Below are 111,909 nucleotides of genomic sequence, written 5' to 3' on the forward strand. Positions count from 1 at the left end.
CCCCGTACCGACGCACCCCGGACCCCGCCACCATATGAAATCGCGGCCGCCGAAACTTCGACCAGCGCGCTGGTCTGGATCATTCTGCTGGCGGTGGGCGGCGGGCTGATCCTGAATGTCATGCCCTGCGTGCTGCCGGTTCTGTCGATCAAGCTTTCCTCGGCGGTAAAGGCTCGCGACCGCTCTGCAGCGCAGATTCGCGCCGGGTTCCTGGCTTCGGCAACCGGAATCCTGGCATTCATGTGGCTGTTGGCGGCTATCACCATTGCGGCGCGGTCGCTGGGCTATTCCGTCGGCTGGGGCATCCAGTTCCAGAATCCGCTTTTCCTCGCGGTGATGATCGTGGTGCTGGCGGTTTTTGCAGCCAGCCTCGCGGGCTTGTTCGAGATCACGCTGCCGCAGTCGCTGAACACCCGGCTGGCCCATGTCGAAAAGGGCCGAGTGTCGCTGGTCGGGGATTTCCTGACCGGAACTTTTTCAGCAGTTCTGGCGACGCCCTGCTCGGCCCCCTTCCTCGGCACGGCGGTGGCCTTTGCCCTGACCGGCCGACCGGTGGATATAGTGGCAATCTTCACCGCAATGGGGGTCGGGCTGGCCATTCCTTACTTGCTGGTTGCAGTGCACCCGAAACTTACCGCCGCTCTGCCTAAACCGGGGCGTTGGATGGTGGGATTAAAATGGGCCCTGTCGGCGGCACTGCTGACCACGATCGGCTGGTTGGTCTGGGTGATGGTCGGGGTGGCCGGAGACACTGCTGCAACTGCTACCGTGCTGGCTGCAACTGTGCTGGTCCTGTTGATCTGGAAAAGTACGATGATGCCACCCGTTTTGCGCTGGACAGCCCTGTTGCTGACGCTGACCGCAGCGTTTGCTGCACCGGTTGCGATTGCCGGCAAAGACCGGTCCAGGCTGCTTGAGCCAGCCGGAGAGATCCCATGGATTACCTTCAGCCGCTCCGAAATCGCCCGCCTTGTATCGCGCGGCGAGGTGGTTTTCGTCGATGTCACAGCCGACTGGTGTCTGACCTGCAAGGCCAACAAAGCGTTGGTGCTGGAACGCGGCGAGGTTCTGGCAACGCTGCAATCGGACAAAGCAATTCCGATGCAGGCCGACTGGACCCGCCCCGACGATGTGATCGCCCGGTTCCTTGAGGACAATGGCCGGTTCGGGATCCCCTTCAACATCGTCTACGGCCCGTCGGCCCCCGAAGGCATCGCCCTGCCTGAGATCTTGACCACGAACGCCATTCTCGACGCGATGGAACAGGCCGCGCCGATTGCGGGCGGAGCTGTGGAAAGCGGATCCTGACCCCGGAGTTCACATATCCCGGATGCGATTGCTCTGCTGCGCCAAACGCATGGTCTCGTGCTCTTCCATTTCCAGTAGTGCTTGAAGGAGTTCGCGTGCCTCGGGTATTTCGGCACGCCCTTGCAAATACCGATATAAATCGATCACCTGATTGTGAAGATCGAAGACCGCTTCGCAGATCTCATCGATGCTCATCTGTGCGAGCGGTCTGTCGCAGGTGCGATGTGGGTCGACAGGCTCATGGCCCAAATAGTCATATACCCACGTGTTGAGCGCTTTGGGATCGGCTCGTTTCACGAAGCCATCGACGATTTTCTCCAAAGCAGCCTCATGGTCGGCGAGGTAGGTAAGCAACATCCTGGCCAGCTCCTGCTCGGACTGTGTCGAACAGTGGGCCAAACATTCGGCGAGCCAATGATGCATTTCCCGCGTCCAGACAATTAGATCAGAAAACGTTTCAACTTTCATGGCCTCAACCTCCTAAAGATCGGCATGCGAAAGCCTAAACCGGCATTTTCCAGATGGCTCACTGGGCATCGGAGCGCGAAGTCGGCGCCGGCCCGACCCACGCCAGGCTGCGGGAATCACCCCCCCAGTTCCCGCAATGCCCGGTCGATTGCCACCTTGCGCGGATCCTCCTGCGGCAGGTCATCCGCCAGATCCCTTGCCCTGCCATAGGCGTTCCGGGCGCCGTCGGTCTCGCCCAGCACCGAATAGGCGTTGCCCAGCCGCATCCAGCCGTCCAGATCCCCTGGGTTTTCCTGCATCCGGCTCGCCAGCCGTTCGACCATCGAGCGGATGAAGGCCTGCCGATCTTCGTCGGACATCTCCTCGGCCGTCGCCACCTGATCGGCAGTTGGGCCGGGCATGGAAGGGGCAAAAGTCGCCAGATCCACCGGCGCCCGTCCTATCGACGGGGCGATGCGGTTAAGCTGGGCCACAAAACTCTCCATCCATGGCCGGAACTCCTCTTCGGCGTCGATCCGCGTCTTCAGTAGATCATAGGCCTTTTCAGGCGATCCAGCCTGCTCCAGACCAACGGCTTTGTAGAATGTCGCTGCTGGGTTCGATGGGTCCAGTTCCAAGGCTCGTTCAAACGCCCGATCGGCCTTGGGCGTAACGACACCGTCATCGGCATAGACCAACGCCTCGCCATATTGCGACACCAGCGCTGAATTCGCATTGGGTCGGTCCAGCAACCCCTCGAACGCGTCTGCGGCATCTCCAAAGCGTCCCATACGCATATAGGTCTGAGCCAACAACACCCATCCCTCGGTTGGCCCGCCGGTTTCATCCGCCTCGAGCCGCGACTTCAGGCGCACGGCAAGGTCGGCGATTTCACGGGCTTCGGCCTGCTCCCCCTCGCGTTGGGCAAATGGCTGGCTGGGGATGTAGGGACTACCCAGTTGCCAATAAAGACCGGCTCCGAGCGCTGGAACTACCAGCGCGGCAAGTAAAATCAGCGCACGCCCGGAATGGCCCATCATCGCTTTGTCGTCCGATTGCCGGTCAATCGCCTTCAGGCGACGTTCTATCTCGGCTCTGGCGGCCTTGGCTTCTTCGGCCGAGATAATTCCTCGTTCCAGGTCCTTCTCTACTTCGCCGATCTGGTCGGAAAAGATGGCAGAGGCGCTTTCGTGTCTCGACAAGTCCGAGGTCTTGCGCCCCATACCGGAGAGGGCGAGCGTCAGAAACACCGCCACGGCCATGAATGAAAAGATAATCCAGATCATGCGTGCGGCTCCGTGAGTGAATGGTTTTCGGAATTCCGTTCTTCGCTCGCGCCGTGTGCCGTCTCTTGATTTCGCGACTTCCGATATCGGCGCGCATTCTGGGTCAATACCGCTGCAGTCGCGATACCACCCAGCCCCAGGATGACGATAGGCGCAACCCACAGTATGTAAGTTGATGGCTTCCACGGCGGGTTGAACAGAACATAGTCGCCATAACGCGCAACCAGAAAATCCATAACCTGCTGGTCCGAGTCACCTGCCACCAGCCGTTCGCGCACAAGCAGACGAAGGTCGCGCGCCACCCCGGCGTTAGAACTGTCGATGTCTTGGTTCTGGCACACCACGCAGCGCACCTGTTTTGAAATCGCCCGGGCCCGTTCTTCCAGAACCGGATCTGCAAGTATCTCGTCGGGCTCAACCGCGAATGCCGGCTGCGACACCAGCATCGCCAGAGTGACTGCGGTAATTACAATGCGACGTATCATGACGCCTCTCCTCCGGCCGCCCGCGCCTGATCCAGCGCGGTGCGCATCTTTGAAATTGCCTCGTCGCCCAGCACCGGGCCAACAAAACGGAATACGACCTTGCCCGCGCCATCAATCACAAAGGTCTCTGGCACGCCGGAAATCCCCCATTCGATCCCGGCTCGGCCGTCCAGGTCGGAACCGATGCGCTCATAAGGGTTGCCCAGATCGTCGAGCCATTTCCGCGCGTCCTGCGGCTTGTCTTTGTAGTTAATGCCCATCAGGCGAATGCCCTCATCGCGCACCATACGCGTTAGCACCGCATGTTCGGCCCGGCAGGGCACGCACCAGGACGCAAACACGTTGACCACGATCGGAGCTGACCCGTCATTTTCCACCAGATCGGTACTGGACAGCCCGTGGGTATCCAGCCCATCGACCGGCGGCAAGTCGAACTCAGGCACCGGCTGAGAGATCAAAACAGACGGGATTTCGTTTGGATCGCGATCGGGATTCAATCCCCATAGCAGAAAGGCACCCAGGATGCCGGCAATCGTAATTGGGAACAGTGCAAATAGACGTTTCATTGCCCTACTCCGCCGCCACCGGAACGGAGCCCTGCCCAGTCCGTTTTCGTGGTGCACCGACGCGTAGACGCCGATCGGAGAGTGACAAGACACCACCAAATGCTAACAATCCTGAACCTATCCAGATCCAGACCACCAATGGCTCATACAGGATACGCAGAGTCCATTTGCTCTGTTCTGATTCCGCCGCCGGTTCCGATATCGAGGCGTAAAGGTCCCCTGCCAACGTCGTTCGAATTGCCGACTCGGTCGTACTGGTACCCGCCACGAGATAGGCCCTGCGCTCGGGTTGAAGCGTGGTGACATAAGCGCCATCGCGAAATACCTTCAGTGTGGCCGTGCGAGACAGATAGTTCGGACCGCGAAGCTGTTCCACACCGTCAAAACGCACGTCGAACCCTGCTATCTCGATCTGTGTTCCGGGCTCGGCAAAAGTCACGACCTCGGATTTCCAAGCGCTGGACCCGATAAAGCCGATCATACAGACCGCCAACCCCGCATGGGCCACGACCATGCCGTAATGCGAACGCGGTAGGTTGCGGGCCCGACGCAGGGACTCGGCCAGCGGTGCCTCACCCAGCTTTATTCGGCTGGCCCACTCTGTCAGCACAGCGCCCAGCAACCAAACCGCAAGGCCGATCGACAGTACCGCCAAGGCTGGGCCGCCGGTATCCAGATACCACACAAGCAACGCCACGAGCAGGCTAACCCCGGCCACCCATTTAAGCCGGCCCAGAACACCGCGCAAATCCGCCCGCTTCCATGACAACAGCGGCCCAATCCCCATTACAACGACCAGAACCAGCATGATCGGCACGAAACTGGCGTTGTAATAAGGTGGTCCAACCGAAATCTTTTCACCTGTCACAGCCTCAAGCAAAAGCGGATAAAGCGTACCGAATAGAACCGTCGCCGTTGCGGTGGCCAGCAGCAGGTTGTTAATAAGCAAACCGGCCTCGCGGCTGATCGGGGCAAAAAGACCGCCGCCCTCCATCTCCGGTGCGCGTATGGCAAACAGCGTCAATGAACCACCGATCGCGACAGCCAACAGTGCCAAGATGTAAATGCCGCGTTCGGGATCGACCGAAAACGCGTGGACCGATGTAAGCAAGCCTGAGCGGACAATGAATGTCCCCAACAAGGACAACGAGAAGGTCAAAACGGCCAGCAGGATCGTCCAACTTTTGAAGCTGCCGCGCTTTTCTGTCACGATGGCCGAATGGAACAGCGCTGTGCCAGCAAGCCAGGGCATAAACGAGACATTCTCGACCGGATCCCAGAACCACCAGCCGCCCCAACCCAGTTCGTAATAGGCCCACCAGCTGCCCAGTACGATACCAAGTGTCAGAAACACCCACGCCGCCAATGTCCAGGGTCGGACCCAACGCGCCCATGCCGGATCGACCCGCCCCTCAATCAGGGCAGCCACGGCGAAAGAAAATACGATCGAGAAGCCGACGTAACCCAGGTATAGGAACGGCGGGTGCATAGCCAGGCCGACATCCTGCAATAGCGGATTTAAATCCTGACCATCCAGCGGTGCCGGAAACACCCGGTCGAACGGGTTCGAGGTGAACAGCATGAATGACAGGAACCCCGCGCTGATCCAGGCCTGCACTGCCAGTGTGCGCGCCTTGAGTTTCAGCGGGATGTTCCGAGCCAACAAAGACACACCCAGCCCGAAAATCACCAATATCAGAATCCACAACAGCAGCGACCCTTCGTGGCTACCCCAGGTCGCAGCCACCTTGAAAAGCATCGGTTTCAGCGAATGAGAATTGCTGGCCACATTTAGCACAGTGAAATCGCTGACCACGAAGGACCACATCAGAGCGGCGAAGGCGATAGCAACCAGCGCTGTCTGCAGGATCGAGGTCGCAGATGCCGATCGCATCCACATGACATTGTTCCGCGCTGCTCCAATCAAAGGTAATACGCTTTGCACCAAGGACACGGCCAGGGCGAGCGCCAAGGCAAACTGCCCGATTTCCGGTATCATTCCAAACCCTCCGGGTTTCCGGTTTCGCGGCCTTGTCCGACAATCCAGCGCTGGAGAGTCAAGGACATTTTTGCCGCACCCCAACCAGACGCGTGCGCCTTGGCTGGCGGATTTACGAACCGGTGGCCTTGACCTTCCAGCGTGGGAATCCCCCATTTTTCCAACACGTCGCTTGTCACGGAGCGCGAAATGGACAACCGAGTGAGGATAGGATGGTGAGAAACCAAACAGCAAAAATTCACCGTTGGAAATTCGTTCGGGCCGCTTTGATGGCCGGGGGTCTGGGCCTGGCGTCGCCCGTCATGGCTCAAACGGTGACACAGCCGACTGACAGCATGGCGATGGACCCGAAAGCCTCTGCTGGAATGGCTGGAATGGGCAACATGTCGGCAATGATGCGCCCTGACGCGTCGCCACCCACGGGTGTCGTCGGAGGCATGCACCCGCCCGAGGGCGTGTTGATGCCGGTATTCTCGTTTATGAACATGGAGATGGACGGAAACCGCTCGGGAACGCAGTCGCTGTCTACTTCGGACGTGCTGTCGCAATATATGATCGCGCCGCTCAGCATGAGCATGAACATGGCGATGATCGGCCTGATGTATGGCGTGACCGATGACATCTCGGTCATGGCGATGCTGCCCTATACCAACAAGTCGATGAAACATCAGACCCGCATGGGGCAGACTTTCAAGACCAGGGCGCAGGGGTTCGGTGACCTGAAGATCATCGGCGGGTATGATGTCTACAAATCCGACGGGCAGGTTCTGGAACTGTCTCTTGGCCTCAGCTTGCCGACCGGATCGATAGACGAGACCGACACTACGCCGGCCGGGCCGGACCAGCTGCTGCCCTACCCTATGCAACTGGGGTCCGGCACCTACGACCTGCTGCCGGGCATCACCTATACGGGCCAGAACGCAGATTGGTCGTGGGGCGCCCAGCTGGCCGCCATGATCCGGATGGGTGAGAATGATGCCGGTTACACCTTGGGTGACGTCTATTCAGCAACAGTTTGGGGTGCGCGGCGCTGGAATGACCAGTTCAGCTCCTAGTTGCGGGTGGTCGGCGACATCGTGGAAAACATTGACGGGTCGGATGCGCGCCTGAACCCAGGCATGGTGCCCACCGCTGATCCCACCCTGCGCGGCGGCCAGTTTCTGAGTATCGGAATCGGAGTGAATTACCTTGTGCCGGGGTCGGGCGTTTTGGCGGGCACGCGCCTGGGTATCGAGGGCGTGATCCCGGTGTATCAAGATCTGGATGGGCCCCAGCTTGAACGCGATTACGCAGTCTCCTTCGCGATACGCAGGGCGTTCTGACCCTTCAGCCCCAAACCGACTGTAAACGGACAATCAGCGCCGCCGCGGTGGTCAGAACGACCACTGACACCGCCATCAGTAGCAGGGCCAATACCACAGGTCCGCCGCGCCCAGGTACGCGACGTGCCAGTTGGGCTGCAAATCCAGTACCGTGGGCGATCTGGCTCTGAACGACGGATAGGTATAGCGGCAGCGCTCCGACCAGCGTGGCGTACAGGTAAACGCCTGAGATGTTCTCGAAGTAGGCGGAGCGTACCAGCGTCGGACCGACTACCCGCAACGCCACTACGGGATCACCGCCGAAAGACCCGAACCAGTCCGCCGAAAGCGCGTAGATCAGCGCATGCAGCACGATGAACAGGACGGCCCGTAGCAGCAGGTCAATTAGCAGATACCGGGCCGGGACGGCCCCCCTGCCCCGCGCCCTGACCCCAAAGGCGAATAGAAAAAAGCTGAGATAGTTCACGGCAAACACGACGGGCAGCCCATTTGTCACCACCTGGCGAAAAAACCGGACAAACGCGGGACCGCCGTTCAGAAGGTGCGTCGCAAAGCCCGGCGTACGCAGTATGAAAGCCAGCAACAATGGCACCAGCGCAAGACAGCTGACGATCAGCGTGTTCCGTGCAAACTGCCAAAACGGCATGTCGATTGCGAAAAATCTCTCCATTACATCTACCTTGCCAGCCAGTCCGTTTCCCGTCGATCACCCAAAGTGATTTCAGTGCTGTTGATTGATGAAGGTTCGCAAACCTTGGAATCTGATTTGCTTTGTTGCAACAAAGTCGGCGCATGATGACTCAGTAACCCGATTCCGCCTGTGTCTTAAATGCTAACGCTTAGGACGCCAGTCGTTTCGAACGAACAATTGAATGGACATAACGGATTGTTCGGATGATTGTCTTTGTCCATCTCCACGGTTCCGGATACCAAACCAAGTTACAGGAGCGCTATCAATGCTGACCAGACGACACTTTGTTGCGACTTCACTTGCCATTTTCTCTCAGCCAGTTTTTGGAGTGACGTCGGCGGCGGCCTCGCAATGGTCGGAGTGGGATGCGCAAGTAACGCCAGCCAATTTTGATCCCGCAACATCCAATCCCTGGGGGTTACACCCACGTTTCCTGCCTCAACGTGTGCAAACCAATCGACCACTTATTCCGGGTGACATTCATGTCGACGCGGTGGCACGATATCTGTATTTCATCGAAGACGGTGGCACAGCAATGCGTTACGGCGTAGCCATTGCCCGAGGCAATCTTTACGAGCCCGGTGTCTACACAATCAAGCGAAAGGCCAAATGGCCGCGTTGGACTCCTACCGCCGAAATGATTGAACGCGACCCTGATGAATATGCGCAATTCGCAGATGGTGTGCCCGGTGGGCCGACAAACCCATTGGGATCAAGGGCGTTTTATCTGTTCGAAGGTGGTCGCGACACATACCTGCGAATTCACGGAACGCCTTATCCAAGATCTATCGGAGGTCGCGCAAGTTCTGGCTGCGTAAGGATGGCGATGCCACATATCATCGGGCTTTATGATCGTGTCAGGCCAGGGTCCACGGCTCATCTCTACCCTCCCGAGCGCCTTCTGACCGCGACCAGCTGATAGGCGCTTGTCAGGCGCGCGTACAGATTGGGCGCCCTTCAATAGTCCTGAGTGGCAGGTAGGTTGTTTCAACCGGCCCCACGTAGCGATACCAATAGCAACCGTCCTCAGGCATGATTTTAACGGCGTTCAGGTCCTGGCCCGGAGCAGCGATCTGGGCAACGGCGTCAGGAACTCGGGAAAGCGTTCCGGGCTCGCTTTCTGCAGATATCGACGTTGTTTCGGTGCAGGCGCCGACGAGCATAAGTGCGGCCAGTGCTTGGAAAGCTTTCTTGAAGCACATGGTGTTTAGTCCACTGTGTTTGTCATTTGTAGTACCTGATACCCTCGCATCGACGGGTGATCACATCAATTCTCCAAGAACTAAGCAATTGTTAGCGTTGCTTTTTTGTGCTCGGTTGATTCAAGAAAGTCAGGTTTTGCTGATAGCAGCCTGGAATTACGTCCAAGAAAAATTGCTTTTCCACAATGACTTGATGATTTGGGTCCGCCTTCTAAGGAAATATCCCTGCGCCAACGGCAACGACAATTCAGACGAGTCATCCCATATGAAATGTCATTTGCGTGTTGACCTTCCAGCGCAGGAACCGGGCATACGAGTTATTTGAGTCGGAAAAAAAGAATAAACTTTGGGATGGCAGGCATGAAACGGAGCAAAGAAGGAAAGGTTGTTACGCGACGTGGAGTGATTGCCGCGTTTGCTGCGACGGCGCTTTTTCCAGCACCGGCCGTTTGGGCCCAATCAACGGCAACTGAGGGGACGCGCCGCAATGTTTCCTCATTCCGCGTTGCTAAATGGCAGGACCACTTTGATACCTTGAAAAACGGGGTAATCCTGTCTGATACACAGTCCAAGGTCCTGCAATATTGGTCAGAAGACGAAAGCGTCTATCGGATGTATCCAACCAGCGTACCGCTCACGGAAGACCTTACAAGGCTGGGCTACACCACAGTTATTCGCAAGGTCGAAGGGCCATCTTGGCGACCAACGCCGGCAATGAAAGAGCGCAATCCAGCATGGCCTGACTATGTAGGCCCGGGTCCTGAGAACCCTCTGGGGACACATGCGCTCTATTTGAGCTGGCAATACTACCGTATCCACGGCACCAACGACACGCGCAAGATCGGGAGAAGATCCTCCAACGGCTGCATTGGTTTATACAACGAGCAGATTGCGGAATTGTTCGAACTGGCCACTGTGGGCACTCAGGTAAAACTGATCTGACCTTGGTCAGGCGGATTTTTTTGCGCGCGTTGAACCTAAGAACTGACAATCATGTGAAGAACAGAGATGGATAAACTTACACTCTTGATAGGCGGAGTAGTGATCGCAGGCGCCGCAGCTTTAGTCTACAACTTAAATCAGCAACCAACAGGTCACTCGATGACGCCACCCGATACGTCAGCACTGGAGCCAGGAGACCCAATCGAAAACGTCAATCTGCCGGACCAGCTAAGCGAATTTGCGGCCGTCGGCAAAGTGGCATTCGACGCCAAATGCTCGGCGTGCCATGGCGCGAATGCAACAGGTCTGGAAGGCCTTGCACCACCTTTGGTGCATAAAATCTATGAACCAAGCCACCATTCGGACGAGTCATTTTATGTGGCAGTCCAGAATGGAGTTCGGGCACACCATTGGAAGTTTGGTAATATGCCGCCGGTCGATGGCTTGACCCGTGCGGATGTGAAGGGCATCGTGGCGTATATCAGAGAGCTGCAGCAGGAAAACGGGATTTTCTGAAGGTGACGAGCCGAATGGGCAGTGCAATTCGTTACATCATACTGTCAATGGTGCTGACCATTGGCGGGCTGCTTGTGACGGCCGATTCTGCTCATGCACATGGCAGTGGATCACAGCACGTGATTGACCAAACGGAGTCAGCGGACGTTGAGCATGTCAAGCAGGGTCATCCCGGACATTGTCATGGCGGAACGATTTGCAACGCTGTTGGTCTATTTTCGATGGGTCCACCACCGCCTGGCCCCCAAGATACTGAACAAAGATACTCGATCCCTCGAGCCCAATACCGGGTGCTCGGTATCGCGGCGTTTGACCCACCACCGCCGCGTGTCCTGATCTGACCAGTCGAATTGCGCTCAACCTGGGCGCGTCGAAGCAGACGACAAGGACAAAACAATGAACATTCTAAAAATGACCACAGGCGTTGCCCTGGTTTCTCTGTTCGCAGCCGCCGCCCTGGCGCATGGTGGCGCAACCGGCATCGTCAAAGAACGCATGGATGGTATGTCCGCGATGAAGGACAGCATGAAGATCCTTACGCCGATGATGCAGGGGAAAACGCCCTACAATGCGCAAACGGTACAAAGCGAAGCCGAGATAATTGGGCGTCATGCTGGTGAAAGCATGACAAAGCTGTTTCCAGAAGGATCTGATGGCAAACCCTCGGAGGCCAAACCGGAGATCTGGCAGGATTGGGGTTCCTTTGCTGAATTGGCCAGCCAACTGGAAACCTACTCTGAAGGCCTCGTGCTTGCGGCGGACAACGGGTTGATGATGTCCGGGTCGGGGCAAGGTTCGGGCATGATGGGCGGCGCATCCATGATGGGCGGCGGTTCTATGATGGGTGGCAGTCCAGATCAGACACAACTGTCTGAAATGCCAGCAGATGGTGTGTTCATGATGCTGAGCCAGACTTGCTCGGCGTGTCACACGCAATTTCGGTCGGAATAGGAATGCGTCATGAGACCGATATTCCGATTGGGCCTTGCTGCCGCCGTAACGGCGTCAGCGGGACTTGTTGCCGTGATGGCTTGGCCAATTGGCCAGCCCTTACAAGCTCTCGACATTCAGGGTGACGTTAACCGCGGGGCTTATCTGGCAAGGGCAAGTGGCTGTATCGCTTGCCACACAGATTTTGCCAAAGGGGGCGCGCCCTTGGCCGGTGGGGTGGAGTTGGATACCCCGTTCGGCACGCTCTATTCACCGAACCTGACCACAGATCCTAACCACGGGATCGGTGATTGGACGGTCGAGGAATTTGCCCGCGCTGTGCGTCAAGGCGTGTCACCCGGCGGACAACCCTACTACCCGGCCTTTCCTTATCCGTTCTATGCCAATTTCACGGATCAGGATATCGCCGATCTCTGGGCCGCCTGGCAAACGGTTGCACCGGTAGCGGAACCGTCAAAAGAGCAGGAAATGGCGTTCCCCTTCAATCAGAGATGGGGCCTGAAGCTGTGGCGCGCGGCTTTTCTGGAACCACCCCGCACTGATCCCGTGCCGGGCAATGACGAAGTGTGGAACCGGGGCCGGCTACTGGTCGAAGGTGCCACGCATTGTGCGGCCTGCCACACCGGGAGGAACCTGGCTGGCGCAAGAAATTCGGACACGGAACACTTCAAGGGAAGTGACTCTCTGCCGGGCGGTGACACGGCACCGGCCATCGACTTTGAAACCCTGCAAAAGCGTGGTTGGACGGTAGATGATTTGGCCTACGCGTTGCGCACCGGCGTAATGCCTGATGGCGATGTCTTCGGCGGCGCCATGGGAGAGGTCGTAAACTATGGCACCAGCTTTCTGACAGACGAAGACCGGAAGGCAATGGCGACCTATCTGCTGGATGTGCACGACGGGGGGTAATCGAGTGAGAGATCAAATTTTCTTTGGAGGGAAGTCCTCATGAAGCTCAATCGCAGGCAATTCGTTGCAGGCACGTCGGCACTAATCGCAATGCCGACTTTCGGGAGGGCGGCTACCGCCCCTCGAATAATCGAGGCGCGTTCAGGATTGGCACGTATTGCCCCCGACAGCTATCCTGAAACCGAGATATGGGGATATGATGGCGGTGTTCCGGGCCCTGAAATTCGTGCCCGGCAAGGCGAAACGGTTCGCCGGACACTCCTGAACTCGCTACCTCAGCCTACAGCAATCCATTGGCACGGATTGCGGGTTCCAAACAATATGGACGGGGTGCCGGGCCTTACGCAGGAGGCTGTACCAACCGGCGGCGAATTTCAGTATGACTTGCCTCTGAAGGACGCGGGGACCTTCTGGTATCACTCTCACAACCAGTCAACGGAACAAGTGGCCAGGGGCCTTTACGGCGCGTTCATCGTCGACGAAACGGACCCGCCGGACACGGATCATGACATTACGATCCTTCTGGATGACTGGCGGTTGTCTAAGGACGCTCAAATAGTTGATGATTTTGGTGCAATGCATGATTGGACCCATGCAGGTCGGATGGGAAACTACGTTCACGCGCGCATATCGCCAATGACCGAAGTTTTGACGAACCAGCGATTGCGAATTCGAATGGTCAACGTGGCAACTGATCGGATCATGTATGTGTCAGTAGGTGGCGCAAACGGGAAACTGGTCGCTTATGATGGAATGCCTGTAAGGCAGCCAGAAGATTTCGAAACACTTGTTTTCGGACCTGCACAGCGAGCAGACTTGATCGTCGACGTCACAGCGGAATCGAACGAAGCCGTTCAAATAACTCTTCACGAACGCGATGAATCATTTGTTATCGCTGAGATCCCGGTTTCGGGAAGCGGTACATCTGCCAGCCGCGGTGAGATTGAAGCTCTGCCACCCAACCCTGTTTCTTTTCTTGAAGATGTTTCTGACGCCTTAAAGGTTCCATTGGTGATGGAAGGCGGGGCGATGGGCGGACTGCGTCAAGGTACTTACAACGGCCAAGTCATGAGCGCTAATGAGTTGGTTCAGGAAGGACAGATCTGGACATTCAACGGAGTCGCAGGGTTACCCGAAGACCCGCTCGCTTCCGTTTCGCGTGGCGACATAGTCCGTATTCAGATGCAGAACGACACTGTCTTTGCGCACGCCATGCACTTGCACGGGACGCACTTTCAGGAAGTTCTGCCGAACGGCAGCCTGGGGCCGCTGCGGGACACAATCCTGGTTGACCGGATGGAAACGCGGGAGATTGCGTTCGTTGCGGATAACCCGGGGGACTGGCTGTTTCATTGCCACATGCTGTCGCATCAGGCCGCTGGTATGAAGACCTGGCTGAGCGTGGCGTGATGAACAAGAGCGCGGCGAATTGGCTGTCACTGGCTGCTGTGGTGATCATTGTCGCGGTCGCTGGCTGGGGCTTGGGTGGGCGTGCGCAGAACAGTTCATCGGCGGATTCGGCACGTGGTGTATTTTTGTATGCCGAAAACTGCGCGTCATGCCACGGGGCAGATTTGGAGGGTCAACCAGATTGGCAGACACCCGGTGCAGATGGCGTACTACGGGCACCCCCGCATGACCGAACAGGGCACACTTGGCATCACAGCGACAAGCTGTTGTTCGATTATACAAAGCTTGGCGGGGACCAAACACTAAAACAGATGGGCGTCTCTGATGTCAAAAGCGGTATGCCAGGTTTCGAGGACACTCTGTCGGATCAGGAAATCTGGGACATCCTTGCCTTCATCAAGGAGAGTTGGCCGGATCGGGAACGCAAGCTGCAAGAGCAGCGCACCGAGGCAGAACAAACGGAAGGAAACTGATGTGAAACGAATATTTGCAGGCTTAATCGCCATCGCCATGTCGATTGGCGTTCCTATAGCACGCGCCGACGAGCTGTCTGACTCCGATGTGAAACGGCTGGCTCTGGAAGCCATTTTGGAAAACCCTGAGATCATCATGCAGGCGATTCAACTGCTTCAACAGCGCGAGAATCAGGCAAAAGCCGAAGCAATTGGAAGCGTCTTGGAAAATCAGCGTGAATTGCTGGAACAGGATCCGAATGCGCCTGTCATCGGAAACCCGAAAGGCGATGTAACCGTGGTCGAGTTTTTTGACTATAACTGCCCATATTGCAAACGCGCTGCCCCGGTTGTGAAAAACGTAATCGCAGGCGATTCCGATGTACGAGTTGTCTATCGAGAATGGCCCATACTCGGAGAAGGTTCCGACTTCGCGGCACGCGCCGCGCTTGCCTCACGTAATCAGGGAAAATATGAAGAATTTCATTGGGCGCTTATGGCTCTGGACGGTCGTGCCACTGAGGCCAGTGTCCTGAAAGTTGTCCGTGAACTCGGCCTGGACGAGGATCAATTGCGCGCAGATATGGAGGCGCCGGAAGTCGACGCACATATTCAGGTGTCCATGGAATTGGCCCGACAGCTTGGCTTCAGTGGCACCCCCTCGTTTGTGATTGGAGATGCTCTTGCCCCGGGGCTGATCGCCGAAGATGAAATGACCCGGCTAATCGAGGCAGTCAGAGACGCAAGATAAAACCAAGGGGCGACTGAATGTGCGCCCCTAAGTTTCTCATGCGACCGTGGCTTCGTATCCCTCGGACTTCAGAGCAGCAAGGATATGATCAAGTGGATTGGCGCTTAAGACACGTACCCTGCGGTTTTCCATGTCAAAGTCCAACTGTGCGAAGGAATCCACCGTGGCAACGGCTTTTTCGATAGCTGACTTGCAGTGCCCGCAGCTCATATCCGGGATATTTAGGGTCGTCATGGATGTTTGCTCCTGTTTTCCGTTGTCCCGGCTAAAGTATTCCAGCACAGGAAGGTCAAGTCGTGAAAATTGGATCGCCAAAATTAGTGGAAAAGAAAGTCAACCCCATCCCTTGACCTTCCACTTGCTGGAACCCTTATGTTGCCCGTCAGCAGAACATTTGTGGTGACAATATGACTGAAATTTCACATGCGCGGTTCCAGGTTCAGGGTATGAGCTGTGCCTCTTGCGTAGGGCGCGTCGAGCGCGCGTTGAAAGATGTGCCAGGGGTAGATGCCGCTTCGGTTAATCTCGCCAGCGAAAGCGTTCAGGTCGATTTCCGCGATCCAGCCGATAAAGCGGCCATTGCTGATGCGTTAAACAGCGCCGGATATCCGGCACGGACGGAAGAGGTAACGCTGGATATTCAGAACATGTCCTGCGCATCTTGTGTAGGACGCGTTGAACGGGCCTTGGAGGCCAACGACGGCGTATTGTCCGCGTCGGTTAATTTGGCCACCGAAAGTGCAACAGTACGTTATGCCGAGGGAGTCACAACACCCGAAGCCATCGCGGCGCTTGCAGCATCTGCTGGCTATCCGGCGAGCCTGCGATCCGCGACGCAGACCGAACCACAAGACCGTAAGGCGGCAGAGATCAGCCATTTGGCGCGGCGAACAAGCTTTGCCGCTTTGCTCGCTTTGCCGGTTTTCGTCCTTGAAATGGGCTCGCATGTTATTCCGGGCATGCACCACCTGATAACGAGCACGATCGGCATCCAGAACAGCTATTACCTGCAATTCCTTCTAACCACGATCGTTCTTTTTGGGCCAGGATTGCAGTTCTATACCAAGGGATTCCCTTCCTTGGTCAAAGGCGCGCCAGACATGAACTCTCTGGTGGCTCTGGGCACTTCGGCGGCCTATGGGTTCTCGCTTATCTCGACTTTTGCACCGGGTATTCTTCCGGCCGGAACCGCAAACGTCTACTACGAGGCCGCAGCGGTGATCGTGGTTCTCATATTGCTTGGGCGGTTCCTTGAGGCGCGCGCCAAGGGCCGAACGGGTGAAGCGATCCGAAAACTGGTCGGTCTGCAGGCAAAAACAGCGCGAGTTGAGCGCGACGGAACGGTTGTCGAGCTTCCAATTGAGCAGATCGTTGTAGGAGATCTTGTGCACGTTCGACCGGGCGAAAAGATTGCGGTGGATGGTGCCGTAGTGACCGGCGCGTCATATGTCGATGAAAGCATGATCACCGGCGAGCCGGTTCCTGCCGAAAAGACCGAGGGCGCAACTGTGGTCGGCGGAACAGTCAATGGCACGGGCGCATTGACGTACCGGGCTGAAAAGATCGGCGCAGACACTATGTTGGCCCAGATCATTCAAATGGTCGAACAAGCACAGGGTGCCAAGCTTCCGATTCAAGGCTTGGTTGACCGTATCACGCTGTGGTTCGTGCCTGTAGTGATCGCTGTGGCCGTAATGACTGTGCTGGTTTGGATGTTGTTCGGACCCGATCCCGCGCTCAGCTTGGCGTTGGTAGCCGGGGTTGCGGTACTGATCATTGCTTGCCCCTGCGCCATGGGGTTGGCCACACCCACCTCAATCATGGTCGGCACCGGCCGCGCGGCCGAGATGGGTGTCCTTTTCCGAAAGGGCGACGCCTTGCAAATGCTGCAGGAAACCACCGTTGTTGCAGTGGACAAGACGGGGACCTTGACCGAAGGGCGTCCGGAGCTGACCGACCTTATTGTGGCCGAAGGATTGGCCGAGGATGAGGTTCTGCGCCTTGTGGCTGCCGTTGAGGTCACATCCGAACATCCGATCGCCACGGCCATCGTGCGCGCGGCTGAAACCCGTGGTCTGGAGCTTTCGAAGCCAGAAGACTTCACGTCGATCACCGGTTACGGGGTAAGCGCTTCAGTCGAAGGCCATACAATCTTGATCGGGGCCGACCGCCTGATGAGTCGCGAAGGGGTTGAAATGGGCGCGCTGTCTGATCGGGGCGCTGAACTGGCAATCAACGGAAAGACTCCACTTTATGCTGCCGTAGACGGGGTTATCGCGGCCGTAATCGCTGTGGCGGACCCAATCAAGACCACCACGCCAGACGCAATTGAAGCTTTGCACGGACTGGGGCTGAAAGTAGCGATGATTACCGGCGACAATACCGCTACAGCCAAATCCATCGCGGCGCAGCTTGGCATCGATCATGTCGTGGCCGAGGTTCTGCCCGAGGGTAAAGTATCCGCGTTGCAGGATTTGCGTTCAAATGGCGGAAAACTGGCGTTTGTGGGTGATGGCATCAACGATGCACCCGCGCTGGCGGCGGCTGACGTAGGAATTGCGATCGGGACAGGCACTGACATCGCCATCGAGGCGGCTGACGTCGTTCTGATGTCAGGCGACCTGACAGGCGTGGTCAACGCCTTCGATGTTAGTCAGCGCACCATGCGTAACATCCGCCAAAACCTGTTCTGGGCGTTCAGCTACAACACGCTACTCATACCGGTTGCAGCGGGGGTGCTCTATCCGTTTGGCGGCCCGTTGCTGTCGCCGGTTCTGGCTGCAGGTGCCATGGCGCTGTCCAGTGTATTTGTCCTGACCAACGCGCTGCGGTTGCGCTGGGTTAAGCCGATCAAAGTTGGGCGAGAACAGATCTCGCAGAATGAAGAGCAGGCGCTGCGATCAGCGCCTGCTGAATAGAATAGGAGAACCGCTGTGAATATCGGAGATGTAGCAGAACGTTCGGGTCTGCCTGCCAAAACCATCCGCTATTACGAGGATATCGGATTCATCAAACCCAGGCGCAGCCTGAACGGGTATCGCCATTTCGATGAAAAGGAATTGCACAAACTGGCCTTCATCGGGCGGGCCCGCTCATTGGGCTTTACCATTGAGGATTGCCGTTCACTACTGGCGTTGTACGAGGACAAAGAACGCGCAAGCGCGGACGTGAAGGATATCGCCAAACAGAACCTAAAAGAGATAGATGCCAAGATCGCGGACCTGAAGGCCATGCATGCAACACTGTCTCATCTGATTGATGAATGCGCCGGTGACCATCGCCCCGACTGTCCAATCTTAAGGCAACTGGGTTCGAAACTCATTGGTTCACAGCCAGATTAGGACGCAGCCGCAGGAGCGATATCCGAGAAAAAGACTTTGGGCACCTGTCATAACGGGTAGCGACACGCCGTCGGCCCCTCTGGCGTCCAAACAGGATATTGATCCTGTTGCGTCGTTTGTAGCGTCGCATGTCGTACTGGACAGGTTTGCCGCGTGATTTCTGATCTAGGATGCAGGGCTTCGTCTCCCGTCTGTCAGGGCCTCTCGGAACCCGTCGGCATCACAGACGTGATCTCCCGGCAGCCAATCAACCGATGGAAGGCTGTTGATCAGGGCGCCTGTAACACGCAGCCGAGACGGTCGCAACCAAACTAATAGATCCAGAGCCTAGCAGTTCTTACCGCGTAGGAAGCACTTCGAATATTGGAAAGAGGTTGAACACACTATGGCCAATCAAATGTTAAGTCGCTGACTTTGAAGCGGGTGATCCAAAAATCTAAAGACTTCGTTGTAGCGTATCCGCGTGTCTTCAAATTGCTGATAGAACCTGAACAACTCCTTAAGTGGAGCCGAAAACTCCTTGTGCGCGGACAGCACCGCGATCAAAGCCCCCAAGGAAATCCGCTCCTGTATGACGAAATACCCGCCGAGCGAATAAAACAGGAATGGAGTTAGAGATGTCAGGAAGTTGCTCAATGCCTTGGCAAAGAATTTCACGCGGTGAATTTTCCGGCGGATCGCTTCCAGTTGCCGAAGCGATGCGGTGGTCTGCAATATAGTTCGGGCGTGATCTTGTTCAGGGTCAATCTGACTAGTTAGGTGCAAAGACAGCTTACGCATTTCGTATATTCGTTTTCGGCTCAGCCGGTTCACGATCCGCTGCAGATAGGGCAGTAAAAGCAACTGCAATGGCAGAACCGTCAGCGCTGCAGCACCAAGGATCGGATCTTGAACGAACATAAACAACAGAATGGTGATCATCGTCCCGCCCTGTGTGATTGGCAGGGAAACAAGGTCTGCAGCGAAGCCTCCGATGGGCTCGACTTCAGATCCCAATACCTGCACAATTTCACTTCTTCGTCGACCGTCGGTCTGTTTACGCCAATTCTGATAGATCAAAAGGCGCATCCGCCTGAGGCATCGCTCAGCGACCCGGCCTTTCATTACGTTGAGGTGGTACTTTCCCACTCCGTTCAGCGCGATGGTCAGAAAGAATACACCGCTGAGAACTGCCAGATGCTGGGTCGCGGTGAGATCATAGCCCAACAGTGTCAGGCGCGAATGTGAGCTGTCCAGGACGTTGTTTACAATTTGCTTTGGCAGCTCCAGGGATAGATAGAGCACCGGCATCAGGGACAGGCTCAATACGAGCAGATAAAGCTGTTGCACTCGCGTTGTCTGCAAGATGTGTCGTATCAGATTGTGATTTAGGCCGGCAACGAGATTATCTGGATGATGGGCGGAAGCGACGATCGCTGGTTTGACCTGAAAAAGAAGTACTCTTGCAACCATCACAATTGTGGAAATGGCCAACAACGCCGGAGCAATTACAAGGATCAGATGCAATGCAGGATGCATCCAATCTGGTGCTGTTTCATCATAACGAAAGCCCAGCCAAGCTGCTGCGTCATGGGCGATTAAATGAAACTCCGGGATGTGCTGCTCTTTTCCCATCGGCTTTATTTCTTTTTATTAGATACGCGGCAGTTCGACCTGGAACTGCCGCGCACTTCGGCGCCGCATCATGGTGAGTGATTAATTTACAGCGCCGGAAGAAGCTATTGCACGGTTACGTTGCCGAACATTCCGGATTCGTAGTGCCCAGGAATCAGGCAAGCGAATTCAAAACTGCCATCATTTGAAAATGTCCAGATAAGTTTGCTTTGCTCTCCGGGCTCCAAACTGACGGCGTTCTCAGAAACGTGCCTTTGACTGCCGTTTACCATAACGTCTTTGTGTATCTTGTTGCGTTCAGCCGTATCCAAAATGAACTCATGTTCCAGTTCGCCAAGATTTTTGATATCGAACTCGATGGTCTGGCCTTTCTTGAACGACAAGTTCGAAGGTTCAAAAATCATGTCTCCGTCATCCGTTTCTTTCATAGAAACCTTGACGGTGCGGCCGATATCACTGCTCTTTCCGGGCTGTCCCACCTGCATCATTTCGGCGTGACTGTCGTCATGATTTTCACCGTGTTCCTCATGTTGATTTTCTGAGGCAAATAAGGGTGTCGCCAGCAAAGCAGCGATCGACGCGCCTAAGATTGTGGTTTTCATAGTTTTTCCATTCGGTTTTGGTTAGGAAAGGCCATCTTGCCGCACGTTCAGAATGCGATGGCCATCAGAAACCGGCCGGAGCAATCTGCCCCGGCCAAGATTATCGGATTTCAAAACATTAGCCGGGCGCCAAACACGACTGCGAACACTCCGTTCTCTTCGCCACTTGCCTGGATCAGATCCGCTGTGCCGCCGTAAGATTTCTCGTAGTTCACCCCAACATACGGCGATACCACCCGATCGATGAGGTCATAGCTCAGCCGAAGCCCAGCCTCGAGAGTGACTCCACCTGCTTTTTGATTGTATTCGAGGTCATCTTGCAAAGGCACAGTAAGCTCGAGATTCGGGATCAGGAACAGCCTGTTTGTCAAACCTGCTTCGTATTCGCCTTCGAACCGAAAAAACGAGTTGTCGGACAAGTACAAGTCAGCGTCGATTTCAAACCACTGCGGGGCCAATCCCTTTATCCCCAGGACCGCATTGTACCGATCCGGCAGACCGGTCGGTGTGTTGGCATACACCCCGACCACAGCGTCAAAGAAGTTGGATATTGGCTTTTGCAGTCGCAACTGGTTTTCGAGCGTTTCAAAATCGCCTGAGCTTTCACCCAGTTCGGCTTCGCTACGCCATACAAATTTCAACTCGTCAGTTCCCACGAAGGCATCAAAATCCCATTGGATTGTGTCCTCGCCTTTGTCATTGGAGCGGTACTCCAACTGCTCGGCTTGAAACCCATAGGTCAGGGCCTCTGCTTTTGTCTCAGCGGTCCAGCCAAGCGAAAGCCCGGCTGCCGCTGCGGTGACGGCAATTAAGTTTTTCATGTTTTTCACTCTGTTTGTGCTGCCGAAAGCTTAGGCAGGCCCGCCTTCGATGATTACTTTGCGGAACATCCCCGCATCGGCGTGGTAGGACAGATGGCAATGGAACGCCCATTGACCCGTCACATCCACTTCAGTCTCGGTGTAGACTGTCGTGCCCGGCGCGATGCTGACCGTGTGTTTGATCGGATCGCGGCTGCCACTGCCGGTATCAAGGATTGACCACATACCGTGCAAATGCATCGGGTGTGACATCATGGTTTCATTGACGAATTTGAACCGCACTCTTTCACCGTATTTCAACCGGAGAGGCTCAGCTTCGGACAGTTTCTTTCCGTTGATGGACCAGATGTAGCGTTCCATGTTGCCCGTCAGACGCAACTCGATTTCACGCGTTGCAGGGCGGTCCTTGTAAAGCGGTTTACGCGCCTTCAGGTCGTCATAAGACAGGAATTTCCCGCCATTTGCAGCATTGGGTGTCAGACCGCTACCCATAGCATAAAACTCCTGTTGCGCACCCCCAGGCATCGCCATCTGATGACCTGCGTGCTTCCCGCCTGACATGCCCTGCCCTGCGGCGGCAGAGGCGTTACTCATGTTATGTTGGCTGTGATCCATGGTATCGGATTGTGCCGCATCGACCGGTTTCGCCATTTGATGCTGGCTGTGATCCATAGTTTCAGACGGTGTCGCGTCGGCGGATTTTGCCATTTGATGCTGGCTGTGATCCATGCCCGGCATCTTCATCATGTCGTCGGACATCACCGAAGCGTTTTGCATGACGTGGCCTTCCATCCCCTTGCCGTGCATCATCCCGGACATGTCGGCCATGGTCAGGCGGGGCTTTGGTCGAAGACTTGGAACTGGCCCGGCCATTCCCTCGCGCGGTGCCAACGTTCCGCGGACCAGTGCAGTACGGCCCATTGACTCTGCTACTATGCTGTAGGCACGATTTTCCCTGGGCTGAACGATCACGTCATAGGTTTCGGCAACAGAGATGCGCAACTCATCCACGGTGACGGGTTTCACGTCATTGCCGTCTGCCTGCACGACGGTCATCTTGAGGCCCGGAATTCGAATGTCGAAATAAGCCATGGCCGAGGAGTTGATCAGCCGCAGCCGCACTTTCTCGCCCGGTTTGAATAGCCCGGTCCAGTTCTGCGAAGTGGTCTGGCCATTGATCATCGGGGAGAAACCCTGAACGTCCTCGACGTCCGTTGGCATCATCCTCATACGACCCCACATCTTTCGGTCTTCCAAAGCCGCCTTAAGCCCCATCTCACCGGAATCCTTGATGAGATCCTGCGCCGTACGTTGTGACCGGTTGTAGTAGTCAGCCGACATCTTGAGGTTTCGCATGATCCGCTTACCGCGGTGAGGGTGCGTGTCAGTCAGTTGCACGACATAATCCCGATCAGCACGAACCGTTTCGCCGCCCTTCGGCTCGATTACGATAGCTCCATATGCTCCATCGGGCTCCTGAAAACCCGAATGGCTGTGAAACCAATAGGTGCCTGCCTGTGTGATCGGGAAATTATAGGTGAAGGTTTCACCCGGTTTAATACCGGCAAAGCTGATCTTCGGAACACCGTCCTGATCAAAAGGCAAAATCAGCCCGTGCCAGTGGATCGAGGTGTCTTGTTTGAGATTATTCGTGACATTCAGCGTGACATCCTCGCCCTCTTTGAAACGCAGGATAGTTGGGGTTTGGCTCTTGTTGTAACCAACCCCCGTTTTGCGGAAATCACCGGCGTCGATGCGGATCTTGTCCACAGTAATATTGTAGGTTCCAGCCATGGCCGCCGTTGACGCGGATAAGGCAAGGGCGACGGAAGCAATAGCCACACGTGCAGATGCGATGGGACGCATTGTTTTTCCTTACTTGGTTGAATTGATGATTTGGAAATTCACTGCATTTGTCAGCAGGCGCTGCGGTCAGCCACGCTGATAGTCTATTCTCGCATTTCGCTTTTTTGATCAGTGCTCAAGAAGCTGGTTGATATCGGGTGCAGGACAGGAAGGTGCAGCACACAACATTCAAGAAAAGCAACGAAATAGCAGTGTATTCAGGCGCAATGAGTTACGCTTTGGGAGGTGGAAGCTGGGCTTCAAGTACGGTTGAATTTCTGCCTGGCTCGCTTTGCACGAACATCAGTTCCCCTGCATTTTCGGCGATAGAAGGTCTTTGGTGAGTCAAAAACGCAGCGGGAGTTTCGCATTGAGCAATCTTGTGGCATTGGCTAGGGTTTGAGTGATAGTGCCCCACCTCAATGTCGTTTTGGACTAAAGAAGCTTCAAGGAAATGACCTTTAGCACGAGCGCTGGTAAATGAAAAAATGGTGGACGCCACCAAAACGAGCGTAAGAAGAAGAAAAACACTTATTTTTGCCGCTCTTTGGCGCATCTTGAATTGCTCTCCGTGCTTCTCAAGCTATCTAGCAAAAAACTTCCCACCCGCAACCCGAAGATACAATTTGATACATTCTAGACCTACCGCAACTGAACCACTACCGACTGGCGTCGGTAGGATCGGCGATGTGATTTTCGAGGTATTGCAGGACAATGTCCTCGGTGATGGCACCGTTGGTGGTTGAGAAATACCCCCTGCCCCAGAACCGACGGCCCCAATAGCGCCTGCGCAACGCGGGAAATTCCATTTGCACCTTGTGGGACGAACGGCCCTTCATCCTGCGCACCAGATCGGAAATGGCGATCTTCGGCGGCACCGAAACGAACATGTGGACATGATCGGATGACAGCACCCCGCGCAGGATGTCGACCACGTTCTCGCGGCAGACCTGACGAATGATGTCGCGCACCCGCAGGCGCACCCGGCCGGTCAGCACCTTGTAGCGGTATTTCGTCGACCAGACGATGTGGTAGCGGTGGTAGAAAACGCAGTGCTTGCCAGTGTCATACTGCATGACCTTACCCTCTGGAAAATGAGCCTTCCGACCGGCTGCGGCTCATTTTCCAGAGGGTAAGGTCATAGCACGATTCTTCGCGCTGAAGCAGTTCCGACTGGAAGTCGGAGGGTTTGCTCCAATGCGTGGATACTAAATGTGCCACGAAGCATGTGCATCAATTGAATGAAGTGCCCTTATCGGCAAAAGCCTGCTCGAACACCGAAAGTCGCACTGAACATGATCTGTTACAAAGAGATTTTTTTAGGAGTAGGAGTCGATTTGTTGAACCTCTGCACACGGAAAGCTCTGTGACCGCAAGTCGGGAGATCGTCCCGCGGTGGTCTTACCGGTGTGGTCGCCATATTGCCGATTTCATCAAACGCACGCGGCCAATGCTGGGGTTCAAGGCCTTTGAGCATTTTGTTGATGGCATTGATGCCAGCGGTGTTGGCGCCGCTCTTGTCGATCACGATCTTCCTCGGCAATCCATTGATCTCCAACACCCTGGCGAAGAACTTGGTGGCGGCTGGATTGTTTCGGCGTCGTGAAAGCATGAAATCAAGCGTCTTGCCGTGCTTGTCGACGGCTCGATAGAGATAAACTCAGGCACCTTTAACTTTGATGTAAGTTCTTTATTGAGCAGCAGCTCTCGATGAGATTAGTCCTGTATCGACCACCTGCAAAGTTCTTTACGAAGTCATCCTGTTGGCGCTTCATCTCGGCGTTCAAGGCATCAACCCCCAAAGGTTTCATGCGCGGTCTTTTCTGGGCAGCCGCATGTACATCAAACGGGTTCGGTCGACAGCCTGCCGTGTTTGTCTATACGGCAACTCGTGATTGGTTGATCCGCTGGTATTCTGACTAGGCCTCCTTGGTTTGAAAGGTTGATCCGTTTGTCCAGATGGCATGCATCAGGACCGCGAGTTTTCGAGCCAAGGCAACGACCGCCTTCTTGTGACTGGTGCGGGCTTTGAGGGCTCGAGCCCATCTCTGTAATTCCGATCCTTTGCCCGGTTTCACCCGGTTCAACAAACTGCTGGCCGCCTCGTAGAGCGCTGAGCGCAGCATAGGATCGCCGTGTTTCGATATTCTACCACCATAATCGACATCCCCAGACTGGTATCGACGGGACGTCAGCCCGAGATATGCACCAACTGATCTGGATTTCGAAAACCGACGCGGATTGTCGATGGTCGCAACAAAGGTCACTGCACTCACAGGACCAACACCCGGGATCGTCATCAGGCGTTGGCAAGCCTCATCGGCTTTTGCGTGGCGCACCATTTCTTTACTCAGCGCAGCCGCTTGCCGAAGGTCGGCTGTGCGCAAGTCGAGCAAGGGCAGGATGACACTCGATAAGACCGGCCGATCCTTCAGGATCGCGTGGACACGCTCTTCATAGGTGTTCAGATGTTTTGGCAAACGCAGCCCGAAACTGGCCAAAAGACCGCGGATTGTGTTTTCCACATTCACGCGGGATTTCAACGCCACTTCCCGAGCTTTCAGCAATGCCCGCCGCTCCTGGGCGAGCCGGCCTTTCACCTCAACCTTCCGATAGAACCCCGTGCGCGCCAGTTCAGCTAACATGGCGGCATCATTGGCATCGGTCTTGTTGTGCATCTGGCTGAGAACAGCATGAGCCTGACGTGCGTCGATACAAACCACCGGCAATCCCCGATCTGCAAGCTCAGTGTAAAGCCAGTTCGCCATACGGCCGGTTTCGAGGACCACACATTGGATGACGCCAACGTGGTCGCGCAACGCCTGAAAAATCACATCGGGGTCAGTTACTTTCTTCGCGGCAAACACGGGTCCACCGCTCTGATTGCAGACACAAATCGACGTCTCAGCCTTCGAGACATCCAGTCCTACAAAACACTGTTCCATCTTGCTCTCCCATTGCTGTTCCGATGCCATCATGCACCGGCCAAGAGAGCTGCTGTTCAATTACTCAGAGTTTCGTCCGTTCTCCACGAACGATCACATGGCCCATTGCGACGACATGCTGCGTCAGCGATTGCGCCAGAATACCGTGTTACCCATCGGTTTAGCGTGGTGCGGTCCACTGAAACGCCACGCTCATGCATGATCTCTTCCAGATCGCGGTAGGAAACGCCGTTTCGGAGATAGTAGAAAACCGCGAACAGGATCACGGCCTTCGGATATTGCGCGCCTTTGAACGAGATCATAAAAACAAACTTTCGACTTCAATATTTCGATATCCAATCACTCGAAGCACTTATGAGAGTCAACAGTCAAAAGTTTGCAACAGATCCTTCACCAACAGGCCGTTCGAAATGTCCTCCAACATAGCCTGCAGCTTACCGAGACGAAAACCCCTGCCAAGCCTGATTCTCTCTCTTGTTTGCGGTCCTATTGTCTATGAGACGCATTATTTCTTAATATTGCGCATTACATATCGTTACCCAATTTTTTGGAATTAAACCCGATAAGTATCCCTTATCATGATTAATTGATTTAACCAGGAAATACACGCAGAATAGCATTCATGAAGCCCCCTGCCCCCTATCTCCCTGCCGCGTCACCGACGCTCTCGCACGCAGACCAAGAGGCCCTCACCGATCTCTATGTGCGCGGCACGCCTGCGAACACGCTCAGGGCTTATGAGCGCGATTTGCTGTACATCACCGCCTGGAAGGCTGCGCGCTTTGGGTCGGCGCTGGACTGGCCGGAAACCGAGGCGACTGCCCTCGCCTTCATTCTGGACCACGCGCGATCTTTGGAAGACGCGCCAGTGGAGGATCGCGCCCGTCAAGCAGGAGAAGCGCTGATCGCGCAAGGGCTGCGCAAGTCGCTGGCCTGCCCGGCACCCTCGACCCTGGACCGGCGCATCGCCTCTTGGCTGGCGTTTCATCGGATGAAGAACCTCCCCTCCCCGTTTGACAAACCTCAGGTGAAACAGGCCCGGTCCAAGGCCCGGCGCGCCGCTGCCCGGGCCCCTGCCCAAAAATCGCAGCATCCGATCACCCGCGACATCCTCGAGCAGATGCTGTCCACCTGTCGGGGGTCCCGGCGGGATTGCCGCGACCGCGCCATCTTGATGCTGGGTTGGGCTTCTGGTGGTAGACGGCGCTCGGAGATCACCGGGTTGATGTTTGAAGACGTCTCGCTGAAGGAGTTCGACGAGAAAAGCCTGGTTTGGATTTCATTGCTGGAGACCAAGACCACAGCCAAGGGCGAAACCCCGCGCCTGGTTTTGAAGGGTCGCGCAGCCCAGGCGCTGGTGCATTGGATCGAGGTTGGACAGATTAAGAATGGGCCACTGTTCCGCCCCGTCTCCAAAGCCGATCGTGTACTGAAACGTCGGCTTTCGCCTGACGCTATCTATCAAATCGTCAAACATCGCCTCCAGTTGGCAGGGTTGCCGGAGGACTTCGCCTCGCCGCACGGTTTGCGTTCTGGGTTCCTGACCCAAGCCGCACTAGACGGCGCTCCGATCCAGGCCGCCATGCGCTTGTCACTGCACCGGTCTATGGCCCAGGCGCAGAAATACTATGACGACGTAGATGTCGCCGAAAACCCGGCGACGGACTTGTTGGGGTGAGCTGGCGCTAAACGAAGAAGGCGGTAACCCGTGGGTTACCGCCTTTGAAACCAAGAAATCTGAGCATGGGTAACCCGCGGGTTACTACTCGTTCAAAACAGCTTCAAAAGCTTCAACCGCTCTCTGGAGCTTTGACCGGTCAATCGAACTAAAATCCTGACCAGACAATATCCTGCACTCTCCCTTTCGCGCAGTGACTTTTGAGCCGCCCACGTGGAACTCATACTTCACGCTCTCGGCTTTCTCACGTCGCTTGCCACTACCCGGTTCAGCATCAGTATCTGCCAAGAAGGCATCCAGCGCTTCGTTTTGCTCACCGGCTGTGGATGCGCGCACCAACACATCTCTCAACCCAGCAGCTGAATCCGATGACGCTCGAAGTTTACGCGCAACCTCAACGCCAAGGTTTCTGGAGACACTCTTTGGAAACGGCAACGCACCCTCAAGTTCATTGAGCAGATAAACAAAGCTGCGAATGTAAGAGCGTTTCATCTTGTGTAGGGAGGAGTACAGCCTTCCGACCAAAGCTTCTGCATCCCCTGCCCCCAACTCTGAATCTTTGGAAGCAAGAATTGCGACTTGCGCCATCTCAGCAAAAGTCAGGTCCTCCCGAACAACGTTCTCCTCAACCATGTCAATGTAGAGGTCGATGCGATCGCTATGGGATTCGGCAACTCGCGCTGTAACACTGGAAAACCGTTCATCACCGGTCTCCTCAAAAAGCTGCTTAAGAGCAGTAACTCGTCTCCAACCCTTTTTGAGCTGGAAGCGACCATCTGAATCCTTATAAAGTTCTATGGGCTCTTTCTGGCCGCGTTCCTGAATAGAAGCCTTGAGTTCATCCATCTCATCGGAACTTGCGACGGACGAAAGATCCAAGCGATCTCTTGGCAGGTCTGTCGTATGAATTTCATTGATGCCGACCGCAACCAAAACTCGCCCCTCATCACGAGCTTTGCGATACTCCTTTGCATCGGAGGCATTTTGCCGTCGCTGTTCGACACGGTTCTCAGTGCTTTCATTTAAGCTGTTTGCTGCTTCGCGTACTGCAGCCCCCATTGGACCCACTTCGCGGCGGCGTGTTTTCTTGAGGTCATCTTCATCAATCGGAGTGAAGCCAAATTTGTTACCGCTCATTCTACCCGCTCCTCAACTTTAGTACGCGCCTCCCAGGCCCGTAGGACGACATCCTTAAATTCGCTGTATGCATTATCAAAGGACTGACGCGCTCGCTTCCATGTGTCCCGAGTCATCTGTCTGTAGTCCTGCTCGTAAACAGACATCTGGAACCTACCAGATTGCTCGACCGCACGTGTCATTTCGATGGGATTTTGACAGACATCGGCGCCGAAGACATTTTTGAAAGCATCCATCATCGCGACATGCAAAGAGTTGCTGGCCTCGAAGCGAGTCATGAGAACACGTATGTCATCGAACCTTTTAGGAAGCGTGATACCGGCATCCTGTGCAATACGTTCGAACCCGCTGGTTATGTCTTCCAAGGCATCGCCAAGCTGACCAAGATAACTCGTTGTGCTGTCATACTCCCAATAACCAGGACCAGACGGAATATAGAGGATGTCAGCAGCAAAGGCCGCATTCAAAGACTGGTATCCAATTGCCGGCGGGCAATCGAAAACAATCAAATCATATTGGTCGTCAGGCAACTCATCCAGATATCTTGCTACGCATCCAAAAAAACTCCATGCCTTGTGAATGGACCTGTACTGAGCGGACGCAAATTCAACGAAGGCCGCGTTCGCACAGCTCGGGATGATGTCGATCGTTGACCATGAAGTTTTTTGAATGAAGTCTTGTACACGTTGTGCGCCAATCGACTGAACATCTTCGGGCAATTCGTCGGCAGTAGGGTAGGGGCAATCTGCGGGATCATCATATTCGTCCGCGATCCGGTTCGCCTCACGGCAGAGATCGCGGCACATAATGCCCCAGACAGTATTCCACTCTCTAACTTCAGCCAGACCCATTGAATGCGTGAGTGTCGCCTGGGGGTCGAAATCCACCACCAGAACACGGTAACCATCAAGCGCGGCCGCATTCGCCAAGTGCTGGGCAACGACGGTTTTGCCGACACCACCCTTAAAGTTCGAAACCGCTACTCTCATAGCCCGGCCTGCCGGCCTTTGAGGCAGGAGGCTTTTACCTCTAAATCTCAGGCGCCGTCTCAACTCATTTATCTCAGCCAGAGAAAACCATCTTTGCCGCCCATCATCTTCAGTCGCCCCTTGCGGAAGAGACGGGTCTTCGGACAACTTCTTTCTCAAGGTGTCCGCCGGGACATCAAACATGAACTGGCTGATCTCCCAGATAGAGAATGGTCGAAGCACTTTCTCGTCAGCGGGCGAGAAGGTAGCGCGGCGGACGGCAGCCTGTTGAGCCAGGCTTCGTTCGTTCATAGCTTGAAGGTCGGTGTGGTCACGCATGTTGCTGCTCTTGTTATATCACGGATGTCTTCTAATAACGCGATTTTGGAAAACTGCAAAACGTAAAGAATAGAATTTCCGCTTTTTCGCCTTCGACTCGGTAAAAACGGGAGGTATTTCGAAAGTGAAGCTATGTTTTGGTGACAGGCAGCGATCGATTACCAGATATATGGTGACACTCGACCTCCAATAGGGTGACAGCATAGTGTCACCCATAACCTATTAACCGAATTTTCTTTTGATTTTGAAGAAAGAGGCGGTCATCCTGTTTTTCAAAGCCCGTTGACAAACTACGGGATTTCATCACACTGAACCCAATTGATGGAATCGGTCGGCGAAACCGATCCGCTCGAGGCACAGTGGCAGTATCAAAATGGAAATAAAACGATTTACAGGATATCAGGCCGGTTCTCAGAAGTACGATCTTTTGACTGCACTCTCTGTTGCGGGATTGAATGGCACACCCGGTTTTCAATGTTCGATGATGCGGCTCATTGCGCTGATAACGGCTCGATACAACTGGCGCACTGATGAGCTGACGGTCGGTCAAAAAGAAATGGCCCGCCTCTGGTCCGTGGATGAACGAACCGTCAAGCGAGAAATTAAGCGGTTGACGGATTCTAATATACTTCTCCAGCTCAGGCCTGGGGTTAGAGGCCGCGTTGCAGCGTATCGACTCAACTACGCGGAAATTTACCGTCTGAGCGAACCGGTTTGGCAAAATGTTGGTTCTGATTTTGTATCGCGTATGGAGACACAAAGCCCAAAACCAACCGAAAAGGTTGTTCATGTTCAGTTTGGCCAAGAAAGACCAGTGGCTATTGAACATGAGGGACAAGACATTCAGGATCCATGGGGCAGGGCGCTTCGGCGCCTATCAGAATCTGAAGCATTATTGTTTGAAAGTTGGTATCGCGAACTCAAATTTGTTGAAACGCAAGATCAGACAATCACCTTGCGCGCACCCAGCAAGTTCATCGCACAGTACATTCAGTCTCACCATTTGAAACCTTTACTTGGAGCGGTCCAGCTCGAGTTCGGGCGAATTCGGAAAGTGTGTCTGCTCGGCTAGCAATCCAGATTTGAAGGTCGCACGCTGTGCCTTGAGACCACCGAACTTGCTGATTTCAACCGTTGAGTTTGGCCTCGAACACCCCGATAGTTTTCAGAATGTCATCGAACAAGGGGGTATCCCCGATGATCATTTCTTGCATCCCCACATAGTCCCGGCGCAGCGCTGCTTTCAGCTTAGGGTTCGGTAGCAATCTTAGATATCCGGGCTTGGCATTCTCGTAGTTAGCCCAAGCCGCTTTGAAGAAGACGGACTTATGGTGTGCAACCTGATCCAGCAAGTCGATCTGTTCGATAGCGCGAGAATGGGACTCGTGTGTGATCAACTGAGCCATGTCGTAATAATGGCGCGACATACGGTCAGCCAGAGGTTTGGTGATGTCCTGATGATAGAGCATATGCAGGATCGTGGCTTTTTCCCAGAATGTGCGTTCAACACCCAAGACCTTCACACCGACTTCGCCCGCCCCCAAAAGGTCTGGAAAGGCCTGATGCACGTAAGGTGATATCCTGCGGGACTCGGCTGGTAGGTGAACCCCACGGGCGCCAAATTCGAACCGCACTACCGGCTGGATGTAGCCGCTGGTCGCACGTGTCTCGGATGGATAGGCGAAAAGCAAGGTTTGTGCATCATTAGGATCGACCGACAGGGAAAAGTGCTGATCTAGCGCGGCGCCAAACTTGATCTTGGTTTCTTTCAGAAGCGGTCCTGAGACTACTTTGGTGGCCGTATCCTGAAGTTCCTGCAACAGTTGCTTTTGTTTTTTGCCGGAAAGGGCAGGGTGCTCGGGGTCACGTGCGCCCTCGAAACCGAGCTGTGCCCGGTCGAGAGACAGATCCACGTCTTCTGAGAATCGATGGATGATGTCATAGGCCTTGGATAGCGATGTCCCGCCCTTGAAGATCATGTGAGCGCCAAAAGAGGGCAGGGCGAATAGATGTTTCAGTGACCAACAGACCCAGAAATCCTTCTCGACGATTGCTTTGGACAAACCAAGCTGTGCGGCCGATTCCTGAAACGCCTCCTCACGGTTCTTTGGAGTATCGTTGGCAAACTGGTCCACGATCAGTTCCGCGCCACGATTTGCTGCACTACCGGGTGCATCCACGCCGGTACATATCTACTTTGTTTTGCGAGCAATGCGCGGTCCTCAATATCCAGATTGCGGGCCAGCGTGTCGACAACACGGCTATCCACCCGGTTTTTCCCAACATAGCGTAACGCCTGAAATACGGCGCCGGTTTTCTGACCTGCACCAACTAGCGTTTTGGATGATGCATTTCGAAACTGGATGACTTGTCGACCAATTGTCTTGGTGCGGGTCGGGCCGTCGGTCATATAAGTCGGCTTGGACGGCACTTGGGTCGACAGCCCCAACTGGTTGGCTGCCATGGCAGGGGAGGGCTGTAGAACCTGATTGTCTTTGCGTGCAATCGCTTTGGCAATGTCATCGGCTGACGGAGACAACAGCCCTAACCGGGCGCTCTTTCTCGGATAGTCATAAAGCCCACGCGTTAACCGCCGGATCATCCCTTGATCCGCCAAACGCGACAATGCCTGATCCACACTTGCGCGGGAGCCAATATCCAGAAAGTCGGTTGGCGCAAAGATTGCGCCCCGGCCTTTTCCGATGATGCGTTGTCTAATCGATGAGGTGATCATAGCTTTCTCCTTGTCAGAAAATATAGTACTTTTTTCTGACTTTCAAGTTAGGGGAATATCTGGGTGTTTTTGTAAGTTGGGCGGGAAGCGGTCGTTCGCTGCGAGTGCGACTCCGCACCCATCCGCCGCTAAAGCGGACGTTAGATGCAGCTGATTGGGCTGGACCCTATCAAACACACACACACACAATAACTGCTGATATGTGACGCGCGCGTCTTAACCGAGAAACGAACGGTGAATAGACTCGGAGCAGGAGTCGCTTCTACTGAAATATTCCCGGTGAAATGCTAATTAGATGCAAACTGTATTTCACGGGAATCGATTTAACATGGCGGATCAACATGAAGAACAGCTTTCACCGACTGTCACCAAGGTGCTGGATGAATTTCTGGCGGTGCTAAAAGCGGATGATAAAATAGACGAGAAGATCGCAGAGCGACTTGATAAGCTTCTTCGCTCCGGAAGGGCACCCAAGGCGGATGATCTTGAAACGGCACTGTTTCCGGCGACGAAGGGTGACGAGGCGTGATCCGGATCAAGACCCTGCATATCGAAGAATTCCGTGGCATTCGGTTGCTGGACCTCGATCTTGCGGGCCAGAATTTTGGGATTTGCGGTCCCAACGGCACCGGCAAGAGCGGTGTCGTTGACGCTATCGAATTCTGTCTGACGGGCAATGTTACTCGCCTGTCGGGACAAGGGGCTGGCGAGCTGACCGTCAAAGGCCACGCGCCGCATGTCGATCAGCGCGATAATCCGGAAAAGGCGCTGGTCAGCTTGACCGCATCAATTCCGTCTCTTGGCAAGGATGTCACCATCACGCGCTCGGTCAAAGCGCCACGAACGGTGACGATCACGCCAGCCAGTGGTGCAGAAGAGCCTGCGATTACCGAGCTGCAGTCACATCCGGAGTTCGCAATCTCACGGCGCGAAATCGTCAAATACATCATCACACCGCCGAACCAGCGCTCCAAGGATGTCCAGACGCTCCTGCGCCTCGACCAGATCGAGAAGACCCGTAGCGCGCTGCTGTCATACGCCAACAAGTGCAAGCGCGAAGCCGAGGAAGCGGAGCGCGCGCGCGGGCGGGCCGAAGGTGAACTCAAGACGGCTCTCGGCGTAACGACTCTCGATCGTGATGAGGTGCTGGCCAAGGCGAACGAAAAGCGCGCGCTGCTTGGCCTTCCGGCATTAACCGAACTCACGCCCGCAACATCGTTCAAGGACGGCGTTGCCGAAGGCGATGAAAAGGCCAAGAAAGCAGGACCAAGCAAGGAAGTGGCTCTGGCCGATCTTGTTGCTCTTGCCAAGGATGCGGCGGCATCGCCGCCCGATCCGTTGTCCCAGCAGCTCGAAGCCGCCAACACCGCTCTCAAGGCGTTGAAGGATGACAAGGATGCGCTCGCGCTGGCGCGCCAGCACGGATTCATCGAAACGGGCCTCGAATTTGTGAGCGGCGATGCCTGTCCGCTTTGCGATACGCCCTGGGATGCAGAAGAACTCAGGGCACATCTCAAGGCCAAGTTGCTGAGCGCCGAAGCTGTCAGCGCGCAGCTTGAAACCATCCGGACGGCATTCGGTGTGATCTCCGACGCTCTTGAAGATCGTATGTCCGCTGTCGCCAAGGCCGCCGCCTATGGCGCGGCCCTCAAGGAGGCTGTGGCCAAGGAAGCTTTTGATGAATACGGTCAGGCGCTTGCTACGGCGAAGCAGGCGCTCAACGCCTTTCTCGATGATCACGCCCTCATTGATGATGCCTTGGCGGTCACGGATGCGGCCTGGTGGGCGTTGCCGGAAGAAGTTCAAACCCGCCTGGAAGAGGTGCAAACTGCGATTGGCGCGCAGCCTGATAGCTCGGCCGCTGATGCAGCGCGGGAATTTCTTGCCGTGCTTCAGGACCGCTATGAGCGTTTGCTGAGCGACAGCAAGACTGCGAAAGCCCAAAAGGCGCGTCACGCCAAGGCGCAGAAGGTTCACGATCACTACAATGATGTCTCCAACAAGGTCCTGGAGACGATCTACGACGCCGTAGCCACTGAATTCACGGATTTCTACAAGGCCATCAATGATGATGAGGGGAAGTTTACAGGTGAGCTGAAGGCCGAGCCCGCCAAGCTGAGCTTCAATGTCGATTTCTTCGGCAGGGGCACGTTCCCGCCGGGCGCTTATCACAGTGAAGGGCATCAGGACGGTATGGGGCTCTGCCTGTACCTGGCCCTGATGAAGCATACTCTTGGTGACAAGTTCACCTTTGCGGTTCTTGATGATGTCTTGATGTCCGTGGATACCGGCCACCGCCGCGAAGTCTGCCGTCTGCTCAAGACGCAATTCCCCAACACCCAGTTCATCCTGACCACCCATGACCGCGTCTGGCTGCAATATATGAAGACCGAAGGCCTCATCGGGCGCAGCCAGCTTTTCGGCGGCTGGAGCGTCGAGCTCGGTCCGCGCATCTGGGACGATCAGGATATCTGGACCGAGATCCAGCTGGAGCTCGACAGGAATGATATCGCAAAGGCTGCATGGCTCTTGCGGCGCTACCTGGAATATATCTCGACCGTGCTCGCCGATAATCTGCGGGCCTCCGTCGAATTTCGCGGTGATGCCCACTACGATTTGGGCGATCTGTTGCCGCCCGTGCTGAACCAGTGGCGAAGCCGTCTGGGCAAGGGCATCAAGGCCGCCGCGAAATGGGGGCATGACAAGACCAAGGAGGAGCTTGAAGAAAAGCTCGCCACAGCCGTAGCGCTAATCAAGGCCACAGACGCGGAGCGATGGACGATAAATCCATCAGTACATTTTAATGAATGGCAGAATTTCACCAAGGCCGAGTTTCAGGCCGTAGTGGACGCATTCAAAGCGCTGCTGGATCATATCCGGTGCCCAAACCCCAAGTGCGGCACTTTCCCTTACCTTACACCGCGCAAAGGGTCGGCTGAAGATCTGCGTTGCAGCTGTCAGACCATCAATGTCAATCTTAAGTTGAAGTAGCGGTACCAATTCTAATCAGTCCCGTTGTCCTGATCGCGAGGAATCAGCCAGCAGTAGGTTCGCATAGTCGAGATGGCCCTGATCAGCGAGAGCCCTTAAAGCAGCAACACGGGACTTTCTCGCCACGACATGGTCCGGCATTGTCTCAATCGAACGGAGCCAAGATGTATACTGATCATCAAACCCATGTTCGAGAGCTCCGGCAACCACCAACGCAAGATACCAGTCATAGGGAGCAAGATCGTTCTCTATTTCCGATGCGATGTAGGTTGTCGCAACGATAAAATGATCTGTCATTGTGACCCTAAAATCATCAACTCTGTCATAGCCATTACCTGCGCCTTCGAATTTGTCGAGCGCGTCACGTTCTGCAAGACCAATCTCAAACAATATTCCAGGGGTTTGGAATTGAGCTGATTGTTTGATGAGGGTCGCCTTTCCCGAACCATCGACGCTCTTCTTCGAAAACCCCAAGCTATGACTATCAACCGATGCTACGCCTACTAGCTTGGCGCTTGGGCAGCGCGCAATAAGACGGGCGCTCAACATGTTTGAACCGTAAGCAAAATAGAGAAAAGTCATGCCCAGATAGTAGCGTGACAATTAATCGATGTCAGGCCTCAGAAGTCTCCCCCGGGAAGGCGTAATGAGTGCAATATCCTGCGGCATGGTGACTGTTAGCACACAGCATCACAGTACTCGATTTCGAATAATTTCTCAGCTAACTTGTATCATCTGGAGTCTGCCCCTATATATGGAGTCTTCCTGGACTCGATACCACAAGGGGATGTGTTGTGACCCAGAAATTTATAGCTCCGCCGAGCGGGAACCGGCTCGACGAGGAGGATGCTGCCATCGTCAAAGGCATGCTCGATAGGGGCGATCGGCAACACGATATTGCTGCCTGGTTCGGTGTGAACGGTGGGCGCATCGGAGAGATTTCAACCGGTGCGAAATTTGCCGAAGTGAAACCCGCGGAGACTCATGAGCTGCCGCCGCAGGGACCATATCTGTCGGGACGGCAGTCAGCTGAGCTCCTGGCGAAGCTCGGATTCAGCTACGCAGCTGAGTAGTAGGCGGTAGAACAGAATGCGTGAGCACGAATACTCCATTGTAGGGCACAGCCGGTCCAGAATAGGACTCTACATTGCTGTATTTTCGGGCGCGCTCGCGAGCGGACTCACTCTCCTAGTTGGGTATGCAGTACTGCGAATTGAGGCGGCGGGATACTTTGACGTTCCGCAGCTGATCTTGTGGCCATTCACGGCCGTTTCGATCTTCGGAATTCTTTTTTTCTTGTTCGATCGCTTTGCATGGAAGCTGTTTGGCTTGAAGGCGATTGTTGGTGTCCCGAATATCTCTGGCTGCTGGGCGCTCACTGGGCAGTCGTACGATGTAGAGCAAAATCCAACATTTGATTGGTCCGGCAGGATCGACATTACGCAGAAGTACGAACGCATCTTCATCCATCTGCGAACTGAAACGAGCGAGTCCCACAGTGTTTCTGCAGCGATTGTGCCGGAGGGCCGTGCTGGTTTTCGGTTGATCTACGCTTATCGGAATGAACCCAAACCAGGGCAGAAGGAGCTCAACAGCCACATCGGCCACTGCGAGCTTTTGTTTTCCCCAGACCTTTGCAGTGCAGAAGGCAGCTACTTCAATAGCGGTGGCCGATTCACGCACGGGACAATGAAACTCGAAAGGACTACCGAAGATGGCTAGACAAATCGATGACCGGCTGGCGAGGCTCCAGCAGCGTCGTTTCGACGACAGCTTGCCCGTGATGCAGGAGCAGTACGAAAAGAGGTCGACCAACAAAGCGACCCGATATGCGCTTGGTGCGATGCAGCAGGTTGATCCCCGCTCAACACAAATTTCTCATGAGGAGTTCGAAAAGGTTGAACGTAACTTGCTCGAAGGTCTTGATAAGGAAGGATTGCAGCCGAAGGTGCGATTCCAAGGGTCAGTGCCGCTCAATGTTCACACGCGCGGTGTTAGCGATGTTGATCTTCTCGTAATTGAGGGGCTTTATCTTCGAATTGAGCCCTGCGAAGGCGGTCAGAAATCCTACCTTCCCTATACTGGCAAGGGTTCACTCTGCGATGATGTTCTCTATCTTCGGAAGAAGTCTAAGGAAGTTCTCGACAGACGGTTTTGGGGCGCGAAAGTTGATGGTTCCCCGGCAAAGTCGATCCAATTGACAGAAGGCGGATTTCGGCGAAAAGTCGATGTGGTTCCGTCACATTGGTACGATACTGCGACCTACCAGATGACGTTGAACGACACATATCGTGGCATCGATGTGGTTGATCAATATACCCGGGAAAGCTTCCGAAACTATCCCTTCCTTTACATGGATAAGATTAACTCCAAGGATCGGGAGACACTTGGCGGCGCAAAGATGTCCATAAGGCTCGCGAAGAATGTTCGAAATGACGCGGACGGCGATATCGAACTTTCGAGCTATGACATCGGAAGTCTCATGTTCCATTGCCCTTCAGAATACATCACGTCGCTGCCCGCTCGCGATTTGATGGTGTTATCAGGCACCGATCGATGGTTTGACGAACTGGCATCCGATATGAGCTTCGCAATGTCGTTGGACACGCCAGATGGAACCAGGAAGATCATCGACAATGTTGATCGGTGGACGGGTTTAACGAAGCTGAGTAGTGAGCTGAATGCCTTGGCGTCAGAGGTCGAGCGCGAAATCATTGGTCCGTTTGGAACTCCGAGTTACGACAGGGGTGAAATTCGTAAGCGGCTCAATGACGGTCAGATCCCGCTCCTTCCGGACGAGTTCGGACTGGGTGCTCGTTTCTAAGCCTTCCCAGCAGATCGCGGGTTGGTGGCCAATGTCCGGAAAGACGTGCTGCGCCGCGGCAAGGCGCATAATGTCCCAAGGGCAGCTCTGGGCCGTCCGTGCAAGGGAGTGTCGTGCGGAGGAATGGGCTTTCACCGCGGATCGGGACGTACTAGGCCACGCACGGAGCGTGCAATCGGAACGAAGACCCGTGTTGTGATAGCATGACATGCTTCACGCCTGTCCTATGCGGCGCTAGTCTCCGGTCATAGCAACGCTGAAAGGAGCCGCCCAATGTCCCTCTTCTCAAAACTCTTCGGTGGCGGCGAAAAGTCGGAGCCAGAGCCAGTCTCGTACAAAGGGTTCGAAATCTTCCCCGACCTGATGCCCGAGGGTGGCAAATACCGCCTTTTGGCCCGTATCGAAAAGACCATCGACGGAGATCGCAAGACACATACGGTGATCCGGGCGGATGTCTTTGAAACCCGGGATCAGGGCGAGAGCTTCAGCATCGCCAAGGCGAAGCAGGTGATTGACGAGCAGGGCGAACGCATCTTCGATTAAGAAAAAAATAGCCTGACTTAAGCGCTGCAATCGATGTGATGCAACGCAGAATCGCCACCTTCAGATTAAGATCTGCTTAGGGCCGTTATCGAGTTACGGGGCTAAAGCAACCCGAGTTTTTGTAGAGCGATGTTCACGCAAGCGCTACATCCGTTGATGCTTTGTTTAAGAAGCCGGACATGTTCTCATGCAATCATGAAAATGAATAAAACTGCGCTGGCCTACGGGGCTTTGTTGCTTGCAATGTTGATCAGCGCCGGAAACTTCCTGTTCGGCAATCTGGCCGTCAATGAAGTTCATCCGGTTGTACTGACGTTTTGGCGTTGCCTGATTGCAGCGATATTTGTTTTGCCTCTTGTTCTGAGAAGAAGGAGCAACCCGTTCCAGCATTTTAAGGGCAGTTGGCTCCGCATTTCAGTCCTTTCCTGCATAGGCGTGGTGGCAACGCCATGGTTTGTCTATTCAGCGCTCCAATCCAATGACTTGATAGATCTCGGTGCCGGGTATACCAGTGTACCTTTGCTGACGATCTTGTTTTCTGCATTGCTGCTGAACGAACGATTGAGATCTGTTCAGTATTTGGGCGTCGCCATTGCACTTTCTGGAGCGATGATATTTGCGTTTCGCGGTGATCTGGAAAATCTAACCAATTTCGACCCGCATCTCGCTTTCCTTTTGATGATAGCATCCAATGCTTGTCGCGGGCTTTATTTGGTTCTTCTCAAGAAATGGCACATGCACCCAAAGCCGGAGGAAGGCTTGTTCGTGATTTTTGCCATTGGCATTATCGTTCTGCTGCCGGTTGTCGTGTTTCACGAAGCTGGCACGCCTGAGCCATTAGACTACTCTTGGCAAGTCTGGGGTTCGATTCTGTTCATTGGAATTGGCATGGGTGCTATCTATCTCCACCTGCTCAATTTTGGCACAAACGAAGTTGGCGCGTCGACGGCTTCCCTGTTTTCATATCTCGTGCCGATACTCGTCGCGGTCGAATCTGTCGCCTTTAAGGGCATAGACCTTCAGATCTATCAAGTCGTCGGTGGTATGCTGATTATCGGTGGAGTTCTGATCGCAACCAGGATGCACCTTCGACCGACCGCTACAGACCATCCACCTCATTGATGCAGGTGTTGCCAGTGACCTGGGATTAGGCATCGGGTTAGGTGATGCGTTTTGATCTGGAGTATAGTGCTGCGGCGCGCAAGCCGCCTGAGACAAAGATCAGTCTGACAAACCAGCTTCCCGGAGATCATCGACAAACCTGTCAAGATCACTTGGCTGTAGGTTTTCTAATGCCAGTCGGAGCTGCGAACATGTCATATCACGGTGAAGCTCTTTGCTCAGGCGGACAATTTGTTTTGCCTCTTCATTGCGGTGTTGTCGTATCAGAATTGCTGCCAGCACATAATGACCGAATGGGCCAACAGACCTACCTTCCAACGCTGTTCTCGCGCAAGCTTCAGCTTGCTCCAGATCGTCTAGGACATAGAGGCACAAGGATTTGGCTAGTAGTTTAACCTTGAAGTACGGCCCGGTGGGTCCAAACCGGGTTGCTGTCTCAAAATGTGCCAGTGCAATTTTTGCCTGTCCATTTACAAGTTGCGTGTAACCAAGCACCAGATGGGCGTTCGCCGCGCTTGGGTTGAGACTAACTGCAAGTTCTGCCTCTGCGATCGCAGCATCGCGTCGATTGAACAGAGTATAAGCTCGGGCGAGGCTGGCGTGTGCAAAACTACTGTGTTCATCCAGAGCTACAGCGCGTTCTGCGTGATGGAGGGCGCGTTTCTTTGCCCCCATTCGGTCATCAACTTGGGCGAGGAACAGCCTACGAAGCTCGGCATTTGCCATGACAGCATGGGCGAGCGCATAGTCCGGCGTCATGTCGATAGTCTTAGATAAAATGTCTTTTGCTTTTTGCGTGTCCTCGTCAGTGAATTTGTACAGATGCCACAGAGCTTTTTGAACCTTGTCCCATACATTAACTTCACCACGTTTCAGGCGGGCTTGCTCTCTCAAATCGAACCGCAGCTCCCAGTCGATATGCCCGACGACGGCGGAGGCGATTTCCTCCTGCAAGGAAAAGACATCCTCAATTTTGTGATCCAAGCGATCGGCCCAAAGATCGTGCCCATTCGATGTATCTACGAGATGGGCGGTGACGCGAACGCGATGATCATCATAGCGCACACCGCCCTCTACTAAATAGTGAGCTCCCAGGCGTTGCGCGATTTCTTCACCGGATAAAGAAGCATCCTTGAGAAGTTTGGTAGATGTAGGTGAGACAACCGACAGCCAATCTACCTTTGCAAGTTCGGTAACTATTTCCTGGTTTATGCCAGCCACAAAGCCGTTGCTGCCGTTTTGTCCATTGAGGTTGTCGAAAGGCAACACTGCAATAACTGGCTTTTGCGGTGTCGGAAGCTGCGTAACCATTTGATCGAACAAGCGGTCTTTTTCGGCTGGTGGCTCAGTCTTTGGTGCAAGAGTTTCGGTTCCAGATTGTGAACCGGATAAAGGCTCATGTGTTGCCGGGAAACGGAACACCGGTCCGTGCCGCGGCCAATCAACATTGTTGAGCGTTATGTAGTCTTTTAGATTGTGTGCTGAGTACAGGAAAGCGTGGCTACGAGCACCATGGCCGATCTGCTTGTGGGCGAAGTTTAGGCCCACCGCGACGCGCGCCAACAGGTATTGGCTTTCCATGAAACTCAGCCGATGGCTTTCGTGGCGTTCAACCCAGCTCATCGCCCCACGCCGCAGAGTTCTGACAAATTCGACGATCCCGACGTCATCCTGCCACAACCCCAGGGTATGGTGTTTAGAATGAAAGAGACCGAGATCATCAAGGATGGCATCCCATTGGGCTGGTACGCTGTTTCCGCGACGTGCTAACAGGTATGCCAATTCAAAATACGCATGGTCGTAAAACAGGAACTGATTGTCTTCGTACAGCGCAAGATCGATAAGAAAATAATCGGGATCACTTGTTTGGTGTGATCGCACCAGAACATTGTAGCCGTGAAGATCCCCATGTATCCGGCCTTTAGCCGCTCGGATGCTTAATCGGCTTGGCAAGTTTTCCTCGCAAGCAAATGCCAGTGGGTTTGGGTACCAATGTCCTTCAAACATGAGACAACGCTCGTCCGGATCCTGACTACAAACTTCCAAAAGAAACTGGTGTAGCCGACCTTCCTCGGGATCCAGTCTGTAGCCGAGCCATCCTGAAAGCAGATCTCGAGGCGAGTGCAAACCAGGCGCCATTTCGTAATCGGCGTTCCAATCATCAAGCAGGCTTCGCGAAAGCCGCTCAAGAACGTTCAAGGCGAGTTCGAAGCCGCAATCGTTCCAGGGAAGCGAATATTCAAGTCCTTGCGCCACAACCGTGGAAAGGATCGCGGTCTGCCCGTCGTGCTCCAAAGAGTGGACGATGCGCGCCAGATGCTTTGATCCGAATGCGGGAACCGCTTCAAACGCCTCCAGATGTCTTTGGTTTTCGGATTTCTCGTTCCATTCCGGATCGGGAAGGGCGTCAAATTTGAGAATGGCCTGACCGCTGAAGGCATCGCATGTGATGTCAACAATATAGACAAGAGCGCCAGACTTGCCTGCACTTAGCTGTCGGTGAAAATAGACTTCACCCTTTACCGACCAGCGGTCAGTTATCAGTGGCAGGAGATCTTTGTAGGCTTCCGGCCAAGAGAGATCATCGATGGCAGGCACTAGTAAACACTCCACAGACGTACCGCGATGGACTGTGTATTTCTTTGCGGCGATGCTGTTTTTTTTGCATGATACACATGCAAACGTGTGAACCAAACCGTTTGGATGCACGGTCAAAGTATTCTGCGCGACGGTTGAACCAGCTCAGTGGGAACTCAATGTACCGAATGATGCTCGAAGGTTCGTGTTCGAGCAAAAGGTTCACTGCAGTCTCAACGGACAGGAGAAGCGCTTGTTTGAGTGGGGGACAATTGAACGGTATTGGCCGCCCCGCCATGCTGCTGCACCGCATCCGATGGCGGTGAAGCGCACAAATGGGCTGTCTCAAGTGCTATACGAGACATTGAAATGCCTTGAAGACTATTTGCCAGCGTCCTCGGTCCTTCAGCAAAGTGAGCGTATCGCAAAACCTTCGTTGTCCCCATTGGTCGTGGACAACCGCAACCGCGGTTGCGCCGGAAATAATCAATGATTTGATTTCCCAGCCCGGAACTGGACCCTTGGGGTCGGGAGCGGCCTCTACACAGAAATCGGCGAATTCCTCTGCGCTATCCCATTGAAGTTCTCCATCTATCAGCCCCGACGACACAAATCGCGGATGGAATGCCTCCATTAGAAGTGCCTTATCGCCTCGATTGAAGCCGGTGACATACATATCGATTACGGCCTGGATATTCTCTTCTTCATCATCCATTTTCGCACCTCGCCAGTTTGTGGGAGCGACGCTGACCAGCGGTCACAGCGTTTGATTGGCACCAAGCTAAGATATCGCATCCTGCCGCCGTTACCAATGTCGGCTTCCAGCCGTGTTCGAATCCTGGAGATTGGGGTGGAGTTCCATGGTGAGACCGTTCCAACGTCTGCGTTCGAGCCTGTCGCGGAAATCGACTGAGGCAGCTGAATTCGCATCGAGGCTGTGCTAAAGTCTACTTGTCTGTATGAGTGGGGGAAATCATGCCGACAGCCATTTTAAACGGCGCGAAAATTCATTTTGAAGATACTGGTGGTGAAGGCGAGCCGGTCTTGTTCTCGCATGGCCTCCTGTTCAGTGGAGCCATGTTTGAAACGCAGGTTGCTCATTTGAGGGACCGCTTTCGTTGCATCACATATGACCATAGGGGGCAGGGACAAAGCAGTGTGACTGAAGGTGGTTATGATATCGACTCGCTGACCGACGACGCTGCAGAACTAATCAGAAGCCTGGACGCGGCTCCCTGCCATTTTGTTGGTCTAAGCATGGGCGGGTTTGTGGGCATGAGATTGGCAGCTCGTGAACCAAGCCTTCTGAAATCGCTGACATTGCTTGAAACCAGCGCTGATCCTGAAGAGCCAAAAAACGCCCCCAAATATCGAATTTTGAACTTTGTAGCGCGATGGATCGGATTGTGGGCCGCCATCAATCAGGTCATGCCGATAATGTTCGGTCGCACATTTCTCGCCGATCCAGACCGCGCCGAAGAAAAGAAGCGATGGTCGAAGGCGATTACGAGCAGCAATCGGATCGGGATCACACGGGCGGTCAACGGAGTGATCAACAGAGAAGGCTGCACAGAACTGCTTGGAAAAATAGAGGTTCCAGTCGGCATCGGCCTCGGAGACGAAGACATGGCAACAGTTCCGGAGAAATCAAATCGAATGCACCGAGCAATCGCAACCTCAGAATTGGTTGTGTTCCAGGGAGCGGGCCATTCCTCATCGATTGAAGCACCAGACCAGGTGACGGCATTGATAGAGCGCACAATTCAGAGAACATTGGATTAGGGTTCGGATCTATTGAACAAGTAGGTTAGTAGGGATCGCCTCCTGATACTGCCGCAAAATTTTTCGGATGGAAGAGCATCATTGGAATTGGTGGGCAGTTTAACCGGTTAGGTGCGCGAACTGCTGAAACGGACGGAGTCCGGGCGTGGATTGACCTTTGCGGATCATATTGACCAATTTTACGCGAGCGCACTGGTTCACGATCCAACGGGGGCTTTGTGCAACACCGTCCAGATTTGATGCGCAGTCGTAGAAATTCGCCTGATGCATCACGGTGAACATGAGGGTCGATGGATTGCGCCACGGCAGGAGCTGGCGTGGCTCAATGTCCCGTCAGAGACGCTATTTGCAAGTACAGCTACATTTCTTCTAAATTGTGCGGCACCCGAGCCCAGTCAGGGGCATCTTTTACGAATACCTTTTTTGTTGGTCTGAACAAACTGGGATCATCCAGCGTACCCGCGGCGATGCTGGTCAGTCCGAAAGAGGTCACGCCCCACAGGTTTGACCCGCAGGTGCCGCAAAAATGCTTGATGACGGGGCGGCCTTCTTCAGAGATTTTCTTAAAAGTTAACGGCTTGCCTTTTAGGAGCTGCAGGTCATCTGAGTTTATCATGTATCCGGCGTATCCATCTGTGCCAGTCATAGACAGGCAGTCGCTACAGAAACACATGAGTTGAATCACTGGATCACCGGTGATCCGATACCGAACCTCACCACAATAGCATCCACCCTCAATCGATTTGGCCATGCTGCCTTCATCCTTCTGTTCCGCCTGGAAAGTTAGGCGACCAGCGTAGGGTTTCTGGTTCATCACCACAACAGACGCAGTACTGGATGGCGTTCCGTGCGACTCTGTCCCTTTCAACACTTCAAAGACCTGGCCGCTTACACGTCAAGTAAGATGGATTTCTCTGAATTGCAGGACTCTTCGCAACAGATCCAAACTAATGAAGAAGTTCGTTGATAAGGGCTCTGCCTCGCAGTCAGACGGAGCGTTACTTGGCAAGAGTGAGCCACGCCGCGTATTGTTGGAAACAACCATATCTCAATTGAAAAGCGGTCCAGATGGAAACCTTGGGAAAAACTGCGGTTGTGACAGGAGCCGGCAGCGGGATTGGGCGCGGTCTGGCTCGGGTTCTATCTAAAGCGGGAATGAACCTCGTTCTGGTAGGACATCACACGCCTCCATTGGAAGAAACGGCGTCCTTATTGATGGGCAGCTCAATCATTGTAGAAGCGGATGTTTCGAACCTTGAAGATGTTCGGCTTACGGCAGACGAAACAATCCGTGCATTCGGCGCAGTCCACCTACTTTGCAACAACGCCGGGGTGGGTCCGTTTGCTGCGACGCAGGAGACAACTATAGAGGAATGGGAGTGGGTATTATCCGTCAACCTGTGGGGTGTTATTCACGGCGTACACGTCTTTCTTCCACTGTTTGAGGCTCAGAACGAGGGTCATGTCTACGCGACTGCCTCCGAGTCAGGCCTCTACGGAGTGCCCTTTCTTGCCGCATACAACACATCGAAATTTGCAGTTGTTGGATTGATGCAATCGCTTGAACGAGACTTACGGGCTTCTGGTTCCAGTGTAACTTCCTCCGTTCTTTGTCCCGGCGCGACACACACTCACCTTGTTGACGGGGAACGTCCCGTCGCGGCTGAAAGAGACGCGCCGATATCAGAGGAAACCAGTGCATTTCAGAAGCAAGTGGCTCAGGTTGTGAAGGACGGTATGGACCCTGAAGCTGTAGCGGAGCGCGTTTTGGAAGGGATGAGAAAGAAGCAATTCTGGCACTTTTCTCACGACCACGTTCCGCAAAAAGCCTTAAAACAAGCCCAGGTTATGGCTGCCGATTGCAAGCTCAGCCAGCTTTGAACCTGGTGGTTTAACCGTTCCAATCCAGAGTGAGCTGCGTTTGAGTCACAATCGCTGCAGTACGACCATCAGGCCGGGTAATCGTGGTCTGCCAAATCATCGTTTTTCGACCGCGATGCAGCGGAACACAGGTCAGCGTGATTTCGTCGCCAATCTGAACCGACCGGATAAAGTTCGTCTTACTCTCCAGGGTTGTTGTACTGGCACCTTTGTCCAGGTTCACTGCCGCAGCAACACCTCCGATGGAGTCTGCTGCCCCCATGATTGCGCCACCATGCATCACCCCGTTTCGATTGCCCATGTCTTCTCGAACAACCAGTTTCGCCACGACCTCTTCCACTGAAACGGACGCCAGTTCGAGCCCCATTGATTGGGAGTAAGGTGGTAACCAGTTCTGAATGCTTTTGTTATGCATGTGCGGTTTTTCTCAGTGACGAAAACATCGGTGTTCCTTGGTGTTCAAACTCGGCGACCCACCACCATTTTGCCTGCGGTCGGAAAACCCTTATCCTTGTGGTTCATTCAAAATCAAATTGTAGGAGAAATTATCGTGTCCGTCCCGCAGATTGTCACTGTCGTCGGCTACATAACGATTCCAGAAACCCATGCAGCATCATTTCGAAAAAACTGCGCGGAAATGATTGAATTGCGCAAACAGGAACCTGGCCACTTGGCGTCAGCCTACAGTTTTGGCTCCGATGGAGCGGTGGTGTCCCGCGAAGATTATGACAGCGCAGATTCAGTAATCCGCCATATGGAACTGGGCAGCCACATTTTTGAAAGCACGCAGGAACTTGTCAGCATCACCGGCGTCGAATTGCATGGTCCTGCGGCTGAACTTGAAAAGCTACGCGAGCTGTTTAGCGGAATGAACCCGGGTTTCTTTGTCACCGAGTTTGGGTTTCGTCGGTAGTTTGGCATGCATGACGGTTGGGCTGAAAACTGATAAGGTGTGTCCAGCCCGATGATCGGGTTTCTGCTTATGATCGGTGGAGACAGTCCGCATGATTGGAAGACGCCGCTTTTTGACACGTCTGATTCCGACAACATTCTGGACGTCCTTCATAATGCGTAGCCTTTCCCGAAACGCGGAGGCAAAGACCGTCGAAAACGAAAGCTACAAGTTTCTCACAACGACCGAGGCTGAGACACTGGCTGCTTGGTGCGCGACCATCGTTTCTGGCGCAGACCAGGCCGGGGTCGCCAGGTTTGTCGACGAAAATCTCGCAGGAGATCAGGCCGCGTCCCTGTTGCTTCTCAGGTACCTCGATGCCAGCGATATGGCAGGATTTTATCGCAACGGGATCTCGGGCATTGAAAAAGAATGCCAGCACCGGTTTGGCTTGTCCTTTGCGCGGGCAACTACCGGTCAGCGACAGGATTTGGTTGAGGCGGCAGTAGCGTCCAAGATGCAGGTTTGGACCGATCCAGATCCGAATTTCTTCTATTTCATTTCGCGCAGCGACGCGGTGGATGTTGTTTATGGCACGCAGACGGGATTTGCGGATCTGAAGATTCCTTATCTCGCCCATATTCCACCACCCAAACCCTGGTAGCAATTCAGCGGCCCGAGAGAGTCCCAAAACACAGAGAACCAATGTCCGAAATCTCACACGATAAGGTCGAAGTTGTTATCATCGGCTCTGGCATTGCCGGCAGCACAATGGCGGCCGAATTGGGCGAGGCGGGGTTCAATGTGCTGGTTTTGGAGGCCGGGCCAGAGCGAAAGCTCTCGGATATGATCAGCTCGCAAATCTGGTCCCGGCGGCTCAGATGGGCCGGCCCGGAGGTTCTGGAAACAGGTGACCTTGTGGGAGCTGCGAACTTTGCCATGGGGTGGGGGACCGGCGGTGCGGGATTGCATTGGTATGCCAACTGGTACCGGCTGCATCCGGACGATTTTCAGGTCAAAACCCTGTACGGGCGCAGTCTGGACTGGCCCATCGGGTATGATGATTTGCGGCCATGGTATGACCACGCGCAGTCCTATTTCGGCGTTTCGGGCAACGATGACCCCAATGCACCGCCCGGCGAAGTTTATTCCATGCCTGCCATACCCCTGTCCAAACAATCATCAGCAATCAAACCCGGGTTTGATGCAGAAGGTTTGGAGCTCACGACAAATACTCTGGCGATAAACTCTGCCCCGCATGACGGGAGAGCGGGTTGTCTGCTTGATGGCTGGTGCGATGCGGGATGTCCGATCGGCGCTTTGGCAAACCCCTTGGTACTACAATGGCCACGGGCCCGAAAAGCTGGGGTTGAACTACGCCACAACGCCTATGTGGCACGGATTGAAACAGATCCTTCGGGGTCTAAGGCAACCGGGGTTCTGTATCTTGATGAACAGGGCCGAGAAAACCTGCAACCCGTCGATATCGTCATCTCGGCCTGTCATACGATCTGGAATGCACGGCTGCTGCTGTTATCGTCCAGCGATAAACATCCCGATGGGCTGGGCAATGGCAGCAAGACACTGGGGCGCTATTTCACGTCCCATGCGCTTACGACCATCCACGGGCTTTTCTCGCAGGAAACTGAACCGCATTTGGGTGTGTCCGGTGCCAATACGCTTTGCCTGGATGGCTATGGCGACAAACAACCGGCGAAAGGGGCCTTTGGCAGCCGCGCCTGGCTTGTCGGGCAGGCTGCAAAACCCAACGATCTTTTGGGAACCGCCCTGGCCAAACCCGAATTGTTTGGCGACGCCCTGGATGACTATCTGCGTAACGCGAGCCGGCACTATGGCAACATGACGGTGCTCTGCGAAGAGGACAGTATTCCGGAAAACCGCATCACACTCGACGCGTCAAAACGGGATCGATACGGGTTGCCGCAAGCGCATGTGAGCAATTCGCTTCCGCAAGTAAATGCGGCCAGATCGGTACTTGCCAAGGAAGAGGGCCTGCGCATCTTCAAGGCGGCTGGGACCAGTGACGCCTGGGCGGGTCCACGAAGCCCGATGCACATGATGGGTGGAACAATCATGGGCGATGATGCATCCGCGTCTGTCACGAATTCCTTTGGGCAGGTGCACGAGGTGGACAACCTGTTTGTGGCTGGCGCAAGCCTGTTTCCCACACCCGGTGCCATCAACCCGACGGCAACACTGGCCGCATTGGTGTTCCGAACAGCGGACTATATTCGCACTCATCGGTCGGAGTTGTTGCCCTAAAGTGATCAACGGCTGATGGCTGCCCGACGCGCCACCGTGGAATATGTGAGCGTTGAGACGTGACTTAAGTTGGGTGGTCTATTTCTCTTGCCATAGACTTCAAGTGGCGCATATCGGTTCCACAGCATCCTCCAAAAACCTGGATCGATGGATTGTTCCGCATAACTTCGGCCATCTGCTTACCAAGTTGGTGAGGGTCACCTTCGTCCAATTCCTCCGCTTCGTCGAGCTCTGCATGGGAGCAACTCGATGCGTTTGCTACAATCCCTCGAATTCGCGGGTGGTTGTTGATCGCTCCCGCGAAATGGGTAGGGTGAGCGCAGTTGACCATGAAGAACAATGCGGTTGAGTTGGTTGCCGTGTCGATCTGATCGATGGCGTCAACGAGTTTGGTACCGTCTGCCAGGCACCCGTCGGTCTCTACCACCAGAGACATTATGATCTGCAGCTCAACATCTTTTGCCGCGAGTATACAGCCCGCAGCTTCGCTGGGGCGGTTGAATGTGTAAGCGGTGACAAGATCGACGCTTGTCTCTTTGAGAGTGTCCAGCTGGGCTCTGTGATAGTGCCGGGCATCTTCGACAGATATCGGTGAAACGTCTGCATATGGGTCATAGCGCGGGCCAATACAGGCCGAGACCAGGATATCATCGCGACCAGCTGCCCGACGCACATCTTCCATCAAACTTACAGCATCCTTGTTTACATTTATGAGCCGTTCTGCATCATATCCCAGGGGTGCAGCGCGGTCGACATTCGCCATCCAGGTGGGTGCATCAAGAATACATCCAACATTCATTTCATTGGCCAGGTCGACAAGATCGCGCATCTGTCCGGCCAAAATTGCCCGGGTTTCGGGTTTTTCCAGCAATGGAAAAGACGCAAATCCGGGCAGTTCAACCCCGTGATTGTAAATCAGGTCAGTGCCGGTGCCAGCGTATACCAGATGTTTTCCATCACCTTCGTGCGGGAGCTGTCGTGCCATCTGATGCGCGCCTTTCACTGTTGTTGTTCAAAACCGAATGTAATTCGTCTCGGGCCGCCTGTGAACTGTGATGCCGCAGAGACATGCGTCCCCGAAAGCAATTTCGACGACAAGGCCTTCAGGGCGGAGCAATCCTGACAGCCGTTGATAAGAACAAGACTAAATCGCCCAGTTTGGTTTCGTTTTGGTGAGCGCGAACCTGATTTCCCTGAGAACTTGGCTACTCAGCGTCCTCTTTACTGCCGTTTTTTGCAATTGTCGCAAGCGCAGCGTCGACGTATTCACATACCTGCTCGATTTCGCGATCAAGCATGCCGCTGCTCTTTGTTTCATCCGAAATGGCCGTTAGCTCGAAGGTGATGACATCCAAATCTTCACCGGGAGCAGCGTTGGCCAAACGTTTCAGAGCCCTGATGATTGCCTCGGTGACCAGCCCATTGCCTCGGGCTGCGCGTCTTAGGGGTGGAAACGAGTCACGAAACAAAGACTTTGCTGTGATGGACGGGTAAACCAGACGAACGGCACCCGCGTCATCTCTATAAACACCGGTGCACAGGTCAGACGACCAGGCGCGTGCCAAAGAAGCTGACAGCCTGTCAATACACACAATTGCGGTAAAGGTGTCGTTGACGCCCGGCGATAAAGCCCGAAGTGCGATTTCGACAAGCAGGTGTACAGAAAAGCGAATATCACCATTTGGATCCCGTGCGGCTGCGAGTGGAGCCGCCGCTAGCACCAGATCGGAGATATCTTCGCCGGCATCACCGTGGACGGTCGCCAGAGTATCGCTCGGCACCAGAAAGTCGCCGGGCTGGACGTCGAAACCAATAACAGCGTTTGCGTCCCGGGCTGTTTTCACCAATTCAGCAGCATTGATGAAGTCCAGGTAACCCGTGCCAGACGACAAGATTTGGTGTGACGCTCCCTCCCAGAGGACAACGTTGGATGCGTGCAAGTCCGCGCTGTCTTTAAGTGCTTCATCGATCTGGAGGTCCAGAGCCTTTGATATCCTGGCGGCCTCCTGATCAATCGTGACCCGTGTGGATACTGTGTGAACAAACAACAGCAGCATCAGAACTGAAATGATTGCGTAGAGAAGGCCAACAGTGGTGGCTATGTTGATGGAAACATCGTCGCGGATTAACCACAGGACCAGAATACTGTACAGAAACGTGGCGCCAAGTGAGCCAACGGCAATCTGGTTCACACGATCTTCACTGAAACGCTGCAGGAGCCTTGGTCCTATGGATCCAGCCGCCAATGTATAGACCAAGAGTACAATGGAATAGACCATGACCAACGCCGACATTGAAGCGGTGGCAATCACCCCTAATACCTTGCTTGCGGTATTCTGAGGAACGGCAATCACAGATGGTACAACCCATCCCCAGCGCAAGAGCGCCTGCTCAAGAAGAAAAACAACCCACGCCACCGCAAGCCCTGAAAGACTTATGAGGGAGGGGATTGTCAGAAACCCGCGAAAATACTTCACAATTTCTCCAGATGTCCGCATGGTGACCTCCGATTTCATGTGCTTTCGCTGGAATTTGAGGCGGACATACCCCGCTTTACGCGTGCCGCACGACAAAATTGTTCAGAAGGCGCCGACAACTAATGCCCGGAACAAACGTTTCAATCCGAAGAGAAAAATTCATCGACCTCGCGCCGCACCTCTTCTTTCGATTTGCCGTACTTCTCCTGAAGTATGCCTTCCAGTTTGTCCCGATCCCCTTTGACCTTATCGAGATCGTCCTCAGTGAGTTCAGCCCATTTGGCTTGAACACTGCCTTTTAGTTGTTTCCATTGACCTTGGATTTGGTCCCAGTTCATTTCAATTCTCCAACAAGTTCATTGAGCACGTCACACCGTGCAAGAAACCAACCGCGCCATCGTACTGCCGTATCCCGCCTGGCGGGCTCGCGAAAGCTGGCACGGTCATCTTTGGCGCTCGGCAAACCAGCAGCGCATTGGGTAAATGCTGACAACTACGACAAACGGCTGGCCGCTTTCTTCAGCGCAGATTGCATCTCGTCCCAGGCTTTTTCGTAGCCGTCACGCATATCTTCCCAGGCCTCATCGCTGGTTTTCCTTAGCTCTTCCAGCTTAGCCTCCGCTTCACTCTTTGCTGAGTAAAGCGCATTAAGGTGGTCCTGGTAATCTTTCTTTGCATCTGCCTCGGCTGCATGCAGCTTTGCCTTCAGCACGTCAATTTGGGCGTTCCAGGCGTCCAGTTGCAATTTTGCTTTCTTCTCATAACCAACGCGCGTCATATCGCTTCCTTTCTTTCTTTCCGATCAACCTGGCTTTTGGCGACGAGCGGTCAGGTCGCAACAATGGCCTTGAGCATCCAAACAGCCTCTTCGTGTTTTGCCATTCTTGTGTTCATCAGATCTTCGGTTGCACCGTCACCGTGACGCGATGCGAGCGTTGCCGTTTCACGTAGTTTGCGTGCCACTGTTTCGTTATCTGTGATCAGTTGCTTGATCATCCCGTGCGCGTCCTTGACGGTCTCCTCTTCGGTCAGTTTGGCCTGGCTGACCATGTCGGTGAACGATATCGGTGCCACGTGGCCTAGAGCTCGTATACGCTCCGCAAGAGTATCGATTGCCTCAAACAGGTCGCGATACTGTCGCTCCGTCAGCTCGTGGATCGGCAGGAAAAGGGGGCCAACAACGTTCCAGTGGCACCCTTGCGTCTTTACCATCAGCAGCATGCTGTCACACAGGATTTCTGTCACCTCATTTGCGATCCAGGCATTCTTGTCGATACCTGTGTCGTGGGATTCATCTTGCGCTTCGGGTCTCAGGACTTGCTGTGTCATGTTTCACCTCTTTTGCTTTGCTCTTGATGTAAAGATAGGTGGTGGGTCAAAAAATACAAATAAAAACATATGGTTAAGTCATGTATCACACCTACCACATAGCTCTTCCATCGCATGACTGACCGCCGCACCCAACATTGCCTGCGAATGTCGTTGTAGACATGGAATAGCACTGGCATACATGAATGGAGTAAGTGACGTAAGTTGAGGCTTAGAACGTGCCAGATCAATCCCGACCTCCGAAGCGGACTGAAAAGCTCCAATTGATGCTTGATCTTGAAGAGCTCAAGGCAATCGATGATTGGCGGTTTGAAAACCGCCTGCCATCCAGGGCTGCTGCCATTCGCGAACTCATCCGCAGAGGTCTGAACACGGACGAATTCGGCGAACCACCAACGGATGCTGCCTCAGGTGAGTTTCGCGTGACGGATGAATGACACGCAACAAGCTCGCTCGTACATGGAACGCTCCACGCTGTAAGGAAAAACCGGCTTTCTATTTTGCTGCTTTGGCACGCGACGCGATGTGTTTCAAATGGCATAAGGAATCTGGAAAAGCACTGAGTGGTTCGACGCCACAGCGAAGCCACCCTTGGCGATCCGAGGCCCGGAATACTCCAGTGCCCCGGCTGTTTGTTCTCACCACAGGAGATTTGCCAGAACCGCTTCATCGACCCGAAGGCCAAGAACTGGTTTGTTGGTTGGACCAAGCAAGCACCAAGATTTGCGACGCCACAGTTGTGATGTCTGACCTGGATGATAGCTGAAGACTTCCCTGCCAACTCGAGCGGACGCTTCAAGACGTTGGGAGACCTTCTACCCGCTGCCAGTTTTCAGGCATGTCACAATACCTTGAATTCTTATTTCACAAACTATTCTTCTTCACCCTTTTGTGAAACTTTGGAACGGTTATGAGTGACAGAAGATGCAATTTTCAGAAGACAGTGGAACGGTCTGAACTCAAATCAGCTCTCTCGGATGGGTTTTGTGATCATTGCGAAGTAACAAGTTCGGAACTATTTCAGCGCGGAGAGGTGCTGGAAATCTGCGGTCAAGAATATTGTTTTGACTATGAAACCGGCGTGTCTACCGAGACTGTGATTACATTGTGCCCAAGTTGTCATGAGGCCAACCATCTGGACGCACAGCAACGGCATAACCCTTGTCACATTTCGGCAAGACGTAGCCGAGAAAAAGGGATTGGTCGCTAGACTCTGGCGGCGCAGGGCAGGGGCCAGCGGACCGCTTGACCGTTGACGGACATGGTCAATCGTTTTTGTGGCCGTTGGCGGTAGCATATTGTATTTGATCTAGTCAGTTGAAATCGCTCAAAGGTCTCGCGCCCGAGTATTGAGGCCTCATCACCTGGTGAATGTCAACTTTCCGACCGCCAGGTAACAGACAGAAAAGTACTAGACGAATTTCTCTATTGCCCCGGCATCTACTTCTCACCCCTTGTTTCAAAAGGCACATTGCCATTCGATAGGCTGCCTATTCTTCGCCCTTTTCGTCACAGAATAACTCGTAGAGCACAGCAACAATCGCCAATACTCGTTGGTCGACTATCCTGTAGTAGATGTTCTTCCCGTCGCGCCGAGCGCCGATCAGCCCAGAGAGAGGAAGCCGAGACAACTGCTGCGAGGCAGCGGCCTGCCGCATGCTGAAAGTCTCTTCAATCTCTCCGACTGATTTCTCACCATGAAGAAGCAGGCACAATATCTTCAGACGGCCGTCATGCGCCATGGCTTTAAGAAAGTCGGTTGCTTCAAGAGCATTTTGGCTTAGATCAGCTTTCAAGCAGCGCACCATTGAGATTGTCAAATATTGATATCACAATTCGTAACAACTGTCTTGTTCTGGCTCAGTAATGGCAAGCGTTTGGTTGGAGTTGATAAGGCTGCCCTAACACCCACTTGCTGAGGCACCCAGTATGTTCGATTTTGCAATAGTTGGGTAAGATCTGCACAATGTGCATGCGTAGATTAAATAGGCAGCGTGCTTGCGCCCGTCAGTGCAAAGGGTGTTCCACGCATCCATGGCGCTTCTTACTTAATTTGCCCATAATGCAGGGTACAAGCAAAGAACTCTGACGGTACCCTAAGGTTTCTGGTCTTTTCCCATGAACCCCAGCGCGCCCTCATTGTTCAGGATATCGACAGCGGTATCCAATGCGTCTTGGTCGGAACTGAACTTATCGTCCCAAACATAGCTGGCGTCCCCTGCGTCGATCACTTCCAGTGTCCAGCTGCTCTGATTATCCAACCGATAGATTTCAATTTCAAAGCGAAACCCGTCGACAAGTACAGACTTACACTTGTCCGACATTATCAGTATTGGCTCGTCGATATTCATGACTGCGCTGCTCCAATCTTTTGAACGCAGACGATTTCATATCAGCAATACGCGTAGCTTGGCCAGTATCTGATGGGAGGGTGCGCGACGCACCAAACTCGTACCCCCTCAAGTAAATCAATAAACCCCCCAGGTACGCCGCGTTAGTCAGATACCGTACTGGTCGAGCTTTCTCAACGTAACAATTGTTTCGATGCTGTAATGAATCTACCGCTCCATTGGGTGCGCTCAGGGCTTGTTGCTATCGATCCAGCGGGACATCAGAGTGCGATCGCGAAAGCACTCGTCCGGAACCGGGCTGCGCTTGATCCGGGCGATACGCTCCGCGAAAGCCACCTGCTTCGAGCTTGGCCGGGTATCGCGAACGCGAGGTGCTGACCTCTGCGTGTCAATCCACTGGCTCATCGCGCGCCGATCTTGCTGGATTTCCCAAGGCAAAACGACGTTTTGTTGCTCCGCCAACTTGCGTGCATAGGTAAGTTGCTTGGCTGTTGCAGGCAGTGCTGTCTGTGTTTCTGAACTGGCAGATCCGGACATGTGGTCTTCCCTTTGGCAGCGTAGCTAAGGACTAGAACAAAAGGGGTTCAAAAGCAATCATATTGTGGGCTATTGGCATCAGTATACTAAATATGGTGTTTCTGCCGATAGAAGGTAACACGCGTGCTTTTGTTTTCTGATAAGACCACGCAAACGGTGAATTGGGACCCGCGCGGGGCGCGCGGTTCACATTGATCAATCGACAGGGCTGGGGATCGACGCGCCTCGCGCTCACCCCGGCCCTGACATTCTCATGATTGGCTGAGCAGACCGCGGGGCGGTCTGCTGCGCTTGTTTTCCCGAGCGTCGCGGGGCCGAAAATCTCTCGTATCTGATCCGGTCCAGGGGGAAGGCGCAAAGAGAGACCCGCGCCAGGGCGCGGCTCACATTTCTCTTTTTTGTGCGCCTCAAGCAGAACTCGTGAAAATCCCGGTTCCTCCCACGCGTAAACGCGCGGGTCCCTCCCAAATTTGCCCGATTTCAGCCTGACCCCCTCACCCTGGATCAGATCCGGATCTTTTCCATCGGCCCCCTCCTTCGCCGGGAAAAACGCGGGTGGGTGAGGGTGGCTGATGTCAGTCCAGCAGGCCGTTTCCTTGGCCTGCTGTGTTCACAACAAACAGCTCGCGGAGTTGGGAGGAACAGGAAAGGCTCCAGTGGAGCGTTTCCCCGACCAACCGGCCAGATCGGCCACCGCATCACCACGAAAGAGAGGTCTACCATGGCTGCAATCGCACAACAGACCGAGGAAACAGGTCAGGTCGATTATGCAATCATCGCTCAGCAAAATGACGCTTTCCGCAAGCGTCTGCCCGAGGGCGGGGAGGGGATCATCGTTCAGACCACCGCTATCGACAACATGGGTCCCGGCTTTGTTGCAGAATGCCTGAACCAGATCGTCACCTATGACGGTTTCAACGAGGACAACGACCCCTACGGCACCCACGAGATGGGGTTCATGGACATCATGGGTCACAAGGTCTGTTTCAAAATCGATCTGTACGACGAGACCTATCAGTATGGGACACCGGCCCCCGCCGATTTGAGCAAGACGCGCCGCGTCCTGACCATCCTTTTCCTCAGCGATTATTGAGTTCGGTCCCGGCCATGGGGTCGGGGCTGGATGCGCAACCTGCGCAGGAAAGGAGGTGAGTACATGAACCCATACACCATTGAGCGTCAACGCAAGTTGGCTTGGAAGAACCTCAAGAAGGGCGGCCTCTCCGGCAAGATCGCCCGCGCCTTCTTGAAACATCACGGAGCCGCCTAAGCGGCCTCGCTCTACCCCGAGAGGGGTAGGGCACCCTTACCACGAAACTTCACAATGAGAAAAGGGTTACCCCTATGACCAAGCAAACCAAGATCACTGTAACCGAGGCCCGCTTTCCGCTGGCATCGCTGACACTTTCCCCGATCAACCCGCGTCAGACCGTACCGGAGGCCGAGATTGCTGAACTGGCAGAGTCCATCTGGACCGTTGGCCTGATCCAGAGTATCGCCGGTCTGGCCGACGACAAGGGCGGCGCTGAAATCGTCGCTGGTGGGCGTCGCCTGCGCGCACTGCAATATCTGGCTGAACAGCACGACGACCTTGCCAGCACCCGCCCCGAACTGGCGAACCCGCTGGTGATGATCGCACCAGATGTTGAAACGGCGCAGACATGGGCGACTGCAGAGAACATCACCCGTAAGAACCTGTCACCTGCCGAAGAAATCCGCGCCTATGGCAAGATGGACAAGGCCGGTGCGCCCGCCGCTGGCATCGCGCGCGCCTTTGCCGTGACCGAGGGGCATGTTTACAAACGCTTGAAACTGGCGGGCCTGCCGGAACAGGTGATCGACGCACTTGCTTCCACGGAAATCAACCTTGGCGAAGCTGCTGCGTTTACGATCTGCGATGATACCGACCTGATTTTGCAAGTGCTGGAACAGGCCCGGAAAGGTCACCTGTCGGAATACCAGATTAAGAACATGCTGAAACCGGATGCGGTCAGCGCATCGGATCGACGGGCAATATATGTTGGCCTGGACGCCTACAAGGAGGCCGGTGGACGTGTGTCTGGCGACCTCTTTGCCGATAAGACCTTGCTGGACGATGAGGCAATCCTTGACCAGTGCTTTGCCGACAAGCTGGCCGTGGCCGCGCGCACGATCCGGCAGGAACAAGGTTGGAAATGGGCTGAGGTTGTCAAGGATAGCCATTTTGGAGGCTATGATATCGACCAGATGAAATGCGCCCGCATCTATGCCGAGCAAGGCCAACTGACCGAGGGACAGGCAGAGCGTTATGACGAACTGGCCGAGCTTGCAGAGGCCGAAGTGCTGGACGAGGCAGGCGAAGCCGAATTGCAGGCGCTGCAAACCATTCTGGACGGAGCATATACAGACGTTCAGAAGGACTGCGCCGGGATCATCCTGCATGTCACCAACTCCGGTGAGTTGAGCGTGATCGAAGGGCTGGTGAAGCCAGAGGGCAAAGAGGCGGCGATTGCCGCCGGTGTGTTGGCCGCATCGAAGCACAAGACGCCCGATGTCACTGAGACGTCCAGTAAGCCGCGCATGTCTCAGGCGCTGATTGATGATCTGGCCCGCGTGGTGACAGGTGCGCGCCAACATGCGGCGGTCAACGATCCCGACCTGCTCCTTGCCCTGCTGGCCTTTCAGGTTTCAGGTGGGGCGAAATACAGCAATCCCATCGGCCTGAATGCAAGTGATGTGCCAAATTGGCCGACCACCGAGGACAGCGGATACGCGCTGGATGAACGCCTGACGACATCAACCGAATGGGACGGTGATGCCTTTGACCGCGATCTGGCGAAGGCGTTCCACAAGTTTCGCAAGAAAGGAGACGACCACGTTCAGGCTGAGTTGATCCGGCATCTGGCGGGTTTGCTGAGCGGCGGCGACAAAAAGCTGAAAGCCCTGATCGACAAAGAGGTCAAGACCGACATTCGCGCGGTCTGGACACCGACCTTTGAGAACTTCTTTAGCCGTATCGCTGGGCCATACCTCAATGACATCTGGAAAACCGTTCTTGGTCTCAAAGAGGGCAACTATCAGGTCAACACTTTCGAAAGTCTCAAGGTTGGCGAGAAGCGCAAGAAGCTGGATGCGCTGTTCAACGACCCGGAGACCCGCGAGGCGATGAAGTTGAGCAAGGCGGTCGAGAAGCGGATCGCCACATGGCTGCCCGAAGGCATGGTCTGAGCACCGCAGGTGGGGCGCGCAAGCGCCCTGCCACACCGGACATATTCTACCGAGCGATAACAGGTTGAAAGTAGACGCGGAATCCCGCCCATGATGCCTAAGCTTCATTCAGTGCCAGCTTGAAAGCAATACGTGAATGATATATATTAATGATAGATACCATATGGAGGCAGCAATGCCAGATGCAGCGGTTGCAAAAGTGTTCATGACCGGCCGGTCTCAGGCGGTTCGGTTGCCGAAAGAATTCCGGTTCAAGACCGATGAAGTGCGGATCAGGGCCGAAGGCTCAAAGGTCATTCTTGAACCCATCGAAAACGATTGGGAGTGGTTGGACGAGTTGCACAAGCTGGGTCCGCTTGATGAGGATGCGGCGCGGGCTGCCGAGGAAGATGTTCCGTCGCAAGACCGCCCGGAACTGGATGTGTTCAAGTGAAATACCTGCTCGACACCAACGCCGTCATTGGCATCATCGCTGGCAATCGCGACCTGATTGACCGCTTGTCTGAGCATGTGCCTAGTGATTTCGGCGTTCCCTCTGTCGTTATGTATGAACTCTATTGGGGCGCATACAAAAGCGCGAAGGTTGCTGAGAATGTGGCGCGTGTGGAAGCGCTCCGTTTCGAGGTGCTTGACCTGTCAGCCACCGATGCGAAAGCCGCTGGTCTGATCCGCGCTGATCTGTACAAGAAAGGCACGCCCATTGGGGCATATGACCTTCTGATCGCGGGGCAGGCGGTTTCGCGCTCCCTGACGCTCATCACCAATAACGTCAAAGAGTTTCGCAGGGTTGAAAATCTGATCTATGAGGACTGGCAATCATGACCAAAGTCACCACGCCAACCGCCGCAGAGAGCGCAATCCGCCGCGTGTGGAAATCTGCGCAGATGTATATCGCGTTCCACAAGGACCAGAAAAAGCGAAAACGCGAGGAGCCGAAGCTTTGGCCTCCAAAGAACGGCAGCGCGTCCTTGCATGATGATATCGCTGAGCAGGAGGCCATCGTTGTCGTCAAAGCAGCTGATGCTGAAGACACCCAGGATGTGCAAATCAAACTGCATCCCAGCCGGATCGTTGTGCGCCGTGATGCCGATAAATGGTGGCAGGGTGTTGCGATGGGCGATCATTCTGTGACCGTCCGCATGGCCGATAACACGATCATTGAAATCCGGCATGACGGTTCGGTCAAACGCCGGTCCGCCGACGATGAAACCCATGTTGAAGCAGATGGCAGTATTTTCAAATGGACCCCGCACGCAGAGTCAACGATGACCGGTGATGGGATCGAAATGTCCCGCCGTACCGACGATCGCATTGCGGCCATCACGCATGACGGCGTTGTCGATCGGGCACGCAAGCGCTAATCTGACTTCAATACCTCGAGACTTTCCTTCGGTTAGACTTGTGGCCCGCATCGTCGGGCCATTCTTTTGTCATTGTGCTAGCGTCGATGTTCCTCTGGTGTCGCTTGGCTGTGACGGCCGCTATTGCGTCCGATGCAACCCCGAACCGTGGCGCTAGAACACCTGCAGCCCTCCGCCTCCGCTGGCAGGAAAGGGCGACTTGCGCCACCCCGCACTGTCGCAATCTCCTGCAAGTCAATCCATTTCAGGAAGGCCACCAGCTCGCGGAACTGAGCAACGCGCATGTGATGGATCGACTTGGTTTCGCCGCCATCAGATGTGGATCGGTGTTCAAGCCTTTCGCTCGCAGCCGCCCCTGTAGTTCGTGCCGTTTCACTGGTCTGACAGTCTTCACTCCGTTGCCAATGAAGATCCTCGCTCCCCGTGTTTCTTCAAGATGAACATATGCAAGCAGTCGGGTTTGGCGCTGCTGATCTGGCAACAGATCAACAGCTTCAACGGCTATTTTCCGCAGCCGGGCAAGCCCGGCTTTGCATCGCGAAACAAAATAGCCGCTGACATCCCCTCAGTGCTCGCAAAAGCCATGTTCATCGAAACACTCAAAAGCGAGGATCTGAAAATGGCAACTCAAACTCTGAAACTGAACGTCAAAGCCGGTGAAAAAGATGGCACAAACTACTGGGACCGCTGCGGGGTTCTCTTCGTAAACACCGACGACGTTTCTGGCGAAATCAAGTCGATCACCGTCAAACACAGTATGTTCCCCAGTGTTGAAATGGTGGCCTTCCCAAAACGGAATGACGAGGACGGTGTAACCGAATAACCAAAGGGCAGGGCGGCGCAAGCCGCCCTTTTCTGTGCTCCGGCTTCTGGTCGGCATCAAGATCATCTGGAGGTGATCTTGATGCTATCACCGGAGAGAAGTGCCGGAATATGATAGGCGACGCATCAATTGTAACGCTTGATAGCCTGATCGCGTCGGGCAGTCTTGGGCAGGTTTTTTCCAAGTAACTGAGTGGCCGGGAGTCAGCATAGTGATCAGGGCAAATCACGCGCCTTCAGCGCGTGACCGCGTGCTTGGCTCCAGCCGGACCTACCGGCTTACGCCCCGAACCAGACATGCCCATTCTCCCTGCGGCCCGAGGGCTGTGAAACCTGTCTCATCCGAGCCAGCTTTCACCGCAGCCGCAAGTCGCCTGATCACGTCCGTTTCGGCCCTTCGGGTGACGCCCGTTCGCTTCGCCTTTTGCTAGGGCCACGCTCGATAGACATCGAGCAAAACGCAGACCGACAAGCGGACTGCGATGCTTGTTTTCCCGGGCGTCGCGGGGCCGAAAAGCTCTCGTATCTGATCCGGTCCAGGGGGAAGGCGCAACGGGAGACCCGCGCCCTGGCGCGGCTCACATTTCTCATTCCCATGCGCCTCAAGCAGAAAAACGGCTTTCACGCGCAGAGCGCGCAAACCTTCCGTTTTTCAGCCTGACCCCCAGTCCTCCAATCAGATCCGGATCTTTTCCATCGGCCCCCCTCCTTCGCCGGGAAAAACGCGGAGGGGCGAGGGTGGCTGATGTCAGTCCAGCAGGCGTTCGGGTGAAGCCCTCACCCTTGGCCTGCTGTGTTCACAACAAGCAGCAAGCGGACAGGTCGGGCGCAGATCGGCCACCGCATCACCACAGAGGAATATTCCTGATGACTTACAATCGTTACATGCGGGGCATGTCATGCGGCGGACTGGTGACAGGGGAGGCGCTGACCAACGACCAGCTGCGCCAAGCTGTCCCGTCTATTTTTGCAACCGAAGGTCACGAGAGCCGCTCTGACCGCTTTGTACCGGTCCCGACCGTAAACGTTCTGGACGGGCTGCGGAAAGAAGGGTTTGACCCGTTCTTTGCCCAGCAGGCGAACACCCGTGTTCCGGGCAAGGCCGCGTTTACCAAGCACATGCTGCGGCTTCGTCACCGCTCGATCACCAACAGCGACGGCGAGTCCTTCGAAATTGTACTGGTCAACGCCAATGACGGGACCAGCAGCTATCAGATGATCCCCGGCTATTTCCGGTTTGTCTGCGCCAATGGCTTGATGGTGGGCGATACCTTTAACGAGGTGAAGGTGCGGCACTCGGGAAACGCGGTGTCCGAAGTCATTGAAGGCGCGTTTACCGTTTTGGACGATGCCGAAGACATCACGGAGCAGGTGCAAGACTTCAAGGCCATCACCGTGAACGACGCGGAACGGAAGATTTTGGCCGAAGCCGCACACCAGTTGCGTTTTCCTGAAGCGGCCAAAGAAGATGGAAAACCCGCGCCGATTGATGCGTCACGGTTGCTCAGCACGCGCCGCAACGCAGACCGCTCGGCTGATCTGTGGACCGCGTTCAACGTGGTTCAGGAAAATGTCATCCGAGGCGGGATTTATGGGCGTGTCCGCACAGCCGATGGTCGGACCCGCCGTCAGAGGACCCGTGCCGTTGCCGGGATCGACCAGAACAAAGCGCTCAATCGCGCGCTTTGGACGCTGACCGAGAAAATGGCCGAATTGAAAGGGGGTGGCGCATGAGCGCCCCCTTTTTCCTGGCTTGCTCATTTCTCACAACAAGCATTGACCCAAGAGTTTAGAATGTCCTCTCCGCTGGTGGGGCTGAGGGCTATCCAGTCGGGTCAATTTCAACCTTGGGCGAAATTGACCTGACCGAAGCAGGCTGTAAGCAGAGACACCGAATATCTCAGCGTCAGCCTGTGGGTAGTCCTCGGCCAGCGCTGCCCTGGCCGCCAGCGTGACATTGGAGGTTTGTCGCGACGGAACAAAACGCGATCAATGTACCTCTTTTTCTTGCATCGTTGTTCTGATCATCTTGGCAATTTCTTTGTCGTTTTCCAGCATCACTTGCCGGAACAGACTTCCGATATTCACACTCGCACGCAGCGGCGGCGGCACATCTTCCAGCAGGTCCAGAAATTCCTTTTCTACCTCACCGCCTTCAAGGGCTGATACCTGAAACCGGATCGGAGTCCGCACGACGCTCTTGGTTTCATTTGTTGCTTTTTTGCGCTTGCTCATTGTGCATCCCCGTTCAGGTTGTTCCGGATCATAGCCGCAATGGCGGCATCGTTGCCCTGCAGGACCTCTTTGAAAAAGGCTCCAAGGTTAAAGTTCTTCTGGAAGGCGGCAGGTATGTTGCCGCGGACCTCTTCCAGGGCCGCCGCAATCTCACTGCCGTCTGATGTGGAAATCTGAACCCTGATCGGTTGCCCTGCGGCACTTAGGTTTTCGGGCTGGGCAGGTTCTTTCTGCTTTGGTTTCGCAGGGGCCGGATTTAACCGTTTTGGTTTTGCGGTCGGTGTCGCGTCTGCCACCGGTTCTGTCTTCACCCCTTTGGCAGACTCAGGTTCCGGCTTTGGGCCAGTTGCAGTTTCACCCTGTTCCCGCTTGCTAAGATCCGTCACGGTCGGCGCGATGTCGGATGCAGGTCCGTTCAGCAGGCTATCGATGCTCTTAGGCCGGGACATGCTGCACCTCGCTTTCCTTCAGAGCATTTAGGACATAGTCAGCATTGCTCAGCGCCTTTTGGCAGCGATCCGCCATGCGGCGGGCGTTCGACCTAGCTGACTGCGTATCCGCCTGTTCCATGGCTTCTTCAGCGAAGCCCATCAGCCTCCCGATCGTTGTCCCCGCCCTAAGCGCGTCGTCCATCGCGGCGGAATCGGCAATGCCACTGATGCAGGTAAACTGCTTTTCCAAAGCCTGTTTGCCCTTCTGGATACCGGCTGACTGCGCAACAGACTGTCGGGTGAACATAATCCGAAACTTCTCTTTCGGGTCTGCGGTGCTGCCGATTTGCTGCATCGCCGCCTCACACGATCTGTATGTGACCAGGATTGGCTTGTATTCTGCCGATGATCCATCAGACGGGCACAGCACCATATCGGCCACGGCCATCGCCATTGCAGCCGTCATGCTAGGTTCGCCTTTGGTGTCGATCAGCAGGTAGTCAAAGCCTCCCGCCTTTTCTGCCTCAAGAATGTGGGCATAAGCGAGTTTGGCATTCTCCGCATCTTCCTTGGCAAACTGCCCGGCCTCGATCAGAAGTTCATCTGCGGGGATCGGGTCCAACCCGTTGTTCGGAATCAACCATTCCGATAGTGTGCCTTGGGAATCCAGATCGAGGATACGGACATGTTTGCCCTGATGGTGCAAAGCAGAAGCGAAGGCGACGAGCATGGAAGATTTCCCAGCTCCGCCTTTGGAGTTTACAGCGGCATAGATTTTCAATTTGGTCTCCGGGTCTGCGCCCGAAAGCCACGCCGCGCAGCGGCGTGCTACAACCGGGCTCGCGATTGCAAGTTATCGCGCGACCCGTCACCCGCGCTGACACAGACGCTATTGCTTTTCTAAGCAATACTCAACCGTCTATAACCAGGAATGCCAAAAGGGTATTGCCAACAGACGTTTGCTACATGCCAGATGGTTGGCGATTATCAGGCATATGGAACTTGCCAATGGTCTGGTGACATGTGCCATCTGGCAAAGCCCGCCAGCCAGACGGCGACAGCGTAATGGCATTTGCCACGGATCGGACGCCAAACGGATTTTGGTTAGTGGTAGGCGTCAAGCCGTCGTGGCTCCCGCTACGGACCGTCTACATCCTACGCTTACTTTGCGGGATAATACAGATTGTGCTATCGACAATCTGATAGACTTGCAGTCGGCTATCAATTCAACTTACACTTGAAACAGCATACGCGCGGTCTGACGGGGCCACGCACGATTTCTGATCGTGGAGAAAGCCCCGATGCCACCTGGCGTACCTAAATCAGTCACGACAACCATGCGCTTTGATGAGGACGAATTGACGTTCCTCAAACAACGCAGCAAGGCCATGCAGTTGCGCAGTGTGACTGGATTGGTGCGTGTCTGTATCCGCATTGCCTTTGGTATTCCGTCGAAAGAAGAGTTCCGAACACAGCAATTCAAAGAGCACCTGGCTCAGTTGGTCGGCATGGCGAACAACCTCAACCAGATGACCCGTGCCGCAAATGCCGGGAAGTTCCGGCTCAACAAACGCACCGAAGAACAGATCGAGGACATGAAAGTAGAGGTTCGGGAATTACGCCGTCTGATCGAGGACTATTCCGACGCCGCCCATCAGCGGTCTTTTACCCGTGCATTAGAGATCGAGCGGCTTGCGGAAAAACAGCGCGCGGCGCGTGTATCACCAAAGGCGAAGGTTAGATCATGACCAGCCTGACCACGGCATATGACCCGGCCTGGGAGGCGCTCTTTGGAGAGTTTCAGCTTATCCCGAACCTAAAGCCGCGCCCTGGTCAAAACCCCGCGCGGTCGCGGCGTCGGTCACCGCAACGGCAGAGCTCGTCAGGTGGCGCGGCTGGCATGATTGCCAATGCGCTTCTGACCAATCAGGCGGTGGTCAAGATTGTCCGAGGTGGCGGTGTCACGGCATCCGGCCGTCTGGGCGGCCAGCTGTCTTACATCACGCGCAAGGGCACCGTCGAAATGGAACGAGGCGATACCGGCGAGTTGACGCATGGGATGGAGGGTCTGCGCGACGTCCAGGACGAATGGGCGAAGGATTGGGCCCGAATGGACGCGCGGGTCACGAACTACAGCTATCACGTCATCCTGTCCTACCCCAAGGACACAGACCGGGAGGCGGCGAAGCAGGCCGCGCGCAGTTTCGGCGCGCGTCTGACGAATGGCGAATACGGCGACCGCTACAAATATGTGATGGCCCATCACGACGATACCGGCCATCCGCATACACACCTGGTGATCAGCCGGGCAGGGGCGTCTGGCAAGACCCTTCAGATCAGCCGCTACGGGATCACAACGCAAGATCTGCGAGAGCTGCAGGTTGAGACCGCTCGGGACGTCGGCATTGTTCTGACCGCGACCAGCCGGTTCAGCCGCAACCTGCGCCCGGAACGCGAAAGCAGCGCGCGGGTTCATGCAAGGCGCGACGGCCGGGATCTGCGCGAGCGGCCGGCCCCAGAGCAGCGCAGAGGTTTTCCGTTTTTTGGCATCGGCCGACAGCAAGTCGCCGCGCCGGACCAGCTGCAGGTCATGAGCGATCAACGCAATGCAGACTATGCCGCCCTTGGCGAAACACTCCGGTCGCATCACGCCGGTTTTGAGCAGGGCATTTTCACAACCCAATACCCAGGGCGTGCCGAGACCCTGGGGGCCTTTAGCAAAGCTGTACTCGGCGCAGCATCAATCCTGGTGACGGACGGGGTTCTCAGATCAGAGGAAATCGACATGAATCAACAAGTCGCCAACCAGATGGACCCGGCACAGGCCCCCGCCATTGATAGGGAGATGAAGGCCATTGGAACCGATGTCCGTGAGTTTATCACAGGCATGGACGCCAAGGCCGAAGCCATGCAGGACGAGGACAAGCGCAGTCAGACAGAGGCCGCGATTTCACGGGTCCTGCGGGACTACGAGCCGCTTATGGATGAAGAGACCAAGACGTTCTTTGGCAAGCGGCTGGAACGGGATGATGAGGTTGAGGTCGGCCGCGATGATGTTGATCCGACACGCCAGCGCCGGGAAGCTGAACGGGATGCAGCAGATCCAACGCGCACCAAGCCCATCGGACAGGAGCGTGCTGGCTCAGATGGTCGGGAGCGTGCCGATGCAAACGACCCGCGCGCTGCTGCCACCAAGGCTGTGCTGAAGGATGCCGACAGGCAAGTGGCCGAGCGGTTCGAAGCGATGGGCATCAATGGCGATCTGGTCTTGTCGCGTATCCGCAATGGCGCCGATGTAGACCGGCAAACGCGCGAGAATTGGTTCGAAAGGGATGTGCGGACATTGGCCAACGCGCATTCGCTCAGCGAGAACCAGGCGCGGATCGACATGAAGGCCGCGTATAAAGATGCTTCTGAGACCTACCGCGATGCCCGTGGCGAGATCCGTGACATCAACCGCGCCTTTGCAGAAGGCAGGGGAGACGACTTCCTGCAAGAAAAGATCAAGACCGGCGTTCAGACCGAAATCCAGACCATGAAGGGGCAGGGTTTTGATCGAGCCGCGATCGGTGGACGTTTGCTTGAGATTGAGGATCGGGTGCAGGAGCGTGTGACAGGCCGCGCATCGGATCGTGATGAGGGTGGCGCACGCCCGGGCTCAAAACGGCAAGGGCAGGCACCAGATGCAAAAGCTGTTAGCTCTGCCCCGCAACGTCCCGATCTGGACGCAGGTGTGCGGGGGCAAATCATCGGTACTGGTGACGCGCTCTTCAAAGAAGACGACAAAGACAGCCTGTCGCCTTATGTCGATCTGAAAGTGGACGGCCGGGACAAACCCTTCCGCGTCTGGGGCGTCGATCTACCTGACATGATGCAGCGTGAAAATCTCAACATCGGTGACACCGCCACACTTGCCCATGACGGTTACAAGAGAGTGACAGTGACCAAGAGCGATCCAAAGACCGGCGAAGAGAAGACCATCGAGGCAAACCGCCGCGCCTGGAAAGCAACTGACATCGAGCGCGCACCGCGTGAGGAACAACGCGGACTTGAGCCACTACAAGAGGCTGCGCGTATCAAAAGGGATGCGCCCCAAGACCGGCCCGAAGGAAAAGGCCAGCAGGACCGCACCGTTCGGCAGGAGGTCACCGTTGAAACCGGCGTCACGGGTGTCATCGTCGATGCCAAAGAGGCTCTGGTGCGCCCCGATGATCCAAACACCAAGTCGTTCTATGTGGATATGAAGGTCGAGGGCAAAGACGAACCGGAACGGATCTGGGGCACCGCTCTGCAAGACCAGATGGCACGGAACAACATCTCGGTTGGTGACAAAGCCACGTTCGTCAAAGCGGGCAAAGAAGAAGTCACCCGGTCACGCCGGAACCACGAGACCGACGAACCGGAGCGCGTCAATGTCACCCGCACGGCCTGGGATGTGAAAAACGTCGATCGGCAGATTGACCGTGATCCGGTGGTGCAAGAGCAACGGCGTCGGGAACGGGAAGAACGCGCCAAGGGCGACCGGAGCGTGAGCCGATGAGCCGTCATCTCGAAAGTACGTTGAATCGGGTGTTCGGAGAGCAATTGCTCTCCGATCCTCTCCTGTCTGAAATCGTTCTGAACCCGGACGGTCGGGTCTGGATTGAGCGCAGCGGCGAGCCCGCCATGCGTCTGCAGGACGAGCCGATGGGTGAGGATGATGCAGAGGCGCTCGCACATGACCTGGCCGGTGAAAATCCCATTTCCAGCAAAACGCCGCTGGCCGGATCGCAGTTTGAAATCGACGGGTCATTGTGGCGGGCGCAGGTCGCGGTCAAACCTGCTGTTGAGGCTGGCGTTGCGTTTGCCTTGCGCCGGGCCGTGGCAAAACAACTTTCGCTCGATGATCTGATGCAGGGATTGCCGGATCTGGGCGCCAACATGGATGATCTGAAGGCTGGCGTTGATCCCGCCGATGAGGCTGTGTTCGATGCCTACGAGAACAAAGGTTTTGGTGATTTTCTGTGCGCGGCGGTCAAGGCCAAATGGAACATCCTGTTGTCGGGCGGGACATCCTCCGGCAAAACGACCTGGTTGCGCGCCTGTCTTGGTGAAGTCGACCATTCCGAGCGGATCGTGACCATTGAAGACGTGCTGGAAATTCGGCCCAGCCAGCCCAATGCGGTTTCTCTGGTGGTCAACAAGAACGCATCGAGCAGCGATCTCTTGAAAGCCTGTCTGCGATTCCGACCGGAGCGGATCATCATGGGGGAGCTGCGCGGAGCGGAAGCCTATGATTTTCTGTCGGCCATCAACTCGGGTCATCCGGGCGGGATTTCCACCTTGCACGCAGCATCACCGGAATCCGCCCTGTCGCGCCTGGCTCTGATGGTCCTGCAGGCGGATACCGGCCTGACCTATTCCGAGATTCTCGAATACTGCCGCTCGATGATCGATGTGATTGTGCAGTTTCGGAAAGCCGGGGATCAGAGGCGACCAGTGGCCGTCAGAGTGCTCAGGGAGAAAGCGGGATAGGTTTTTGAACGCCCGATGAGGAAGTGGCCGAAAGAGGTTTTTGCGGTCGCGCAGATCGTCCGCAAGGCCAAGCCGACGTTCAAGCATCCTGCGGAGAATGGCCGCAAGGAGCCCTTAGCGGAAGTGTCAATTTCTCGCTGCGAGCGCGCGCAGCATAGTTATCGCTCATCTGCGGGGATTTTCACGCTGCGGCGCAACATCCAAACTGGACATTTGTTCGTCGTTCAGAATAGCCGGGAACAACAATGGATACGCAGCGATGCAGCCGTCTGCCATGTTGGACGTACCCGAATAATGATGATGATGCATTGGTTTGGCGGGAGAACGGCCTCACGCATGCAAAAAAAGTGCAAAGACCATCCCTCCTGCAGTTGTTTAGATCACCCGAAACACTGCAGAAAGCGTCCGCTCAAGCAACAGTTCCTTGTGGGCCAGTATGAGACGACATCTGCACCCGTTGCGGCGGAAAGGCGAAGGTGGAGCCAGATGCCGATACTGTTTCCAGCAGGAAGAAGATCAGCTTCTCTTGTGCGGTCAGAAAGGCCACATAGTCGACGGCCTTCACATAGCAAAATATCTCCACGTCCAGTGACGTGCGGGTTAGTGCGATCAGGTTCACGCGAGCCCCGGTCGAGATGTTGTTTGAAGTCGCCAGTTTGCTCCGAATGTCGCTGATGATCCGCTGCACTTGCTCGGCGGACGTGTCGCAGCGCAGCGACAGCTTTGGGTTGAACAAGAACTGATCCCGGACGGCGTAGTTCTCGATCTGCATTGACGCAAAGGTCCCGTTTGGAACCGTGACGATAGTGCGCGCGGGCGTTCTGATCTTGGTGGAGCGGATGCCGATATCTTCGACCGTTCCGGAGATGTCGCCGAACTTGCAAAAGTCGCCGACTTCAACGGGTCGATCTGCGACGACGTTGACGGATCCTACGAGATTTTCGACCGTCTTTTGCGCACCCAGTGCGAGAGCAAGCCCGCCGATGCCAAGGGCTGCGATGGTCGTTGTGACATCGAAGCCGAGGATTTCCAGCACTTGCACCGTCAGCACCGCAAGGATGATCGCTTTGACCATTTTGCGTAGCAGGATCAGTGCCGCCAAGGACGAACGGTGCTGGTCAGGTTGCAGCGCAGACCGCAACACGTCGGCGACCAGATCGACAAGCTTCAGGCACAAAACGGCGACGGCCAGCCAAAGGATCGTGACTGCAATCCAGTCGGTTGCCCCGCGTGCCACCACCTGCACGCCGATCAGGATCACGACCTCTCGGTACAGCATCACGGCGATGACAACGCCGAGCGGGGTCAGGATGGAACCGACATCTAGGGGTGCGCCGCCTGCCAGTTTCGATGCCAGAACCCAGGTGATTGCCCGAAGCAGGGCCTTTGCCAGTAACCGACCAAGTGCCGCCCCGATGAGTGCCACCAGTACCATCGCGAGCCAGTGTCCGATGGGGACCGTCAGTACGTGGTAGGATTTCAGATCGTCCGGTAGGATTTTGTTGAGCAAGCTTTCCCGGGCGATTTGGTGTAGCGCTGGCAGCTCCGCAATTGTTGCTTGTGAGAATAGCCAGATGAAGCGTCCGTCCGTCTTGGCGACGCGTTGCAGGGTTAGCGGGACTTGTATGCGTCCGCTTTGCAGTGCGCCGACTTCTTCGAGATCCGCGCTCATCTCGTCGCTGAGGTTGCCTTCGGGGCTGGATGAGATTTCGTCGGTGAGGAAGAAATACCCGCCGTCGTCGAGGAGCTGCTTGAGGCGCATGGCGCTGCGTGTAGCGTCCGCCGCTGATAAATCGCTGGTGTCGAGGAAAAGCGCCGCTTTCTCAAGATCAGCTTCGCGCATTGCTTTGAGGTATCCGTCCACCGTGCCACGCGGGGAGATGCGTCCGTAGGGGTCGGAGGCGACGGTGGTTGACGTCGCCGCCTCGTTGGTTTGGGTCATGCTTTGTGTGGGCAACAGGGTCGCCCATATGGCCACCAGCAGGATCCCTATTGTCTTCCTTATCATCGACAACACTACTTCGCCGATCCCGCAAAGCTGGCCAGCGCCGTCAGATAGTCGCCCTTGAAAAGCGCAGAGGTGCCTGTCTCTAGGCGTTTGAACCCGTTTTCAAGGTCGGCCAGTTCAGCGGAAATTTCGCCCACGAGCGTTTGTTCGACGTTGTCGAGCACGCGCGCCTCTGCAGGGGGTTGGAGCCGGGATGCGGCGGCGATGGCAAGGGCCGCACTGATCAGGAGAAGCAGCCCGGACAGTAGCGCCCCTGCGATGATGCCGAATTCTGCGGCCAGCAGCGAGAAAAGGCAGAACATCAACAGCCCGATGCCACCGAGCGCGAGAAGCAGGGCGAATGCCACGATGGTGACCTGCTTGGCGCCATGCTGGACCGCGATCCTGAGACGCATCGATTTGATGCGCCCCAGAAGGGCGAGGCGACGGAATGTGGTTGAATGAACCATCTGCCCACCGCCCTAAGTGCGTCGCACGAGAAGCGAGGCGATGAAGCCAATCGCAAACGCCGTTGCGACCGATTGCATGGGGTGATGGGCGATTTCGGATTTCAGTTCCTCCTGGCCCATCTTCATAGTTTTTTCGACATTTTTTTTCATCGCGCGTACCTCGGCTTTCATCGTGTCGTTTTCGGTGGCGAGGCGGGTCAGCAGGTCTGTGACCTCGTCCGACAGTGATGTGTCACCATTGGTGGGAAGCTGTGCGGCCTCTTGTGCGAGAGTTTCGACTTTGGTGGCGGTGGAATGCTTTGACATTTGCGTCTCCGGTTCTGGTTTGGGTTCAGGTGATTTCGCCATTTTCCGATAGGGCGATGGCGATGGGTCGAGTGGATCGGAACTCGGAAAAGATGATCATTCCGATCACGGTGATGGGCACGCACAGGAACATGCCTGCGACGCCCCAGATGAAGCCCCAGATCGACAGCGCAAGGATGACGACGAGGGGGCTGAGGTTGACGGAACTGCCGACGAAACGCGGCTCGACGATGTTGCCGATCACAAGGTGGGCGGTGCCGACACCAGCGACGACGATCAGGAATGGTGTCAGCGTGGGAAACTGCACCAGCGCGAGAGCCGCCGGGAAAATTCCGCTGACGATGCCACCGACGACTGGGATGAAATTCAGGATGAAGACGAGGAACGCCCAGAACCCGGCAAAATCAACACCGGCAATCTCAAGGGCGATCCAGACCATGCCTGCCATTGCGGCGCTCGTCAGGCTTTTGGTGAATAGATAGGTGCGCACGCGCTGGCCGATCTCGGCGAAGACTGCGCTGATCTTGGCGTGCCGATCATCGTTAGCGGCCATCGCGCGGATTTTCTTGCCAATGAACTGTTGCTCGGCCAGCAGGAAGGCGATGTAAAGCACGACCGTGCCGATCCCGCCCGCGACCCCTGCCGCACCATTGGCCAGGGACAACAGGACTGCGTCAAAGTCGAATGCATCAATGGCTGCGGTCAGTTCTGCGAAGGCCTTAAGCCCGATCAGCCCGGAAAGCTTGCCGGTCAGCACATCGATATTTGCAAGATAGGTGGGCGCGCGCTCGACCATTGCGGCGGCGTTGGAGGCCACAACCTCGGCCACGCCAACGCAGATTGCGATCACGATCAGGATGGCCGCAGCCACCGCGCCAAGGCCGGGTTCACCGTCGTTGCCCGCAAGCCGGGCCAAACGGCGGGCGAAGGCATTGATGATGAACCACAGCAGGACCGCCATGGCGAAGGGCACCAGCACCGACTTTCCAGCCATCAAGGCGAAGACTGTCATCAGGACCAGCCCCATAGCCAAAGTCGCGTTCAGCAATGTGTGTGTCTGGGTCTGGTCGGGTGCGGGAATGGCGAAGGTTTGCATGGTCGATCCTCGGTTGTTGGTGGTCCCCCCGCTGCACGTGACGGGGAGGGCGCGGCGTGCGGGGGGACAGTGGGGACGTGGAAACGTGGGAGTGCGTTACCGTGACCGACCTTGCGTCAACTGGCCGGCGCACAGGAGTGAGTCACCGTGAAGCCTTGGTGCGTACCATGTTGCGTCGCCCGAGAAAGGCCGCACAGATGGCAATCACCATGATCAGGTTGAACGCAGTTTCCGGCAGGTCGTCATGCACCGCTTGCAGCAGCAGTTGCAGCCCGATCAGCATCAGGAAGGTGTAGATAATGATCTTGATCTCGGGGTGATCCGACAGGAAGCCTGCGATCTGGCGGACGAATAGAAATCGGATCACAGAAGAAACGGCGAGGATCACTGCCGCCCCGAACAGCACTTTGGTCATGTCCGCGACTGCAATCACCGTATCAATCGACAGCACCGTGTTGACGACAGACATCTGCAAAAGGACCGTCCCGAATGCGGCCTTCGCCACAGCCCTCTCGGCATTGTCACCGCCGTCGTCGCCATCAAAGAAGGCGAAGAGGTCTTTGGCGCTGGAGTAGAACAGAAAGGCACCGGCACCCAGAAGGGCCACCGTTTGCGGTGTGACGTCAAAGCCCTGGATCGTGAACAGCACCTCTTTGCCCGTTGCGATGTAGAATGCGACCAGGACAAGCAGGAAGCGTGCGATGTATTCAGCGACCAAGCCCCATAAGATCAGGCGGTTTTGGTCCTTTTCGCTGCGCCCTTGAATGGACGAGGTCATGTAGAGCGCGTTATCGACATCAAGCGTGGTCGCAACCAGCCCGAGCCACAGGAAGTGCGGAAGTTGGTCAAGCATTGGGACATCCTTTGTATGAAATGATGTCCCGACCCTGCCGGAATGCGCCTGCGCGCATCAGTCGTTCACCGTGAAGTCCCCTGCGCCTTTAGGCAGTTGTTGGGCAGGAAATTGCCGGAGACCTCGAAGTCGTGACAGGTGATGAAACGGTAATGATACGTGCCAATCGCGTAGCCTGCCGCGACCGTGGCGAGGCAAATGCCAAGGATCGCAGACCGCAGCTTGGGCTGCTTCAACTGGTCGATATCCGGAATTGCCACCATGATCAGGACAAGCAGCAGATAAGGCAGCGATAGCCCGACCACCACAAGCGCCAATGCCCATTCGAACCAACCCGTGCTGGCGATGTCGAGCGATGGGTTCTCGCTGAAGTAAAGCCACGCCATCAGGATCGTGGGCATCAGCAGAACGAAGCGCCCGCGCCATGATATCAGGCCGGGCAAGCCATCGACTGGTGGGACAAAAAGGCTGGCGATCATGGCGACGGTTGCCGCGACCCAGACATAGAACAGGTGTTCGAAAAAGATCGTGCCGAAGACACCGTAAAAGAAGGCGATGCCGAAAACGCTGGTGGATATCGCGATCGACGACAGCATAAAGGCGCGGGTCTCTGCCTCGCGCTCTTCCGAGATTTGCGGATCGGTTGGCATGTGCGGCTCCCTTTGTGTTGAGGTTGCCTGCATCATGCAGCCTCGGTCAGCTCACGGTGAGTGAGTCACGGTGTCCGGGAACATGGCCCGGATCCTGCATCCCCGCTTTGTGCCACCCGTTGAACAGGTGATCGACTTCTGACGGCCCGAAGTTCCAGATCTTCAACATATCGCGTGTGATCACATCGGTGCCCGGCAGACGGATCTGTGCCCGTTGCATGTACGTTTGCGCCTCCGCGGACTTGCCCAGTTGGGCATAGACCATGGCGCGGATGAGATCGCCCCAGAAATCAGAGCCGAGGTTTGAACCCTCAATCACGTCGCGGGCCGCGTCGTAGTCATTATTTAGGTAATACAGCACAGCAATCGTCGCCTTGTACCAGCCCGGCGCATCCGGGCTGAGATCCATCGCTTTTTGCAGATAGGTCAGCCCAAGGTCGCGTTGGCCCGCATACCCGACGCAGACCCCATAGTCGGCTAGCAAGTCGGGGTAATTAGGGTTCAGCAAAAGCGCCTGTTTGGCGACTGATTTGAACGCCGACAATTCGTTGCGGTGAAAGTGGGTCATGAACAACGCGTGGTGCCCGGAGGCATCCTTCGGGTCCGTTTCCACGGCCTTTTTGGCCGCCGCCAGCGCCCGATCGAGGGGCGGTTCGTTGCGGTCGCGCGCAAAGCCAAACCGGACCTCGTCACCATAGAGAATGGCCAGCATCGCCCAAGCCCCGGAGTAGTTGGGGTCGAGACCCACAGCGCGTTCAAGGTGCTTAATCGTGGTGATATGCGTTTCGCGGGACGGATTGCGCCAGTATTCGCTGGCCAACAAACGCGCTTGATAGGCATCCAGATTGTCCGTCGCAGCCTTGCGATAGGCGGCCCCCGTTTTGTGAATGACGCCATGCGGCTCTGCGATTTCGGCGGCGATCTGCGATGCGATGGCCTCCTGTATGTCAAAGAGGCTTTGCGCGCTCATATCGTCGTCGTAGGTCTCGCTCAGCATGTGGGCGCCGGTTTCGGTATCGATCAGCTGTGATGTGACGCGCAGTTGGTCTTTCCAACGGCGCACGCTGCCTTCCAATATATATCGCACGCCCAGCTCGTTCCCGATCTCACGCGCGTCGCCTTTGCTGTCCTTATAGCGGAACGTTGAATGGCGCGCGGCAACGCGGAACTCCCGAAACCGGGACAGGGCGTTGAGGATTTCCTCGGTGAAGCCGTCTGCGAGGAACTCCTGATCCGGGCTGCCGCTGAGGTTATCGAAAGGCATCACCGCGATGCTGTAGCGCGACTGAGCGTTATCGGTGTACTTTGCATTGTCGGAGCTTGTGTCAGGGTCAAAGGCCACCTGGAAGACCGGCACGTATGATCCCTTTGGGACCAGAATGCGCAGCGGATCTTCCGCCCCATCCGTCGCATAGTATAGGTCCAGCCTGCTGCGCAATTTGCTGGCTTGCACCCGGACAATGGTGTCGATGGCCGGGTCGAAATCGTCGGGTTTGTCAAAGACGTCCAGACCGATGGAATAGCCTTTCAAGGCGTCGTCGTTTCCCGACAGGGTTTGATGGACGAGGTACGTCAGAAAGCGGGCCAGTCGCGTTGTTTCAACAAACTGGCGGCTTGCAAGAACGCGGTCCAATTGCTGCTGAACGACGCCCGGTTCTAACGGCGTGGATGCAAGAGCGGTCATATTTCTCCTCCCAGACAAAAGACAGTTGGCGCAATGATGCCTGCTCAAGACGGTCTTTTCGTTGGTGCGCCCGGATTTTCAGCGAAATGGATCGGGCATGCACAAGGATACCTCACCATTACGCTACGTCAAATTCGCTACCTCTCCCAGTGCGACACCCGTGAATGTGTGCTGATTCACGGTGACTCACTCATGCCGACCGGTCCGATCCGGCAAGTTGGATGCATCAAAATCACTCAACGCAGCTAGGGGCACCTACTCATGGACACTACCACAACTGAAACTTCTAAATTCGTCGAAAAAGCAAAGGCCTGTATCGGCGACATCGGCGCTGAGCTGAGCGAGCTTGAAAGGAAAGCCAATGCCGCAGGCGACCGCGCCGATGACTGGTCAGCCAGCCAGGTTGAGAAACTGAAAGAAGACTGGAGCCAGGCAAAAGTGGACATGGAAGATATCGCTGACCGCGCAAAAATCGAAGGCGAAGAAGCAGTGCGCGAGGCCAAGGAAAAGGCCGAACGCCACTACGAAGCCCTGCAAGCGGCAGTCAAAGCCTATCGCGATCACCTTGATCAGGTGGCCGATACCTAAGCCGCCACCCGGCGGACAGCCCAACCCAACCGAAAGGACCTATCCCATGAACGCTACTCTTAAAATGATCGTAACCGGTGCCTTTATCCTGACTGGTGCGACGATTGTGAATGCCCAAGCTGTCGGTGAGACAGTGCTTGGCGTCGAAGTGAACGTCGCCAAAGTCGTGACCGAAGGCTACAGCGCCAACCAACTGATCGGCGCCAACGTGCACAACGGACAAGACAAAAGTGTCGGCTATGTGCATGACCTGATCCTGGCACCAAGTGGTGAAATCAGCCTCGCCATCGTCGAAGTTGGCGGTTTCCTTGGCCTTGGTTCCAAGTGGGTAGCTGTCCCCGCAGATATGTTCGAGCCCGGCCATCAGGCCAACATCGTGATCCTGCCGCAGGCCACCGAAGAAGAGCTCAAGAAGATCCCTCCTTTCAAATACAAGAGCTAACGCTTCCACAAACCTTTCAATAAAGGAGACAACCAATGACCACTTCTAGCGTCCCCATGGCGGGCGAAACCATCCTCGGCGTCGAAGTCAATGTCGCCAAAGTGCGTGCTGCTGGCTATAGCGCCAACACCCTGATCGGATCTGACGTTCAGAACGAAAAAGGCGAGCGCGTCGGCGCTGTGCACGATCTGATCGTGGCACCGCAAGGGGATGTCAGCCTCGCGATCATGGAAGTCGGTGGTTTTATCGGCATCGACAGCAAATGGGTCGCCGTCCCCGCTGAGATGTTCGAGGCAGACGACCACGGCAAGTTTGTTCTTCCCAAGGCGACCGAGGAAGAACTGACCAAGATGCCATCCTTCCGCTACGCGCAGTAACCGGGATTTGGGGGAAATCACATGACACATTCTTCCAGTCTTGATGACCATCGCGGCAACGGCTGGTTCGTGGCCCTTGGCGTTGTGATGATCCTGACCGGTATCGGCGCGTTCGCCTTCCCGCTTTTGGCCTCGCTTTCGGTCGAACTGCTGGTGGGGGCGACGCTTCTGATCGGCGGCATCGCAACCTTTGTTCAGGCCTTTCAAGAGAAGGACTGGGGCGGTGTCTTTTGGCAGATTGCTATTGGCATCGTCTATCTGGCCGGTGGCCTCGTCTTTCTGGTCAACCCGTTCGGCGGTGTGATCGCCCTGACCGTGCTGCTGGGGGCTGTCTTCTTTGCTGAAGGCATCGCCCGAGTGGTGATGGGCATTCAGATGCGATCAGAGCGGAACTGGGGCTGGGTTGTTGCATCGGGTGCGATGTCCATCCTGCTGGCGATGCTGGTATTCGGCGGCTTTGCCACCGGGGCATCGCTTGGCCTGATCGGCGTTCTACTTGGTGTGAACTTCATCTTTGCCGGGGCGTCTTTCATCGCCTTGGGCAGCGCCAAGTCCGAAAAGCCGGACGAACAGACGGCCTGAAATAATTGCCGAGGCCGCCATCGCGGCCTCGGTCTTACAGTTGCATTGGAAATTTTGCTATGGCGTTTCGTTTCGATCATTTAGCGCTGACCCTGTCTGCCGTCTTCATCTTGTCGCCCATTGCGACACGTGCCGAAGACGCGTTGCGGCTGGGGATCAACGGCCTCGGAGAGATCACCGCCGCCACCCCGTTTGATGTGCAGACGCTTAACTCGGTCATGCCAAGTCATGCGTGGCGTCTTGAAACACAGGCCACGGAAGAAGGGACGCAAGAGGTTATCCTGACCACGATGCATGGCGTGCCTGCTGTGGCTTTGATCCGTAACGGCCGCGGCGGTATCGGAGCCATTGAGGTCACAAGCGGCCAGATCGGCAACTGGCTTGGCCCCCGTGTTGGCGATGCTTTTGGGCCGTTGCAGGAGAACTTCCAGCTTGCAGGCTGTACGCCGGGAAGCGAAGCTCGTTCTGGCTCTGTCTTGTGTGTCGCTGCTGAAACGGACGTTATCACCTACGTGTTTTCTGGACGTTGGCAGGGCCCCGATGGCCAGATGCCGCCGCCGTCCGTTTTGAACGGGTGGGGGATGACACAGATGATCTGGAAAGTGGACGGTGCGGTACCGCTCCAACAGCCCACCCCGTCTTTTGATTGCACTGCAGCAGAGGGGAGCGTCGAATCGCTGATTTGCTCGGATGCTGAGCTTGCCGGGTTGGATCGCCGTCTGAGCACGCTCTACACCCAGAAGATCGCGGCAAGCAGTGCTGTCTATGAAGCAACGCTGCGGGCGGTGCAGCGCGGGTGGATCAAGGGGCGCAACGATTGTTGGAAATCAAGCCAACCGCGACAGTGCGTGATCGACGCCTACACAGATCGGATTGCAGCGTTGAACATGGATGATATTTCGCCAACTCTTGAAGGGACAACATGGCAAGGACTGCACATCGCCGGTGATGCGATTCCGCGCCCGATTGATATAAATCTCACCTTTGGGCCCGATGGCCAGCTGTCAGGATCTTCCGGCTGTAACCGACTGGTGGCGACCTATGCTGTTGAAGGGGGAACGCTGCGTATTGGCCGGATCGGAAGCACCCGGCGTCTGTGTCCAGAACTAGAAATGCTGGCGGAACAGAGGTTTCTTGCTGCGTTGGAAAACGTGAACGGCTGGGCGATCCGCAACGGTCAATTGGTTCTTTTCGGCAGCGGTGCCGAGCTGACCTTTGAGCACGGGTAGTCTTTGGGCGATGGGACAGCCAGCAATACTGGCGCTCGCCTACCTCGGCCTCTCGATCATCTGGCAAGTTGTCCTATGGATGGCCCTGCCGAATGTCGGGATGGGCGGACTGGCGGTGATCTGGATCGTCTGGCCGCTGCTGGGTGTTTCGGCGCTCGGCCTATGGATGCTGCTCAGAGTGGTGGAGCAACGAAAGACCGCCGTCTTCTGGGGGGCATCTGCAGCTATCTTGATCTTAACAACGCTGGTGCATCCACAGTAACATGGCAGTTGTCCGGTCGAGTGCGTTGAGCTCCTGATCCGCAATCCTTCAAGAAGCTGAGCCTTCTAACGCTGTAGTAAGGTGGTTGCCCTGGCATGAGCCAAGCCAAAAACGGGTCAGAGCATCACCAATCTGTATGTTAATTCGTACATTGGATTTTTGCCACTATCATAGTTTTTCAATCAGAATATTAGGAAGAACAGCTTCTCTGCAGCGACTGAGATGCCGCGTTCTCGAAGAGTCTCTGCGCTATTGAACGCCATATGTGCAATTAGCAGCGCTATCCTGCGCCTCTATGGTACTGACGTTGTGCAGCGAAAATGCGGTTTGGGTTTGACTCGGATAGCCGGTTGAATGACCGCATTGGCGACTGGAGCCGCAACGCGGCGAAAGACTTGCTGCAAGCGCGAAGAAATGCTGCGTCGGCGAAGTGCAAGGAATGAATGACGGCAAAGTCCCGCATCTTGCCAGTTCATGCCCCACGCAGCGAATGGCCACTGCTCATCATGCTTTCGCCGCTGAACAGCGGCATCAACCTGTTGACCAGCTCGTCAGGTGAGAGCCGCTGTGCCAGATCGGCAAGTTCGGGTTCTCTGTTCGGGCTGACCGGTGCCAGATTCAAGAGGTTGCCGAGATTGACCGCCAGGCTTGGTGCTTTCACCGTTTTGATTGCCTGAGTCAGCTGACGGTCCTCGGCTGTTTCCTCATCATCGGCAGTCTCGCGCGGATCTTCGAAGTACCCGTAGCCTGCCACGCCCTGATCAAGATATCCGTCATGCTCGGGTGGATCAAAAGCACGTGGGCCGCTAACAGCCGCACGCTGCGACAAGGACGGCTTTGCAACCGGCTCAGGTTCCTGTTCTTCGGCCTCAGCCGACTTTGAAGTGCCCGCATCCTTCAGGAACTCGTCATACCGAGTCACAACGCCATCTTTCACGACAGGCACATCCGGCCAGGGTTTGCCCTTTTGACTGTCATTCAGCGCTTTGAACCGATGGTCTTTATAATAGGACACCCGATTTGTCCGTATCGGGAACATACCTTTGCCAGTGATAATGACCTCTTCCTTGCCGAGGCGGCCAATTTCTTCTGGGGTGAGCAGTGCCCGGCTTTTTTCAGACCAGCTTTCAGACCGGCCGGGCTCTTTCGACCAGTTGCGCCCCGAGACGGATTTCTGCGTCACAGTCTTGTTGCCAAGCGCCTTGGACAGCTTTTGCTTTGTCTCCTCTGAATTGGGGGTCAGCCACACATGCAGATGCGAACTCTCTGTCAGGATTTCCTCTCCAGCTGGCCCATAATGTTCACGCAGCGAGGCCGGCGATTGCACAATAAGGCACAAGCGGCCACCATACCCGGGCAGGGTGGTCACGGCATCGAGGACACCTTGCATCTTTCCAAGCGAATGAAACTCATCGATCAGAAACAGGACCGGCAAGAAATCTTCACCCGAGGCCATGAGACGACGACGCAACGCATTGATGGCGCATTGGATGAACAAACGCACCAAAGGCCGCGACACCTGCTTATGCGCCTCTGGAATCGAGATGTAGCAAGTTTGAGGTTCCCAACGCATCGATTCAAAGTCGAAGTCATTGGCCTTTGTCGCGCGCACGATTGCAGGGTTGCGCCATGCGTTCAGGCCCCCGCCCATCAGGACCGACAGGTAGATGCCCAGCTGCTTGTTGTCCTGCCCCGCCATACGCAGCATTGCCCCTTTAGAGACCGGATCAGGCGCACGCGGGGCGAGGGCCGCAAACATGCCCTTGTAATCCGGTATCTCATCATCGCCCGCCGCTTCTGGCGTCAACACCTGAAGAACCCGGCCGAGCGACGGTTCAGACTCATTGCAGACGATTGCCGCCGCAGCCTCAAAGATTTCCTGCGCATCTTCCATCAAAGACGCCTCAGCGCCGGTTGAACTTTTGGGCGCCAGCAGCGCGGCACTGATTTCAGATATCCGCACAAGTCGGTCTTCCAGGTCATCCATTGCCGCAATCTCAACCAGCGGGTTGAAGCTGTGCGATCGGCCGACAAGGGAGCAGGCTGGGTTGTTCGGAAACTGCACGTCGAACGGCGACAGAACCCGCACCTTGTCACCCTTTTCCAACCGCCGCCGTGACGTGGTTTCGAAAAGCTCGCCTTTGACGTCATAGACGATCAGTGAACCGGGGTAGTCGAGCAGGGTGGGGACAACGATACCGATACCTTTACCGGAACGCGGTGGACCCGAGACAAGCACCGTGCCCTGATCATCTGTATGGGCGCGCAAGTGAGGGGCCTTTTTCTCGGGTTTGCCCAGCTTACCCAGCAACAGACCCCAATCACTGACCAGACGCGCCGCGCGGATTTCTTTTGCTGTGGCCCAGCGTGCGTCCCCATGCGCATCAGTAGCCGTCACGCCAAACACCATCCCGCCAAAGAGATACGCCAGACCCGCGCCTGTCATCAGCCCGAGCGTGATGCCACCCCAAAGCACCAGGTCCCAATCCTTCTGGTGCATCGTGTTGCGCTGGCTGAGCAGGAGCCACGGCCGCCATGTTTCAATGTCGCCATTTACCTTCCACGCAATCAAAAGCGCGGCCCAGAGCGGGATGCTGAGGACGCCAGCGGCAATCGTGTAAGGAAGGTGGGTCTTTGCCTGTATGGTGCTCATGGCATTCTCCTTCAGGACAAGAGTTTTAAGGAGTGGAAAGCTCGAAATCGCTGCGGGGCACAACCCATGTTGCGCCCCGCGTGGAATGATGCTCATGCCGTCACATATAGAGGTCTCGCGATACGAACACGTTGATGTTCTCGCCCTGATTCACCCAGATCGTGGGCGGAATCGACAGGTACTCTTCAAAGGCATCCTGACCGGAATTCGCAAAGCCATCGGTTCCTGTGGACAGATCGTTCTCGCTCAGAGTGCGATTGCCGAAGCTGGAAATCCCCGAAAAGATCGAGATGAAGAACGCCGCTTCAAACTTGAGGCCAAAGTGGTGCTGCACATTGCCTGTCAGACCGGCGCGGCCCAGACCGTCGACGCCGCGCGAGCCAATCATGATGGAACGCTTATCCGTCGTGATCACCCGGTTCCAGGCCACCAGAACCCGGCGCTGACCAAGAGAGATATCCGACGAATATTCACCAATCAGCGTTGAGCCTTTGGGGATCAGGATCGTGGTCGCATCCGCTGACCACACATCCCGGCTTATGGTGGCTTTCAGTTCACCGGGAAGATCGGACGATATTGCTGTATCCAGAACGCCCGGAATCATGGTGCCTTGTGTGATCAGACGATGGACAACCTGCAGCTGCGTGGCCCGCGACGTTTGGACGGTACGAGACGCAGCGGCATCGAGGAAGTCGTTGCCCGTACTGTTATTCGCATTGCCGCCAGCACCCGCCCCAGCAGCACTGCGTCCAAGGCTATTGGTCAAAGGCTGGGTCAACCGGTCTTCTTCAGCCGCAACGGCATCCTGTACCGCATCGCCTTGCTGTGCCGCTTCAGACGCTTGGCCAGGTTCTGCAATCTGCCTGTTCGCTTGAATCCGCGCGAGCAATTCCCGTTGCCGGCGTTCATCCGCAAGCCGATCCTCTTCCAGCTTTTTCAGGAATGCCTCAAGGGCCTTTTCTTGCCGTTCGGTGCGTTTTTCGAGCGCTGCGAGGGTCGCTGCATCCAGATCCGAGGCGGGCGCTTGTGGGGCGGCCTCCTCAACAGGCGCCTCGGCCTGCGCCGCTTTAATTAACTCGCGCAGTTCGGCCAGCTCAGCCTCCAGAATGGCAACGCGTGGGTCAGGCTCTTGCTCGACCTGGGGCGTTGGTTCCGTTGGCACGGTTCCAAATAGGCTGCCCCCTTGATTGCGCGGATCCGGCGTCTCGTTGACTTCGGGAATGATGCTGCCGCCTCGGCCGGTGTCATCCCCGCCGCCATTGATCCAGAGGAACAGGCCAACAAAGGCAACCAATGCACCGATGCCGAGGATCATGGGCAGGTTCAGACCGCTTTTTTCTTCCTCAGAGCCTTCGATGCGGTTTTCAAGCAGTTTGTTTTTCTCGGACATCAGCGGTTCTCCCCACCTTGACGTGAATTGCGCTGTGACGTTGACGACGAAACCCTGCGGGGCTTTTTCGGGTCGCGGTTCTGGTCGACTTCATAGAGAGGGATGTTGAACACGCAGACCACATATGGCCCGTCGCGCAGGATCAGGCGCGGATAAACACCGGTCACAACAATAGTGCCATCTGCCAGATCCGTTGAGTTGACCAGACGTTCGCGCCCTTTGGCGTCCATGGCAAAGACGGCAGGCCGCACGCTTTGCTGTTTCAGGCGCAGATAGGTCTTGCGCCCATCATCAAAGGCCACTTCCGGCCGCAACAACCTGTCACCGCTTGCACTGTATTGCAGATTGGCAGGCCGTCCGGTGGTGTTGAATGCAGTCTGGATATTGCCAGCCTGCCGGGGCTTGTAACGCTTTTTCTGATCCGGATAGCTGAACCGATAAAGAAACCCGACATTGTCCGGTGGCCCGGCTTCATGCGCCTGAAGGAGAAACACATAGCTGCGCAGGTTGGTTTGCAGAATGAGGTTGCTCGCCTGCGTGGTGGCATGTTTGGCCTTCAGGACAAAGCCGTTGCCAGCGGTCAGAGGGATAAAGTCCCAGGTCTTCGGATCGCCCCGAACTTCATCGACCATCTGTTCACCGTCCTGGAGGTGAATGCTGAGAGCATAACCCCGCGACACATCGATCTTGTATACCTCGTCAGGGTGATACACGAGGGTGCGTACGCGCGCGTCCGTGCGGGTACCCCGTCCTTTTTGTTCAGCTGAGACAGAGGCCGCGCCAAGCGACATCATCACTGCCACAGTGCAAATCAAACGCAGCATCATCGCGCCTCCTCATCCAGTCGGTAATTGGTGACGCAGAAGCCGGTCGGGTTTTCCCAGCGTTCTTCCAGCGTCATGTTTCCGGTGCGGTCGAACTCGTACCCCATGGACACAACGAAATTGCGCTCCGAGACGGGTGCGCCTTGCTGCGCCCGTGCGCTTTTCGTCATGCGCAGCGTGGCCGAGTTTCCATTGTTCAGTGTGACCGATCGAATGCGGACATCCACACGCCCATAGCTGCCGTAGATGTTCATTGGGCTGTTAGGGTTTTCTTCGTTGTAGAGCGCCGCCAGATCCTCAGCCGCGCCGCCGCATGTCTGGCCATAGACCAGGTTCAGGCGGTCGCGCTGATCGTGCGCGTCATAGGTTTCCCGGTCGCGGGCGTACTGGAACAACAGCGCTTGGGTGACATACTCGTCATCATCCAATGTGAGGTTGCCCAGGCGCGATTCCACATTGACCAGGCCGGTATGTTTGTCGACGGTCATTGTGATGGGCACAACCTGTTTGAGCGGAGCCAGACCCATGACGGCCGCAACGCCCATAACCCCGATCAGAGTACCGATCCCTCCGACGATATAGGCATTTCGTGCCCTGCGCCGCATGGACAGATACAGTTCATCTTCCCAGCGATCATGACCGTCATGAATGGTGGTTGTATCGGGCAGGGGAGCGCCCTGATATTGCCCGTCAGGATTGAGCGGATCGGGCCTTAAATCTGCTGCTGCATGTTGCATCTGGTGACTCCTCGTCTGTTGCGGGGCCAGCCCGCCAGCGGTTTTTTGGAAAATTTTAGATCAGCTTCTGCGCCGTCGTGCGTCTTCTGCCATGCGTTCGGCTCCGCGCCTTACGGAGTCGCGAATGCGCTGATTATTGGCTTCTGTTGTGGATGGCCTGTCGGCCTCATTCGCCGCACTTGCGCGTTGGTTGGAGACATCGCCCAGGTTGTTGCCACCGGACTGGCCACCTGTGAGCCTACCGCCCAAGAGCTTTGCTCCGGTCAGACCAGCGCCCTTGACCTGCGATTCACCAAGGCTCAATGCTGCGCCGCCAATCCGCTGCGCAATCATCGGACAGATCAGCAGCAACCCGGCTGTGATCCCGCTGATGCCTGCGAGCTTGAACATTTCCAACGGAATGTCAGCGCCAGATTGAACACCTGCTGTCACCGCGTCCGATACATTTTCGGTTGCTGCCAGTGCTATGCCCATGACGCCAAAGAGTAGGACCTGAAACAGAACCAGCATGGTCACGCCGCGCACCCACCCGTTGAATATTTCCGCTGAACTACGAAGGTATGCCCAGACGGCGAGCACCGGGAAGATCGCCAGAAGTATTGCCAGCAGAACCTTGGATGCTACGAGCAGGGCGAGAGCGATCACGATCATCGCGAGGATTGCAGCAGCCGCCAACAATGCAAACAGCAGCACGCCAAGGGCATCTCCCGCGATATAATCCGTCACACCGTAAGACCCCATGGCGGTTACAATGTTATTGAACGAAACCTCCGCCACATTGGCAAAGGCGGAGGCGATACTGCCAGCGTCTCCATCCCCCCCAAACTCGCTGATGATTGTGTTGCCGACATTGACGGGAAATTGCGTGATGAAAGGATAAATGTATTGGGTCCAGAGCGCGCCGCCGGACACCGCCAAATAGAACAGTGAAAATCGGAAAACGAAGGTGATAAAGCCGTCAAGCGAGAAGCTGCCCCGGTAAGCCGCCGTGACCGCCCAGACCGCCAATGCAGCCCCGGCGAGCAATGTCAGGAATTGGGCGCTGGGGGTCGCAAGCGCCTGAAACACCTGCTGCGACCCACCGTTGATAATGTTGTCAAAACTCTGATCGGTGCCAACAAGGAAATCTCTGATGCTCATGATCCATCATTCCTTTTTCTGTATTTCAGGATGCAATCGTTCATGGATTTCTGAGAGGCCCTTTGCGCGTCAGATGCGAGCCCGAACTCGTCAGAAATTTCCTCAACAGTCATGCCCATCAGGTCTTCGTCAATTTCGACCTCTTCCGTGATACGCACATCTGGTTTCGGCATGGGTTCGTTTGCAGCAAATGCGGCTTCGCATTTATCAGCGAAAGCGAACCTCACTTCAGCCGCTTTGCGCGCGATAGATACATTCCATGCTTTGCTTAGGCGTGATTGTTCGCGCTTTTCGTCTGCCGTCAAAGCCAGGGACGGTTGTCCCGCCGCCAAAGTAGTGGCGATGGTAGCTGCGATGAGGAGGGTGGAGGTGGGGAAGCGCATCAGTTTGATCCTTCAGGTCTGTACGCCTGACGCGCGACGATATCCGAACCGCGCAGACGCTGGTTAACGATTGCGGCGTCCAGCTGACCTTGAGCAGAGAGGGTCTGCAACAAAGTGGCGAGCATCATGCCGTTCTCAACCGCTATGCGTGTGTTCAGATCAATGCTAGCTTTCAGATCTTCGGTCGCGGAAATCTGCTCACGGTAGCCGTCATAGCGCTCCATCGCTTCGCCGGCCCCGGCAAAGCCTTCCTCGGCAATTGCGAGCCCTGCCATGCTCGAACCGGAGAGCAGATCATGTGACCTTGTGGCTGGATCTTCCGCCGAACGCCCCAGCGCCTGCAGCCCGCTCAACGGCTGGAAATCGACCTTCAGTGCTTCCATGTGGTTGCTCAGGCGGTTGTTTACCGAATTGCCGGTCATGGAGAGTGTTGATAGGGACGAGGACAGCTTGCGTGGCGTGATATCTCCATTAAACAGATTTCCGATGGTGTCGCGGGCACCAGTGATCGCGTTGTGGGTTGCCCGCGCCTGGCGCAACTGTTCCTGGAGTTCATTCAGCTGTAACTGGGCATTGTCGAGCATCTGCGTGTTCAGACCAACCATTTCGCCGCTCGAATTGAGCAGCGCGATCAGTTCGGCATGTTCCGTGACGCTATAGGTTGGCACACCCTGAGCGTGGGCGTTGTCGGCTGTCCCGACAAATCCGGCCAGTGCAAGGGCAACAACTGCAGCGGTGTTTTGGAGAATGGTCTTCATTGTCTCGTCCTTTCAGAGGAGGGGTCAGATTTTGCCGATGCTGAGCGGCGGTGTGGTGGCAAGGCCAGTCTGAGGGACCGGTTCTGCGTCTGCGATATTGCAATTGGCCTTCAGCTCGCGGGGCGGATCGAGAGCATCACCGGTAATGGTGCAGGCTCCGAGAAGCGGCAGGCTAAAGGCAACGAAAACAAGTTTGCGGATCATTGGGGGGTCTCCTCAAGGGGCTTTGGGGGTCATGAAGGCATCGCGCCAGCCGTCTTCGCCGTACTCGGCACGCAGCTGGTCCATCTCGGCAACGCTGTCCCCTGTGGCGGACAAGACCCGGTAGAATTGCTCGGGAAGCTCAAGGCGCGTCGAGACCACGGCTGACCCGTCTCCGTCATTGATCAGCACCAGACGGGATTTTGGTGGCATGGATGAAACAGCGCTGAACTCGGCCTCAGTAAGCCGGAACGCGTCAACATAGGTTTTGCGATCCGCTTTGGGGTTGGCAAAGAAGACGCGGTTTTCCGTCGACTGGATCAGCGTGTCCGAAATAGAGGATTTGGCTGCGTCTGATGTCTCCTGCGTCATGAACACCAGAATGCCATCGAGTTTACGGATGGTTTTGATCCAGTCCTGAATGCGCGGCCCAAACCGGGGATCGTCAAACAATGCCCAGGCTTCATCCACCATGATGATCAGCGGCTTGCCTTCGGCCAGTTTGCGCTCGATCCGGTAAAACAGGTAATCCAACAGGGGCAGGCGGATATCCGACGCTTTCAGCAGTGCCGTCATGTCAAAGGCGGTGACGGCTTGATCCAGGCTGAAACTGTCCTCTGCATTATCAAACAGCCAAGCGCGACTGCCGGTCCCATACCACTTGCTGAGCGCATCGAGCAGCTGGACAGGCGCGTCCGCATCATCCACAGACCGCAACGTGTCGGCAAAATCAGAGAAAGTGCGCAGGGTGGGATCACTCGATGCAAGGCGGCGCAGACCAATAGCGATCCGCCGTTCCTGTTCCGGGGTGAGTTTGTCCGCGCCGGTCAGGCGTTGAATGAAGCCCTCCAGCCATTCGATCCCAACCTCATCGGTAGCAACCGCAAACGGGTTAAAGCCGAGGTTCATGCCGGATTTCAACTCAAGGTATGTGCCGCCAATCGCCCGGATGAAAGTTTCTGATCCTCGATCTTTGTCAAAGGCAATGAGGTGCGGGTGTTCGGGCAGGCGGTAACAGCTGGACATCAGGAAGTTCGCCAACAGGGTTTTGCCTTCACCCGTCGCCCCAAAGATGGCTGTGGTTCCTGGTCCCTTGGATTTGTCAGAGCCTTCGCGGTGGAAAGAGAACCAATAAGGCGTACCGCCCAGCGTTCGGAACGCGGCCACAGGGCCACCCCAGCGCAACTTTTCCCGCGATCCCGTCGGCCAGGAATGCAAGTTGGCGAAATCGGCAAAGTTCTTGTCGGACACAAAGCGCTTTTTGCTGCGGGTCTGATAGGCGAAGTTACCGGGCAGCTGCGCCCACCAGGCCGCCTCTAACCCGATATCCTCGCGCCGCGTGCGCAAATCCGCGCCCGTCAGGCAGGAGTTCACACGCGTCGCCGCATCTTCCATCTCGTCGCGCGTGTCACCCAGAACAGAAACTGTGAAGTGATGCCGCCCGATGGACATGGCACGGGAGGCAACCGCGTCTCGCGCCTCATTCAGATCTTTCTGCAGCGACTCCGCCTCATCGCCTGCATCAGCCATGCCGCGTTTGGCATCACGGATTTTGGTGCCGCCCGACACGCGGTCCATCGGCGAATAGCATTGCGTTGCAATGAACTCGCAGCGCTCGCCCAGAAGCTCATCGAACATGTAGTATTTCGAGCGCTCGGGATAAGCATTGACCGCAAAGACAGCCGCAAAACGATCTTTGTCCCCACCCGGCGACAGGTTGTGAACATGGTCTTTGCGGAAGGTGATGCGCCCATTCGGAACGGCATCGGCCAAATGGGTCCAGACGGGTGGGGCCTTTTGCCAAATCCCGCTTTGCAGCATCGAGAGAAATGACAGCGTGCGGCTGCGATCTGCCTCTGTTCCGGTGAGCCTGCGCGCGCCAAACACCGACAGATCCCGCATGGCCTGTTCTGTTGCCATGTGCAGAGCCTTGCGGTTCTTGGTGCGAGCAGCCGTGGTAGCCGGGTCTGATGCTGCCGCGCGGAAAGACCGCAGCCCGGCATCCAACAGCCGCTTGCCGCTGGAGTAAGGACGGCGAACGATCGTCAGGAAATGGCGCAGCTGATAAGTTTCGTCCTCGTCCAGTTGGGCGCGATAGTGATGATCCAGGTCTTCGGAAAAGCCGGGGCCGTTTACAGGGGGTAGCGTGTCGGACAGCTTCACTTTGGTGCGGATGATATGGCTATAGAACGCTGTCCGATTGTCTTCAAAGCTGGAGGCCAACCGGGCCAATGTGTCATTGGCGGCTTTGATCGCGGCCCGGTCAGCGGTTTCGTGGATGAACCCCTTCAGTTCCAACACCGCCACCAGATCACCGTTGCGGGTGGTGAATGTCCCGTCCTGCAGGAAACGCACAAACGGGATATGTGTGGTGGCGGGCACCTCACGCGCGGCGCGGCGCGCAGATGGCATGGCCTTTCGTATCTCGGGGTGCATGTTCATGTCAGTCTCCGGCGTAAGAATTGCCGCCCCAGAAGGGCTTGTTTGGGGTGAACAGTTTGCAGTCGGCCATGGTCGCCACGTGATCCGGCAGGTACGGATCGACGCTCACAATCCAGCGGGCAGCGGCATAAGACGGGGCGATGGCGAACAATCCCCAGAAGCCCACAAAGCCCTGCGTCATGATGAACGTCATCAGGGGAATGCTGAGCGCCACAATGTGAAACGTCATCGGCATCCCGGCCTTCTCTGAAGGCCGGGTAATCGCCTGGAATATGCGGTTGTCATCGCTCATCAGGTCGCAAAGCCCTGGATGGCTTCGGCAATGCCAAACGCACCGTAGAAGATGCCCAACACGACGAGGATCACAAAGAAATGGCCCCATGTGACCGGCACGCGCGGGCTGGCGGCCGAGATACCGGCCAGAGCAATGGCAGCGCCCCCGAGCAGAATACCATTGGCGCCGGTCACAAAGGTGCGGATCTGGGTCAGGATGGACACCGGCGCATCAAATAAGGACTGCGCCATGGCCGGGCTGCTGAACGCCACGAGGGCCAGCACGGTCAGCAAAGCGACGTTTTGAGGGTTGCGTTTCATATAGATAGCCTCCTTGGGTTTAACGGCGGGGTTTTGTGGGGCTCACTGACCTGAGTTGAAAACACGACGCAGAATGAGCAACGTGACGGGGTTGGTAAGGATCAAAAACAGACCCACAAAACGACCCACCACGGGAGGCTGAAGCGCGCCAGCACTGCCTCTGCCTTCTGTCGCAATCTGCCTGGAAATCGGATCATTCGGCTTGGTCTCCCTGGATTGGGGTGTTCAGGCGTCGGGCGGAAGCCCGGCCCCTTCGAGAACGGTTGCGACGTAGTGGGTGGTTTCAGAGAAGGGCGGAACGCCCTCATAGCGTTCGACGGCTCCGGGCCCGGCGTTGTAGGCGGCGAGCGCCAGACGCCATGTGCCGAACTTCAGGAACATGGCCTTGAGATACCGCGCGCCGCCATCGAGGTTCTGCACCGGGTCATGCGGATCTACCCCAAGGGCGGCGGCAGTCGGCGGCATCAGCTGGGCTAAGCCAAGCGCGCCTTTGGGGCTGACCGCGTTGGTATTCCAGCGGCTTTCCTGATGCACCAGCGCATGAAACAGCGGCACCGGAACACCGTGGCGTTTGGCGGCGCGCTCCGCTTCATCAGCCCATTCGCCCTTTGCGCGCGGGGTTGCATTCCTTGAGACGACCTGTTCATTGTTGCCGCCTTCCTCATATCTGAGGCAAACCATTGCACCTGCCCGGAATGACGGTTCCAGGCAGGTGCGGGCGGGGGCGGTCACACACAGCAAGCGCCCACCACTCAGCAGCGGGCCATCACGGCCCGCACAAATTGCGGCCTCGTCATTCTGGGCGAATGCCGGGGCTGCTACTGTCGATAGAAAAGCAAGAGCAAAGAATGTGGCTTTAGCCATGGTCGCTTGCTCCTTTAGGAAGAATGGGGCTATCCCAGATCGTGTCGCGCTCATCGCCCGATGCGCGGCGCTCATTTGCCGGTGATGGCCTCACACTCTTACCGGCAGCGCCCCCCTCCGGTGTTCGTGAGTGATGGCTGGAGGGGGACGCGCCACGATCCGGGAACGGGCTCATCGGCCCATCGTCAATCCAGCACCAGCTCGCATACCGGCCTTCTTCAGAGGCTTTGGTGAGGAGCGCCAGCGCCCCGGCATCGTCGGGATTATCGGCAACAAAAACGGCAATTGGATCTGTCGTATCCAGCAGCACAGCCGATGCGATCGGTGCGTCCACCGGCAGGTTGAACCGCAATTGCTTTTGAAACGCGCGGCTCTGTTCGGTCAGCGCATTCAGCACTTCCAGTTCGCGCATGCCTTCAAACGGAATCCAGTTCTCCGTCACCAGCATCATGCCGATTTCATGCAGAACCGGATAACCCGCCTTTGCGATAGAAAAGCTGGCTATCAGGATGGCATGACCGGACCCCATCGCTTCAAGAAGCAGCAGCTGTTCCCCAAACACCTTATCGAATTTCTTGGACAGATCTTCATCGGCAAAGAATGCGCAATCGGGGGCGTGTTTGAAGATGAACCTCGCCCCGTGTGGCGTCGTTTCCTTGCCCTTGTATTCTGCGACAACCAGGCCAAACGGGGTTGCGCTGCGACCCGCTGGCCGCAGGTTGGCAAAGACCCGGTCCCGTCTGGCCGCTATCTCCGCTTTGTTCTCAGGTTTGAAGTATTCCGGCACAAAGAGAACGCGGGACAAATCTTGCCCTTTGACGATCTTGCCTGACGCTGCCCGGCGCAGCGCATGATGGATCACGCCCCAAAACCGCTTGCCCTCCATCTTTGGATACCACTTGCCCAGGTCCGCCTCATGCCAGAGGAATTGCAGCACGCTCGTGATGGTCAGTTTGCGCGGCGCAACCTTGGCCTCTGTGGGTTTTGCGGCGGTCTGTTCGGGGGCGGTGCGGCTCTTGCTGTTCTTGCGCAGAGGGAAGCCCAACTTGAGCGTGGTGGTGCCATCGTCAGGATCTTCGGTGATGGCCGATGCCTGGACCTGTGCCAGTCCCGAGAGTTCTTCAGGTGGCAGGAAGGACGGGCAATCAATCGCATGATCTGACCCGGTGCACGGCATCCGTTTAACGATGAACTTGCCAGCGGTCGCCGCGATATACATCTCAGGTGCGGGCATCCGGCACCGGCATTCAACGCGCGTTCCGGCGCTGTGCGCAGCCGTCAGGGCGCGTTGTCCCGCTTTGCTATCAACCACCAGCGGTTTGTGATTCAGAAAAAGGGTCATTCTGGCGCCTCCAGAATGCTCTGAGGCGTGTTGACAAATCCGTGATCGGATTTGTTTTCGTATTGGTTTGAAAGGGTTGCGTTCGGTAGCTTTGAAGAGGCCGTGCTCGCTGTGTTGTGGGCTCCGGTTATGTGGTGGATGCAGTCCCATCTGGGTCTCGCCACGCTCTCTCTTCGGTGTAGCACCACATGCATCGAAGAGAGTTTGGCGAGAAGAATGCCTGGTATGAGTTTGATGGTGTCGAATGTCACGGCCATCACTTCTCCGTTCTCCCAATTAGGTCAACAGTTTTTACATAATAAGTCTTATGAGGTGCGGTTGTTGCGTAGAGCGCACGCCTATCGGACCCCTGAAGACCGTTCAGAAGTCGTTATTGCGTTCCGGACCCAGGGCATTGACTCCGGCGCAAATGCTGTCCTTTTTAGGAGCAGCATCGAGGGTTGCTGTATTCTTCATCGCTTATGGTTCTCTCTTGATGTTTGGGGAATGCCCCGGGCTTGGGGCGTTTCTGGTCCTGTCGATTGCGCCAACAACCGACAGGACCGTTCCTTGCTCGATTAGTTTCCTTCCTCTTGCAGCATTCTATTCTCCAATCAGATGCACCAGGACTGGCGTTTGCCGCCGCTGTATGGTCGTGCAAGACCCTCAGAAATCAGAGTCTTTCCAACGTCACTTCCGCCTGCACGGCCAACCGCCAGAAAGCGGCCATGCCTGTCGACGTCAATTTCAGCTTCGAGATAGATGTGCCCGGCTGTTTGGATGAGTTCAGTGAGCCGTTTTTTGGCTTTCAAACCCAGTGCCTTTTCGGCAGCACACTGTGGTCGGTAGGTCTCTGGGGTATCGAAACCAACAAGCCGGTAGCGGTCATCGCCATGGTCAATCGTATCGCCGTCAATGACGAGCACGTCAGAGGCTGACACCTTCAACGTCGGTTTTCGAGCCCCAACCAGATCTGCCAGGATTGCTGCGCCGAGCAGTACAGCCGCCATATAAAGAAGCTTTTTCACCTGGCTTGCCCTCCCAGTGGGATCGCAATGCCAGATCGGCGCAAGACTTGATCTAATGTTCCAGCTAGCTGGACCTGCTTACTTCGGTTTTTAGGACAACTCGAAAACGGCGCGACCTCAGTCCTCGTCTTCTTCCTTGTCGAAATCCAGGTTGATCTGCCCCCGTACACCATCTGTCGTGATGGTGAGATCATTGTGCAGAGTAATGTCACTGCCCTGCCTAAACCGGCTGTGAAAATTGAAGAGGCCCGGGAACAATGACAGTCTTCGGGGAACAACCCCTTGCGACGTCGCCCTTTCAGAGATGAGGACGTTATCCTTTCCGTCATAGCGGTAGATGCAAATGTATTGCGGACGCCCATTTTGCCCCAGCTCGACTAGGTCATACCGAAACTCATAGTCCTTACCAGATGCATCAAGGTCTCGTGCTTCACCTTGGGTGATCAATGGAAAGTTCTTTCTGTGCGGCATGGTCGTCCCCCTATGGGACGACTTCTTACATTCTTTCGAATTCTCCGAAAGTTCTGATCTGGTAATTTCAATACTGCAAAATTTTAAATTTGCAAAACAGAAAATAAGGTGATCTAACGTTTTTGCAGAATTCAGCGCAAACGATCATGAAATTACTGCTCCTCGAAAGGACCACACCATGTTTCGACTGAAGCTACTGGGATGCACATCAGCTATCGCTCTAGGTTTCACCGCTCCTGTAGACGCCTACCCAATCGACTGTGCGATCTTCTTATGCCTTGCTGGAGGGTGGCCGAGTTCACCAGATTGCAATGCCGCTCGAGCCGAGTTCATCCGGCGGATCACCCCCTTGCCAGTTGAACCGCCGCTTCAACTCTGGCGATGCCCAATGGGAGTGACATCAGGTTCCACTGGCATGTCACCCATGCAGCGCCTCGAAGCCATCAAATCATCAAGCGCCAACCCGGTTCCAGAACTACCCGGGAGTGATAACAATACCTCTCAAATTGTAGAGGTTAGTTTTACTGCGAATTCTTGGCCCACGAGCGATATTACAAATGCATCGGAAAGGATGAACCTCGAAACAAACGAGACGCTGTTGGCAACTGTCGGTGCTGGGTCCCCTGCCCTTCCCGAGCCCACGCTGACAAACGTGAATTTAGCCTCTCCCGATTTCGATGTGGTCCGGTCCATACGGGTGTGGCACGTCCGTCACTACAGCTACAAAGTACGTGAACGCGAAGGGCCTTGCGAAACCCGCTTGGATATGGATATCGGCACATATGACGACAACGCCAGTTTCAGCTGGTCCGACCGTGCACCTGGTCCGCGTCCTGCGTGGCTCCCCTTGTATCGACAATGTCCTAGCTACTTCCGCGGTGTTGGTGTGGAGTGGTCGGACAGTTTTGGCCGCTACGACTATTTGCTCGTGCCTTACTAGCGAACACACACGCTAGCTGTCTGTTCGTGGCCGAAACACGGCCTATGAGGTCGACGCTATCGGCATGTCTTTGTTTGTTGAGCCGAAAAGCTCACAAATTTGAGCCAACACGTTTTCGCGAACACTTGGCACCTCATACAAGACGTCGTGGCGCGCGTTTTGCATCAGCTCCAGTTTCCCATTGGGCCAGCCTGCCATTCTTTCCTTGATTGCGGGGATTGCGACGATTTCGTCCTCAGCGCCACAGAACGTGAGACACGGAATGCTAGGAGACTTCAGCTTAGAAAGTGTTCGAGTTTCTTTGAGGGCCTGGAACAACCAAGACATACTTGGTCCGCCAATCTGCTGGTCAGGCAGAGATTCCGAAACGTTCTGATAATAGTGGTACATACCAGGGTCATGTGTCAGTCGGTTGTCGTCGAAATCCGTTGTCAGCACATAGCTCTCGCCACGGGTACCGGGGGCATAGGTGGCACCTTTTCCAAGAGCTTGAAACGCGCCTGACAGAGGCCATGCTCCGAGTCGTTGCAGTGTCGGTAAGTTAATGTCCCACAGGGGGGCTGTGAACGCGCATGCTGAAACTGGAAGACCTTCGATTATCGCACGCAGACCGACGCATGCGCCAAGGGAGTGCCCAATGAGGTACCAAGGCTGAGGCAGATTGAGAGACTTAGCCGCTTCTACTGCGGCCGCAACGTCCTTCTGGTAGTCAGAGAATCTGACGACATGGCCCATCATCGGATCTTCGGCGAGCCTCTCGGAAAGTCCCTGACCGCGCCAATCAACCGCGAACGCAGTGTAGCCGGCGCAATGAAGATACTCGACGGTTCGTCCGTATTTTTCGATGTTTTCCGTTCGCCCTTGAAACAGAAAGACAGTACCTTTGGATGGTTCATCTGTCGGCCAGTGGGCCACCCTGAGACGAACATTATCATCGGCATGAGCCCAATAGGCGCGCACATCTGATGGACCTTCCGCCACTTCAGGATGAATGGGGGCATTTTCCAAAACATTCGTTTTAAGCATCTAGTTCTCTCGTTTTTTTTACATGCGGTCGGGCAAGGGTGGGTCGAGCAATGAAACATGCAGCCAAGGCCAGGGCGGCAATCATTAGGATTGTGAAGCCGGGAAACACACCAATGAGCATATAGGTCACCGTCAACAGGAGTAGGACCCCGTACATCGCCATCAAGGATGAGCTTTCCGCATTCTCGCCATTCAGCAGCCCCAGGCTGGTAACCGCTTTCCGTATTCTGGCCGTGCAGATCACAAACACTGCGAAAATCACAAGAAGACAGAAGAAGCTGTAGTAGAAACCCGGCACATTCTGGTGGAAGCCGTATCCGTTAAAATGCGGGCCGCTGCTCCGAAAAGGGGCTCGCAGATCGGCTGCCAACCATCCAACAATCTCCCTGCTGTCCGAGAGCAGGAAGCTGGCCTGAAGCTTCATCAAGATGGTGATCATCAGGCCCAATGAACAACACCGGAAAACTCCAACAATCAGGGCGTCGCCGATCCTTGCCAGGCACCGCCGCTGTTCTTCAGCCCCATCGTGGGCGAGGCTCGCAGAAAAATCGACGACATCATCGGTGAGCGTGTAGAGGACGATCAATCCGGCAAAGAACAGATAGGACCCAAAAGCATTCAGAAGAAAGACGAGCCCGGAGAAAACAACGGCGTTCGGAACTGAAACCAGATCAGGTTGGAAGATCGCAATTCTCCCCCAGTCCACCGGCCAGTTCCCTGCGTTCCCAGTTAGCAACGGGATCAGGTATGTTTCCACCCAGTTGAAAGCTGAGGCTATCAAAACGGTCACAACAAACACTGCCCAACAGACATAGGACATTGCTGTAACCCTGCTTGCCCAACTTTTGCTTGGTGATGTGGTTTTCAACCTAGTCACTAAGTCAGGTCGCCATTCTTCCTTCCACTGCTTTAACATATGGATCAACACGGCGAAGTAGATTGGCAGAAGTATGAGGAAAACAATTGTCCAATTCGGTGCCCACAAAAACCCGACTTGCTTTGTCGTACCAGTCGGAAGTTCGAAAAGAACGCTGTGAATGTTCAATGAAAACGACATCAGCCCCAATGCGGTGGCGGCGGCGAACACGACGGCAGGCAAGCCCAATGAAGAACGAGCACTGAACACCGCTTCTGTTCGTCCCGCCAGTCCAGGTATCCGCTTTGGTTCCAATGTAAAATGGCGGTACTCTGTAGTCGCAATCGCAGCTTGGTCGCCGCTCTGGGAAGCACCATCAGAGAGGTTCGCTTCACGCTTTCGAGCACTCCGTATCTCTCTTCGCTTTGTCGCTAAACGCCTGTTGGCGGTATTGAGTTCTGCCCTCCACGCGGCGATGGCGTCAGGATCGTCACAGCCGAATACACGCGCCAGCCAATGAATGTTGTCTGCGCTAATGCCTTTGTCATTGTCCTGAAACCAATGCTGAACGGTCCGCAGGTCTACACCCGTTTTGTTGGATTCGAACTGCGAGATTGTGCTGGCAAGAAGTTCTGGCGTCCAGGACCCGACTGGTAGTCCGGACTCATCGGTCGGAAGACCAGCGCCGACAGACATCAAGTACTTAAAGAGTTCTTTGATGTCGCTGCCGTTGTTCGGCGGAGGAACAAAATATTTTCCTCGCTTTGTCAATGGCTTCCACGCTTTCGTTTCGTTCCATTTCGTCCTGTGTCGTTTCGTTTCGTGCGATTGTCAACGAGCCGAGATACTCAGCTATAAGTTGAGCAATATCCCGCTTCGATTTCTGGGGCGGGTCGCTAAAATCGAACAGTCGAAAGTCCCCTACCCTTCGCTTGACGCTGGGGTTTGAGGAATGGACCTGCAGGATACCAAGGAACGAAAATGCAGTCACAGCAACCAAGCGAGCGCGCAAAAAGAGGCGAACCGATTATTGAGGTGCAAGACGCCCAAACAGGCAAAACAGTGGCGCTCGTCTACGCATGGGACAACGGGCAGGTAAGTGTCGCGTCAAACAGCGGATTAAAGGTGGTGGAACTTTCTCCCTCCGCACGCCTTCGTCTTTAAGAAACTGGTCCTTTTAACGGCTACAAAGGTAAGAGGCGCCAATTGCACATAATTTCACTTCTGCGTTTTTGGTTTGAAGCAGGGGGTGCGTGCTATTTCCAAGTGCGACTTCTGTTAGAAACCAATGGGTTATCTAATGAGGAGAAAATGGCACAGGCGCAGTGTATTCGCAACTCGGCATTTAGAAACGGCGTAGGATTGAGCGCTGGAGGCATGCGAAGGTCCCTGTTCGAGAGATGGCACATGTGTTGAAACGCTCGAAGGCAACTATCCATCGCGAGATCAAATAAACGTCTTCTCAGAACCCTGTCATCTGAACGCGATGGTTACTACGGCGCGTCTGCGCACCGGAAAGCTGCAGATCGGTGATGGGACACCTCATGTCCTACTTCTCACCTGTTGGAGCATGAGACTTGCGGTCTGGCGACGGCAGAATTACGCGAGTTGATGTCGGAAAAGGATACAAATAACGTCCTTTATTGGACTCGTCGGCGGTGTTCATTCGTCCTGTCATCAATTTGCTTGCCCATAAGCATGTCATCCCACCGATGCTCGGCGCTGGTGGGATTGGGTTCTCAATCCAGACCTATATCCGTTTATCCGTTCGTCGAAACAGCGAGTGTGGCGTTGGCCGTGAAAGCTCTAGTAATAGCTTCTGCCCCCATCAACGTAGCGCTAAGGCAAATCCGCAATCGTTGTCTATTCGGAACCTGTCCCTCTATGAGTAGATTTCGATTGGCGTCCCGTCTTTGACCATAGCGTAGATCTCTTCAATCTCCTGATCTGTGACAGCGACGCACCCTGCAGTCCAGTCACGCTTGTTCGTGGGATCAATTCCAGGGCGAGGGCCGCCATGGATAAAAATATCACCGCCCGGAGAACGACCCCGAGCTCGGGCAAACGCAGAATCCGCCTCGTTCGGATAAGAGATTCCGATTGAAAGATGGAAAAGGCTCTCGGGATTGCGACGGTCAATTACATAGGAGCCTTCAGGTGTTCGCCCGTCTCCTTCGAATTGCTTGTGACCTTCGGGGGCAAATCCGAGTCCAATTGGAAAAGCCCGCAAGACACGCTCACTACCATCGAGGATAAGTAGGCGCTGCGCTTTGTATAGCCGAAGCCGAGTCACAACCGGCCCATTGTAAGTACGGAACTTGCTTGCACAGCCGGACAAAAAGGCGGCTATGAAGCCAGAGAGAAACAGACGTCTTTTCATAGGAACTGCTCGGCTCATTTTGATTTTTTCAAAAAAATATCACTAAAGGCCAGTTGAACAAAGGTATATTGGATCTCGCTAGGACAGGAACCGAAAACAAAGTGATCAGTTGTGGCCACCTCGTCAGAAGTGCAATGAGTAACTCTATGATTTCGACATATGTTATTCTTAAGCAATCTTTCAGTTTTCGCCTATTCAGTACGGAGATCGCTGCTGTAGTCAGGTTTTTTGCCGCTGGAAATCTTGACGCCGATTACTAAGTGAGCCAGATCATCTACCGAATTGGATTCTTGTTCTAAGGGCTCGTTCACTACGTCTGCACCTGTATCGATTTTCAGGTACCCACGTAGTTTCGCGCCGGGCCACCCACCCTCAGATAGCGTCACTGTCTAGCTGCAACTTAGGACAATCTCTGTCTATGTGAAATTAGATCTACCAAATTTCGCAACCATATTTGAGGCTCTTTTTGTTTCTACTTTGCTTCATCAGCCCGCCCAACGAACCGTTCAAACACTGCAAGAGTTTCTTCGCTTACATGATGCTCAATACCTTCAGCGTCATGCTCTGCCACTTCTGGTGAAACGCCCAAGGCGATCAGGAACTCCACGACAATCCGGTGACGCCTTCTACAAGCTTCCGCCAATTGACGCCCGGCATCGGTCAGCTGAAGTGAGCGGTAGGGTATTTGCTCAATGAAACCCTCTCGTTTCAAACGAGCCAAATTCTTGGAAACCGTAGGTTGGGTCACGCCCAATCGCTCGGCTATTTCGACCGGGCGCGCCGTGCCATTCTGATGGATCAGCTCCGCGATAAGTTCAACGTAGTCTTCAACCATTTCGCTTTGGTGGGCCTGTCGCACAGCCTCAAACCCACTCGCCTGGGTATCAATGCTACGATCTGAATTTACCGGTTTTGTTTCGGTCATCGGCTCACGATTACGTCGCTGGTCTAGTCTCCAGTGTATGCACCTGAAAGCCGAGCTTGACAATGAGCATGCCTTCATCATTAAATTAGACAAGGCTAACTTTGATAGACAGTGCTATGAAACACCTGATAGCGTCCACACTACTTTGCGCATTGCCCGTGATCGCGGATGCCACGGCGATTGAAGAATCTCCTTGGGCTCCGCGCGCTGCCGCGTATCGACTGACCTTGTTCATGGGAAATCTAACCCCGGTTCCCTGGGATGAAATTGAGAGGAGTTGGACTTCGCCCGCACCTGGCAGTGACATTCAGGTCGCTCCCTTGTCACGCGTCTCCGGCAACGAAGCGATTGCGATCAACCAAGCTATGAAAGCCGAAGATCGGCAGGCGCTGTTTGAAGCAAGCACAACTGCCATTGCTGAGGGAATTCTGCGCCATCTGGATGTCGCAAAGACCGCGCTGGGTCAGCCTGAAGCGGCACGCGAGGTCGCGCAAGCGGCTGCTCTGTTCCGCGCATTCGAGGATGGTATCAAGGCTGCAGACACGTCGGCGTCTCGCGATCTGGGCCGGGCATGGTTGGTTCTGAACTCCACCCTTGGCAGCGCAGGAGTACTGGGCAATGGCGCACAAACAGTGGATGTCGACCAATTTGCAGAAGCTCAGGCCACTATTGTTGCCTATATTCGTGCCAACTATCTGCCATCCGAGTATGCCCAACGCGACAAGTTAACACCGCTGCCTGAAACAGTAGTTCTTTCAGGCGAACAAATCACAATGCCCGCCACGCTGCCGCCAGGGTCGAACATCGGAGATCAGGCGCAGCTGCCGCGGCTGGTTCTTCAGTTTGAAGAGGCGGGTGAGGATGAGGCCAATCTACCGCTGGTGGCCTATGGAGATATGCTGTTCGACAGCCCTGAAATCTTCGGCGGCCCGGCGCGCGAGTTGGGCATCGCCTGCTCGACCTGCCACAACCGCTCCGACGTGAACCGGGATTTCTTCATTCCGGGCCTTTCATCCCATCCAGGTGGGATGGATGTGGACGGTTCGTTCTTCAATCCAATGTTCAATGACCGGACCGATGATCACTTGGACACGCCTTCCATGCGTGGCATCCGCTTTACCGCACCTTATGGCCGCGACGGGCGCGAACCAAGCCTGCGCCGGTTCATCCGAAATGTGATTGTGACCGAGTTCGCGGGAAAGGAACCAACGCCGTTCCAGCTGGATGCGCTGGAAGCCTATGTCAAACAGTTCGACTTCCTTCCCAACCCAAAGATCGACCGGTACGGCAAGCTGACCGATCTGGCTTCGGACGACGCCAAGCGCGGAGAGGTGCTGTTCAACACCAAATTTGCCGGACTTGGTGACAAATCCTGCGCTTCGTGTCACACGCCTGACCGTCAGTTCCGCGATGGTCTGACCTACGACATGGGCAGCGCTGAACAACCATTCCCCGGGGGCACGGCTACGGCGTTCGAAACCCCGACACTGCTCAACGTCAATTTCACTGCACCTTACATGCATGACGGATCGCTGCCGACGCTGGCCAGCGTTGTTGACTGGTTCAATGACACCAAGAATTTGGGGTTGGACGAAGCACAGCGCGCAGACCTGACTGCCTATGTCGAAGCCGTTGGCGACGGTGAAGACCCCTATCAAGTATTCGAAGGCCGTGACAGCGTATTCCGCTTGTCCTGGGAAGAACTGACAACATTCGCCAGCACGCTCGATACCCTGCTGCCTATGCAGGATGCTGAAAACATAGCGGTTCTGATCGACACGGTAGCTCCTGATCTGGCGACGGATGCCAGTGTCATGGTCAATCAGAACGCCAAGCCCGAAATCTACGAATTCGCTGCCATCCTGCGAGCGGTTGGCGATGCCAGCGCCGAAGGAAACTGGACCGAAGCCACCCGCCAATGGGAGCTGTTCAAGGCCATGCAGGCCGAAATTGACGAGAGGATGTTCTGATGCTGTCGCGCCGCAATTTTCTGGTCGCTGCAGCCGCATCTGTAGCCCTGCCCGTAATGGCCGCAACTGATCAGGGGCTGAAGCTGGCCTTCATCCCGCAGGAGAACCCCGAAAAGCTGTTGGGTGATATCAACATCATCACAGGCTGGCTTTCCGAGCAGATGGGTGTTCCGGTCACGGGGTTTGTGACGTTTGACCACGCAGCCGCCGTCGAGGCGCTGCGCAACGGTGATGCCGATATCTCGTTCATGGGAGCGTTGCCCTTTGTGTTGGCCGAGGACCAGATCGGTGCCGTACCGCTCTTGTCCGAGGTTTATCGCGGGCAACCCAGCTATTCGGGCCGCGTCTTCGTGCGACGTGACAGCGGTATCGAAACGCTGGCCGATCTCCGGGGACGTGACATTGCCTTTTCCGATCCGGTCTCGGAATCCGGTTACATCTATCCGCTTGATCTGTTTGTGCGCGCCGGGCTGTTCTCGGGCACAGGCGATGCTGACAGTTTTTTCGGGCAGAAGTTCTTTGCCGGTGGTTATCAGCAAGCGATGCAGGCCATGGCCAACGGACTGGTCGATGCGGCAGGCGCAAGCCAGTATGCCGATCTCTATCTGACACCGGATCAGCAGGCCGAGGTCAAGGTGCTGGCGGAATCAGAACAAATTCCCAGCCACGCAATCATTGCCCGCCCTGACCTGGACGCTGGGCTGCAGGCGAAGTTCATTGAAACCATGCTGCGCCTCAACGAGAGTGAGAACCGTCACCTGCTCACCTACCTCTATGGCCCGGACGGCTATCTCCCTGCTGATCCATCGGTTTACGAAGGCGTACGCGAGACTGCGCGGCGGTATGGGTTTCTGAAATGAACCCTGTGATTTCACTCAACGCGGTATCGCAGCACTTTGCCAGTGCGGCAGCTCTTGCAGATGTTTCACTGTCGGTGCAGCCGGGTGAAAGTGTCGCGCTACTCGGTCCTTCGGGAGCGGGCAAATCAACGTTGCTGGCGTTGTTGGATGGTCGTTCGAGCGGTTGGCAGGGCGAGGCCCAGGTGCTGGGCAAGTCACTTTTGGCAACAGGAATTCCATCCCGCGAGGACCGTGCCAATATCGGCTTTGTCTTCCAGGAATTCGCATTGGTTGATCGGCAGAGTGTCTATCAGAATGTGATGAACGGTCGGATGGGCCGGATGAATATCTGGTCCTCACTCTGGGGGCGGTTCCGGGAAGAGGACCATATGTGCGTGACACGGGCGCTTCAGGATACGGGGCTGTCCGATCTGGCAAGCCGCCGTGCCGATCAGTTGTCGGGTGGACAACGGCAGCGCGTTGCGATTGCCAGATGTCTGGCACAAGAACCCGAGTTGATCCTTGCGGATGAGCCCGTCAGCAATTTGGACCCTGCTCACGCAGAACGCATTCTGAGCCTGATCACCAGCTCTGCACGTAGCCGCGAAATCGGCGTCATTTTCAGCTCGCATCAGCCCGACCTGTCACGCCGCTTTGCTGAGCGCATCATAGGCCTGCGAGATGGCGTGGTATTGTTCGACAAACCGTCGGCTCAGTTGACCAGCGGGGACATCGATGAACTGTATCACGGTGCCGGTGTCACATCGGGGCTGCGTGTAGTCAGTTGATGGGTCGATCCGTCATTTGGGTCATGCTGGTGCTGGCGATCCTGTGGTCGCTGACCAGCGGAGATATGGGATTGGGCAAGCTGCCAGGCGCGGGACCCCGTCTGGCAGAGTTTTTGGGGCGTATGATCCCACCTGACCTGTCCGTTTGGCGCGAGGTTCTGACCGGGCTGGCGGAGACTCTGAGGATCGCCATTCTGGGAACATTGTTCGCCGTGATCCTGTCGGTGGGACTGGCCGTTTTGGCCTCTGAAACTATGGTACCACCAGCGATCTGGCGTCCCGTCCGTGCCTTGCTTGCGGTTATCCGGTCGATCCCGCTGATCCTGGTCGCTATGCTAATGGTGGGCGCTGTTGGGTTGGGTCCGCTTCCCGGTATACTGGCAATCACATTTCACGCGACCGGCATGTTGGCAAAGTTCTATGCAGAAGCCATCGACAATGTTGCCACCGCTCCTGTGGCGGCGCTTGAAAGCGCAGGGGCCAACAGAATTCAACAGTTGCGTTGGGCAATCTGGCCGCAGACGGCGCCTGTGATCATGCGCGATACCGTATTTCGGTTTGAGCTAAATCTGCGCGAAAGCCTGATACTGGGCATTGTCGGTGCAGGTGGCATTGGGTTGTATGTGCAAACCTATGTACGGTCGTTTCAGTATGAAAAGGCTGCGACCGTGACGTTGGCAATCATTGTTCTGGTTTTATTGTCAGAGGCGCTGAATATGGCCTTGCAAAAACGGTTCAACTAAGCCGGAATTTCCCAATTCTCTAAAGAAAAGGCTCGTGTCTTTCCTTTTCTTCCATCGCGGTTGAAGGTTGGATGCTTCGCTTGAAACCGGGCCGGTGTAGCCTGCTACACACGCCCTCGCGCTGGTTTGTTAAGGCCTCAAGCTTGCTAGATTGAAAATCGCCTGCGTTGAGGAAAATTCTTGGTGCCAATCTAGCGTTCAAACGGATTCACCAGAGTTGCCATGGGAATGTGTTGCCGAAACATTTGCCACCAGCCTGCCAGTGCGTAGTGCTCTTACACGTGCGTTCATCCAATGCCTCACGACGACTCGGTACATCAGTTCACGAAAAAAGCCAAAGTTCTGCCTGTGACGGACATAAAAGGAGTCAGGTGAGTCAAAGTCCCCAAAATCCTGCACGATGCCGTTTCTTTGAATGTATGTGTCACGGCCTTCCCATTCGACCTGGGGATCGCTCAGGCAATCCGTCCCCACACCATACCCACACAGGCTTTCTGTTTTGGGAAATGTCTGCTGCAACACGCGTAAGAAAAGCTCATCCAGAATAAAGCCTTCCAGCTTTAGCCACGTACCCTCTGCTTCGACTTCAACCCATGAATGCACAATCTCCGTCGGCGCCATCGGATAGAAAAGCTCGGGAACCACACCCCTCTGCAACTCTTTGTGGATCGTAAAGCCATGCAAACGGCATCGGATACCGCTGCCGCGAAACAGTGCCATCAGAAGAGTGCCCTTGGTATTGCATTGCCCATAGCCATTGGCGAGTACCTCTGATGCCGGGATATCGTCTGCACGGTTGTAACCAAAGGCAATCTCGTTACGCACGAAATCATAAATAGCGCCAATTCGATCCAAGACAGGCAGATCGGGCCAGCGCCGTTCCGTTATGAGTCCCAAAATTGCGGGTGTTTCAAAATCAAGCAGAGGTGTGGCGGTTAGCAACGGGTCTCGGTTCAGCATTTGGTCTCTCGTCGAATCAACTCAGAAAGACTTGTAATTGCTACAGTGACTATAGCTTCAAGGGGCTAATTCCAGTTCGCAACGACGCTGCCCAGGGTTACGCGCCGATTTCTTCGTGATCAGTAAGACATTCGGAATGATCGCGCAGAACTTCGAGTACACGACAATCCGAGGTGTTGCCGCCACTGCATTCATGCACCATGCGCTCCAGCTCGGTCCGCAACGCTTCCAGCCGCGCCATTCTTTGCTCAATCTGTTTGAGTTGCCGGCGCGCGATACTGTCGGCTTCATGACAGGGGCGATCCGGATCGTCGGACAAATCAAGCAGTTCGCGTATCGCCTCAAGCGAAAACCCCAGTTGGCGGGCGTGACGGATAAAAGCCAGGCGATCCAATTCGGTATGGCCATAACGCCGCTGGCCACCTTCGGTGCGCCCCGGTTCCGGCATAAGTCCGATCTGCTCGTAGTAGCGGATCGTCTGAACCTTGGTTCCGGTCTTTTTTCCAAGCGTTCCGATCGTCAGCATCTGGGTCTCCTTGCAAAGTTACAGCTTATGTAGGTTCAGGTCAGCACCGCACAATAGCACCTTCCAGCCGGTGGACCTGTGACACCCAGCCGCAGGCTCGAAATCACCTTTGAACCTCTAGCAGGTAGAGGGTGTACACGCCGTTCTGAACCAAGAATCGCAGGCGGACGGCTAACTTTGAAACTGACTGTATTTCAGAAAATCTTATGGGTGCTGGCTGGTGTCGCAACGGCGGCATTTGCCTATCTGATGTTGTGGTCAGATAACAGATCCGTACGGACCGAAGAAGGTTCTGTCCCGTTCGAGGCCAGGTTCGAACTGACAGATCACTCTGGTGTTGTCCGTACTCAGAACGACTTTGCGGGCAAGTGGATGTTGGTGTTTTTTGGGTTCACCAACTGCCCGGACGTTTGCCCTACAACACTGTCCGAGGTGGCAGCAGTGCAGGAAGGCCTGGGAACCCAATCAAACCAAGTGCAACCCATCTTCATTTCAATTGACCCCGAACGCGACACTCCGGCCGTCTTGGCCGAGTATGTACCACTTTTCGATGCGGGGATCATTGGACTTACAGGCACGTCAGAACAGATAGCGCAAACGTCCAAGATTTTTCCGATATTCTACGAACGGATCGAACAAGCCGCTGCACCGGACGGATACACGATGGGGCATACCTCTCATCTGTTTCTGTTCAATGAGGACGCTGGATTCGTTCAGTCCTGGTCATATGGCACGCCTCCCGAAGAAATTCTTGCGGATCTGAAACAGAGACTCTGAGCACCATGTCCTGGTTTTCCAAAGATACACTTCTCGGCCTGGCCTGGGCGATTGCCCTGGTTGCTTCTCTTTCTGTTCTGTTCATTGGAGAGATCCTGGGGCAGACGCCCTGTGTGCTGTGCTGGTTCCAGCGCGCGTTCATGTTCCCATTGGCGATCGTACTGGGGCTTGGCCTGTGGTGGCAGGACCAGAACGTGGGCCGTTACGGGATAGCACTGGCATTGGGGGGCGCTGCTGTCGCCTTGTGGCACATGGGCCTGTATGCCGGTCTGATCCCCGAAAAAATCCAACCATGCTCAGCTAGCGGTCCGTCCTGCACGGACGCAAATCAAACTGTTTTGGGCGTCCCGATTCCGCTGATGGCGCTCGTTTCATTCGCGCTAATCGGCGTTCTGTGCGCCCTTTCACTCAAGGAGAAACAAGTATGAACAGACGAGGCCTGATTTTGTCCGTTCTCGCATTTGGTGGCGCTGGTTTTGGAGCCGCCTCCTGGTACGTGAACCGCCCGGCTGCTTCAGGCAACACCGAGCCTGTCGCACCCGAAATCGCTGAAACACTTATCCGTTCTTACTCGCCTGTTCTCGGCCCTAAAGACGCACCGGTTACAATTGTCGAATTTTTCGATCCGGCTTGTGAAGCCTGCCGTGCCTTTCATCCGGTCGTGAAGGACATCATGGCACAGCATGGAGACGCCGTGCGCGTTGTGATCCGGTACACCCCTTTCCATGGCGAAGGCTCAGAGGAGGCGATCCGCGTGCTTGAAGCGGCACGCATGCAGGGGGTCTTTGAACCGGTCCTGGAAGCCGTGCTGCGAGAGCAGCCCAAATGGGCCGCGCATGGTGCGCCTGAGCCTGGTCTTATTATTCGAATTGCAGCAGCGGCGGGACTGGATGCCGATGCAGCGCAGGCACAAATGCTCGCGCCCCAGACAGTCGGTGTTCTTAATCAGGATCGCGCTGATGTCGAAGCGGTCGGTATACGGCAAACTCCGACATTCTTCGTCAATGGCAAATCTCTGGATCCGTTTGGTGAGGCTGAATTGAGACGTCTGGTCGCTGCAGAAGTTGCAGCACTGCAAAGCTGAGCAGTAGCGAGAGGTACTATGAGACTCACTACAAAAAATACACTTCTGGCAGGTGTGCTTGCCGCATTCGGCACCACTGCCATTCTATCGGCACCGGTACTGGCAGGGGGCGACGATGTTGTCGTTGAAGATGCCTGGTCGCGGGCCTCTATCGGCACCAACCGGCCGGGTGCCGCGTACATGACGATCCGCAACACCAGTGATGAGGTCGTCACACTGACCTCTATCCGCACCGATCTTGCGATGATGCCCGAGATCCACCAGACATCGACCAATGCAGAGGGCGTCAGTTCCATGGCACCAGCTGGCGAGCTGGAAATTGCGCCCGGTGGTTCCGTCGCGCTTGAGCCCGGCGGGCTGCATGCAATGCTTATGCGGCTGCAACGCCCGATGACTGAAGGCGAGAGTTTTGCGCTGACCCTGATCTTTGCCGATGGAGCAGAAAAGACCGTCAACATACCGATATTCGGTATTGCTGCACGAGGCCCAGAGAACTGATGCAGCGGCGACGTGTTCTCACATTTGGGGCTGCTGGAATTGGCGCAACCGGCCTGACACTCTTTGTCGGATGGTGGCAAGTGGATGGGCCGGGAGCGGCTCAATCAGTTCGCCTTCGTCCCCTTGCGTTGTCGGGCATGAACTTTCGCATGGTTGATCACGAAGGGACCCCCGTCACCCCGCAATCGCTGGTCGGACGTGCAACAATGGTGTTCTTCGGCTTTACCTACTGCCCGGATGTTTGCCCGACGACTCTTTCGGATATTTCCCTCTGGCTGGATGATCTGGGCAATGACGCGGACGAATTGAACGTCGTGTTCATAACCGTAGACCCTGAAAGGGACACGGTCGATGCCATGACCGATTATGTCAGCTACTTTCATCCAGCTATTCGCGGTTGGGTCGGCGTTTCGGACCAAATCGCGCAAGCCGCAGACGACTTTCGCGCCACTTATGAAAAAGTTCCTATGGAAGATGGCGACTACACAATGAACCACACCGCAAGTGTTTTTCTGTTTAACCCCACAGGCGAATTTGTCAGCACCATCGACTATCATGAGCAGAGAGAGTTTGCTGTACCCAAGATCCGCCGCGCTTTGAAAAGTGGAGCGGATACAACATCATGAGCGCACGGTTTCTAGCAACCTCGGCGATCGCGATCAGCAGCGTCTCGATTGCTGCGATCATGTTCATTGCCTCGAACAGGTCTGAAATGACGGTGCCTGCGCCCACGGTCTTTCAGGTGCCCAAACTTCCTGCGGAACCGCAGACCACATCGGCTCTGTTGCTGAACGTACCATCGGCAGAACTCGCTCCAAGCCCCGTTTCGTTTCGACCTGTTCAGCCGGAACCCATTCAGGCAGAGGAACCTTTGCCTCCTGTTGAACCACCTTCACGAACATGGACGCGCGAGCTTGCGGTGGGTGACACACTCGACAGTATGCTGTCTGACGCGGGGATTGACGCAACCGATCGCGCTGAAATCGCACTTGCACTTGGCGCTGAATACGACTTGCGGCGCTTGCGGCCGGGTCACTCGATAACAGTCGTTGCAACGGCAGCGGATCAACTGCGGAGTGTGGAGCTCGCCGTGGAAGATGGCGTGAGAATTGAAGTGACACTTAGCGAGACATTGTCCACGCGCGTGGTCTCACCGGAACCCGACACTGTCATTCTGGCCCGCAAAACAGAGATCGAAACTTCGATCTCAAATGCTCTGAGCAGCGCAAAGATCCCGGTTCGTTTTGCGGTGGATCTCGCTCAGATGCTGAGCGGCACAGTGGATTTTCGACGCGATCTGACCGGTGGCGAAAAACTCCGTCTTCTCTGGCGCGAAGAAAGTATCGACGGCGAGAAGGTAGGCCAGCCGCAACTCATTTTTGCAGCACTGGAAGTGGATGACCAACTTTACGAAATAGCATGGCCAGACGCCGAAATTGGCCGCGCCGCAATCTATGTCGATGGTGAGCTTCTTCGCGTCTTCTCGCAACCAGTTGAGGGCGCGCGCCTGAGTTCTGTCTTTGGTCGGCGGAAACATCCGGTCTACGGCAATGTGCGGATGCACACCGGTGTCGATTTCGCTGCCGCACGTGGTACTCCGGTACATGCGACGGCTCCGGGGCGCGTGTCTTATGTAGGTTGGCGCGGGGGGTATGGGCGTGTGGTGGAAATCGCTCATGGATCGGACACGGTCACGCGATATACGCATCTTAGCGCAACCGCCGATGGTCTGGCCAAAGGTCAGCGCGTGGAGGCTGGCGAGGTGGTTGGTCGTGTCGGGTCGAGCGGCACCGCGACCGGCCCCAATCTTCATTATGAAGTATTGGTCGACGGGCGACCAACGGA

General features: G+C 55.5%; 117 protein-coding genes and 3 pseudogenes (1 of these 120 only partly in view). 55 read left to right on the forward strand and 65 right to left on the reverse strand.

The window, feature by feature from the left end:
- A partial coding sequence (locus J7416_RS20080) for a thioredoxin family protein (protein ID WP_209227324.1) occupies positions 1-1,308 on the forward strand: 1,308 nt, incomplete at its 5' end.
- Positions 1,309-1,317: 9 nt separating this feature from the next.
- Here J7416_RS20080 and J7416_RS20085 read toward each other — a convergent pair.
- From J7416_RS20085 to J7416_RS20105, 5 genes are all read right to left on the reverse strand, one after another.
- Positions 1,318-1,776, reverse strand: a complete 459-nt coding sequence (locus J7416_RS20085) for an ATPase (RefSeq protein ID WP_171648632.1) — start codon at positions 1,774-1,776, stop codon at positions 1,318-1,320.
- A gap of 116 nt (positions 1,777-1,892) precedes the next feature.
- Positions 1,893-3,041 (reverse strand): c-type cytochrome biogenesis protein CcmI, encoded by a 1,149-nt coding sequence (gene ccmI / locus J7416_RS20090; protein WP_171648634.1) that lies wholly within the window; start codon positions 3,039-3,041, stop codon positions 1,893-1,895.
- Positions 3,038-3,487 (reverse strand): cytochrome c-type biogenesis protein, encoded by a 450-nt coding sequence (locus tag J7416_RS20095; RefSeq protein WP_247744406.1) that lies wholly within the window; start codon positions 3,485-3,487, stop codon positions 3,038-3,040. The genes ccmI and J7416_RS20095 overlap by 4 nt, the downstream gene beginning before the upstream one ends.
- Before the next feature lie 35 nt (positions 3,488-3,522).
- A complete protein-coding gene (locus tag J7416_RS20100; RefSeq protein ID WP_170515764.1) occupies positions 3,523-4,092 on the reverse strand; it encodes a DsbE family thiol:disulfide interchange protein in 570 nt (189 codons plus the stop codon).
- A gap of 4 nt (positions 4,093-4,096) precedes the next feature.
- On the reverse strand, positions 4,097-6,091 hold the full coding sequence (locus J7416_RS20105) for a heme lyase CcmF/NrfE family subunit (protein WP_171648638.1): 1,995 nt from the start codon (positions 6,089-6,091) through the stop codon (positions 4,097-4,099).
- A 215-nt stretch (positions 6,092-6,306) separates the two neighbouring features.
- Here J7416_RS20105 and J7416_RS20110 point away from each other — a divergent pair, with 215 nt between their 5' ends.
- Positions 6,307-7,146, forward strand: a complete 840-nt coding sequence (locus tag J7416_RS20110; protein WP_171648640.1) for a transporter — start codon at positions 6,307-6,309, stop codon at positions 7,144-7,146.
- A gap of 21 nt (positions 7,147-7,167) precedes the next feature.
- Positions 7,168-7,413, forward strand: coding sequence for a hypothetical protein (locus J7416_RS20115; RefSeq protein WP_171678587.1), 246 nt, complete (start codon positions 7,168-7,170; stop codon positions 7,411-7,413).
- Positions 7,414-7,417: 4 nt separating this feature from the next.
- Here J7416_RS20115 and J7416_RS20120 read toward each other — a convergent pair whose 3' ends face one another.
- The gene (locus J7416_RS20120) at positions 7,418-8,083 is read right to left on the reverse strand and encodes a hypothetical protein (protein WP_171648645.1); all 666 of its coding nucleotides are present in this window, start codon (positions 8,081-8,083) and stop codon (positions 7,418-7,420) included.
- Between the two features lie 286 nt (positions 8,084-8,369).
- Between J7416_RS20120 and J7416_RS20125 the strand changes: the two genes are divergently transcribed.
- The 9 genes from J7416_RS20125 (at position 8,370) to J7416_RS20165 (ending at position 15,237) form a co-directional block, all read left to right on the forward strand.
- Positions 8,370-9,023 carry a L,D-transpeptidase gene (locus tag J7416_RS20125; RefSeq protein WP_171648647.1) on the forward strand — a complete coding sequence of 218 codons (654 nt, stop codon included), beginning with the start codon at positions 8,370-8,372 and terminating at the stop codon, positions 9,021-9,023.
- A 634-nt stretch (positions 9,024-9,657) separates the two neighbouring features.
- The gene (locus J7416_RS20130; RefSeq protein ID WP_171648651.1) at positions 9,658-10,248 is read left to right on the forward strand and encodes a L,D-transpeptidase; all 591 of its coding nucleotides are present in this window, start codon (positions 9,658-9,660) and stop codon (positions 10,246-10,248) included.
- Between the two features lie 66 nt (positions 10,249-10,314).
- On the forward strand, positions 10,315-10,764 hold the full coding sequence (locus J7416_RS20135) for a cytochrome c (protein ID WP_171648653.1): 450 nt from the start codon (positions 10,315-10,317) through the stop codon (positions 10,762-10,764).
- A 153-nt stretch (positions 10,765-10,917) separates the two neighbouring features.
- Positions 10,918-11,100 carry a hypothetical protein gene (locus tag J7416_RS20140; protein ID WP_209227326.1) on the forward strand — a complete coding sequence of 61 codons (183 nt, stop codon included), beginning with the start codon at positions 10,918-10,920 and terminating at the stop codon, positions 11,098-11,100.
- Positions 11,101-11,160: 60 nt separating this feature from the next.
- Positions 11,161-11,715, forward strand: a complete 555-nt coding sequence (locus tag J7416_RS20145; protein ID WP_171648655.1) for a cytochrome c — start codon at positions 11,161-11,163, stop codon at positions 11,713-11,715.
- Positions 11,716-11,724: 9 nt separating this feature from the next.
- Positions 11,725-12,624 carry a c-type cytochrome gene (locus J7416_RS20150; protein ID WP_171648657.1) on the forward strand — a complete coding sequence of 300 codons (900 nt, stop codon included), beginning with the start codon at positions 11,725-11,727 and terminating at the stop codon, positions 12,622-12,624.
- A gap of 147 nt (positions 12,625-12,771) precedes the next feature.
- Positions 12,772-14,034: a multicopper oxidase family protein gene (locus J7416_RS20155; protein WP_247744399.1), complete on the forward strand. Its 1,263-nt coding sequence runs from the start codon at positions 12,772-12,774 to the stop codon at positions 14,032-14,034.
- Positions 14,034-14,507, forward strand: coding sequence for a cytochrome c (locus J7416_RS20160; protein ID WP_171648660.1), 474 nt, complete (start codon positions 14,034-14,036; stop codon positions 14,505-14,507). The genes J7416_RS20155 and J7416_RS20160 overlap by 1 nt, the downstream gene beginning before the upstream one ends.
- Before the next feature lie 37 nt (positions 14,508-14,544).
- A complete protein-coding gene (locus J7416_RS20165; RefSeq protein ID WP_171648709.1) occupies positions 14,545-15,237 on the forward strand; it encodes a DsbA family protein in 693 nt (230 codons plus the stop codon).
- Between the two features lie 36 nt (positions 15,238-15,273).
- Here J7416_RS20165 and J7416_RS20170 read toward each other — a convergent pair whose 3' ends face one another.
- Entirely contained in the window at positions 15,274-15,471 is a 198-nt protein-coding gene (locus J7416_RS20170) for a heavy-metal-associated domain-containing protein (protein ID WP_171648662.1), read from the reverse strand.
- A gap of 173 nt (positions 15,472-15,644) precedes the next feature.
- Between J7416_RS20170 and J7416_RS20175 the strand changes: the two genes are divergently transcribed.
- Together J7416_RS20175 and cueR are read left to right on the forward strand one after the other, a co-directional pair.
- Complete coding sequence (locus J7416_RS20175) at positions 15,645-18,155, forward strand: heavy metal translocating P-type ATPase (protein ID WP_171648664.1); 2,511 nt, start codon at positions 15,645-15,647, stop codon at positions 18,153-18,155.
- A gap of 15 nt (positions 18,156-18,170) precedes the next feature.
- Entirely contained in the window at positions 18,171-18,578 is a 408-nt protein-coding gene (gene cueR, locus J7416_RS20180; RefSeq protein ID WP_171648666.1) for a Cu(I)-responsive transcriptional regulator, read from the forward strand.
- On the opposite strand, the pseudogene J7416_RS22710 reads toward cueR, so the two are convergent.
- From J7416_RS22710 to J7416_RS20225, 10 genes and pseudogenes are all read right to left on the reverse strand, one after another.
- Positions 18,556-18,854: pseudogene (locus tag J7416_RS22710) on the reverse strand (transposase); the annotation flags it as partial. The gene cueR and the pseudogene J7416_RS22710 overlap by 23 nt on opposite strands.
- 117 nt (positions 18,855-18,971) lie before the next feature.
- Entirely contained in the window at positions 18,972-20,192 is a 1,221-nt protein-coding gene (locus tag J7416_RS20185) for an ABC transporter transmembrane domain-containing protein (RefSeq protein ID WP_247744400.1), read from the reverse strand.
- A 104-nt stretch (positions 20,193-20,296) separates the two neighbouring features.
- Positions 20,297-20,794 (reverse strand): cupredoxin family protein, encoded by a 498-nt coding sequence (locus tag J7416_RS20190; RefSeq protein ID WP_171648668.1) that lies wholly within the window; start codon positions 20,792-20,794, stop codon positions 20,297-20,299.
- 110 nt (positions 20,795-20,904) lie between these two features.
- Positions 20,905-21,615: a copper resistance protein B gene (locus J7416_RS20195; RefSeq protein WP_171648670.1), complete on the reverse strand. Its 711-nt coding sequence runs from the start codon at positions 21,613-21,615 to the stop codon at positions 20,905-20,907.
- A gap of 30 nt (positions 21,616-21,645) precedes the next feature.
- Positions 21,646-23,481 (reverse strand): copper resistance system multicopper oxidase, encoded by a 1,836-nt coding sequence (locus J7416_RS20200; RefSeq protein WP_171648672.1) that lies wholly within the window; start codon positions 23,479-23,481, stop codon positions 21,646-21,648.
- A 211-nt stretch (positions 23,482-23,692) separates the two neighbouring features.
- Complete coding sequence (locus tag J7416_RS20205) at positions 23,693-24,016, reverse strand: hypothetical protein (RefSeq protein ID WP_171648674.1); 324 nt, start codon at positions 24,014-24,016, stop codon at positions 23,693-23,695.
- Positions 24,017-24,119: 103 nt separating this feature from the next.
- Entirely contained in the window at positions 24,120-24,536 is a 417-nt protein-coding gene (tnpA, locus tag J7416_RS20210) for an IS200/IS605 family transposase (protein ID WP_209227328.1), read from the reverse strand.
- Positions 24,537-24,928: 392 nt separating this feature from the next.
- Positions 24,929-25,147 (reverse strand): annotated as a pseudogene (locus tag J7416_RS20215) (DDE-type integrase/transposase/recombinase); the annotation flags it as partial.
- Positions 25,148-25,379: 232 nt separating this feature from the next.
- Positions 25,380-26,405, reverse strand: coding sequence for an IS110 family transposase (locus tag J7416_RS20220; protein ID WP_209227330.1), 1,026 nt, complete (start codon positions 26,403-26,405; stop codon positions 25,380-25,382).
- Positions 26,406-26,473: 68 nt separating this feature from the next.
- Positions 26,474-26,707 (reverse strand): annotated as a pseudogene (locus J7416_RS20225) (IS6 family transposase); the annotation flags it as partial.
- A gap of 320 nt (positions 26,708-27,027) precedes the next feature.
- Between J7416_RS20225 and J7416_RS20230 the strand changes: the two are divergent.
- Positions 27,028-28,083, forward strand: a complete 1,056-nt coding sequence (locus tag J7416_RS20230; RefSeq protein WP_209227332.1) for a tyrosine-type recombinase/integrase — start codon at positions 27,028-27,030, stop codon at positions 28,081-28,083.
- A gap of 84 nt (positions 28,084-28,167) precedes the next feature.
- Here J7416_RS20230 and J7416_RS20235 read toward each other — a convergent pair whose 3' ends face one another.
- Positions 28,168-29,220 carry a ParB N-terminal domain-containing protein gene (locus J7416_RS20235; protein ID WP_209227334.1) on the reverse strand — a complete coding sequence of 351 codons (1,053 nt, stop codon included), beginning with the start codon at positions 29,218-29,220 and terminating at the stop codon, positions 28,168-28,170.
- Positions 29,217-30,527 (reverse strand): AAA family ATPase, encoded by a 1,311-nt coding sequence (locus J7416_RS20240; protein ID WP_209227337.1) that lies wholly within the window; start codon positions 30,525-30,527, stop codon positions 29,217-29,219. The genes J7416_RS20235 and J7416_RS20240 overlap by 4 nt, the downstream gene beginning before the upstream one ends.
- Before the next feature lie 373 nt (positions 30,528-30,900).
- Between J7416_RS20240 and J7416_RS20245 the strand changes: the two genes are divergently transcribed.
- Positions 30,901-31,599, forward strand: coding sequence for a DnaA N-terminal domain-containing protein (locus tag J7416_RS20245; protein ID WP_209227339.1), 699 nt, complete (start codon positions 30,901-30,903; stop codon positions 31,597-31,599).
- Between the two features lie 55 nt (positions 31,600-31,654).
- On the opposite strand, the gene J7416_RS20250 is transcribed toward J7416_RS20245, so the two are convergent.
- Positions 31,655-32,662 carry a nucleotidyl transferase AbiEii/AbiGii toxin family protein gene (locus tag J7416_RS20250; protein ID WP_209227341.1) on the reverse strand — a complete coding sequence of 336 codons (1,008 nt, stop codon included), beginning with the start codon at positions 32,660-32,662 and terminating at the stop codon, positions 31,655-31,657.
- A 2-nt stretch (positions 32,663-32,664) separates the two neighbouring features.
- Positions 32,665-33,261 carry a DUF6088 family protein gene (locus J7416_RS20255; RefSeq protein ID WP_209227343.1) on the reverse strand — a complete coding sequence of 199 codons (597 nt, stop codon included), beginning with the start codon at positions 33,259-33,261 and terminating at the stop codon, positions 32,665-32,667.
- Between the two features lie 328 nt (positions 33,262-33,589).
- Between J7416_RS20255 and J7416_RS20260 the strand changes: the two genes are divergently transcribed.
- Together J7416_RS20260 and J7416_RS20265 are read left to right on the forward strand one after the other, a co-directional pair.
- On the forward strand, positions 33,590-33,790 hold the full coding sequence (locus J7416_RS20260; protein ID WP_209227345.1) for a hypothetical protein: 201 nt from the start codon (positions 33,590-33,592) through the stop codon (positions 33,788-33,790).
- A complete protein-coding gene (locus J7416_RS20265; protein WP_209227347.1) occupies positions 33,787-36,252 on the forward strand; it encodes an AAA family ATPase in 2,466 nt (821 codons plus the stop codon). Before J7416_RS20260 ends, J7416_RS20265 begins: the two co-directional genes overlap by 4 nt.
- 15 nt (positions 36,253-36,267) lie before the next feature.
- Here the strand turns inward: J7416_RS20265 and J7416_RS20270 are convergent, their stop codons facing one another.
- Positions 36,268-36,855, reverse strand: coding sequence for a gamma-glutamylcyclotransferase family protein (locus J7416_RS20270; protein ID WP_247744401.1), 588 nt, complete (start codon positions 36,853-36,855; stop codon positions 36,268-36,270).
- 191 nt (positions 36,856-37,046) lie between these two features.
- On the opposite strand from J7416_RS20270, the gene J7416_RS20275 reads away from it, so the two are divergent.
- From J7416_RS20275 to J7416_RS20295, 5 genes are all read left to right on the forward strand, one after another.
- Positions 37,047-37,325, forward strand: coding sequence for a hypothetical protein (locus tag J7416_RS20275; protein WP_209227349.1), 279 nt, complete (start codon positions 37,047-37,049; stop codon positions 37,323-37,325).
- Between the two features lie 16 nt (positions 37,326-37,341).
- Positions 37,342-37,974, forward strand: a complete 633-nt coding sequence (locus J7416_RS20280) for a hypothetical protein (protein ID WP_209227351.1) — start codon at positions 37,342-37,344, stop codon at positions 37,972-37,974.
- Positions 37,967-39,076: a hypothetical protein gene (locus J7416_RS20285; RefSeq protein WP_209227353.1), complete on the forward strand. Its 1,110-nt coding sequence runs from the start codon at positions 37,967-37,969 to the stop codon at positions 39,074-39,076. The genes J7416_RS20280 and J7416_RS20285 overlap by 8 nt, the downstream gene beginning before the upstream one ends.
- A gap of 273 nt (positions 39,077-39,349) precedes the next feature.
- On the forward strand, positions 39,350-39,619 hold the full coding sequence (locus tag J7416_RS20290) for an HlyU family transcriptional regulator (RefSeq protein WP_209227355.1): 270 nt from the start codon (positions 39,350-39,352) through the stop codon (positions 39,617-39,619).
- 195 nt (positions 39,620-39,814) lie between these two features.
- Complete coding sequence (locus tag J7416_RS20295) at positions 39,815-40,741, forward strand: DMT family transporter (protein WP_209227357.1); 927 nt, start codon at positions 39,815-39,817, stop codon at positions 40,739-40,741.
- 99 nt (positions 40,742-40,840) lie between these two features.
- Here the strand turns inward: J7416_RS20295 and J7416_RS20300 are convergent, their stop codons facing one another.
- The gene (locus tag J7416_RS20300) at positions 40,841-43,456 is read right to left on the reverse strand and encodes a phosphotransferase (protein ID WP_209227359.1); all 2,616 of its coding nucleotides are present in this window, start codon (positions 43,454-43,456) and stop codon (positions 40,841-40,843) included.
- A gap of 214 nt (positions 43,457-43,670) precedes the next feature.
- A complete protein-coding gene (locus J7416_RS20305; protein ID WP_209227361.1) occupies positions 43,671-44,033 on the reverse strand; it encodes a nuclear transport factor 2 family protein in 363 nt (120 codons plus the stop codon).
- A 260-nt stretch (positions 44,034-44,293) separates the two neighbouring features.
- Between J7416_RS20305 and J7416_RS20310 the strand changes: the two genes are divergently transcribed.
- Positions 44,294-45,100 carry an alpha/beta hydrolase gene (locus J7416_RS20310; protein WP_209227363.1) on the forward strand — a complete coding sequence of 269 codons (807 nt, stop codon included), beginning with the start codon at positions 44,294-44,296 and terminating at the stop codon, positions 45,098-45,100.
- A gap of 358 nt (positions 45,101-45,458) precedes the next feature.
- Here J7416_RS20310 and J7416_RS20315 read toward each other — a convergent pair whose 3' ends face one another.
- Positions 45,459-45,851, reverse strand: coding sequence for a GFA family protein (locus tag J7416_RS20315; RefSeq protein ID WP_209227364.1), 393 nt, complete (start codon positions 45,849-45,851; stop codon positions 45,459-45,461).
- Between the two features lie 317 nt (positions 45,852-46,168).
- Here J7416_RS20315 and J7416_RS20320 point away from each other — a divergent pair, with 317 nt between their 5' ends.
- Positions 46,169-46,981 (forward strand): SDR family NAD(P)-dependent oxidoreductase, encoded by an 813-nt coding sequence (locus J7416_RS20320; RefSeq protein WP_209227366.1) that lies wholly within the window; start codon positions 46,169-46,171, stop codon positions 46,979-46,981.
- A 10-nt stretch (positions 46,982-46,991) separates the two neighbouring features.
- Here the strand turns inward: J7416_RS20320 and J7416_RS20325 are convergent, their stop codons facing one another.
- Positions 46,992-47,396 (reverse strand): PaaI family thioesterase, encoded by a 405-nt coding sequence (locus tag J7416_RS20325; RefSeq protein ID WP_209227368.1) that lies wholly within the window; start codon positions 47,394-47,396, stop codon positions 46,992-46,994.
- Between the two features lie 15 nt (positions 47,397-47,411).
- Between J7416_RS20325 and J7416_RS20330 the strand changes: the two genes are divergently transcribed.
- The 3 genes from J7416_RS20330 (at position 47,412) to J7416_RS20340 (ending at position 50,156) form a co-directional block, all read left to right on the forward strand.
- Complete coding sequence (locus tag J7416_RS20330) at positions 47,412-47,894, forward strand: antibiotic biosynthesis monooxygenase (protein WP_209227370.1); 483 nt, start codon at positions 47,412-47,414, stop codon at positions 47,892-47,894.
- A gap of 154 nt (positions 47,895-48,048) precedes the next feature.
- Positions 48,049-48,537, forward strand: coding sequence for a gluconate 2-dehydrogenase subunit 3 family protein (locus J7416_RS20335; RefSeq protein WP_209227372.1), 489 nt, complete (start codon positions 48,049-48,051; stop codon positions 48,535-48,537).
- Between the two features lie 41 nt (positions 48,538-48,578).
- Positions 48,579-50,156: a GMC family oxidoreductase gene (locus J7416_RS20340; protein ID WP_209227374.1), complete on the forward strand. Its 1,578-nt coding sequence runs from the start codon at positions 48,579-48,581 to the stop codon at positions 50,154-50,156.
- A gap of 64 nt (positions 50,157-50,220) precedes the next feature.
- Here J7416_RS20340 and J7416_RS20345 read toward each other — a convergent pair whose 3' ends face one another.
- The 5 genes from J7416_RS20345 to J7416_RS20365 all read right to left on the reverse strand — a co-directional run bounded on the left by J7416_RS20345 (position 50,221) and on the right by J7416_RS20365 (position 53,962).
- Entirely contained in the window at positions 50,221-51,141 is a 921-nt protein-coding gene (locus J7416_RS20345; protein ID WP_209227376.1) for a homocysteine S-methyltransferase family protein, read from the reverse strand.
- 220 nt (positions 51,142-51,361) lie between these two features.
- Positions 51,362-52,654, reverse strand: coding sequence for a DUF2254 domain-containing protein (locus J7416_RS20350; RefSeq protein WP_209227378.1), 1,293 nt, complete (start codon positions 52,652-52,654; stop codon positions 51,362-51,364).
- Between the two features lie 119 nt (positions 52,655-52,773).
- Positions 52,774-52,971, reverse strand: a complete 198-nt coding sequence (locus J7416_RS20355) for a CsbD family protein (protein ID WP_209227380.1) — start codon at positions 52,969-52,971, stop codon at positions 52,774-52,776.
- Between the two features lie 155 nt (positions 52,972-53,126).
- A complete protein-coding gene (locus J7416_RS20360; RefSeq protein WP_209227382.1) occupies positions 53,127-53,411 on the reverse strand; it encodes a hypothetical protein in 285 nt (94 codons plus the stop codon).
- A gap of 50 nt (positions 53,412-53,461) precedes the next feature.
- Positions 53,462-53,962 (reverse strand): DNA starvation/stationary phase protection protein, encoded by a 501-nt coding sequence (locus J7416_RS20365; protein ID WP_209227384.1) that lies wholly within the window; start codon positions 53,960-53,962, stop codon positions 53,462-53,464.
- 266 nt (positions 53,963-54,228) lie between these two features.
- Between J7416_RS20365 and J7416_RS20370 the strand changes: the two genes are divergently transcribed.
- The gene (locus J7416_RS20370; protein WP_209227386.1) at positions 54,229-54,399 is read left to right on the forward strand and encodes a hypothetical protein; all 171 of its coding nucleotides are present in this window, start codon (positions 54,229-54,231) and stop codon (positions 54,397-54,399) included.
- Between the two features lie 1,053 nt (positions 54,400-55,452).
- Here the strand turns inward: J7416_RS20370 and J7416_RS20375 are convergent.
- From J7416_RS20375 to J7416_RS20385, 3 genes are all read right to left on the reverse strand, one after another.
- Entirely contained in the window at positions 55,453-55,758 is a 306-nt protein-coding gene (locus tag J7416_RS20375; protein ID WP_348540297.1) for a metalloregulator ArsR/SmtB family transcription factor, read from the reverse strand.
- Positions 55,759-56,058: 300 nt separating this feature from the next.
- Positions 56,059-56,313, reverse strand: coding sequence for a hypothetical protein (locus tag J7416_RS20380; RefSeq protein ID WP_209227390.1), 255 nt, complete (start codon positions 56,311-56,313; stop codon positions 56,059-56,061).
- Between the two features lie 228 nt (positions 56,314-56,541).
- On the reverse strand, positions 56,542-56,850 hold the full coding sequence (locus J7416_RS20385; protein WP_209227397.1) for a hypothetical protein: 309 nt from the start codon (positions 56,848-56,850) through the stop codon (positions 56,542-56,544).
- 721 nt (positions 56,851-57,571) lie between these two features.
- Between J7416_RS20385 and J7416_RS20390 the strand changes: the two genes are divergently transcribed.
- The 7 genes from J7416_RS20390 to J7416_RS20420 all read left to right on the forward strand — a co-directional run bounded on the left by J7416_RS20390 (position 57,572) and on the right by J7416_RS20420 (position 63,974).
- Positions 57,572-57,943, forward strand: coding sequence for a DUF3768 domain-containing protein (locus J7416_RS20390; protein ID WP_209227399.1), 372 nt, complete (start codon positions 57,572-57,574; stop codon positions 57,941-57,943).
- Positions 57,944-58,194: 251 nt separating this feature from the next.
- Positions 58,195-60,057, forward strand: a complete 1,863-nt coding sequence (locus J7416_RS20395) for a ParB/RepB/Spo0J family partition protein (RefSeq protein ID WP_209227401.1) — start codon at positions 58,195-58,197, stop codon at positions 60,055-60,057.
- Positions 60,058-60,232: 175 nt separating this feature from the next.
- Positions 60,233-60,490 carry a type II toxin-antitoxin system VapB family antitoxin gene (gene vapB, locus J7416_RS20400; protein ID WP_247744402.1) on the forward strand — a complete coding sequence of 86 codons (258 nt, stop codon included), beginning with the start codon at positions 60,233-60,235 and terminating at the stop codon, positions 60,488-60,490.
- Positions 60,487-60,879, forward strand: a complete 393-nt coding sequence (locus J7416_RS20405; RefSeq protein ID WP_171724962.1) for a type II toxin-antitoxin system VapC family toxin — start codon at positions 60,487-60,489, stop codon at positions 60,877-60,879. The genes vapB and J7416_RS20405 overlap by 4 nt, the downstream gene beginning before the upstream one ends.
- Positions 60,876-61,418: a hypothetical protein gene (locus J7416_RS20410; protein ID WP_171724963.1), complete on the forward strand. Its 543-nt coding sequence runs from the start codon at positions 60,876-60,878 to the stop codon at positions 61,416-61,418. Before J7416_RS20405 ends, J7416_RS20410 begins: the two co-directional genes overlap by 4 nt.
- 460 nt (positions 61,419-61,878) lie before the next feature.
- Positions 61,879-62,241: a hypothetical protein gene (locus J7416_RS20415; RefSeq protein WP_171724964.1), complete on the forward strand. Its 363-nt coding sequence runs from the start codon at positions 61,879-61,881 to the stop codon at positions 62,239-62,241.
- 866 nt (positions 62,242-63,107) lie between these two features.
- On the forward strand, positions 63,108-63,974 hold the full coding sequence (locus J7416_RS20420) for a DUF932 domain-containing protein (RefSeq protein ID WP_171724965.1): 867 nt from the start codon (positions 63,108-63,110) through the stop codon (positions 63,972-63,974).
- Between the two features lie 255 nt (positions 63,975-64,229).
- On the opposite strand, the gene J7416_RS20425 is transcribed toward J7416_RS20420, so the two are convergent.
- The 3 genes from J7416_RS20425 to J7416_RS20435 are packed head-to-tail and all read right to left on the reverse strand — an operon-like array spanning position 64,230 to position 65,687.
- Positions 64,230-64,475, reverse strand: a complete 246-nt coding sequence (locus J7416_RS20425; protein ID WP_209227403.1) for a hypothetical protein — start codon at positions 64,473-64,475, stop codon at positions 64,230-64,232.
- A complete protein-coding gene (locus J7416_RS20430; protein ID WP_171724967.1) occupies positions 64,472-64,924 on the reverse strand; it encodes a hypothetical protein in 453 nt (150 codons plus the stop codon). The genes J7416_RS20425 and J7416_RS20430 overlap by 4 nt, the downstream gene beginning before the upstream one ends.
- Positions 64,911-65,687, reverse strand: a complete 777-nt coding sequence (locus tag J7416_RS20435) for a ParA family protein (RefSeq protein WP_256369031.1) — start codon at positions 65,685-65,687, stop codon at positions 64,911-64,913. The genes J7416_RS20430 and J7416_RS20435 overlap by 14 nt, the downstream gene beginning before the upstream one ends.
- 520 nt (positions 65,688-66,207) lie before the next feature.
- On the opposite strand from J7416_RS20435, the gene J7416_RS20440 reads away from it, so the two are divergent.
- From J7416_RS20440 to J7416_RS20450, 3 genes are read left to right on the forward strand one after another with little or no spacing between them, the layout of a single operon-like run.
- Positions 66,208-66,654, forward strand: a complete 447-nt coding sequence (locus J7416_RS20440; RefSeq protein ID WP_171724969.1) for a MobC family plasmid mobilization relaxosome protein — start codon at positions 66,208-66,210, stop codon at positions 66,652-66,654.
- Entirely contained in the window at positions 66,651-69,446 is a 2,796-nt protein-coding gene (locus J7416_RS20445) for a relaxase/mobilization nuclease domain-containing protein (protein ID WP_171724970.1), read from the forward strand. The genes J7416_RS20440 and J7416_RS20445 overlap by 4 nt, the downstream gene beginning before the upstream one ends.
- The gene (locus tag J7416_RS20450; RefSeq protein WP_171724971.1) at positions 69,443-70,420 is read left to right on the forward strand and encodes an ATPase, T2SS/T4P/T4SS family; all 978 of its coding nucleotides are present in this window, start codon (positions 69,443-69,445) and stop codon (positions 70,418-70,420) included. The genes J7416_RS20445 and J7416_RS20450 overlap by 4 nt, the downstream gene beginning before the upstream one ends.
- A 409-nt stretch (positions 70,421-70,829) precedes the next feature.
- On the opposite strand, the gene J7416_RS22865 is transcribed toward J7416_RS20450, so the two are convergent.
- The 7 genes from J7416_RS22865 to J7416_RS20485 all read right to left on the reverse strand — a co-directional run bounded on the left by J7416_RS22865 (position 70,830) and on the right by J7416_RS20485 (position 77,466).
- Positions 70,830-72,398, reverse strand: a complete 1,569-nt coding sequence (locus J7416_RS22865) for a mechanosensitive ion channel family protein (RefSeq protein ID WP_209227405.1) — start codon at positions 72,396-72,398, stop codon at positions 70,830-70,832.
- A 38-nt stretch (positions 72,399-72,436) separates the two neighbouring features.
- The gene (locus J7416_RS20460) at positions 72,437-72,823 is read right to left on the reverse strand and encodes a hypothetical protein (RefSeq protein ID WP_209227407.1); all 387 of its coding nucleotides are present in this window, start codon (positions 72,821-72,823) and stop codon (positions 72,437-72,439) included.
- A 66-nt stretch (positions 72,824-72,889) separates the two neighbouring features.
- Positions 72,890-73,183, reverse strand: coding sequence for a hypothetical protein (locus J7416_RS20465; RefSeq protein ID WP_209227409.1), 294 nt, complete (start codon positions 73,181-73,183; stop codon positions 72,890-72,892).
- 25 nt (positions 73,184-73,208) lie between these two features.
- Positions 73,209-74,279 carry an AI-2E family transporter gene (locus J7416_RS20470; RefSeq protein WP_209227411.1) on the reverse strand — a complete coding sequence of 357 codons (1,071 nt, stop codon included), beginning with the start codon at positions 74,277-74,279 and terminating at the stop codon, positions 73,209-73,211.
- A gap of 142 nt (positions 74,280-74,421) precedes the next feature.
- Complete coding sequence (locus tag J7416_RS20475; protein ID WP_209227413.1) at positions 74,422-75,132, reverse strand: hypothetical protein; 711 nt, start codon at positions 75,130-75,132, stop codon at positions 74,422-74,424.
- A 65-nt stretch (positions 75,133-75,197) separates the two neighbouring features.
- On the reverse strand, positions 75,198-75,782 hold the full coding sequence (locus J7416_RS20480) for a hypothetical protein (RefSeq protein ID WP_209227414.1): 585 nt from the start codon (positions 75,780-75,782) through the stop codon (positions 75,198-75,200).
- A 46-nt stretch (positions 75,783-75,828) separates the two neighbouring features.
- Complete coding sequence (locus J7416_RS20485; protein WP_209227416.1) at positions 75,829-77,466, reverse strand: hypothetical protein; 1,638 nt, start codon at positions 77,464-77,466, stop codon at positions 75,829-75,831.
- A 261-nt stretch (positions 77,467-77,727) separates the two neighbouring features.
- Here J7416_RS20485 and J7416_RS20490 point away from each other — a divergent pair, with 261 nt between their 5' ends.
- Genes J7416_RS20490 through J7416_RS20515 form a run of 6 tightly spaced genes read left to right on the forward strand, consistent with a single transcriptional unit; the run spans position 77,728 to position 80,946 of the window.
- Entirely contained in the window at positions 77,728-78,054 is a 327-nt protein-coding gene (locus tag J7416_RS20490) for a hypothetical protein (RefSeq protein ID WP_209227418.1), read from the forward strand.
- Positions 78,055-78,100: 46 nt separating this feature from the next.
- Positions 78,101-78,496, forward strand: a complete 396-nt coding sequence (locus J7416_RS20495; RefSeq protein ID WP_209227420.1) for a PRC-barrel domain-containing protein — start codon at positions 78,101-78,103, stop codon at positions 78,494-78,496.
- 35 nt (positions 78,497-78,531) lie between these two features.
- On the forward strand, positions 78,532-78,873 hold the full coding sequence (locus J7416_RS20500; protein WP_209227422.1) for a PRC-barrel domain-containing protein: 342 nt from the start codon (positions 78,532-78,534) through the stop codon (positions 78,871-78,873).
- A 21-nt stretch (positions 78,874-78,894) separates the two neighbouring features.
- Positions 78,895-79,455, forward strand: coding sequence for an HdeD family acid-resistance protein (locus tag J7416_RS20505; RefSeq protein ID WP_209227424.1), 561 nt, complete (start codon positions 78,895-78,897; stop codon positions 79,453-79,455).
- A gap of 59 nt (positions 79,456-79,514) precedes the next feature.
- Entirely contained in the window at positions 79,515-80,684 is a 1,170-nt protein-coding gene (locus J7416_RS20510; RefSeq protein ID WP_209227426.1) for a DUF1131 family protein, read from the forward strand.
- A 10-nt stretch (positions 80,685-80,694) separates the two neighbouring features.
- The gene (locus tag J7416_RS20515; RefSeq protein WP_209227428.1) at positions 80,695-80,946 is read left to right on the forward strand and encodes a hypothetical protein; all 252 of its coding nucleotides are present in this window, start codon (positions 80,695-80,697) and stop codon (positions 80,944-80,946) included.
- A gap of 472 nt (positions 80,947-81,418) precedes the next feature.
- On the opposite strand, the gene J7416_RS20520 is transcribed toward J7416_RS20515, so the two are convergent.
- The 19 genes from J7416_RS20520 to mntR all read right to left on the reverse strand — a co-directional run bounded on the left by J7416_RS20520 (position 81,419) and on the right by mntR (position 101,879).
- Positions 81,419-83,599, reverse strand: coding sequence for a type IV secretory system conjugative DNA transfer family protein (locus J7416_RS20520; RefSeq protein WP_209227430.1), 2,181 nt, complete (start codon positions 83,597-83,599; stop codon positions 81,419-81,421).
- 100 nt (positions 83,600-83,699) lie between these two features.
- Positions 83,700-84,989, reverse strand: a complete 1,290-nt coding sequence (locus tag J7416_RS20525) for a TrbI/VirB10 family protein (protein ID WP_209227432.1) — start codon at positions 84,987-84,989, stop codon at positions 83,700-83,702.
- A complete protein-coding gene (locus tag J7416_RS20530) occupies positions 84,989-85,813 on the reverse strand; it encodes a TrbG/VirB9 family P-type conjugative transfer protein (protein WP_171724974.1) in 825 nt (274 codons plus the stop codon). The genes J7416_RS20525 and J7416_RS20530 overlap by 1 nt, the downstream gene beginning before the upstream one ends.
- Entirely contained in the window at positions 85,813-86,550 is a 738-nt protein-coding gene (locus J7416_RS20535) for a type IV secretion system protein (RefSeq protein ID WP_171724975.1), read from the reverse strand. The genes J7416_RS20530 and J7416_RS20535 overlap by 1 nt, the downstream gene beginning before the upstream one ends.
- A gap of 60 nt (positions 86,551-86,610) precedes the next feature.
- Positions 86,611-87,690 carry a type IV secretion system protein gene (locus tag J7416_RS20540; protein ID WP_171724976.1) on the reverse strand — a complete coding sequence of 360 codons (1,080 nt, stop codon included), beginning with the start codon at positions 87,688-87,690 and terminating at the stop codon, positions 86,611-86,613.
- Positions 87,687-88,073: a hypothetical protein gene (locus tag J7416_RS20545; protein ID WP_171724977.1), complete on the reverse strand. Its 387-nt coding sequence runs from the start codon at positions 88,071-88,073 to the stop codon at positions 87,687-87,689. The genes J7416_RS20540 and J7416_RS20545 overlap by 4 nt, the downstream gene beginning before the upstream one ends.
- Positions 88,073-88,831: a type IV secretion system protein gene (locus tag J7416_RS20550; protein ID WP_171724978.1), complete on the reverse strand. Its 759-nt coding sequence runs from the start codon at positions 88,829-88,831 to the stop codon at positions 88,073-88,075. Before J7416_RS20550 ends, J7416_RS20545 begins: the two co-directional genes overlap by 1 nt.
- 24 nt (positions 88,832-88,855) lie before the next feature.
- Complete coding sequence (locus tag J7416_RS20555) at positions 88,856-89,035, reverse strand: hypothetical protein (protein ID WP_171724979.1); 180 nt, start codon at positions 89,033-89,035, stop codon at positions 88,856-88,858.
- A gap of 12 nt (positions 89,036-89,047) precedes the next feature.
- Positions 89,048-91,474, reverse strand: a complete 2,427-nt coding sequence (locus J7416_RS20560) for a hypothetical protein (protein WP_209227434.1) — start codon at positions 91,472-91,474, stop codon at positions 89,048-89,050.
- Position 91,475: 1 nt separating this feature from the next.
- A complete protein-coding gene (locus J7416_RS20565) occupies positions 91,476-91,766 on the reverse strand; it encodes a VirB3 family type IV secretion system protein (protein WP_171724981.1) in 291 nt (96 codons plus the stop codon).
- Positions 91,766-92,068, reverse strand: coding sequence for a TrbC/VirB2 family protein (locus tag J7416_RS20570; RefSeq protein ID WP_171724982.1), 303 nt, complete (start codon positions 92,066-92,068; stop codon positions 91,766-91,768). Before J7416_RS20570 ends, J7416_RS20565 begins: the two co-directional genes overlap by 1 nt.
- Before the next feature lie 225 nt (positions 92,069-92,293).
- Positions 92,294-92,932 carry a lytic transglycosylase domain-containing protein gene (locus J7416_RS20575; protein WP_209227442.1) on the reverse strand — a complete coding sequence of 213 codons (639 nt, stop codon included), beginning with the start codon at positions 92,930-92,932 and terminating at the stop codon, positions 92,294-92,296.
- Positions 92,925-94,274 (reverse strand): DUF1173 family protein, encoded by a 1,350-nt coding sequence (locus tag J7416_RS20580; protein WP_209227444.1) that lies wholly within the window; start codon positions 94,272-94,274, stop codon positions 92,925-92,927. Before J7416_RS20580 ends, J7416_RS20575 begins: the two co-directional genes overlap by 8 nt.
- A 593-nt stretch (positions 94,275-94,867) precedes the next feature.
- The gene (locus J7416_RS20585) at positions 94,868-95,281 is read right to left on the reverse strand and encodes a thermonuclease family protein (RefSeq protein ID WP_171724984.1); all 414 of its coding nucleotides are present in this window, start codon (positions 95,279-95,281) and stop codon (positions 94,868-94,870) included.
- A 117-nt stretch (positions 95,282-95,398) separates the two neighbouring features.
- The gene (locus J7416_RS20590) at positions 95,399-95,752 is read right to left on the reverse strand and encodes a hypothetical protein (protein ID WP_170717111.1); all 354 of its coding nucleotides are present in this window, start codon (positions 95,750-95,752) and stop codon (positions 95,399-95,401) included.
- A 982-nt stretch (positions 95,753-96,734) separates the two neighbouring features.
- Complete coding sequence (locus J7416_RS20595) at positions 96,735-97,718, reverse strand: alpha/beta hydrolase (RefSeq protein ID WP_171724986.1); 984 nt, start codon at positions 97,716-97,718, stop codon at positions 96,735-96,737.
- Positions 97,711-99,345: a hypothetical protein gene (locus J7416_RS20600; protein WP_209227446.1), complete on the reverse strand. Its 1,635-nt coding sequence runs from the start codon at positions 99,343-99,345 to the stop codon at positions 97,711-97,713. Before J7416_RS20600 ends, J7416_RS20595 begins: the two co-directional genes overlap by 8 nt.
- A gap of 1,111 nt (positions 99,346-100,456) precedes the next feature.
- Positions 100,457-100,954 carry a L,D-transpeptidase family protein gene (locus J7416_RS20610; protein WP_152460735.1) on the reverse strand — a complete coding sequence of 166 codons (498 nt, stop codon included), beginning with the start codon at positions 100,952-100,954 and terminating at the stop codon, positions 100,457-100,459.
- A gap of 472 nt (positions 100,955-101,426) precedes the next feature.
- On the reverse strand, positions 101,427-101,879 hold the full coding sequence (gene mntR, locus J7416_RS20615) for a manganese-binding transcriptional regulator MntR (RefSeq protein WP_152460736.1): 453 nt from the start codon (positions 101,877-101,879) through the stop codon (positions 101,427-101,429).
- Positions 101,880-101,995: 116 nt separating this feature from the next.
- Between mntR and J7416_RS20620 the strand changes: the two genes are divergently transcribed.
- From J7416_RS20620 to phnE, 4 genes are read left to right on the forward strand one after another with little or no spacing between them, the layout of a single operon-like run.
- Complete coding sequence (locus J7416_RS20620) at positions 101,996-103,849, forward strand: cytochrome c peroxidase (RefSeq protein ID WP_171648682.1); 1,854 nt, start codon at positions 101,996-101,998, stop codon at positions 103,847-103,849.
- Positions 103,849-104,709, forward strand: coding sequence for a phosphate/phosphite/phosphonate ABC transporter substrate-binding protein (locus J7416_RS20625; RefSeq protein ID WP_152460738.1), 861 nt, complete (start codon positions 103,849-103,851; stop codon positions 104,707-104,709). The genes J7416_RS20620 and J7416_RS20625 overlap by 1 nt, the downstream gene beginning before the upstream one ends.
- Positions 104,706-105,476: an ATP-binding cassette domain-containing protein gene (locus J7416_RS20630; RefSeq protein WP_152460739.1), complete on the forward strand. Its 771-nt coding sequence runs from the start codon at positions 104,706-104,708 to the stop codon at positions 105,474-105,476. The genes J7416_RS20625 and J7416_RS20630 overlap by 4 nt, the downstream gene beginning before the upstream one ends.
- Positions 105,476-106,219: a phosphonate ABC transporter, permease protein PhnE gene (gene phnE / locus J7416_RS20635; protein ID WP_209227448.1), complete on the forward strand. Its 744-nt coding sequence runs from the start codon at positions 105,476-105,478 to the stop codon at positions 106,217-106,219. Before J7416_RS20630 ends, phnE begins: the two co-directional genes overlap by 1 nt.
- 198 nt (positions 106,220-106,417) lie before the next feature.
- On the opposite strand, the gene J7416_RS20640 is transcribed toward phnE, so the two are convergent.
- Both J7416_RS20640 and J7416_RS20645 read right to left on the reverse strand, forming a co-directional pair.
- The gene (locus J7416_RS20640; RefSeq protein WP_152460741.1) at positions 106,418-107,179 is read right to left on the reverse strand and encodes a transglutaminase family protein; all 762 of its coding nucleotides are present in this window, start codon (positions 107,177-107,179) and stop codon (positions 106,418-106,420) included.
- 97 nt (positions 107,180-107,276) lie between these two features.
- On the reverse strand, positions 107,277-107,705 hold the full coding sequence (locus J7416_RS20645; protein ID WP_152460742.1) for a helix-turn-helix domain-containing protein: 429 nt from the start codon (positions 107,703-107,705) through the stop codon (positions 107,277-107,279).
- A gap of 213 nt (positions 107,706-107,918) precedes the next feature.
- Between J7416_RS20645 and J7416_RS20650 the strand changes: the two genes are divergently transcribed.
- The 6 genes in view from J7416_RS20650 to J7416_RS20675 are tightly spaced (at most 18 nt apart) and all read left to right on the forward strand, a layout consistent with a single transcriptional unit that may run on beyond the window.
- Positions 107,919-108,482: an SCO family protein gene (locus J7416_RS20650; RefSeq protein ID WP_247744411.1), complete on the forward strand. Its 564-nt coding sequence runs from the start codon at positions 107,919-107,921 to the stop codon at positions 108,480-108,482.
- 5 nt (positions 108,483-108,487) lie between these two features.
- Positions 108,488-108,910 (forward strand): disulfide bond formation protein B, encoded by a 423-nt coding sequence (locus J7416_RS20655; RefSeq protein ID WP_152460743.1) that lies wholly within the window; start codon positions 108,488-108,490, stop codon positions 108,908-108,910.
- The gene (locus J7416_RS20660; protein ID WP_050605686.1) at positions 108,907-109,566 is read left to right on the forward strand and encodes a DsbA family protein; all 660 of its coding nucleotides are present in this window, start codon (positions 108,907-108,909) and stop codon (positions 109,564-109,566) included. Before J7416_RS20655 ends, J7416_RS20660 begins: the two co-directional genes overlap by 4 nt.
- 18 nt (positions 109,567-109,584) lie before the next feature.
- Entirely contained in the window at positions 109,585-110,064 is a 480-nt protein-coding gene (locus J7416_RS20665) for a copper chaperone PCu(A)C (protein ID WP_152460744.1), read from the forward strand.
- On the forward strand, positions 110,064-110,690 hold the full coding sequence (locus J7416_RS20670; protein WP_209227455.1) for an SCO family protein: 627 nt from the start codon (positions 110,064-110,066) through the stop codon (positions 110,688-110,690). The genes J7416_RS20665 and J7416_RS20670 overlap by 1 nt, the downstream gene beginning before the upstream one ends.
- On the forward strand, positions 110,687-111,909 hold the 5' portion of the coding sequence (locus J7416_RS20675; RefSeq protein ID WP_209227457.1) for a M23 family metallopeptidase. The gene runs 145 nt beyond the window's last position; only the first 1,223 of its 1,368 coding nucleotides appear in the window; the start codon lies at positions 110,687-110,689; its stop codon lies beyond the right edge, outside the window. Before J7416_RS20670 ends, J7416_RS20675 begins: the two co-directional genes overlap by 4 nt.

Origin of the sequence: Ruegeria sp. R14_0, assembly GCF_017743975.1 — a bacterium.
Classification (GTDB): Bacteria; Pseudomonadota; Alphaproteobacteria; order Rhodobacterales; family Rhodobacteraceae; genus Ruegeria.

What these genes read in the sequence shown, in the direction of transcription:
- J7416_RS20655 (WP_152460743.1), top strand. Translation starts at nt 108,488, where the DNA reads ATGTCCTGGTTTTCCAAAGATACACTTCTCGGCCTGGCCTGGGCGATT.
- J7416_RS20625 (WP_152460738.1), top strand. Translation starts at nt 103,849, where the DNA reads ATGCTGTCGCGCCGCAATTTTCTGGTCGCTGCAGCCGCATCTGTAGCC.
- J7416_RS20445 (WP_171724970.1), top strand. Translation starts at nt 66,651, where the DNA reads ATGACCAGCCTGACCACGGCATATGACCCGGCCTGGGAGGCGCTCTTT.
- J7416_RS20135 (WP_171648653.1), top strand. Translation starts at nt 10,315, where the DNA reads ATGGATAAACTTACACTCTTGATAGGCGGAGTAGTGATCGCAGGCGCC.
- mntR (WP_152460736.1), bottom strand. Translation starts at nt 101,879, where the DNA reads ATGACCGAAACAAAACCGGTAAATTCAGATCGTAGCATTGATACCCAG.
- J7416_RS20105 (WP_171648638.1), bottom strand. Translation starts at nt 6,091, where the DNA reads ATGATACCGGAAATCGGGCAGTTTGCCTTGGCGCTCGCCCTGGCCGTG.
- J7416_RS20350 (WP_209227378.1), bottom strand. Translation starts at nt 52,654, where the DNA reads ATGCGGACATCTGGAGAAATTGTGAAGTATTTTCGCGGGTTTCTGACA.
- J7416_RS20570 (WP_171724982.1), bottom strand. Translation starts at nt 92,068, where the DNA reads ATGAAACGCAACCCTCAAAACGTCGCTTTGCTGACCGTGCTGGCCCTC.
- J7416_RS20365 (WP_209227384.1), bottom strand. Translation starts at nt 53,962, where the DNA reads ATGACACAGCAAGTCCTGAGACCCGAAGCGCAAGATGAATCCCACGAC.
- J7416_RS20660 (WP_050605686.1), top strand. Translation starts at nt 108,907, where the DNA reads ATGAACAGACGAGGCCTGATTTTGTCCGTTCTCGCATTTGGTGGCGCT.
- J7416_RS20450 (WP_171724971.1), top strand. Translation starts at nt 69,443, where the DNA reads ATGAGCCGTCATCTCGAAAGTACGTTGAATCGGGTGTTCGGAGAGCAA.
- J7416_RS20515 (WP_209227428.1), top strand. Translation starts at nt 80,695, where the DNA reads ATGGGACAGCCAGCAATACTGGCGCTCGCCTACCTCGGCCTCTCGATC.
- J7416_RS20175 (WP_171648664.1), top strand. Translation starts at nt 15,645, where the DNA reads ATGACTGAAATTTCACATGCGCGGTTCCAGGTTCAGGGTATGAGCTGT.
- J7416_RS20495 (WP_209227420.1), top strand. Translation starts at nt 78,101, where the DNA reads ATGAACGCTACTCTTAAAATGATCGTAACCGGTGCCTTTATCCTGACT.
- J7416_RS20345 (WP_209227376.1), bottom strand. Translation starts at nt 51,141, where the DNA reads ATGGCACGACAGCTCCCGCACGAAGGTGATGGAAAACATCTGGTATAC.
- J7416_RS20425 (WP_209227403.1), bottom strand. Translation starts at nt 64,475, where the DNA reads ATGAGCAAGCGCAAAAAAGCAACAAATGAAACCAAGAGCGTCGTGCGG.
- J7416_RS20195 (WP_171648670.1), bottom strand. Translation starts at nt 21,615, where the DNA reads ATGAAAAACTTAATTGCCGTCACCGCAGCGGCAGCCGGGCTTTCGCTT.
- J7416_RS20520 (WP_209227430.1), bottom strand. Translation starts at nt 83,599, where the DNA reads ATGAGCACCATACAGGCAAAGACCCACCTTCCTTACACGATTGCCGCT.
- J7416_RS20580 (WP_209227444.1), bottom strand. Translation starts at nt 94,274, where the DNA reads ATGACCCTTTTTCTGAATCACAAACCGCTGGTGGTTGATAGCAAAGCG.
- J7416_RS20145 (WP_171648655.1), top strand. Translation starts at nt 11,161, where the DNA reads ATGAACATTCTAAAAATGACCACAGGCGTTGCCCTGGTTTCTCTGTTC.
- J7416_RS20575 (WP_209227442.1), bottom strand. Translation starts at nt 92,932, where the DNA reads ATGGCTAAAGCCACATTCTTTGCTCTTGCTTTTCTATCGACAGTAGCA.
- J7416_RS20545 (WP_171724977.1), bottom strand. Translation starts at nt 88,073, where the DNA reads ATGCGCTTCCCCACCTCCACCCTCCTCATCGCAGCTACCATCGCCACT.
- J7416_RS20620 (WP_171648682.1), top strand. Translation starts at nt 101,996, where the DNA reads ATGAAACACCTGATAGCGTCCACACTACTTTGCGCATTGCCCGTGATC.
- J7416_RS20390 (WP_209227399.1), top strand. Translation starts at nt 57,572, where the DNA reads ATGGCTGCAATCGCACAACAGACCGAGGAAACAGGTCAGGTCGATTAT.
- J7416_RS20380 (WP_209227390.1), bottom strand. Translation starts at nt 56,313, where the DNA reads ATGAATATCGACGAGCCAATACTGATAATGTCGGACAAGTGTAAGTCT.
- J7416_RS20200 (WP_171648672.1), bottom strand. Translation starts at nt 23,481, where the DNA reads ATGCGTCCCATCGCATCTGCACGTGTGGCTATTGCTTCCGTCGCCCTT.
- J7416_RS20555 (WP_171724979.1), bottom strand. Translation starts at nt 89,035, where the DNA reads ATGATCCGCAAACTTGTTTTCGTTGCCTTTAGCCTGCCGCTTCTCGGA.
- J7416_RS20240 (WP_209227337.1), bottom strand. Translation starts at nt 30,527, where the DNA reads ATGCGTGACCACACCGACCTTCAAGCTATGAACGAACGAAGCCTGGCT.
- J7416_RS20560 (WP_209227434.1), bottom strand. Translation starts at nt 91,474, where the DNA reads ATGAACATGCACCCCGAGATACGAAAGGCCATGCCATCTGCGCGCCGC.
- J7416_RS20440 (WP_171724969.1), top strand. Translation starts at nt 66,208, where the DNA reads ATGCCACCTGGCGTACCTAAATCAGTCACGACAACCATGCGCTTTGAT.
- J7416_RS20665 (WP_152460744.1), top strand. Translation starts at nt 109,585, where the DNA reads ATGAGACTCACTACAAAAAATACACTTCTGGCAGGTGTGCTTGCCGCA.
- J7416_RS20595 (WP_171724986.1), bottom strand. Translation starts at nt 97,718, where the DNA reads ATGCTTAAAACGAATGTTTTGGAAAATGCCCCCATTCATCCTGAAGTG.
- J7416_RS20185 (WP_247744400.1), bottom strand. Translation starts at nt 20,192, where the DNA reads ATGGGAAAAGAGCAGCACATCCCGGAGTTTCATTTAATCGCCCATGAC.
- J7416_RS20245 (WP_209227339.1), top strand. Translation starts at nt 30,901, where the DNA reads ATGGAAATAAAACGATTTACAGGATATCAGGCCGGTTCTCAGAAGTAC.
- J7416_RS20085 (WP_171648632.1), bottom strand. Translation starts at nt 1,776, where the DNA reads ATGAAAGTTGAAACGTTTTCTGATCTAATTGTCTGGACGCGGGAAATG.
- J7416_RS20550 (WP_171724978.1), bottom strand. Translation starts at nt 88,831, where the DNA reads ATGAAGACCATTCTCCAAAACACCGCTGCAGTTGTTGCCCTTGCACTG.
- J7416_RS20150 (WP_171648657.1), top strand. Translation starts at nt 11,725, where the DNA reads ATGAGACCGATATTCCGATTGGGCCTTGCTGCCGCCGTAACGGCGTCA.
- J7416_RS20160 (WP_171648660.1), top strand. Translation starts at nt 14,034, where the DNA reads ATGAACAAGAGCGCGGCGAATTGGCTGTCACTGGCTGCTGTGGTGATC.
- J7416_RS20640 (WP_152460741.1), bottom strand. Translation starts at nt 107,179, where the DNA reads ATGCTGAACCGAGACCCGTTGCTAACCGCCACACCTCTGCTTGATTTT.
- J7416_RS20630 (WP_152460739.1), top strand. Translation starts at nt 104,706, where the DNA reads ATGAACCCTGTGATTTCACTCAACGCGGTATCGCAGCACTTTGCCAGT.
- tnpA (WP_209227328.1), bottom strand. Translation starts at nt 24,536, where the DNA reads ATGCAGTATGACACTGGCAAGCACTGCGTTTTCTACCACCGCTACCAC.
- J7416_RS20475 (WP_209227413.1), bottom strand. Translation starts at nt 75,132, where the DNA reads ATGCTTGACCAACTTCCGCACTTCCTGTGGCTCGGGCTGGTTGCGACC.
- J7416_RS20340 (WP_209227374.1), top strand. Translation starts at nt 48,579, where the DNA reads ATGTCCGAAATCTCACACGATAAGGTCGAAGTTGTTATCATCGGCTCT.
- J7416_RS20670 (WP_209227455.1), top strand. Translation starts at nt 110,064, where the DNA reads ATGCAGCGGCGACGTGTTCTCACATTTGGGGCTGCTGGAATTGGCGCA.
- J7416_RS20355 (WP_209227380.1), bottom strand. Translation starts at nt 52,971, where the DNA reads ATGAACTGGGACCAAATCCAAGGTCAATGGAAACAACTAAAAGGCAGT.
- J7416_RS20530 (WP_171724974.1), bottom strand. Translation starts at nt 85,813, where the DNA reads ATGCTGCGTTTGATTTGCACTGTGGCAGTGATGATGTCGCTTGGCGCG.
- J7416_RS20465 (WP_209227409.1), bottom strand. Translation starts at nt 73,183, where the DNA reads ATGTCAAAGCATTCCACCGCCACCAAAGTCGAAACTCTCGCACAAGAG.
- J7416_RS20360 (WP_209227382.1), bottom strand. Translation starts at nt 53,411, where the DNA reads ATGACGCGCGTTGGTTATGAGAAGAAAGCAAAATTGCAACTGGACGCC.
- J7416_RS20490 (WP_209227418.1), top strand. Translation starts at nt 77,728, where the DNA reads ATGGACACTACCACAACTGAAACTTCTAAATTCGTCGAAAAAGCAAAG.
- J7416_RS20260 (WP_209227345.1), top strand. Translation starts at nt 33,590, where the DNA reads ATGGCGGATCAACATGAAGAACAGCTTTCACCGACTGTCACCAAGGTG.
- J7416_RS20280 (WP_209227351.1), top strand. Translation starts at nt 37,342, where the DNA reads ATGCGTGAGCACGAATACTCCATTGTAGGGCACAGCCGGTCCAGAATA.
- J7416_RS20565 (WP_171724981.1), bottom strand. Translation starts at nt 91,766, where the DNA reads ATGAGCGATGACAACCGCATATTCCAGGCGATTACCCGGCCTTCAGAG.
- J7416_RS20430 (WP_171724967.1), bottom strand. Translation starts at nt 64,924, where the DNA reads ATGTCCCGGCCTAAGAGCATCGATAGCCTGCTGAACGGACCTGCATCC.
- J7416_RS20285 (WP_209227353.1), top strand. Translation starts at nt 37,967, where the DNA reads ATGGCTAGACAAATCGATGACCGGCTGGCGAGGCTCCAGCAGCGTCGT.
- J7416_RS20470 (WP_209227411.1), bottom strand. Translation starts at nt 74,279, where the DNA reads ATGCAAACCTTCGCCATTCCCGCACCCGACCAGACCCAGACACACACA.
- J7416_RS20485 (WP_209227416.1), bottom strand. Translation starts at nt 77,466, where the DNA reads ATGACCGCTCTTGCATCCACGCCGTTAGAACCGGGCGTCGTTCAGCAG.
- ccmI (WP_171648634.1), bottom strand. Translation starts at nt 3,041, where the DNA reads ATGATCTGGATTATCTTTTCATTCATGGCCGTGGCGGTGTTTCTGACG.
- phnE (WP_209227448.1), top strand. Translation starts at nt 105,476, where the DNA reads ATGGGTCGATCCGTCATTTGGGTCATGCTGGTGCTGGCGATCCTGTGG.
- J7416_RS20370 (WP_209227386.1), top strand. Translation starts at nt 54,229, where the DNA reads ATGCTTGATCTTGAAGAGCTCAAGGCAATCGATGATTGGCGGTTTGAA.
- J7416_RS20510 (WP_209227426.1), top strand. Translation starts at nt 79,515, where the DNA reads ATGGCGTTTCGTTTCGATCATTTAGCGCTGACCCTGTCTGCCGTCTTC.
- J7416_RS20235 (WP_209227334.1), bottom strand. Translation starts at nt 29,220, where the DNA reads ATGAGCGGTAACAAATTTGGCTTCACTCCGATTGATGAAGATGACCTC.
- J7416_RS20255 (WP_209227343.1), bottom strand. Translation starts at nt 33,261, where the DNA reads ATGATCACCTCATCGATTAGACAACGCATCATCGGAAAAGGCCGGGGC.
- J7416_RS20170 (WP_171648662.1), bottom strand. Translation starts at nt 15,471, where the DNA reads ATGACGACCCTAAATATCCCGGATATGAGCTGCGGGCACTGCAAGTCA.
- J7416_RS20310 (WP_209227363.1), top strand. Translation starts at nt 44,294, where the DNA reads ATGCCGACAGCCATTTTAAACGGCGCGAAAATTCATTTTGAAGATACT.
- J7416_RS20535 (WP_171724975.1), bottom strand. Translation starts at nt 86,550, where the DNA reads ATGCAACATGCAGCAGCAGATTTAAGGCCCGATCCGCTCAATCCTGAC.
- J7416_RS20385 (WP_209227397.1), bottom strand. Translation starts at nt 56,850, where the DNA reads ATGTCCGGATCTGCCAGTTCAGAAACACAGACAGCACTGCCTGCAACA.
- J7416_RS20315 (WP_209227364.1), bottom strand. Translation starts at nt 45,851, where the DNA reads ATGGCCAAATCGATTGAGGGTGGATGCTATTGTGGTGAGGTTCGGTAT.
- J7416_RS20230 (WP_209227332.1), top strand. Translation starts at nt 27,028, where the DNA reads ATGAAGCCCCCTGCCCCCTATCTCCCTGCCGCGTCACCGACGCTCTCG.
- J7416_RS20480 (WP_209227414.1), bottom strand. Translation starts at nt 75,782, where the DNA reads ATGCCAACCGATCCGCAAATCTCGGAAGAGCGCGAGGCAGAGACCCGC.
- J7416_RS20190 (WP_171648668.1), bottom strand. Translation starts at nt 20,794, where the DNA reads ATGAAAACCACAATCTTAGGCGCGTCGATCGCTGCTTTGCTGGCGACA.
- J7416_RS20100 (WP_170515764.1), bottom strand. Translation starts at nt 4,092, where the DNA reads ATGAAACGTCTATTTGCACTGTTCCCAATTACGATTGCCGGCATCCTG.
- J7416_RS20610 (WP_152460735.1), bottom strand. Translation starts at nt 100,954, where the DNA reads ATGAAAAGACGTCTGTTTCTCTCTGGCTTCATAGCCGCCTTTTTGTCC.
- J7416_RS20095 (WP_247744406.1), bottom strand. Translation starts at nt 3,487, where the DNA reads ATGCTGGTGTCGCAGCCGGCATTCGCGGTTGAGCCCGACGAGATACTT.
- J7416_RS20125 (WP_171648647.1), top strand. Translation starts at nt 8,370, where the DNA reads ATGCTGACCAGACGACACTTTGTTGCGACTTCACTTGCCATTTTCTCT.
- J7416_RS20140 (WP_209227326.1), top strand. Translation starts at nt 10,918, where the DNA reads ATGTCAAGCAGGGTCATCCCGGACATTGTCATGGCGGAACGATTTGCA.
- J7416_RS20500 (WP_209227422.1), top strand. Translation starts at nt 78,532, where the DNA reads ATGACCACTTCTAGCGTCCCCATGGCGGGCGAAACCATCCTCGGCGTC.
- J7416_RS20320 (WP_209227366.1), top strand. Translation starts at nt 46,169, where the DNA reads ATGGAAACCTTGGGAAAAACTGCGGTTGTGACAGGAGCCGGCAGCGGG.
- J7416_RS20290 (WP_209227355.1), top strand. Translation starts at nt 39,350, where the DNA reads ATGTCCCTCTTCTCAAAACTCTTCGGTGGCGGCGAAAAGTCGGAGCCA.
- J7416_RS20295 (WP_209227357.1), top strand. Translation starts at nt 39,815, where the DNA reads ATGAAAATGAATAAAACTGCGCTGGCCTACGGGGCTTTGTTGCTTGCA.
- J7416_RS20325 (WP_209227368.1), bottom strand. Translation starts at nt 47,396, where the DNA reads ATGCATAACAAAAGCATTCAGAACTGGTTACCACCTTACTCCCAATCA.
- J7416_RS20505 (WP_209227424.1), top strand. Translation starts at nt 78,895, where the DNA reads ATGACACATTCTTCCAGTCTTGATGACCATCGCGGCAACGGCTGGTTC.
- J7416_RS20420 (WP_171724965.1), top strand. Translation starts at nt 63,108, where the DNA reads ATGACTTACAATCGTTACATGCGGGGCATGTCATGCGGCGGACTGGTG.
- J7416_RS20395 (WP_209227401.1), top strand. Translation starts at nt 58,195, where the DNA reads ATGACCAAGCAAACCAAGATCACTGTAACCGAGGCCCGCTTTCCGCTG.
- J7416_RS20460 (WP_209227407.1), bottom strand. Translation starts at nt 72,823, where the DNA reads ATGCGTCTCAGGATCGCGGTCCAGCATGGCGCCAAGCAGGTCACCATC.
- J7416_RS20540 (WP_171724976.1), bottom strand. Translation starts at nt 87,690, where the DNA reads ATGAGCATCAGAGATTTCCTTGTTGGCACCGATCAGAGTTTTGACAAC.
- J7416_RS20165 (WP_171648709.1), top strand. Translation starts at nt 14,545, where the DNA reads ATGTCGATTGGCGTTCCTATAGCACGCGCCGACGAGCTGTCTGACTCC.
- J7416_RS20525 (WP_209227432.1), bottom strand. Translation starts at nt 84,989, where the DNA reads ATGTCCGAGAAAAACAAACTGCTTGAAAACCGCATCGAAGGCTCTGAG.
- J7416_RS20410 (WP_171724963.1), top strand. Translation starts at nt 60,876, where the DNA reads ATGACCAAAGTCACCACGCCAACCGCCGCAGAGAGCGCAATCCGCCGC.
- J7416_RS20220 (WP_209227330.1), bottom strand. Translation starts at nt 26,405, where the DNA reads ATGGAACAGTGTTTTGTAGGACTGGATGTCTCGAAGGCTGAGACGTCG.
- J7416_RS20335 (WP_209227372.1), top strand. Translation starts at nt 48,049, where the DNA reads ATGCGTAGCCTTTCCCGAAACGCGGAGGCAAAGACCGTCGAAAACGAA.
- J7416_RS20120 (WP_171648645.1), bottom strand. Translation starts at nt 8,083, where the DNA reads ATGGAGAGATTTTTCGCAATCGACATGCCGTTTTGGCAGTTTGCACGG.
- vapB (WP_247744402.1), top strand. Translation starts at nt 60,233, where the DNA reads ATGCCAGATGCAGCGGTTGCAAAAGTGTTCATGACCGGCCGGTCTCAG.
- J7416_RS20590 (WP_170717111.1), bottom strand. Translation starts at nt 95,752, where the DNA reads ATGCCGCACAGAAAGAACTTTCCATTGATCACCCAAGGTGAAGCACGA.
- J7416_RS20645 (WP_152460742.1), bottom strand. Translation starts at nt 107,705, where the DNA reads ATGCTGACGATCGGAACGCTTGGAAAAAAGACCGGAACCAAGGTTCAG.
- J7416_RS20305 (WP_209227361.1), bottom strand. Translation starts at nt 44,033, where the DNA reads ATGGATGATGAAGAAGAGAATATCCAGGCCGTAATCGATATGTATGTC.
- J7416_RS20130 (WP_171648651.1), top strand. Translation starts at nt 9,658, where the DNA reads ATGGCAGGCATGAAACGGAGCAAAGAAGGAAAGGTTGTTACGCGACGT.
- J7416_RS20205 (WP_171648674.1), bottom strand. Translation starts at nt 24,016, where the DNA reads ATGCGCCAAAGAGCGGCAAAAATAAGTGTTTTTCTTCTTCTTACGCTC.